Here is a 115,343-nt window from a genome sequence, read left to right on the forward strand (position 1 = left end):
AGCTCCCAGGGGAAAAGTCGAGGAACGATAGCACCACCGGCGGACGTTTGGGGACACGGAGTGGTCACGCGACTACCGTTGTGCACCATTTGTCGTCAAGGCAGGGAATGCCGCGCCGCGGCCGGCGTTGTACAGCACGGCGTCGGCGCGGTCCGACCGGCGCGACGCGTACCGTCGGGGCAGCCCGGCAGCCACCCAGACCCACGAGATGGAGCGAGCGTGACACTGACCGACCTGGTACCCGGCAGCGCGGAGCCGGACGCGGTCTACGAGGCGTTCGAGGGCTGGGTCGGCGAGCAGGGCCTCGAGCTGTACCCGGCGCAGCAGGAGGCGCTGATCGAGCTGGTGTCCGGCTCGAACGTGATCCTGTCGACGCCCACCGGGTCGGGCAAGAGCCTGGTCGCGGTCGGCGCGCACTTCGCCGCGCTGGCCGGGGTCGCCACCAGTGGCCGCCCGGGCGAGCAGCGCCGCGGCCGGACCTTCTACACCGCGCCGATCAAGGCGCTGGTGAGCGAGAAGTTCTTCGCACTGTGCGACACGTTCGGCCCGGCGAACGTCGGCATGCTCACCGGCGACGCGAGCGTCAACCCGACCGCACCGATCATCTGCTGCACCGCGGAGATCCTGGCGAACCTGGCGCTGCGGGAGGGCTCCGACGCCGACGTCGATCAGGTCGTGATGGACGAGTTCCACTTCTACGCCGACCCGGACCGCGGCTGGGCCTGGCAGGTGCCGCTGATCGAGCTGCGCAAGGCACAGTTCCTGCTGATGTCGGCGACCCTCGGCGACGTGTCGAAGTTCGAGGCGGACCTGACCCGGCGCACCGGCCGCACCACCACCGTGGTCAGCTCGGCGCAGCGACCGGTGCCGCTGTCCTTCGAGTACGTCACGACGCCGCTGCACGAGACGCTGGAGTTGCTGCTGGAGGACCACCAGGCGCCGATCTACGTCGTGCACTTCACCCAGGCGGCGGCGCTGGAGCGCGCCCAGGCGCTGATGAGCACGAACGTGAGCAGCAAGGCGGAGAAGGAGGCGATCAGCGCGCTGATCGGTGACTTCCGGTTCGCCGCCGGGTTCGGCAAGACGCTGTCGAGGTTGGTCCGGCACGGGATCGGCGTGCACCACGCCGGCATGCTGCCCAAGTACCGCCGGCTGGTGGAGCTGCTGGCGCAGGCCGGGCTGTTGAAGGTGATCTGCGGTACCGACACCCTCGGCGTCGGCATCAACGTGCCGATCCGGACGGTGATCTTCTCCGGGCTGACCAAGTTCGACGGGGTACGGATGCGCCAGCTCAACGCGCGCGAGTTCCACCAGATCGCCGGCCGGGCCGGCCGGGCCGGTTACGACACCGCCGGTACGGTCGTGGTCGAGGCGCCGGACCACGTGATCGAGAACGAGAAGGCGCTGCGCAAGGCGGGCAACGACGAGAAGAAGCGGCGCAAGGTGGTGCGCAAGAAGCCGGCGCCGGGCACCGTGTCCTGGACGAAGGCGACCTTCGAGCGGCTGGTGGCGGCCGAGCCGGAGCCGCTCAGCTCGCAGTTCAAGGTCAGCCACGCCATGCTGCTGAACGTCATCGACCGCGGCGGCGAGCCGTTCCTGTCGATGCGGCACCTGCTGGAGGACAACCACGAGACCCGCGCCGCGCAGCTGCGGCACATCCGCCGGACGATCGCGATCTACCGGGCGCTGCGGGCCGGCGGGGTGGTGGAGGAGCTGGACGAGCCGGACGAGTACGGCGACACCATCCGGGTCACCATCGACCTGCAGGCGGACTTCGCGCTGAACCAGCCGCTGTCGCCGTTCGCGCTGGCCGCCCTGGAGGTGCTCGACCGCGAGTCGCCCTCCTACGCGCTGGACGTGGTGTCGGTGATCGAGTCCACTCTGGACGATCCCCGGCAGGTCCTGTCCGCGCAGCAGTTCGCCGCCCGCGGCGAGGCGGTCGAGGCGATGAAGGCCGACGGCGTCGAGTACGACGAGCGGATGGAGCGGCTGGAGCAGGTCACCTGGCCCAAGCCGCTCGCCGACCTACTCGACGTCACGTACGAGGCGTACGCGAAGGGCCACCCCTGGGTCCGCGACCACGAGCTGTCGCCGAAGTCGGTGGTGCGCGACATGTACTCCCAGGCGATGACCTTCACCGAGTACATCGGCGCGTACAAGCTGGCCCGCTCGGAGGGGGTGCTGCTGCGCTACCTGGCCGACGCGTACAAGGCGTTGAAGCAGACGGTGCCGGACTCGGCCCGTACCGAGGAGCTGACCGATCTGGTCGAGTGGCTCGGCGAGCTGGTCCGGCAGGTCGACTCGAGCCTGCTGGACGAGTGGGAGAAGCTGAGCCACCCGGACGCGGTACCGGATGAGTCCACTGTGGACGACAAGCCGCCGGCGGTGACCGCGAACGTGCGCGCGTTCCGGGTGCTGGTGCGCAACGCGCTGTTCCGGCGGGTCGAGCTGGCCGCGCTGCGCCGGTACGACCGGCTCGCCGAGCTGGACGACGCCGGTCTGGACGCCGACGAGTGGGCCGACGAGCTGGCCGCGTACTACGCCGAGCACGACGAGATCGGTACCGGCCCGGACGCGCGCGGCCCGAAGCTGCTGCAGATCGAGCAGCAGCCGGACCGCTGGCTGGTGCGCCAGGTGCTCGACGATCCGGCCGGCGACCACGACTGGTCCATCGACGCCGAGGTCGACCTGGCCGCGTCCGACGAGGCCGGTACCGCCGTCGTCAACGTCACCGGGGTCCACCGCCTCGGCTACTGACCGCACCCGCCACCGGCTACCGGTGGTCGACCCGCACGCGCAGCGCGGGCCGATCCCGGCGCCGCCGTCGACGATCGAGCGGGACCAGCTCCGCGCCGTCGTGGTGGAGTGTGGCCCGCCCGTGCGCGGATGCACCCGTCACGGCAACAGCAGCGTCTTGCCGACGACGGCGCGGCGCTCGATCGCGGTGTGCGCGCGGGCGGCGTGGGCCAGCGGGAACGACTGGCCGACCACCGGCACGATCGAGCCCTCGACCGCGGCGGCGAACGCGCGGGCCAGCAGCTCCCGCTGCCGGGCCGGGCCGAACCGGACGTCGGCGATGCCGTAGCTGGTCAGCTCGCCCGAGCCGGGCACGGTGGCGAAACCGCCATCGGTGGCCGCCCCGAAGCCGAGGAAGGTGCCCCCGGCGGCGACCGCCGCGACGGCGGCCGTCCCGATCGCGCCGCCCACCCCGTCGAAGACCACGTCGGCGCGCAGCGACGGCCAGTCGGCCGCGCCGGTGTCGACCGCCTCGTCGGCACCCAGCCGCCGGACCAGATCGAGCTTGGCCTGGCCGCGCGCGCTCGCCAGCACGCGCGCGCCGGCCGCGTGCGCCAGCTGGACGAGCAGGATCGCCGCCCCGCCGGTACCACCGACCACCACGACCCGCTGGTCCGGCTTGAGGCCGGCCAGCTCCGCCAGTGCCAGCGCGGTCGGCCCGTCGTGCGACAGCGCCGCCGACTCCCGCAGGTCCAGCGCGTCCGGCACGTCGACCAGCTCGGCGGCCGGCGCCACCACCTGCTCGGCGTACGAGCCGTCGACGTACGCGGCGACCCGGCGACCGCGCAGCCCCGGATCGACGCCGTCGCCGACCACCACGACCGTGCCGGTGACCGCGCCGCCCGGCACGTACGGCGGCGTCACCGGGAACCAGTCCCGCGCCTTCCCGGCCCGGATCCGGGTCTCGATCACCAGCGTGTCGATCGCGGCGACCTCGATGAGCACCTCGCCCGAACCGGCCACCGGCCCCGGTACCTGGTGCGCCACCAGCACATCCGGCCCGCCGAACCGGGTCGCCTGCACCACCAGCATCGTCGCCTCCTCGTCTCGCCGGACGTCGACCACCATCCTGAAACATGAAGCTGACTTCAAGTCAAGAACGCGGCGCGGCGCCCCAGCTCCGTTCCTCCTCAGACTGGTCAGACCGGCGTGCGGCCGGCACCTAAGCTGAGCCGACCAACCGGACACTGGGAGACCTGCGCATGACGATCGACGCCAGCCGAAACACCGTCACGTTCCGTCTCGGCTCGGACCGCACCCTCACCGCCGAGGTCCCGGCCCGTGCCGCCGACGGGATACGCCGGGCCTGGCGTACCGTCGCCGACGAGCACGACGCGCGCCCCGAGACGGTCACCGCGATCGACTGCCGCTGGCAGCCCTCCGTCATGGACACCCGGTACCTGGAGCTGACGTTCGACGACGTCGACGTGACGTACGCGTTCGCCCGGCCGGCGGTGGACGGTTGGGACGCGGCGCTGGCCGACGCGACCCGCGCACTCGAGGACGCCCCGCACCAGGCACTCCAGCATCCCACCGCGCCGCGCCCGGCAGCCGAGGCCGCGACCAGCGGGGACCGCCCCGGCGAGCTGCTTCCGGTCGTACACAGCATGTCGCTGCCAGCCGGACGCGAACTGTGGGACACGGTGCCCGCGTTCGCAGTGGTCGACACTGCGCTGTTCGCCACGCTCGCCCGAATCACGACCACGCCGGACGGAATGCTCGCCGCCGAATCGGTGGGCTGGGACGAGATCAGCGGCCAGGAGGAGTTCCTGTCGATGGCGAAGGACGCAGCGCTGCGGCTGATGGCCGGCCTGGACATGGAGACGGTCACCAGCGACGGCGAGATCGCGCTGGTTCGGATCCGGCACGACGAGCAGGTCGCCGGCTCGGCAATCGTCCTCGCCAACCTGCACGGCACGATCCTCGAACGGTACGGCTGGGATGCACAGATCGTCGCCATCCCGTACCCGAACGAGCTGATGATCGTGCCGGCCGACTCCCCCGCGATGGACCAGTTGCGTGCACTGGTACGTAACGCGGAGGCGCGGTCGGCGACCTTCCGGCCGACGCTGATCCGGCTCACCGCGACCGGCCGGGAGATCCTGCTGGAGGGCGGAGCGGAGCCCGAACCGACCGAGGACCCGGCCACCGACCCCGCCGTCAACGTCGTGAACTTCCACCGCGGCACCGACGACGTGCACAGCGCGCTGATGACCGCGCGCGACGACCACGCCGTACGGCGGGCGTGGGCGCAGGTCGTCGAGCGCGACGGGGTACGGGCCGGCCAGGTCACGGCGGTGGCCGCACACTGGGAACCATCCGTTGCGGACAAAGAGTTCATCGCCGAGACGTTCGGCGACGTCCAGCACTTCTTCATCATGGGGCGGCCGGACGAGAACGGCTGGGACGAGGCGTACGAGACCGCCCGGCGCCTCAACGAGGAGGTGCAGAGGCAGCGCATCGAGGAGGAGCTGGCGAATGCCTCGCAGGGCATCCTCGAGAGCACCCGGGATGCGGCGGTGCTGCCGGTGCTGCGCAGCACCTCGCTGCCGAGCAGCGACTGGATCAAGGAGACTCGGCCGTCCTGGCCAGTGGTGGGAGACGCGATCTACGCGACGCTGGCGCGGGTGGCGCTGACGCCGCGCGGCACCGTCGGCATGGGCCACATCCTGCACAGCCAGGTGACCGACGACGAGGACTTCCAGCGGCAGGCCGCGGACGCGGTCGCGGCGGTACTGGACGGCCTCGTCCTGGAGGCCACGGACGAGCTCGGGGCCGCGGACGAGCCCGGTGGCGACACGACGTGCCGGGTGACCCGCCGGGACGGCCTCCTCGCGGCGGGCGCGATCTGCCTGCCCGACTTCCACGAGCGGATCTGCGCGATCACCGGCTGGCCCGAGCTCGTCATCGCCATCACCTGCCCGGACCACATGTACCTGGCCCGACCCGGTACCTCGGCCGCCGACACGCTGCGCACGATGGTCGCCGAGTCGGCGGTCGAGGACCGGGAGCTACGGCCGACGTTGCTGCGCTGCACCGCCGACGGCTTCGAGCTCCTGCTCGAGTCCGCTCTCTAGATCACGCTCCGCACCGGCGCTGAGACACGACCTCCTGCTCCCGGCTCACCTGCCGGGACCGAAGGTCAGGCCTGCTCGGTGACCCGGCCCTCCGCGACGGTGAGGCGGCGGGTGACGTGGACCGCTTCGAGCAGCCGGCGGTCGTGGCTGACCAGCAGCAACGTGCCCGGATAGTCGGCCAGCGCCGATTCGAGCTGCTCGATCGCCGGCAGGTCGAGATGGTTGGTCGGCTCATCCAGGACGAGCAGGTTCACCCCGCGGGCCTGCAGCAACGCGAGCCCGGCGCGGGTGCGCTCGCCCGGCGACAGGGTGTCCGCGGCGCGCAACACGTGATCGGCGCGCAGGCCGAACTTCGCCAGCAGGGTACGGGCCTCGGCCGGCAGCAGCCCGGACGCCGCGGCGAACGCGTCGACCAGCGGTTGCTCGGTCTCGAACGTCTCGCGCGCCTGATCGACCTCACCGACCACCACGCCGGGGCCGAGCGTCGCCGTACCGTCGTCGGGCGCGAGCCGGCCCAGCAGCACCGCGAGCAGCGTCGACTTGCCGGCGCCGTTCGCACCGGTGATCGCGACCCGGTCGGCCCAGTCGATCTGCAGGTCCACCGGGCCGAGCGCGAACCGTCCACGGTGGACGGTCACGCCGCGCAGCGTGGCCACCACCGCGCCGGACCGGGGCGCGGCGGCGATGTGCATCCGCAGCTCCCACTCCTTGCGCGGTTCCTCCACCACGTCCAGCCGCTCGATCGCGCGCTCGGTCTGCTTCGCCTTCGCGGCGAGCTTCTCGCTGCCCTCGATCCGGTACGCCTTGATGTTCTTGTCCGGGTCGGTCTGCTTCTTCGTCGAGTTCGCTACGCCCTTGTCCGACCACGCGCGCTGCTTGCGCGCCCGCGCCAGCAGCTCCTCCTTCCTGCCCGCGTACTCCTCGTACTCCTGCCGGGCCCGGCGTTTCGCCCGCTCCCGTTCCTCCACATAGGACTCGTAGCCGCCGCCATAGGTGCGGATCTGTTGCTGCGCAAGGTCGAGCTCGACCACCCGGTCCACGGTACGGGTGAGGAACTCGCGGTCGTGGCTGACCAGCACGGTGCCGGCCCGCAGCTCGGTGACGAACCGCTCCAGCCGCGCCAACCCGGCCAGGTCCAGGTTGTTGGTCGGCTCGTCCAGCAGGAACACGTCGTACCGGGACAGCAGCAGCGAGGCGAGCCCGGCCCGCGCCGCCTGACCACCGGACAGCGTCGCCATCGGTACGGTCAGGTCCACGGCGAGGCCGAGGTCGGCGGTGACCTCACCGGTACGCTCGGCGAGATCCGCGCCTCCGAGCGCGAGCCAGCGCTCCAGCGCCGTCGCGTACGCCTCGTCGGCGCCCGGGCTCCCCTCGGTCAGCGCCTGCGTCGTCTCGTCCAGCCGGCGCTGCGCCTCGGCGACGCCGGTGCGCCGGCCGAAGAACTCCTCGACCGTCTCCCCCCGCCGCGCCTGCAGCTCCTGCGGCAGGTACCCGACCGTCGCGGTCGGTGGGCTCAGCGACACCGCGCCGGACTCGGCCGTACCCAGACCGGCCAGCAGGCGCAGCAGCGTCGACTTGCCGGCGCCGTTCGCGCCGACCAGGCCGACCACGTCGCCGGGCGCGACGATCAGGTCGAGCCCGGCGAACAGCACGCGGTCACCGTGCCCGGCGGACAGGTCCTTGGCGATCATGGTGGCAGTCATCGAACGCCGATGGTAGTGGCCGCCGCACCCGGGCTGACCACCGATATTGCCGGTGACAGCCGACCGGGCCGACTGCCGATATCGGTCGCGCCGCGCGCCATCTGCGGATAGTTTGCCCGCGTCGTCCCCGTTCCGGTGCACCACCGGGCCACGATCGGAGCGCACGTGTCGGATCGCATCACCCTGACCGCCCTGACCGAGACCGGATCGCACCCGCGGCTGGTCTGGCTCGCCGCCGACCCGGACGGCTGTCCGGTCGGCTCCGCCTACCTGCGGCTGTTCGACTCGGACGGGCGGCGCCACCTCGGCGAGCTGTCGGTCGCCGTGCACCCCGCCCAACGCCGGCAGGGCACCGGTACCGCACTGCTCGCGGCGCTGGTGGCGGCGGCCCGCGCGGACGGCCGGCGCAGCCTGCTCGCCGAGGCGCACGCGGACACACCCGGCGACGCCTTCCTCGCCGCCCGCGGCTTCCGCCGGGTACTGCAGCTGATCTACACCCGGCTGTCGCTGGCCGACGTGGATCGGGCCGCGCTGACCGCCGAGGTCGCCACCCGGCACCCCGGGTACCGGCTGGTCAGCTGGCGCGGCACGGTGCCCGACGAGCTCGCGGCGAGCTTCGCCGCGTCTCGCCGGGCGATGGACGACATGCCGTTGGACGACACCGACTACGGCACCGTGCACTGGGATGTCGAGGCGGTACGCGACGCCGCCCGCGCGATCGCCGACCGGGGCGAGCACCTGGACACCGTCGCCGTGGCCACCGAGGACACCGGCGAGATCGTCGGGTTCACCGAGCTGGTCGTCGGCGCCGACGGCACCGGCGACGGCCAGCACTACGGCACCGGCGTACTGCCGGAGCACCGCGGCCACGGGCTCGCCCGGTGGATGAAGGCGGCGGCGATCGACCGCGCCGCGCACCGGTACCCGCGGCTGTCCGGGCTGCTGGCGGACACCGCGTCGAGCAACGGGCCGATGCGCCGGATCAACGCCGACCTCGGCTACCGCCACAGCCGGGTCAGCCACGAGTACCAGCTCGATCTCTGACCGGTGTTAGGTCCACCACGGTGGGCGCCGCGGCGGCCGTAAATGGCTGCCGGGTTGTCTCAGGTCGGTGGCACGATTCGCGGTGAGATGGCAACTTCCTTCACCACCGCCCCCACGCCCACCGAGGCCCCCGGCATGCCGCCGCTGCTGCGCCGGCTGTTCGCGGGCATCGCGTTCTCCGCGCTCGGCAGCGGCATGTCCATGCCGTACCTGTTCGTCTACCTGACCCAGGTGCGGCACCTGCCGACCACCCAGGTCGGGCTGATCCTGTCCTGGATGGGCGTGGTGGCGCTGGTCGTCTCCCCGCTCGCCGGCACGTTGATCGACCGGTTCGGGCCGCGGGTGGTGCTGCTGCTCGGGCTGCTCGGCGAGGCCGCCGGGATGGCGGCGGTGGGCTTCATCGACTCCACCGTGAACGCCGTCGTGGTGGCGAGCTGGATGGCGGTCTTCAACTGCGCCACCTTCCCCGGCTCGTCCGCGCTGCTGACCCGGTTGGTGCCGGTCGCGAAGCGGGAACGCGCGTACGGCGTGCAGTTCATGCTGATGAACGCCGGCTTCGGGGTCGGCGGGCTGGTCGCCTCGGCACTGGTCGATCTGGCCGATCCGCGCACCTTCCAGTGGTTGTACTGGATCGACGCGGCCAGCTACGTCGGCTACATCGTGGTGCTGCTGACCCTGCCGCGCGGCACCGGCAAGCTTGATCCGGTTGCCGCCAGCGACGCCGCGACGCCGCAGCCCGGCTGGCGCGAGGTGCTGCGCGACCGCACCCTGCTGCTCGTCATCGTGGTCGGCACCCTGCTGTTGACCTGCGCGTACGCGCAGATGGACACCGGCTTCACGGCGTACGCGGTGAACCAGGCGCAGGTGCCGGCACGCACCCTGGGCTGGGCGTTCGCGGCGAACACCGTGGTGATCGTCGCCGGGCAGCTGGTCACGTTGCGGCTGGTCGCCGGCCGCCGTCGCAGTACCGCGCTGGGCATCGCCGGGCTGATCTGGTCGGCCGCCTGGGTGGTCGTCGCGATCTCCGGCGCCTTCGTCGGCCGCCCGCTCGCGATCGTGGCGGTGGTGCTCGGGCTGGCCGTGTTCGGTGCCGGCGAGACGATCTGGGCGCCGGTGATGCCGGCGCTGGTCAACGGGCTCGCCGACGAGCGGGTCCGCGGCCGGTACAACGCGCTCGCCGGGATGACCTGGACCATCTCCGGCATCGCCGGCCCGGCGCTGGCCGGCCTGCTCATTGCCCGCGCCGACGGCCGGTACTGGGCGGCACTGTGCATCGGCGGCAGCCTGCTCGGCGGCCTGGCCTTCCTCACCCTCCGCCGCCGCCTCACCCCCACCCAGGACGGCCTCACCCCTGCCCCGACACCCGAACCCGCCAAGTCGGCAACCTGACCGCTGGCAAGCCCCGATGCAGCTTGGCGGTTGGCGCGGCAGGTGGGTCCGCGTCGCGTCGGACCGGTAGCGTGGTAACCGACCGTCGAGAAGGAGGTGCGTTCCAGTGGACCTTCCTGCGCTGCGGCCACGCCCTGGGCATCTGCGTGAGACCGCGGAGCGCATCGAGGCGTCGACGGGGCTACGGGTCGAGATCGTCGGAGGCAGCCTCGTGATGTCACCTACGCCGCGAGGTAAGCACGCGGGCACCATCCGTCGCCTACGAATTCAGCTCGAACCGCACCTGCCCGAGAGCCTCGCACCGTACGAGATGTCTTCCGTTGCACTGCCCGGCGACCCGGACGACTACGTGACGCCCGATCTGGCCGTGCTCCCGGTGGAGTGGGACGAGGACGACTCCTGGCTCGCCGATCCAGCGGACGTCGTGCTGGCGGTCGAGGTGATCTCCCAGTCCGAGAAGGCGAAGGACGTCACCGACAAGAACGGCTGGTACGCCGAAGCGGGCGTCGCCGTCCTGCTGGTACTCGATCCGCGGGTCGGTCGCTGGAGCTTGCACACCCACCCGGCCGACGGCGAGTACCGCGGCCGTCTCGACGGCGTCTACGGCGAGCCGATCGAACTCCCCGCCCCGCTCCCTTCCCCGATCGACACCACGGTGCTCCCCCGGTACGGCCAGCCCACCGCACGTGCCTGACGAGCCACCCTCCACGAATTCGACCCGCTCCCGAGATCGACATCGGCGGCGCGGATCGTGCCCCGATCGCCAAGAAGATCACCCTCGTGGGGTCGATCAAGTGGCTGGAGGACCAGCCCTTCGATCAGCGTGATCTCGCCCGGCTCGTCGCCCACCGTGCCCAGTTGCCCGGTGTCGACGACGAGACCCCGTGCTCGCCGTCGCGCAGCGGCTGCACCGCCCACGGCGTCCGTCAACTCGGGCCGGCGGATCTACTGGAGGCATCACCGTGAGACAGCAGCAGGACCGGGCGGCGCGGCCACGCCAACCCGGTCCCTGACCGATCGCGAAGGTGGACGAGATCGACAAGGGCGCCCACGTTAGGACGTTCTACGCGAAGCTGCGCGGCTTCTCGTCCGGCGGTCGGCGTGACGACCTCGATCGCTCTCGGCTTGCTTTGCACGATGCTGCTCGCGTTCGTGCTGGGGCTCTGCACTGCGCACAAGCAGAAGTAGCGGTCAGGGGTGCAGGACGAGCTTGCCGAAGGTGGTGCCCTCGGCGAGGCGGGCGAACGCGGTGGCGGCGTCGGCAAGCGGATAGGTGGAGTCGACGACCGGCCGCAGGTTCTTCGCGACGCACAGGTCGACCAGGGCGGCCAGCTCGTCGCGGGTGCCCATGGTGGCGCCGACGATCTCCAGCTGCAGGAAGAAGACCCGGCGCAGGTCGACGGCGGGCAGGTGGCCGCTGGTGGCACCGGCGACGACGATCCGGCCGCCCGGCTTGGCGCACTTGAGCGAGTGCTCGAAGGTGGCCTCACCGACCGTCTCGATCACCACGTCGACCCGCTCCGGCAGCTTCGCCCCGGGCTCGACCGCGGTCGCACCGAGCTCGGCGACCCGGTCGCGCTTGGCGGCGTCCCGGCTCGTCGCGTACACCCGGGCGCCGAGCGCCTGGGCCAGCACCACCGCGGCGCTCGCCACCCCACCGCCCGCGCCCTGCACGAGCACCGCACCGCCATCGGGTAGCCGGCCGCGGCTGGTCAGCATCCGGTACGCGGTGAGCCAGGCGGTGGGCAGGCACGCCGCGGCGTCGAAGTCGATTCCGTCCGGCAGCGGTACCAGGTTGCGCGCCGGCACCGCGACCCGCTGCGCCAGGGTGCCCGGGTACCGCTCGGAGAGCAGGCTGCGGCGCGGGTCCAGGGTTTCGTCGCCGTCGCCGACGGCGGGGTCGCCGAGCACCGCGTGCACCACGACCCGCCGCCCGTCCGCGTCGGTACCGGCGGCGTCGCAACCGAGGATCATCGGTAGCGCGTCGGCCGACAGCCCCACCCCGCGCAGCGACCACAGGTCGTGGTGGTTGACCGAGGCGGCCGCGACGTCGACGACCGCCCACCCGTCCGGTACCTCCGGTTCGGGTTGCTCGCCGACCGCGAGGGCCGACAGCGGATCGTCCGGATCGATACGTTCTGCGTACGCGGCCAGCATGTCCCGGAGGCTAGCAGCCCGCCGGCGCCGGGAACGGTGCGGATGATCACGTGCCCGGCCGGGTGGGATGCGTTCTAATGGCAGTCGTGCCGTCAGACATCGAACCGGACGAATACCCCGCGCCCACCGGGCCGGAACCCGACGAGTACCGCCGGGTGCTCGGTCACTTCCCGACCGGGGTGACGATCGTGACGGCACTCGGCCCGGACGGTCCGGTGGGGCTCGCGGTGAACTCGTTCACGTCGGTGTCGCTGCGCCCGCCGCTGGTCGGGTTCTTCCCGGCGCACACGTCCGGGTCCTGGCCGGTGATCCGGCAGGCCGGCGGGTTCTGCGTCAACATCCTCGGCCACCACCAGGAGTCGCTGGCCCGCACGTTCGCCTCACCCGGTACCGACCGGTTCCGGGACGTCGGGATGCGGCCCGCGCCGAGCACCGGCGCACCGGTACTGCTGGGCGCGGTGGCGTGGCTGGACTGCACCATCGAGTCGATCACGCCGGCCGGCGACCACGACTTCGCGCTGGCCCGGGTACGCGCCATCGCCGCGGACTCCAGCCGCCCGCCGCTGGTGTTCCACCGCGGCCGCTACGGCACCTGCGACTGACCGCACGGGTACGTGCGGGGCCGGTCGGCGTGACGCCGGGCGTGCCCGCGCTACCCGACGGTGGCGCGGGCGCGGTATGCGGCGGTCTTGACCCGGTTCTGGCAGCGGGTCGAGCAGAACCGGCGATGCGAGTTGCGGGACAGATCGACGTACGCCCGGTCGCAGTTCGGCGCCGAGCACAGCCCGAGCCGGCTACCGGCGTCGCCGCCGATCGCCATCGCCAGCCCGGCCGCGATGCCGGCCGCCCAGCCGCGGGCGAACGTGTCGTCCGGCCCGTGGAAGTGCAGGGTGTGCCCGCCGCGGCCGTTGGCGTCCAGCTGCGGCCGGGCGTCGCTGTGTTGCAGCATCGCGTTGACCAACGCGGCGGCCCGGTCGGCGGCGCCGTCCTCCAGTGCGGCGAAGACCTCGCGCGCCTCGGCGGCGCTCCCGCGCAGCGCCTGGGCGTCGGCGGCGCTGGGCGAGAAATCGCGGCCGACGCCGAGCACCGTCTCGGCGACCACCTCGCGCAGCGCCGGCCCGGTCGGCGGCGTCACCGGCCGGCCGCCGTCGAGGCCCGGCGTCAACGCGTTCACCAGCCGGACGGTGGTGGTCAGCAGCCGCTCGATGTGACTGTTGAAACGCATCTCGCTGGTCACGTAGCCTCCTCTCATGTCACTGACGTCTGAGGGTACAACAGTCACGCGATGGCTCGTCCTGATCCGCGTGGTGAACCGGCTCGGCGCCTTCGCCATGGGGTTCCTGAGCCTGCGACTGACCCACGACCTCGGCGCCAGCCTGGCGCTGGCCGGCCTGGTACTCGCCGCCTTCGGCGCCGGCACAATCCCCTCCCGGCTGCTCGGCGGGGTGCTCGCCACCCGGTTCGGCGCCCGTACCGCGATGCTCGCCGGGCTGCTCGCCTGCGCCGCGGCACAGGCCACGATCGCCCTCGGCACCTCGATCCCGGTCGTCGTCGGCGGCGCGCTGCTGCTCGGCCTCGCGTACGAGCTGGTCGAACCGGCCACCCAGGCGCTGATCGCCCAGTCGGTACCGGCCGACCGGCGCGCGTCGAGCTACTCGCTGCTGTGGGCGTCGCTCGCGGTCGCCGGCGTCGTCGCCGGCGTGTTCGCCGCGGTACTGACCCGGTGGAGCGTCGGCGCGCTGTTCCTCGCCGACGCCGCGACGAGCCTCGCCGCCGCGGCCGTCGTGTGGCATCGGCTGCCCGCCGGTCGCACGCTGCGCGGCACCGAGGTACGTGCCGCCTGGCGCGCGGTGCTCTCGCTGCGGCTCGCCGCCTGGACCGCCGTCGGCAGCGGGTACGCGACGCTCGCGATGATCGTCGTGTTCCTGCTGCCGCTCGCGGTGCAGGCCGGCGGCCATCCCGCCACCCTGACCGGCTGGCTGCTCGCGATCGCCGCCGCGGCCGCGATCGCCGCGCAGCGGATCGTCGCCGCCACCGAGCGGCGGCTGGCACCGGCGACGACGCTGACCATCGGGTACCTCGCGCTCGCGGCGGCGCTGCTGCTGTGGGCCGGCGGGACGGTCCCCGAACTCGTGGCCGGCGCGGTGTTCGAGGGCGCGAGCGGCAGCCTGCTGCTCGGCACCCAGCAGGCGATCGCGTCCCGGCTCGCCCCGCCGCAGCACGCCGCCACCGTGCTCACCGGGTACGGCCTGTCCTGGGGGGTCGGCACCGTCCTGGCACCGCTGCTCGGTGCGCCGCTGCTGGCGCACGGCACCGCGACGCTGTGGCTGACCGCCGCCGCCGGTGCCGCGGCCCTCGCCCTCGGCACCGCCCTGTACCCACGGATCGCCCCCCGCCGCCGCGCACCGACCCCCGCCTGACCCGCCCGCCGCCGCGCCCCGATCCCGGCCTGAGCCGGCCCGGCCCGAAACCCCGCCGTATCGAGGGATCGCGGTCAGCGTGCCCGGCCCGGCTGGTCGAGCTGCTCGGCCGCCGCGGCCCGGATCGCCGCGGCCGTGCGGTCGAGCGCGTCGGTGCGCAGCGTCCACTGCTGCCAGTTGAGCACCACGTCCAGGTGCGCACCAGGATCGAACTCGACCAGCTGGCGCCGCCGGCGTTCCGGCCGCAGCTGCTGGTCGGGCAGCATGCCCCAGCCCATCCCGAGCCGGACAGCGCTACCGAAGTCGGCGGTGGCCGGAATGTAGTGCCGCGGCGGATCGAGCCGGCGCCGGGTACGCCGCCGCAGGTAGGCGTCCTGCAGGTCGTCCCGGCGGTCGAAGGTCAGCACCGGCGCGGCCGCCAGCGCGTCGGGCGTGGCGCCGTCGGGAAACCAGCGACGGGCGAACGCCGGCGAGGCCATCGGCCGGTACCGCATGGTGCCGAGCCGGGTGACCGTGCAGCCCTGCACCGGTTGCGCGGCGGTGGTGATGGCCGCCATCACCACTCCCTGGCGCAACAGTGCGGCGGAATGGTCCTGGTCCTCCCGCCGGATGTCGAAGCGCACCGCATCGGCCAGCGGCGCCAGCGCCGGCAGCACCCAGGTGCCGAGCGAGTCGCCGTTGACCGCGAGCGCCACCACCGGCGGTTCGCCGGCATGGCCGTCAGCGGCGACCGCCTCCGCGGTGAGCGCCTGGATCTGCCGGGCCAGCCGCAGGTAGGCCTGGCCCGGGCCGGTCACCGTGATCGGTTTGCTGCGCAACAGCAGCACCTGACCGGCGGCGGTCTCCAGCGCCTTGATCCGCTGGCTGACCGCGGACGGCGTCACGTGCAGCACCCGAGCCGCCGCCTCGAACGACCCCTCGTCGATCGCCGCGACCAGCGCCCGCAACTGCGGCAGGTCCACCTCCACATCAGCAATGCTAATCCAGCTACAGAACGATGAGCTTCACTGTTGCGACTCGGCCCGCCAGGCTGGAACCGTGATCGTCGCCGTCGTGTCCGGCCTGGGATTCGGGCTCTCGTTGATCGTCGCCATCGGCGCGCAGAACGCGTTCGTGCTGCGCCAGGGGCTGCGCCGCGAGTACGTCGCGGCCATCGTACTGGTCTGCACCGCCTCCGACGCAGTACTGATCTCCGCCGGTGTCGGTGGCCTCGGCGCCCTGGTCGAGGCGGCGCCGGTGATCCTCACCGTGGCCCGGCTGGCCGGCGCCGCGTTCCTGCTCGGGTACGCGGTGCTCGCCGCCCGGCGCGCGCTGCGTCCCGGCGCCCTGACCGCGACGGTCGGCGGCGCCGCCGCCGCGGCACCCGCCGTACTGGCCAGCTGCCTCGCCCTGACCTGGCTCAACCCGCACGTCTACCTGGACACGGTGGTACTGGTCGGCTCGGTGGCCAGCGCGCACGGGTCGCTGCGCTGGTGGTTCGGGCTCGGTGCGGCGATCGGCAGCGCGATCTGGTTCAGCGCACTGGGTTTCGGCGCGCGGCTGCTCTCACCACTGGCCCACCGCGGTACCACCTGGCGGGTGCTCGACGCCGGCATCGCGCTGATCATGCTCGGCTCCGCCACCACGTTGCTGCTCGGCCTGCGCTGACCCGAGCCACGAACCCGAGCCGGCGCAGCCCGCCGACCGCGCACCCGGGCACCGCCCGACGGCGCGGGAGACGAGATCACGCAGGTGCGCGGCCCATCCGGCCGGCGGTCACGGCTGCGACGACAGGCCGCGGAGCCACTCGCGTACGACGGTGAAGTCGCGCTCGGTCAGCCCGTGCCGGGCGTCCACCCGGTGCAGCAGCGCCGGCCCGGAGTGATGCGCGTCGACCCAGGCCCGGTCCGCGTCGTTGATCTCGTCGTCCAGCCAGGCGAACGGCCGGCCTGCGGCCTGGTCGACCAGCGCCCTGGTCTTCCAGCTCAACGCGGCACCGGCGGCGCTCAGCGACCAGCTCGGATCCTCGGCGGCCGGCACCTCGCCCAGCTCCGCCACCGGCAGCTGGGGCAGTCCCAGCCGCGGTGCGACGAGCTCGTTCGCGTCGGCCATCCAGGCGGTGGCCCAGACCAGCTCGCACGACAGCGCCAGCAGCCGAGGACCGTGCGCCGGCGACAGCCGCGCGAGCAGCGGGTTCGCGTCGGTCTGCCAGCTCTCGTCCCAGGCCACGCTCGGCACGTCACCACCGACCGGCAGCAGCGTGCCGTCGACGTCCAGGAACAGCAACGGGCGGTCCACGGGGTCAAGCACGCGCGCAGGATAGCGGGATCCGGTCGACCGACGGAACCGCTTTGCCGCCGGCCGGCGGCGGGCGCACACTGGTCGACCGTGACCGACGTACTCTCCTGGGCCGCCGAGCAGCTCGGCTGCCCGGTGCGCCGCCTCCGCCCGCTGACCGGCGGTACCCACGCCCGGACCGAGCTGCTCGCCACCGGCGACGGCCGCGAGGTGGTACTGCGTGTCTTCCCGGCCGGCGATCCCGCGGTGCAGCGGGAGACCCGGGTGTTGCCGCTGCTCGACGGGCTGGCCGGGCTCGCCCCGCGGCTGCTCGCGGCCGACCCGGACGGTGCCGCCACCGGCCGGCCGACCCTGCTGGTCAGCCGGCTGCCCGGGGACGGCTGCCTGGCACCGGCCGACCCGCGGTCCTGGGCCCGTCAGCTCGGCCGCACCCTGGCCCGGATCCACGCCGTACCGGTGGGCATCGAGCTGCGTGACCCGCTCGCGGCGGGGCCGACCGGCGCGGGTCCGACCGGACCGACGGTACGGGAGCACTGGCACCGCCTCGTCGCGCAGCCGCGGGTGCTCACCCACCTCGACTACTGGTCCGGCAACACGCTGTGGGTGGGCGACCGGCTCACCGGCGTCGTCGACTGGTCCGGCGCGGCGTACGCACCCCGCGGCTTCGACGTCGCCTGGTGCCGCCTGGACCTGATCCTGTTGTACGACAGCCGGATCGCCGACGTGTTCACCGACGCCTACCGGTCCGCGGCGGGGTCACTCGACGACGTCGAGCTGTGGGACCGCAGCGCGGCGATGCACGCGTACGGCCAGATCGAGACCTGGGCGCCGAACTACGCCGGGTTGGGCCGCCCCGACCTGGACGGCCCGGCCCTGCGCGACCGACTCACCCGCTGGACCGACACCCTCACCGACCGAACCCCGCGGTGAACAGTGCCTTCGCTCGATGCTTCCCATGAGGGAGCAGAGCAAAGCGCGGTGGACACGCCGTCCGTACGCGCCGAGCCGGCGCGCCGGCGGTACGGGGTCAGTGGGCGGCGGCGACCGCGGTGGCGACAGCCGGGGCGACCCGCGGGTCGAGGGCGCTCGGCACGATCCGGTCGGCGCGCAGGTCGTCGGCGGCGACCGCGGCGATCGCCTCCGCCGCGGCGAGCTTCATCGGCTCGGTGATCCGCGAGGCGGACGCGTCCAGCGCGCCGCGGAAGATGCCCGGGAACGCCAGCACGTTGTTGATCTGGTTCGGGAAGTCGCTGCGGCCGGTGGCGACGATCGCCGCGTACCGGTGGGCGACGTCCGGGTGCACCTCGGGTGTCGGATTGGCCAGCGCGAACACGATGGGGTCGGCCGCCATGCCGGCCACCGCGGCCTCGTCGATGTGCCCGCCGGAGACCCCGATCAGCACGTCGGCGCCGCGCAGCGCGTCGGCGATCGTCCCGGTGACGCCGCGCGGGTTGGTGTGCTGCGCCAGGTCCGCCTTGACCGGGGTCAGGCCGCCGCGGGAGGCGTGCAGCACGCCGCGCGAGTCGCAGACGACCTGGTCGGTGGCGCCGGCCGCGGCGAGCATCCGGCTGACCGCGACGCCGGCCGCCCCGGCGCCACTGATGACGATCCGCTGGCTCGCCAGATCGCGGCCCAGCAGCCGGACCGCGTTGCGCAGCGCGGCCAGCACGACGACGGCCGTACCGTGCTGGTCGTCGTGGAAGACCGGGATGTCGAGCCGCTCGTCGAGCCGGCGCTCGATGTCGAAGCAGCGGGGTGCGCTGATGTCCTCCAGGTTGATGCCACCGAACGACGGGGCCAGCCGGGCCACCGTCGCGACGATCTCGTCCGGATCGGTGGTGTCCAGGCAGATCGGCACCGCGTCGACCCCGCCGAACTGCTTGAACAGCACCGCCTTGCCCTCCATCACCGGCATCGCCGCGGCCGGGCCGATGTCGCCGAGGCCGAGCACCGCGGTGCCGTCGGTGACCACCGCGACCGTGTGCGACACCCAGGTGTACCGCCGGGCGAGCGTCGGGTCCGCCGCGATCGCCCGGGACACCTCGGCCACGCCCGGCGTGTACGCCTTGGACAGGTCCTCGGGCGTCTCGATCGGCGACGTGGCCGCCACGGCGAGCTTGCCACCCTCGTGCAGGGCGAAGATCGGATCATCGGTACGAATCGACAGCGCGGTCACGGGCGTCTCCTTGCCGGTCAGCTCAGCATGCTTGGGTGCCGTCGGCGGCGCCGGCCGCGTCGTGTCGCGGCACGGCCGGGCGGGTCGGCACGTGCCGAGCGGCGCGGCTCGAAACCACTCGGCCCGGGTCCGCTCGGCCTCGGGCCGATCGGTTCGAGGCCGTTCGGTTCTGGGCCGTTCGGTTCTGGGCCGGCCTGGCACGGTCGACTCGGCACGAGACCACCGAGGCTCGCCACGGCGGTCGGCCGGACGCGGAACATATCGGGCGGTGGGTGCACCCGATGACGCTGGAGTCTAGCCAGCGACCGCGCATTCGTCATGCGCAATCCGCTGCCTGGTGGCCGCCAAACGTTGTCCCGTTTCCGCCGTTCCACGTGGCGAAACCGATCGCTCAACGCGCTGCGCGGAAGTGCCGGGTGCCCGCCCGCGCCGGCCGGCGCCCGGCTCGCGTCACCGTCGGCGGGGGCGATCCGGCGGCTTCGATCAGCGTGTGGCGCGGAAGTACCTGAGGCGGACCCGGCCGAGCACGTCGGCCACGCCGTACCGGCGGGAGTCGTCGGTGACCGCGGGGTTGTCGCCCTGCAGCCACCAGCCGTCGCGGTACGGCCGGACCGCCCGCTTGACGACCAGCAGGTCGGGCCGCACCCGGAACCGGGCGATCACCACGTCGCCGGGGCGGACCCGCCGCACCGGGGTCGCCAGTACCGCGTCGCCGTGCCGCAGGGTCGGCACCATCGACGGCCCGGACACCGCCACCGCCCGGGTACGCCCGGCCAGCCAGCCGACCGCGGCACCCGCCGCGGCGACGACCAGTCCGACCCCGACCACCCGGCGCGTCCGTCTCACCCGCCCGACCCTAGAGGTACTCGCCGAGCCGGCCGCCAACGCCTCCGCGGGCGCAAGACTTGAAGCTCGGTTCAGACACTCGGTGGACTGCCTCGCCCGGCGGACCGTGATCAAGGTCGCTCCGGTACTTCCCCGGTTTCCGGCCGGACCCCGGGGGTAGGGTCCTGCTGTGGGGAGATCCAGGCCGATGGCACGGTGTCTCCCTCCGTGCGCGGATTGACCACCCGCGTAGCCATAGCCATGTTGTTGACGGAGGACCGAATGCGACTGCCGCGTTTCCTCGCTCCTCGTCTCGTCGCGCACGCACACTGCGACCTTCCGTGCGGTGTGTACGACCCTGCGCAGGCGAGGATCGAGGCCGAGTCGATCAAGGCCATTGCGGAGAAGTACCAGGCGAACGAGGACCCCGAGTTCCGCACCCGATGCGTGATCATCAAGGAGCAGCGCTCCGAGCTGGTCAAGCACCACCTGTGGGTGCTGTGGACCGACTACTTCAAGCCGCCGCACTTCGAGAAGTACCCGCAGCTGCACCAGCTGGTGAACGAGGCGACCAAGCTCGCCGGCGCCACCGGCACCAAGGGCTCCGTCGACCCGGCGGTCGCCCAGCAGCTGCTGGACAAGATCGACGAGATCGCCAAGATCTTCTGGGAAACCAAGAAGTCCTGACCTGCCTCGGTGCCCCGGCCGTCCGCGTGCCGCCGGGGCACCGTCGTGTCCGCCCCCTGCGGTACCCGACCGAGCGCGCGGCGGGCATGCTGCGGGGATGAGTGAGACGCAGATCCGGCCGGTGGAACCGGCGGACGTGCCCGCCGTGGTGGCGATGGTGTACGAGCTGGCCGCGTACGAGAAGGCGCCCGAGTCGTGCCGGCTGACCGAGGCGCAGCTGCACTCCTGCCTGTTCGGCGACCACCCGGCGCTGTACGGGCACGTCGCGCTCGACGCCACCGGCGCCCCCGTGGGCTTCATGCTGTGGTTCCTCAACTTCTCCACCTGGGAGGGGACGCACGGCATCTACCTGGAGGACCTGTACGTCAAGCCGGCCGCGCGGGCCGGCGGGATCGGCCGGCGGCTGCTCGCCACGCTCGCCGGCATCTGCGCCGACCGCGGGTACGCCCGGCTCGACTGGTCGGTGCTCGACTGGAACCCGGCCCGCGAGTTCTATGCCGCGATCGGGGCGTCCGCGCAGGAGGAATGGGTCCCGTACCGGCTGACCGGTACCGCTTTGACCGGACTCGCCGAATATCGATGACCGTCATCGTCACGACGCGGTTACCGGACGGTAGCGATCGTCCGTCGGTCGGGTACGAGGCATGGGCGAAGGTACCGGTGAGCCTTTAGAGTGCACACGTGACGCAGGCGCTGCCCGAACCCGACGTGGACGACGAGGATCTGGTCGTCCTCACCGTCCCGGCGGACGGCGCGTACCTGTCGGTGCTGCGTACCGCCACCGCCGGGCTGGCCGCGCGGCTGCACTTCACCCTCGACGAGATCGAGGACCTGCGGATCGCCGTGGACGAGGCGTGCGCCATGCTGCTCGCCACGGCGCCCGCCGACGCGGAGCTGACCTGCCGGTTCGAGGTGGCCGAGCAGACGCTCACCGTCGCGGTCAGCGTGCCGAGCAACGGGCAGCGGCTGCCCGGCACCGAGACGTTCGCCTGGATGGTGCTCGCCGCGCTCGCCGGCAGCGTCCGCTCCGACGTGTCCGGTGGGCGCGCCACGATCTGGCTGACCATGAAGCGGGACGGGTCGCGGTGACCGCCGCGTCCCGCCGCCCGTCCACCCGCACCGCACCGAGCCGCGCCCCGGCACGGGTGATCCCGCGGCCGTCCCCGGCGTACGCGGAGCAGGCACCCACCGCCGAGCTGCTGGCGCGGCTGGCCCGCAGCCGCCCCGGCGAACCGGAGTGGTCGACGCTGCGGGCCGAACTGTGCCGCCGGCACCGGTCCCTGGTCCGCGCGCTCGCCTGGCGGTTCCGCGACCGCGGCGAGGATCTGGACGATCTGGTCCAGGTCGGCACGGTCGGGCTGCTGCACGCGATCGACCGCTTCGACCCGCAGTGCGGCGCCGAGTTCACCACCTACGCGACGCCGACGATCGTCGGCGAACTCAAACACCACCTGCGCGACCGGGCCGGCACGGTCCGGGTGCCGCGCCGGCTGCAGGAGCGGCACGCCGCGGTGTCCGCCGCCTCCGTCCGGCTCTACCAGCGGCTCGGCCGCTCCCCCACGGTGCACGAACTCGCCGAGGTCACCGACCTGACCGACGAGGAGGTGCTGGAGGCGCTGGAGGTCGCGCAGGCCAGTACCACGATCCCGTTGGACGGCAGCGACTCCAGCGCCGACACCGCCGCGCTGGACAGCGCCGACGCGCTCGCCGGCGTGGAGAACCGGGCGGCGCTGCGACCGCTGCTCGACCGGCTGCCGCCGCGCGACAAGCGCATCATCGTGCTGCGCTTCTTCGCCCACCGCACCCAGTCCGAGATCGCCGCCGAACTCGGCATCTCCCAGGTCCAGGTCTCCCGCCTGCTCACCCGCACCCTCACCACCCTCCGCACCGCCCTCGCCGACTGACGCGGCAGCCTCCCAGCTGGCGGTACCGGATCGGTCCGACACCGCCGACGCGCCCGGAGCCAGCAGGTCATGGAGCCGCCGTTGGCGGGGTGGTGTCGAAGTAGTTGTTGTTCGCGGTCATGGGCATCGTCCGAAGGGTATTCCCGGCCAGGCAGCTCAACGGATAAACCCCAGATAGCCACGTTTCCCCCACCGCCGCCCAAGAGACCAGAGGCGAACGGGGCACGCGCCTGGGTGGTGCGTGCCCCGTTGTTGCGGTGGGTCAGGAGAGGGTGAAGTCGAGGGCGGTGGTGTGGTCGAGGGTGACGGTCGCGGTCCTGGTAGCGGGGGTGTGGTTCGGGGCGGTGGCGGTGACCGACTGGTCGCCGGCCGGGGCGAACAGCCGGTACCGGCCGTCGGCGTCGGTGTCGACGGTGGCTCCGGCCGCGGCGACCGTACCGGTCAGGCCCGCTCCGGCGGTGTCGGTGACGCGGCCGACGAGCAGGCCGCCCGCCACCGGGTCACAGGTGCGGTCGCCGACGAACACGTCGTCGATCTCCCACCACCTCGACCAGCTGCCGACGTAGTGGAACCGCACCTGCACCTGGTGGCCGGCCGCGGCCGGCAGCTCGACGACCACCGGCCCACGGGCGTTCGTCGTGCCTGCCTTGCGCCACACCGACTTCCAGGTCGCCCCGCCGTCGGTACTGGTCTCCACGGTGGCGGTGGAGTTCACCGCACCGCGCAGCTCGGTACCGAACGAGAGCGCTGGCGTCGCAGCCGCCGACAGGTCGAACGTCGGGGAGGTCAGCGTCGTGTCCTGGATGGCGTGCTGTCCACTGTGGTCGGAGTCGACCACCGCGAAGTTGCCCGAGCCGCCGGTGGCGTTGTCCCGATCGCCGGGGTTGGTGAACTGCCAGCCCGGCCCGTCGGCGTAGCCGGGCTCGTTGTGGTTCCGCTCCTGGACCACCCAACCCTTCGGCGCCCGCGTCCGGTCGAAGGACTGCACGGTGCCGTCCTCGGTGGCCCGGTAGCCGGCCGCCGTGCACGTGGACTCGACCGTGAGCGCAACATCCTTGCTGACGGCGTCGGTGCCCACCGGCACGGCGACGTCGGTGGCCGTGTACCCGGCGTCGATCGCGGCCACGTGCAGGGTGTACTTCTGGTTCTGCAACAGATCCAGCTCGTACCGGCCGGTCGCCGGATCGGTGTGGGTGGTGGTGCCGTCCGAGGCCGTCACGGTTGCGTACAGGCCCCAACCATGACCGGAGCCGTCGGTCACCGTGCCGGTCACCGCGACCGTGGGGATCGGGTCGAGCGCGATGTCCTGTGTGGACGCTTGGCCGCCGGCAACGGTGACCGTGACGGTCTTCGCCTGGTAGCCGTGGATCGACGCGGTCACCTCCCAGCTGCCGTCCGGCAGCCCCAGGTGGTACCTGCCGTCCGTGCCGGTTCTGGTGTGCCGACCGATGGCCGTGACGTCCGCGTTCGACAGCGGCTTCCCGGTGTCCGAGTCGGTGATGGTTCCGGTGACCTCCCCGGGCGACTGGTAGCGGAACGCCCCGACACCGTTCGGCGTGCCGAGGCCGGTCGGGCCGTCGTACCCGGCGGTGCCGTTGCAGAGGTACGCCGCGCCGCACGTGCCGTTGCTGCCGGACGTGACGTCGTTCACCGCATTCGGATCCACCGCCACCGCATCGTAGGGGTACGAGGCCGCCTCGGTGCCCGCCGCCGGCGTGCCGGCGAGCGCGTAGGTCGCGGCGATGATCGGGGCCGACGCGCTCGTCCCGCCGTACACCGACCAGCCGCCGTAGTAGACCGCGACACCGGTCTTCGGGTCGGCGACCGCGGACACATCTGCATCGGATCGCTTGTCGCAGCCGGTGTCGGTCTGCCACGCCGGCTTGTCCTGGTACGCCGAGCAGCCGCTACCGGCACCGCTCCACGCCTGTTCCGCCCACCCGCGGGTGGTCGAGGTGTCCCGCAGCAGCGAGGTGCCGCCGACCGCGACGACGCCCGGGGACGCGGCGGGATACTCGACCCCGTACCCGGTGTCACCGGTGCTCGCGGTGATCACCACGCCGGGATGGTCGTAGTGCGCGTTGTAGGCGGGGTCGTCGACGCCCTCGCCGTCGCTGCCGTAGCTGTTCGACACGTACCGGGCGCCCATCGCGACCGCCTGGTCCACCGCCGCGGACAGCGAGTCGAGGTTGGGGGCGTCACCCTCCACCAGCAGGATGTGGCAGTTCGGGCAGACCGCCGACACCATGTCGACGTCGAGCGAGATCTCGCCCGACCAGTCGCCGTTCGCCGCCGGATAGTCGGTGCCACCGCGCTGGTCCACCTTACGGAAGCAGCCGTTGGCGGTGGTGCAGGGCGGCAGGCCGTACTGCTGACGGTAGATGGCCAGGTCCGACTCCGCCGTCGGATCGTCGTACGCGTCGACTATCGCCACCGTCGCTCCGTCGCCGGCTGATCCGCCCGGCAACGAGTACGCGTCGATCAGGTCTGCCGGGCCGAACCCGGAGGGCGTCGTCGCATCGGGCATGACTCCCCGGGTGCGCTTGACATCGGTTCGTCTCAGCGCGAGGCAGCGGACCCGGTCGGGTGCGGACGGGCGGGCACAGGAGGGTTCGACGGTCGGGGTGCTGTCGGTGCTCGCCGGGATCGACGCCGTGGCCGGCGCCGTCGCCAGCACGGTGCCCACCGCGAGTGCCGCCACCGCTATGATGCCGCGCAGTCTGTTCATCGCCCGCCCCTCCCGCAGTGCAGGTGCGCAACCTGTGGCTCGGTGTCGAGAGTCGAGTAGTCGGTGACGTTGCCGACCGCCCAGACATCGTCCGGGCCGGACCCGTCGATCGCGGCGTAGGCGTAGGTCAGCCCGTACTCCTGGGGTCCGGGCATCGTGCCCACCGACCACGCGGTGCCGTCCCAGTGCAGGTACCTGTTGGCGCCGCTCTGTTCCTCGACGAGCGCCCACACCGAGTTGGCGGCGGCCACGTACAGCGCGTCGATCCGGGCGTTGCCCAGGTCCGGCAGCGGGTCAACCTGCCACGCGCTGCCGTCCCAGCGTTCGGCCAGCACCGCGGCGGCGTTGTTGCCGCTGGGCAGTTCCTGGTTCCCGGCCGCCCAGACGGTGCCGTCCGGACCGATCGACACGCTCCGCAGCTCCGAGGTTCCGTGTCCGGACGGCGCCGGTACGACGGTCCAGGACGTGCCGTCGTAGTGCTCGGTGAACGGCGTGATCGCCCCGTCCGCGTCCTGCTGGTAGCCGACGGCCCACACGTCGTTCGCGGAACTGGCCGCGATCGCCAGCAGCTTGGCACCGTCCTGGTCGGCGGCGGGGTTCGGCGTCACCTGCCAGGCGGTGCCGTCCCAGTGCTCGATCAGCGTGCCGAGCGCGTGCGAACGCGGCAGGATGGTGGTACCCGCCTCGTAGGCGGCGCCGACCGACCAGGCGTTCGTGGGCGACACCGCGGCGACGTCCTCGATCCAGTAGTCCTCGGTGGCCGCGTCCGGCGTCACCGCCAGCGGCATCAGCGTCCACCGACCGCCGCTCCAGCGTTCCATCGCCTCGCCGCTCCCGGTGCCGGTGACAGCCCAACCGTCGCTCCCGGAGGAGTAGGCGATGTCGTACGGCGTCAGCGTGGTGACCAGCGGGGTGATCGGCATCGGCTGGTCATCGACCAGTTCCCGCCCGTTCCAGCGCAGCTCCCACGACGCCTCGGCGGGTGCCTCCGCCCTCCCGTCGATCCGGACGTCGTGGCGGCCCACGACGTCGACGTCGGACAGCGGGACGCTCCCGCTGGGTGAAGGCGGCGTGTCGACCAGTGCCCAGGAACAGGAGGTCTGCTCCACCGCCGGGCTCGCTGCGGCAGGCGTGCTCACGCCGACCGCCGCGAGCAGCGCGCCGAGTGCCACCGCGGTCCTCACCGTGCTCGTTCTCATGGGGGTCTCCTAGAAAGCGCCGATGCCGTGGGGGGTGCCCAGGCCGGTCGGCCCGTCGTACCCCTTGGTCGCGGTGCACAGGTAGCTACCGCCGCAGGTACCGTTCGCACCGGTGGTCACGTCGCGCAGCCCCGCAGCGTGTGCGTACGGGTAGGCGGGCAGCGCGGCGGTGTCCAGATTGCCGGCCAGCGCGATCACGCCGGCGACCAGCGGCGCAGCGGCACTCGTGCCGCCGACCGCGATCCATCCGGTGGAGCCGTACGTGTCGTACACGGCGACCGGGGTGGAGGGGTTGGCGACCGCGGCGACATCGGCGACGGTTCGCTTGCGGCACAAGCGGTCCTTCTGCCACGACGGCTTCGTCACGTACGCCGAACAGCCGGAACCCGAACCGGCCCAGGCCTGCTCGCCCCAACCGCGAGACGAGGAGTCCTGGTACAGCGTGGTGCCGCCGACTGCGACCACTGTGGACAGTGCCGCCGGCACGCTCACGCCGAACCCCGAGTCACCGGAGGACGCGACGATAGCGGTACCGGGATGGTCGAAGTGCGCGGCGAGCTCGGCCAGCTCGGTCGAGTACTCGTTCGCCCCGTAGCTGTTGGACACCACATCGGCGCCCAACGCCACGGCCGTGTCGACCGCGGCGGCGAGGCTGGTGGTACTGGTGTCGTCGGCCTCGACCAGCAGCAGCTGGCAGTTCGGGCAGGCGGCCGAGGCCATGTCCAGATCCAGCGAGATCTCCACCGCCCAACCGGCATCGGCCGGCGGTGGGGTGCGCTCACCGCGCTGGTTCACCTTGCGGAAGCACGGAAAGTCCGCGTCGCAGGCGGGCAGCCCGTTGGTCCGGCGATACTCGGCGAGGTCGGCCTCGGCGTTCGGGTCGTCGAAGGCGTCGACGATCGCGATCGTCTGCCGCGCGCCGAGCAGATCCGACGGCAGGTCGTAGGCGGACTGCAGATCGGCCGCCTGGTACGGATGCAGGTCGGCCGCCGCGAGCCCGGACGGCGACAAGGCCTTGCCCCTGGCGTCGGCGTCGACCAGGGCCAGGCAGGCGGCGTGGTGCGCGGTGGGCGTCGAACACGCCCGGTGTGGCACGACCGGCCCGGCGGGCGCGGCGCTCCCGACGCCCGCCAGCACGGCGGCCAGCAGCCCCGCCGCGGCGACGGTGCCGCCGAGTCGGCGACGGAATCCCGGATGGCTCATCGCAGCTCCTCAGCTCATCCCGTAGGCGTGGATGACGGTCTGGGTGACCGCGTTCCCGTCCGCGTCCTGCGCGGAGATCCGCAGCGATGCGAACCCGGTGGTGTCAGCCAGCGCCGGCTGATCCACCGTCGCGGTGAAGCGGCCGTGGCCGGTCGCGGTCGCGCCGACCGGATCGCTCCAGGTCGTGCCGTCGTCGTAGGACACCGACACGGTGGCCGCCGTCGCGCGCTGCGTGGAGTGCTGCTGCCCGGCCACGGTGAACCCGAACGTGTACGGCGCTCCGGCGGTGGTCCGGTCGTGCAGATCCAGCGGCAGATCGTAGGTGACGTACAGCAACGGCAGGAACGAGCACGACCGGCTCTGGTCCGGCGAGCAGGTCTCTTCCGGCGGCAACGGCGCGGCCGCGTCGCTCGGCCCGGACCGGAACCGCCACGAGGTGGTCACCCGATGCTCGGTGTCGTGCTTTCCGATGCTCGCCCAGTCGAGCCGGTAATCGGCGGCGGTGGCCAGCATCGGCAGTACCACCCCGTTCGGGCTCAGCCTGCGGGTCACTCGGGTGTCCGAGGTCAACGCCAGCTTTCCGTTGCGCCAGAACCGCACCGACGAGTTCTCGTCCACCGGATTGCCGGCGCCGTAGTGGCTGGGGTCGGAATCCCCGAGCGGCTGCAACCACAGCACCGCATCGTCGTCTTGCCGGCACGCCCCGCAGCCGGTCAGCGTCGACGCTCGCACCGTCCCGCCCGCGCCACCGAGGCCGGTCGACGGAGTCTGCAGGTACGGCGCCGCCGGCGACGGGACCGCCGGCCCCCGGTTGAACTCCTCGTCCAGCCGGCCGGGTTTCAACGTCTCGCGCGGCCCCCACCGACGGGTTCCGTCGCTGGCGTTGAAGGCGCTCTGCCAGACCGTCAGCGACGGCTCCGAGCTGTACCGGTAGTCGACCCGGTCGGCCAGCGGCACCAGCGCGCCGAGGCCGAGTTCGTCCTGGCTCCAGGGCAGGAACACCAGCTGCAGCAGCTCGGGATCGTCGGTACAGGTCGCGCACGGGCTGGCGTGCATCGAGGTGTGCACCGCGGTCAGGTCCGCGGCCGGTACCCGGTAGGTCAGCGACGACGGGATGGACCCCTGGTGCGGGAACATCAGGAAGTAGCGGGGATCGGGATTCGAGCCGTAGATGGACCCGACCACCTCGCTGATCGCGGCGAAGTTCATGGTGCCGTGCCGCACCGGCGGCGTCGGCGTCGCGAACAGCTGCGCGGGCATGGCGCCGGGCTGGCGCGCCAGATGCAGCGCGACCAGGAGCAGCGCGCCGTCGTACCCGTATGCCTGGATGTTGACGCCGCCACCGGTCGCGCTGCTTCGCGCGTAGGTCATCATGTCGACCTGGATGTCGTCGGCCGGTTGGTCGGCGACCGACGCGTCGTACGGGACCCCCTGCCGCGCGTCGAGGGTGATCGACGTGTCGCCGTCGATCGGCACCTCCGGCTTCACGACCAGGGTCGACTGCACGGAGAGGTCATCGGCCGGCCCGTCCATCACCGAGAACTCGAAGCTGTAGGTGCCCCTGGGTACGCTCAGCGCCAGCGGCGCCGGTTGGCCGGGGTAGGCGACGGCGAGTACCCCGAGCCGGGCGTCGTCGACGTTCTGCAGATAGCCGACCACCGTCCCCTCGTTTCCCGACCGGTCGATCGCGTCGATGGTGACGGTCTCGAACGGCAGCCCGGCGCTGTTCGGCGACAGCGTCTGTCGCGCCTTCGGCGTGCCGGCGAGGACCGGCGCGGCCGGCAGTGCGGGCGCGCCGGTGCGGTGCGCCAGCGTCAGCCGGCCGCCGCCCGGCAGCGTGCCGGGATGCCCGCGCCGCCACCGGGTCGCGAGCATCCGGCCCAGCTTCCCGGCGGATTTTTTCGTCACCGCCGTGGTGCCGCCGTCGGTCGTGGTGGCCGGCAGTGCCGTGTCGTCGGATCCGGCCACCGCGACCGGGACGGTGCGGGCGTGTGCGTCGTCGAGCTTGGCGCGCACCAGGTAGCTGACGTCGAACAGCCGCACGTCCAACGCCGAACCGAGGTACGGGGCGGCGGCGGCCGGCACCACGTAGCGGTCACCGCGGTAGACGAACGACGTGTACGCACCGGCGCTGGGGGCGACGAGCGGCGTCACCGAGGTCGTACCGTCCGGACGGGTCGAGACCCGGAGCCGGTCGCCGGTGACCAGGGTGACGGTCGCCTCCGAGGCGGCGGTACGGGCGACCGGGGCGGCCGGCGCGGCGGTGGGCGCGTCGGCGCGTAGCGGCGGGTCGGTCGAGTGGCTGGGCGCCGCGGTGACGATGCCGACGACACCGACGGTACCGGCGGCCAGCGCCAGCCCGACGAGCGTCGCCAACGTTCTGCGCGGGATCTGCATGACGGATCCTTCCTGAGAGGTGCCGTGGATCGCGGTCAGAGCGGCTCGTAGCCGTCGTCGCCATCCGGCTCGGCATCGGCGCCGGCCCGCTCGGCCTCGATGCCGGCGCGCCCGGATTCGGCGTCGACCGGCTCGGGCCCGGCGTCGACCGGTTCGCGCTCGGTGGGGGCAGGGGGATCGGCACCGTCGCCCGTACGGCCGGGTGCGGTCATGTCGGTGCGCTCCGTTCCGGGAGGGGGCCACGGTCGAAACGGAGTCTTCGCCCTCGTCGGGGGCACGCACGACTGGTCAGTGTCGTGGTTTTACTGCCGGACGGGGTTTACTCGTCGCCTTCCAGCAGACCGAGTTCCACCGCCCGTACGGCGATCGCGGTGCGGCTGGCCACCCGGAGTTTGCGCAGGACAGAGCGGACGTGGCTGCCCACCGTCTGGCGGGAGAGCACCAACGCGTCGGCGATCTGGCGGTTTGTTCGTCCGGCGACGACGAGCCGGACGACCTGCAACTCGCGTGGCGACAACCGGTCGCCGTAGCTGGGCCGACCGCCGGGACCGCGGCGCCGCGGCACCGCACCACGCCGCGCCAGTTCGGCGCCGACCCGCGCTGCTGGTACCAGTGCGCCGAGGGCGGAGAACCCTTCGTGCACCTCCGCGAGCAGGTCCGCGCCGGCCTGCGTCGCCCCGGCCGCGAACTGGCAGCGAGCCCGGGACTCGCTGGCGAGCAACGCATCGTAGGGGCGGGGCAGGGCGGCGAACCCGGCCGCGGCACGGGCGTACAGCGCAGCGGCTCGCGACAGTTCCCCCCGGTGTTCGGCGAGCCGGGCCCGGCACCGGGTCAGTGCCGCCCGGGACGCCGGCGCCGGGCATCCGACCATCCCGGCCGCGAAGTCGGCGACGAGTTCGGTCGCCTCCCGGTGCCGGTCCGCCCGCAACAACGCGTCGAGCCGGACCGGGGCGATCTCGCTGGCGAAGATCCAGTTGTCGCAGCGGGCGACCCAGGCCATCGTCTCGCCGCTGAGCGCCAGCGCGTCGTCGATCCGGTCGACGGCGAGCCACAGCGTCGCGAGCGCCGCGGCCGGTTCGACCGCCTCGTAGATCGATGCCGCTGCGGTCTGCTCGACGACGCCGCGCAGCCGCGGTTCCGCCCGCGCCGGGCCCCCGGTGACCAGTTCCAGCTGCCCGGCGACGAGCTCGGCCTCGATCCGGCTCATCCGCGAGACTTCGGGGTCGACGGTGATCGCGGCGGTCCGCTCGGCCAGGCCGTCCCAGCGACCGGTCGCCCAGTCGATGTGCGCGAGGTTCACCCGCGCCAATCCGCCGTACCGGTGATACTGCCGCTGCTCGGTCAGCGCCAGGGTGGCCGTCATCCGCCGCCGGGCTTCCTCGTTGTGTCCCCAGACGAGCGCCAGCGCGCCCATGTTGATGCCGACCCGGGCGATCTGCGGCCAGAGCTGCGAGGTCGGCGGGGCGTCCGGGATCCGGGACGCCACCGCCCATCCCTCCCGGTCGCCGAGCATCAACAGACCGAGCGCCACGTCCGCCGTGACGCTGAACCGCGCCACCGGAGGCAGGTCGTCGAGCTGCGCGGCGAGCCGGTCCAGCCAGTACCGTTCCTTGTCGGCCGGCCGATCGGTGCCGCGCGGCAGGCAGAGCAGGCTCATCGCGCTGGTCGCCGCCGGGGACGTCGGTGGCAGGTCGGCCACCGCGCGTTCCAGCTCCGCGTAGCCACGCTCGAAGTCCTCCCGGTGCAGCAGCACCCGGCCGAGTTCGACGCGGACCTCGGCCCGTGCCACCGTGTCCAGGCCGGGGTCGTCGACGACTCCGCACAGCGTGTCGACGAGGCGCCGGTACCGGTCGTCGCCGGTGAACGAGGCGAACGCGGTCTTCGAGGTCAGCCGGGCGACCTGGTCCGGCGCCGCGCTCGCCGCGTACGCGATGAGGTCGTCCAGAAAGGTGTCCGCGGTGGTCTCGTCGCCGGCCAGGAGCGCCGCGTCGATCGCACGTTCGGCATGGTGGAACCAGGTCGCGGTCTCGCCCGCCGCGCCGAAGTGCCGCGCCAGCCGGGCCAGCCAGGCCAGCGACTGCTGCCCGCGCCCCTCGTACTCCCGGGCTGCCCGCAGGTGCATCGCCCGGCGCTCCGGTGGCGGCGTCGCCTCGTACACCGTGCGGCTCGCCAGCACGTGCCGGAAGGACACCAGCCCGCGCTGGTCGGCCTGCAACAGGCCGGCCGAGATGGCCACCACCAGCCCGGAGCGGACCCGGCCGACCGGCAGGTCGAGCACCGTCGCCAGGGTCGCCTCGTCCACCGGATCGGCCAGTACCGCCGCGCCGCGCAACGCCTGCACCGTGTCCGCGTCCAGCCGGGCGATGCGTTCGAGGACCGCGTCGCGAACCGTCGGTGGTACGGCGATGTCGGCGAGATGCCGCCGCACCCACCGGCCGTTGCGGCGGGCCAGATCGGCCCGCTCGTACATCAGCCGCACCGACTCCTCGATCGCCAGCGGCACCCCGTCGGTGTGCGCGCGGACGAACTCCGCGAAGCTGGCCGACATCGGCTCGTCGGACAGCATCGACGACATCAACGCACCGGTCTCGGCCACCGTCAGCGGCGCCACCGACACCCGTACCCGCGCCGTACCGACCGGTAGCCAGGAGGACAGCCGCAGCAGCAGCGAGTCGGCCGGGACGTCGTCCGGCCGGTAACTCACCACCAGGCTCATGCCCGACCGTGACACCAGGAACAGCAGGAACTCCAGCGTCGCCTCGTCCGCCCAGTGCACGTCCTCGACCACCAGCGTGGTTGCTCCGGCGGCGGTCATCAGCTCCACCAGCGCCCGGAACAGCCGGTGCCGGGCCGCGCCGGCATCCTCGGCCGGCTCCGGTGCCGGCGGTAGCGCGTTCGCCCACTCCGGGAACAGCTGCCGCAGCGCACCGCTCAGGCTGCTCAGCCTCAGCCGCGCCACATCGGTGATCGCCGGGCGAATCGCGTCCACCACCGGACCCAGCGTGTACGGCGCCCGAAACGGCGGGCAGCCGCCCACCAGTACCGACCGCTGGTCCGGTTGCGCGGCAAGGAACTCCCGCACCAACCGGCTCTTCCCGATCCCCGCCTCGCCCTCGACCAGCACCACCGCGGGCGGCTGCGCGAGCGCCGCGCGGAGCGCGTCGAGTTCGTGTCGGCGGCCCACGAACCGCGGGCGGAACAACGATGGTGCGGGGACAGGGTGGTCGCGCTGCGCCTCTGCCGCCATCGTCGGTCCTCCCGCAGTCGCCGCAGGGTCAGCAGGACGCTACCTGCTTACCGTCCGGTAAGGAAGCGAGCCGGGTCGCCGCCGGACGGTGATCGGCGGCGACCCGGTCGCACGGTACGGCGACGGGCAGTTACCAAGATCGACACAACGGCGCCGATTGGTCGTGATTCGTGCTGGTTCGCGCGTTCTACCCTGCGCGAGTTTCCCCGTCACGACAACCTGAGGTGTGCCCTTCCATGACCTATCCCCCACAGCCCGTCTCGTCCGGTACCGGTGACCCGGGCCAGGGCGAGCAGACCTACGGGGCGCCGGCCCAGCCGGCGAACGACAAGATGAACCCGATGGCGATCGTCAGCCTGGTGTTCGCGCTGACCGGCTGCCTGTCGCTGTTCGGCATCGTCGCGGGAGTGCCCGCGCTGCGGCAGATCAAGCAGGACGGCGGGCGCGGTCGCCCGCTCGCGATCACCGGCATCGTCATCGGCGCCGTGATCAACGGCGGCGCGCTCATCCTCACCGGCATCTCGTTCCTCCTGGGCTAGTCCCGCCGGCCAGCACGCGGTGCCGGATCGGCGATCCCGACCCGGCACCGCGTCGCGCGGACCACGACGTTCCCGCAATCTCTCGGCCGCAGCCCGGTTCCGGCGGCGCCCGGTGCTGCCGCGGTCAGGGCCGGAGACCGCGACCGGGCAGCCGACCGGCGGACGAGCCGTCGACCGGCCGGCGGGACAGCACCAGTAGCGTGCCGCCGAGGGCGCCGAGCAGCAGCGCGACGGTCTGCGGGCCGAACGGGCCGGTGACCATCGTGCCGGTCGTGATGACCAGCAGCAGCCCGGCGAGCAGGCAGCCGATCCCGGCGTACCCGGCGATCGTCCGACCGGACCGCGGCGCCCGCGGCGCGCGCAGCTCGACCCGGCCGAACACCCGGACCAGCACGGCGGTGAGCGCGATCAGCACCCCGTACCAGAGCGGGCGAGTGGCCCACCAGTCGGCGGACCAGGCCGCCGGCAGCTGCCGGTGCAGACCGAACAGCACGCCGCCGATCAGCACGAACATCGCGGTCAGGTGCCACAGGTACAGGGTCATGCTGCGGGCCTGGACGAACGCCACCGCGCGGCCCACCGGCCGGTACGCCAGTGCCCGCAGCACGGGCCGGCGCACCAGCAGCGCCAGCGGCACCTGGAACCCGGTAACGAGCAGCAGGCAGATCGTCGGCGGATTCATGTTCGACATGGCGTCGCCGGGCAGCCCGACCATGCTCGCCGGGTACGGGCCGGCGGCCACGAGCAGCGCGAGGACCAGCACCGAGGCGGCGGCGACGGCCACCAGGACCCGGCGCGACACCCCGCGGAACCGGCCGTCGGCGTAGCCGAACCCGAGCAGGTAGGGCACCGCCCAGACGAACAGCACGTTGAGGTAGCCGAGCCAGGGCGGGCCGCCGAGCAGGAACCGCGCGCCGTCGACCGCCACCGCGGCGCCGGCGAACGGCAGGATCAGCCCGAGCCCGTACCGGTGGAAGGCGCGCAGCAGCCACGGGGTGGCAAGCGACAGAAGCAGGTAGACCGCGACGAACCAGAGCAGTTGCGGCGCGATCGACGCACCGCGCGCCACCGCCGCCGCCGGTACCCCCAGCGCCAGCGCGGCGGGCGCGAGCACCACCGCCCAGGCCAGGACGAACGCGGCGACCGGGGGCAGCAGCCGGCCCAGCCGCCGGCGCAGGAACGGTACCGGCCGCTCGGCCTGCGACCGCGACCACCAGGCGGCGGCGCCCGCGGCGAAGAACATCAGCGGGATCACCTGCAACGGCCAGGTGACGAGCCAGCCCTGCCCGGCCGACAGCGCGTTGCCGACCGCGAGCCGCTGACCGTCCCAGCCGACCACCGGGATCAGCCAGTGCAGCAGCATCACCACCAGGGTGCCGAACGCGCGGACCGCATCGACGAACCGGTCCCGCCCGGCGGCCGGGACCCCGGCGCCATGATCCGGCGTTCTCGCTGCTGGAGCGTGCCCTGGCGGCGTCAGCAGTGCCATCGTCAGCCTCTTTGGAAGTCGGGGGTGTCAGCTCCCTCCAGGCTTCCGTCCGGGCGGCTTTCCCCCCATCCGGCGACCGGTAGCATCCGGCGCGGACAACCACCGCATCCGCGGTGGGGAATACCCCCGGGGCCGCGCGACGTTCGGCCCGGCCGGGACGGTCGGGAGCGGGTCATAGACTCCCGGTGACAGGCGAGGACGTGGGAGGAGCCCGGGTGCGGAAGGTGCTGATCGCCAATCGGGGCGAGATCGCGGTGCGGGTGGTACGGGCCTGCCGGGACGCCGGCCTGACCAGCGTCGCGGTGTACGCGGACGAGGACCGTGACGCCCCGCACGCGCGGCTGGCCGACGAGGCGTACGCGCTGGGTGGCGTCACGGCCGCCGAGACGTACCTGAACATCGGCGCGCTGATCGAGGTCGCCGCGCGCTCCGGCGCCGACGCGGTGCACCCCGGGTACGGCTTCCTGTCCGAGAACGGCGACTTCGCGCAGGCGGTGCTGGACGCGGGGCTGACCTGGATCGGGCCCAGCCCGCAGGCGATCCGCGACCTCGGCGACAAGGTCACCGCCCGGCACATCGCGGCCCGCGCCGGCGCCCCGATGACCCCCGGTACCCCGGATCCGGTGTCCGGGCCGGACGAGGTCGTCGCGTTCGCCGAGCGGTACGGGCTACCGGTGGCGATCAAGGCCGCGTTCGGTGGCGGTGGCCGCGGCCTCAAGGTGGCCCGTGACCTCGACGACATCCCCGAGCTGTACGCGAGTGCGGTGCGCGAGGCGCAGGCGGCGTTCGGCCGCGGCGAGTGCTTCGTGGAGCGCTACCTCGACCGGCCACGGCACGTGGAGGCGCAGGTACTGGCCGACACGTACGGCACGGTGATCGTGGTCGGCACCCGCGACTGCTCGCTGCAGCGCCGGTACCAGAAGCTGGTGGAGGAGGCGCCGGCGCCGTTCCTGTCCGACGAGCAGCGCGCCACCATCCACGCCGCCGCCAAGGCGATCTGCGCGGAGGCGGGCTACCACGGCGCCGGCACCGTCGAGTTCCTGGTGGGTGCGGACGGGATGATCTCGTTCCTGGAGGTCAACACCCGACTGCAGGTGGAGCACCCCGTCACCGAGGAGACCGCCGGCATCGACCTGGTACGCGAGCAGTTCCGGATCGCCGACGGCGAGCGGCTGCGGCTGACCGAGGACCCGGCGCCGCGCGGGCACGCGTTCGAGTTCCGGATCAACGGTGAGGATCCCGGCCGCAACTTCCTGCCGGCCCCCGGTACGGTCACCCGGTTCGTGGCGCCGGCCGGCCCCGGGGTGCGGCTGGACTCCGGGGTGGAGACCGGTTCGGTGGTGGGCGGAAACTTCGATTCGTTGCTGGCCAAGCTGATCGTGGTCGGCGAGACCCGCCGGCAGGCGCTGCAGCGGGCCGCCCGGGCGCTGGACGAGATGCAGGTGGACGGGATGGCGACGGCGCTGCCGTTCCACCGCGCCGTGGTCCGCGACCCGGCGTTCACCAGCGAGCCGTTCAGCGTGCACACCCGCTGGATCGAGACCGAGTTCGACAACACCATCCCGCCGTACGCGCAGCCGGCCGCACCGGCCGAGGCGCAGCCGCGGCAGACGGTCGTGGTCGAGGTCGCGGGTAAGCGGCTGGAGGTGACGCTGCCGGACGGCCTCGGTACCGCGCCGGCCACCACCGGCGCCCGCCGGTCCGCGCCGAAGCGCCGCGCCGCACCGCACGCCGCGCCCGCCAGCGCGACCCTGGCCAGCCCGATGCAGGGCACCGTGGTCAAGGTCGCGGTGGCCGACGGCGATCTGGTCGCCGAGGGCGACCTGGTGCTGGTGCTGGAGGCGATGAAGATGGAGCAGCCGATCACCGCACACCGTGCCGGCACCGTCACCGGGCTGTCCGCCGCGGTCGGCGCCACCCTCACGGCCGGCGCCGCGATCTGCGACATCACCGACTGACCACGATGGTCGCCGCAATCGAGGTGTACTTCGACGGCGCTGCCCAGGCCCGGCTTCGCCGGCTGTGGGACGCGTTCGAGCAGGCCGGGATACCGAGCCTGCGGGAGCACACCCACCGGCTGCACCGGCCGCACCTGTCGTTCGCGGTGGCCCGCCGGTTCGACCCGCAGCAGGTGGCCGACGCGGTGTCCGGGCTGCTCCCGCCGGAGGGTGTCGAGGTCGAGTTCAGCTCGGTGGGCCAGTTCCCCGGCCGGGTGCTGTGGCTGGGCCCGGTGCCCCATGCCGACCTGCTGGCCAGGCACGATGCGGTACACCGGCGGCTGGCCGAGGCGGGCATCGAGGTCGACGCGGTGTACCGGCCGGGTGCGTGGGTCCCCCACTGCACTGTGTCCCAGCAGGTACCGTGGGCCGACCTGGCGCGGGCGGTCGGGCTGTGCCTCGATGCGTTGCCGATCACCGCGTCGTTGCGTTCCGCGGCGGTCGCCGACCATTCCCGCGGGTTGTACCGACCGATCGGCTGACCGACACATCACCTGGTCACCGTGCGCAGGAAGGGTGAGCATGAACGAGGACGTGGCCTGGTGGCTCGGTGACGGCGACTGGTACGACCGGCGTCAGCGGCGGCAGATCGAGGAGCTGGACACCGCCATCTCCGGCGCCTACGCGCAGTCGTCCCGGCTGCGCAGCCGGCTGTCGGCGATCGAGGGCAACCTGTCCGCCAAGGTCGACCGGATCGCCGCCGCGTTCGACGCGTTCGTGGAGCTGTCCGACATCCGCGCCGAGCTGATGGTGTACAGCAAGCCGGCGGTGGTGCGGCACGCGGTGCGCGAGCTGATCGGTCAGCTGTCGGCCGGCAGCACCGTGGTGCCGCCGGACCTGCCCGAGGTACCCGGCTACTGGCTGGTGCCGGCGACCCACGCGCTGTACGCGCAGCTGAACGACGACGACGCGACCGCCGCCCGGCACATCGAGCAGGCCACCGAGCTGGACGGCCCGCGTACCCGCTACTTCCTGACCGCGGCGCTGCGGCTGGCCGGCCCGGTCGACCTCAGCGCGGTGCAGCTCGCCGCGCTGCTGCCGGCGCCGGGCGGCCCGGTGACCCGGTCGGCACGGGCCATGTGGCGCGCGACCGCGGCCGGCGCGTTCGGCGCACCCGGGACCGCTCTACTGGTCAGCGCGCTGGTCAGCGCGCTCGGCCGGCCGGACGCCGACCCCGCGCCGGTGGTACCGGAGCCGCGCACCGGCGACGACGAGGGCGATGCGGCGGAGCGGTCCGACCGGCTGCCCGCCTGGCTCACCGCGATCGGCGGCTCGGGCAACTCGGCCGGGTCGGTGGCCAGCGCGCTGGCCGCGCTGGCCAAGCGGTGCACGCCGCCGGCGGACGAACCCGCCGAGGCGGACCCGACCGAGCCGCTACGCGAGATCCTCGGCCCGCTCATCGACGAGGGGCACGAGCCGGAGCGGCCGCTGCTGCGCCGGGCCGAGAAGCTGCGGTCGCTGGTGGAGTCCGGGCTGGCGCGGCCCGAGTTCGAGCCGTGGGACGAGCCGGTCGGCGCGGTCGACGAGCTGGTCCGGCACGACATCTTCGGCTCCGACACCGGCCCGCTGCGGGCGCCCGCGGTGCGCGCCGCGCTGCCCTGGCTGACCCACGCCGCCGACGCCATGGTCGCCGGCGTTTCCGCGCCGCCGCGGGCCCGTACCGCCCGGATCCGCGGCCGGGAGGTCACCGTCACCGCGTCCGGCCCGGACGCCACCGTGCTCGACCAGTTGCGGACCGAGGCCGAGGCGTCGCACCAGATCTCGTCGGCCCGGTTGATCGCCGGCCTGGCGGTGGGTGCGGTCGGCCTGGTCGTCGGGGTGATCGGCGCCGTCGCGGGCACCGCGCTGGTGGTCGTGCTCGGTGCGCTGGCGCTCGTGGTGGGCCTCGGCGTCGCGATCGCCGGCTACCGCAGCAACGCCGAGGCGCAGCGGTTCGCCGCGATGGACCGGGACGCGCTGGAGCGTTCGATCGACAGCCAGGTGGAGACGCTGCGGCAGACGATCGAGCAGGACAACCGCGACCGGGCGCTGCTGGACCGGGCTCGGGCCGAGCTGTCCGAGGTGCTCGCCCAGCCCGCCGCGAGCCGCTAGCGCAGTGTCACGACCGCCCGGCGGCTCGGTGCTGCCGGCGGCTCGGTGCTGCCGGCGGCTCGGCGCTGCCGGCGGCTCAGTGCCGGACCGCGGCCAGCGGTTCGAGCAGCGCCGTCTCCCACATGTCCGCATACGGCTGGGGCTCCTCGACCAGTACCAGGTGGCGGGCCAGCCGTTCGGCGATCACCTCGGTGGCCTCCCGCAGGCTGTGCACGTCGGCCAGGTGCTGTCGCAGGTAGCGCACCTTCAACCCGGGCACCGTCGAGGGCGGGTAGCCGAGCTTCTCGGCGTTGTGGGCGGTCACCCGCACGACGTTGTAGCCGTTGATCGGGTCGAGGGTGTCCCACTCCTTCCCGAGGGTCGGCCCGTGCAGCACGGTCGGCTCGTCCGACCTGGGTTCCGGCGGTGTGGACATGATCAGCGCTCCCGTTCGACCAGAACCATCCCGTCGACGACCCGTACCGTCGCCCACACATCGACAAACGCCGCATCGGCGGCCGCTCAGCGGCTGGTGGGCCCGGCGCAGCCGATCATGAGGTCCCCAACAGCCTCTCTATTCATACCCGGGACGATCAAGGTGCGCGCACCCCGCCGTCCGGCGGGCCTGCCCGGACGGTAACCGGTCCGGGCGCGTCCCGCACCCACCACTTCGAAAGGCGACAGACGCCGGTCGGCTCAGTCGAACTCGTGCTGCATCAGCTGCCGGGCCGCCTCGGCCAGCGAGCCGGACAGCGACGGGTAGATCGTGATCGTCTGGGCCAGCTGCTGCACCGACAGGTGATGTTCGATCGCCATCGCGATCGGCAGGATCAGCTCGGACGCCTTCGGGGCCACCACGACGCCGCCGACCACCAGCCCGGACGCCGGCCGGCAGAACAGCTTGACGAAGCCGTCCCGGATGCCCTGCATCTTCGCCCGCGGGTTGGTCCGCAGCGGCAGCATCACCGTGCGCGCCGGTACCTTGCCCGAGTCGACCGCGGCCTGCGAGGCGCCGACGGTGGCGATCTCCGGATCGGTGAACACGTTCGCCGACACGGTGGACAGCCGCAGCGGCTGCACCGCCTCGCCCAGCGCGTGCCACATCGCGATCCGGCCCTGCATGCCGGCGACCGAGGCGAGCATCAGCAGCCCGGTGCAGTCGCCGGCCGCGTAGATGCCGGGCACGGTGGTGCGCGACACCCGGTCCACGGTGACGAAGCCGCCGCGGCCCAGCGCCACGCCGTACTCCGCCAGGCCCAGCCCGGCGGTGTTCGGCACCGAGCCGACGGTCATCAGCGCGTGCGAACCGGTGATCACCCGGCCGTCGGTCAGCTCGACCCGGACCCCGTCGCCGTCGCGCCGCACGCTCGCCGCGCGGGACCGGTGCAGTACGGTCATGCCCCGGTCGCCGAACACCTGCTCCAGCGCCGCGGCCGCGTCGGTGTCCTCGCTCGGCAGGACCCGGTCGCGGCTGGACACCAGCGTCACGTCGACGCCCATCGCGAGGTACGCGGAGGCGAACTCGGCGCCGGTCACCCCGGAGCCGACGACGATCAGCTTCTCCGGCAGCTCGGGCAGGTCGTACACCTGGCGCCAGGTCAGGATCCGCTCGCCGTCCGGCCGGGCGTCCGGCAGCACCCGCGGCGTCGCGCCGGTGGCGAGCAGCACCACGTCGGCGTCCACCTGGTACTCGGCGCCCTCGGCCGGGGTGATCCGGACCCGGTGGGTGTGCCCGAGGGTGTCCTCGGCGAGCCGGGCGGTGCCGGTGACGATCTCGACGCCGGACTTCGCCACCTTGTCGTGGATGTCCTCGGACTGCTTCGCGGCGAGCCGCTTCACCCGGCCGTGCACCGCCGCCGCGTCCACCGTGGCCCGCCCGGCGCGTACCCCGAGGGCGTCGGCGCCGCGGAACGTGGTGACCACGTCGGAGGAGGCGATGAACGTCTTGCTCGGCACGCAGTCGTACAGCACGCAGGCGCCGCCCGAGCCGTCCCGTTCGACCAGGGTGACCTCGGCGCCGAGCTGCGCGGCCACCAGCGCCGCCTCGTAGCCGGCCGGGCCGCCCCCGACGATGACGATGCGTGCCACCACTGACTCCGATCTGCGACGTCGCGTACGAGAAGCTCCTGCCTGCGGATTCTCCTCCCCGTCCGGCCGGCGCGCCGCAGCCGGGGTAAGGCCGGGTACCGAAAAGTGGGACGTACGCATCATCGTGCGGCCAGTTGCCCCGGGATGGGCGTTGGCCCGACTAGTGTTGCCTTCCGTGTCGCTGTATGCCGCGTACGGCTCGAACCTCGATCCCGCCCTGATGCGGGAGCGCTGCCCGCACTCCCCGCTGGTCGGTACCGGCTGGTTGGAGGGCTGGCGGCTGACCTTCGGCGGTGCCGAGCTCGGCTGGACCGACGGCCCGCTCGCCACGATCGTCGAGGATCCGACCGAACGGGTCTTCGTCGCGCTGTACGACCTGCACAAGTTCGACGAGCCGGCGCTGAACCGGTGGGAGGGCGTCGAGAGCGGCCTCTACCACAAACTGCGGCTGCGGGTCGCGACGCTGGAGGGCGACCAGCTGGCCCGGGTGCACGTGCTGCACGGGTACGAGGGCGGGCTGCCCTCGGCGCTGCACGTGCAGCTCGTCGCGGACGCCGCGGTCAAGGCCGGCGCCCCGGACGACTATGTCAAGGCGATCCGCGCCCGCCCCTCCCTCTGACTCACCGCACCGACCGGCCGGCGCGATCGCCACCGCCGCCGTCCACCAACCCCCGCCGGTACGCGGCCGGCGACCACGCACCCGGCTACGACCCGTAGCAACGCTGGTACCGGCGGCTGTACATCGGCGGCTACCGGGCCTGGCGTGCCGCCGGCCGCCCGATCAGCTGATCCCCTCCGCCCCCGGCCCGCCCGGGCCCGGCTCGGCCCGGCGGGCGGTCACAGCGACGGGTCGGACAGGGCGGCCAGGGCGGTGTGCACCAGCACCCGCACGCCGTGCCCGATCGCCGCCTCGTCCACGTCGAAGTTCGGCTGGTGCAGGTCGAGCTGCTCACCGGGCCGGCCGACACCGAGCCGGGCCATCGCGCCCGGCACGTGCTCCAGGTACCAGGCGAAGTCCTCGCCGCCCATGCTGATCGGCGCCTCCACCACGTGCTCGCGGCCGAGCGCGGCGGCCGCCGCGGCACCGAACACCGCGGCCGCCGTACGGTCGTTGACCACCGGCGGCACGCCGCGGCTGTAGTCCACCTCGACCCGGGTGCCGGTCCCGGCCGCGGCCGCGTGCACCAGCTCCTCCACCAGCGCCGGAGCCTCGCCCCACGCCGCGCGGTCGAGCACCCGCACCGTGGCCTCCGCCGTACCCTCGCGCGGGATCGCGTTCGCCGCCTGCCCGGCGTGGACCGCGCCGAACACCACCGAGATGCCCGAGCGCGGGTCGGCCCGGCGCGAGACGAGCGCCGGCACCTCGACGACGATCTTGGCCAGCGCGTGCACCAGGTCGGCGGTCAGGTGCGGCCGGGCGGTGTGCCCGCCGGCGCCGGACAGCCGGACCCGCATCATGTCGGCCGCCGCGGTCAGCGGACCGGACCGGACGCCGACCATCCCGGTCGGCAGCTTCGGGTCGCAGTGGAACGCGAACACCGCGCGCGCGTCGGCCAGCCCACCGGCGGCGACCATCTGCGGCGCGCCGGAGGGGAACTTCTCCTCGGTCGGCTGCAGCAGCAGCCGGACCCGGCCGGGCAGCTGGCCGCGCGCGGCCAGCTCGGCGAGCGCCAGCCCGGCGCCGGTGACGACCGTGGCGTGCACGTCGTGGCCGCACGCGTGGCAGGCGCCGGCCACCGTCGACCGGTACGGCACGTCCTTGACGTCGTCCATCGGCAGCGCGTCGATGTCGCCGCGCAGCGCGATCAGCGGCGTGCCCGGCTCGTCCGGCCCGATCTCGCAGAGCACCCCGTTGCCGGTCGGCAGCAGCCGCGGCGTCAGCCCGGCCGCGGTCAGCACCCCGGCCAGGTGCGCGGCCGTGTTCTGCTCGTGCCCGGACAGCTCCGGATGGGCGTGCAGGTGCCGGCGCAGCGCGACGAGGTCGGCCTGGTGCCGGCCGAGCCAGTCGTCCAGCAGGGCGGGCAGCGGGTCGGTACCCGGCTCGCACGGGGTGGGCAGGTCGGCGCTGAGCGTGGATGCAGTCACGGTCGGATCGTCTCGATCTCGGGTCGACGGACAGTTACGGAACGCACTCTCACCGGGTGTGCGGACAGCGATCCGGCGGTACCGGCCGGATCGGCGTCAAGATCCTGGCGAACGCGAGAATCCTAGACCTGCCCGATCGCACCACGGTGACCGGAACACCGACCGTCCACTCCCTGTCCGGGCCTGGTTGCAGGGAAAATCCCCGAATCCGGACCGAACGCCGGCCGCACCGGCCGGCCCGGGTCACGAGCCCGGCCGGTCGCGCCGGACCGGCCGTGCCGGCCGGCGTCGGGATTCCGCGCGCCGCCCGGCCACCACCGGCTACAACGCCGTACCGGTACGGCTGGTGACGCTGCGGGGTCGCCCGACCGTGCCGCCGGAGGACGACGCCGGCTCGTCAGAACTGTTCGGTCGGGCGGTAGGTACCCCAGACGTCACGCAACGCGTGGCAGACCTCACCGACCGTGGCACGGGCGGCGAGGGCCGCCCTCATCGGTGGCAGCACGTTGTCGGTACCGGCCGCGGCGGCGCGCACCGCGCCGAGCGCCGCCCGTACCGCCGGGGCGTCGCGATCGGCGCGCAGCGCGGCCAGCCGTTTCTCCTGCTCGGCGCCGATCGCCGGATCGACCCGCAACGGCTCGTACGGCTCGTCGTCGTCGGTGGTGAACCGGTTGACGCCGACCACGGTGCGCTCGCCGGACTCGATCTGCTGCGCCACCTCGTACGCGGACAGCTCGATCTGCTGCTTCTGGAAGCCGGCCTCGATCGCCGCCACCGCCGAACCGTGCTCGAACACCTTGTCGATCAGCGCGACCGCCGCGTCCTCGACCTCGTCGGTCAGCCCCTCCACCAGGTACGACCCGGCGAACGGGTCGACGGTGCCGGTCAGATCCGTCTCGTACGCCAGCACCTGCTGGGTGCGCAGCGCGAGCCGGGCGGCCTTCTCGGTCGGCAGCGCGATGGCCTCGTCGTACGAGTTGGTGTGCAGCGACTGGGTGCCGCCGAGCACCGCGCCGAGGCCCTGCACCGCGACCCGGACCAGGTTGACCTCCGGCTGCTGCGCGGTCAGCTGCACCCCGGCGGTCTGGGTGTGGAACCGCAGCATCTGCGCCTTCGGGTTGGTCGCGCCGAACCGCTCGCGCATGATCCGGGCCCAGATCCGCCGCGCCGCGCGGAACTTCGCCACCTCCTCCAGCAGCGTGGTGCGCGCCACGAAGAAGAAGCTCAGCCGCGGCGCGAAGTCGTCCACCGCGAGGCCCGCCTCGATCGCGGTCTGCACGTACTCGATGCCGTTGGCCAGGGTGAACGCGATCTCCTGAACGGGCGTCGCGCCGGCCTCGGCCATGTGGTAACCGGAGATCGAGATGGTGTTCCAGCGCGGCAGCTCGCTCGCGCAGTAGCCGAACGTGTCGGCCACCAGCCGCAGCGACGGCCGCGGCGGGAAGATGTACGTCCCGCGGGCGATGTACTCCTTGAGCACGTCGTTCTGGATCGTGCCGGTCAGCTTCGCCCCCGGCACCCCCTGCTCCTCGGCGACCAGCTGGTAGAGCAGCAGCAGCACCGCGGCCGGCGCGTTGATCGTCATCGAGGTGGACACCTCGCCGAGCGGGATCCGGTCGAACAGGGTGCGCATGTCGTCGATCGAGTCGATCGCGACACCGACCTTGCCGACCTCGCCGTGCGCGATCGGCTCGTCCGAGTCGTACCCCATCTGGGTGGGCAGATCGAACGCGACGGACAGCCCGTGGCCGCCGGCGGCCAGCAACTGGTGATAGCGGGCGTTGGATTCGCGCGCCGTACCGAACCCGGCATACTGGCGCATGGTCCACGGCCGGGAGGTGTACATCGTGGGGTATACGCCCCGAGTGAACGGATATTCACCCGGTGCACCCAGCCGCGCCTCCAGCCCGGCCCGTACGTCGTCCGGGCCGGCCACCGTGGGCAGCTCGATGCCCGACTCCGACCGGTACGCCCCGGTCATCGGGCCGCCTCGCGCCGCCACCTGTCGGGCTGTCGCCACCCCGACGTACCGTGTGGGCCGACCGACGCGCGGGACGGCACGGCGAAACCTGGCATGGCTGCGGTCATGCGCCGATCGTAGGCGCCGCGCCGGGCCGGCGCACCGGCACACGACCGGTGCCGGCGTCGCCGCTGGGCCGCGTGCCCGACGGCTGCCGGATCACCAGGTCCGCCGCGCGCCGGTCACCCCGACTCCGGGCCCGATCCGACCCGGTGTCACGGCCCGATTGACGGAAGGTGATGGCGCGATGGACGGGGTGACCCCCACGCTGCGCGCCGCACGCCGACCGCCCACACTAGGGCGTGTTTCTCAACCCCCGATGGTCCCGAAACACACCCTGGGACGCGGTTCGGAACCCCCGGCGCGCTGCACCCCGAAACACGTCCTGCTGGCCGTTCCGCACCGATGCCCGCTTCGGAGGCCGCCCCGCACCGGGGAGCGGTCGACTACCGGAGGACCCACCTCGTGACCACCCCAGCATCCCTCGGCGGCACCCCCGACCAGCCGCCCCAGGCGCCGAGCGACAGTCATGGCAGTACCGGCGCGGTCATCGGCGGCCGATACACGCTGCACGAGCTGATCGGCTCGGGCGGCATGGGCGCGGTCTGGCACGCCTGGGACGACCTGCTGCGCCGTGACGTCGCGATCAAGGAGGTGCTGCTGCCGCCCGGCATCCCCGCCGACGAGCGCGCCGCACTCTACGAGCGCACCCTGCGGGAGGCACGGGCCGCGGCCAGCCTGTCGCACCCGTCGGTGGTCCGGATGTACGACGTGGTCCAGGACGCCGACCGCCCGTGGCTGGTGATGGAGCTGCTGCAGGCCCGCAGCATCGCCGACATGATCACCCGCAACGGCCCGCTGCCGCCTCGCGCGGTGGCGAAGATCGGCCTGTCCGTGCTGGGCGCCCTGGAGGCCGCGCACTCGGCCGGGGTGCTGCATCGCGACGTGAAGCCGGCGAACGTGTTGATCTGCTCGGACGGTCGGTGCGTGCTGACCGACTTCGGCGTCGCCCGGATCATGACCGACCAGAACGCGGCGCTCACCACCCCGGGCATGGTGCTCGGTTCGCCGCAGTACATCTCGCCGGAGCGGGCGATGGGGGCCGACTTCGGCCCGCCCTCCGACCTGTTCTCGCTCGGCGTCACGCTCTACACCGCGGCGCAGGGCACCCCGCCGTTCGACCGCGGCGACCCGCTGTCGACCATGCACGCGGTCGTCTACGAGGACCCGGAGCCGCCGCGCAACGCCGGCCCGCTCGCCCCGGTGTTGCTCGGGCTGCTGGTCAAGGACCCGGCCCAGCGCTGGGACGTGGACCGCACCCGCTCCGAGCTGCGGGCCGCCCTCGCCGGCCCGCTCGCCCCGGGTGCCCGGCCTGCCCCCGGGGGGTACGCGGCCGGCACCCCGATGTCCGGCCCACCCGGCCCGGCCCCGATGTCCCCCGGCCCGGTCGCACCGGCACCCGCGGCGGGCGCTCCGATGCCGCCGGCCCCGGCGGGTGGTCCGATGCCGCCCGGCCCGATGTCCGGCGCACCGGCGCCCGGAGTGCCCGGCCCGATGTCCGGCGCGCCCGCGCCCGGCATGGCCGGCCCGATGTCCGGCGCGCCCGCGCCCGGCATGGCCGGCCCGATGAGCGGCGCGCCCGCGCCCGGGGTGCCGGGTCCGATGTCCGGGCCGCCGGCGTCCGGCGGCCCGGCGAACCCGATGCGCGCCACCGCGGCCGTGCCCCAGCGGTACCCGGAGCCCGGTTACGGCGACGGGTACGGGCAGCCGCACGCACCGTCCCGCCAGCTGCGGCACCTCGGTCCGTGGCTGGTCGGTGCCGGTGCCGCGATCGTGGTGATCATCCTGGTCGTGGTGGCGCTCGGCGCCGGCGGCGCGTTCAGCCCGGACGAGCCGGACGCGAACCCGACCACACCGGCCGCGGAAGCCGGCGGGCCGACCAAGGCGGTCCAGGATCCGGCCGGGTTCCACACCGCGGTGCCGAAGGGTTGGCAGCAGATCCAGGCCGAGCCGCGCAAGTACTCGGCGCCCGGCGACCGGAACGAATGGATCATGTTCCAGGCCAGCCGGGACGGGGGGAACCCGACGGCGTTCCTGCGCGGCGCCGCGCACGGCCTCAAGGTCGGCAAGAAGTGGAAGAACTACCACCAGATCTCGCTGCACGGCGGGTTGCGGCTGGGCGGGCGCGCGGCCACCGAGCTGGAGTACACGCTTACCGCCAACGGCCAGGAGCGGCACGGCCTGTGGCGGGTCGCGGCGGTCGACGGTCACCTGTACGAGGTGTACCTGTCGGTGCCGCAGTCCTCGTTCGCCAAGGACAAGCAGGTCTACCAGCAGGCGGTGAAGAACTACCGGTTCAACTGACCGCTGCCCCGGCGCCTCCACCTGGTCCGGCCGGAACCTGGTCCGGCCGGAACCTGGTCCGGCCGGGAGGCGGGCCGGCGAGACCGGGCGACGGGACCGCGGCCGGACGGTTGGCCGGATGCGGCAGGATGGTGCGGTGACCGCGGAGATGACCGAGCAGCTGCGTGCGCGCGCGACGGCGTGGCTCGACGACGACCCCGACCCCGCCGACCGGCAGGAGCTCGCGGCGCTCCTGGACACCGGCCCGGCCGGCACGGTGGAACTCGCGGACCGGTTCGCCGGGCCGCTGAGTTTCGGTACCGCCGGGCTGCGCGGCCCGCTGCGGGCCGGGCCCAACGGGATGAACCGGGCCGTGGTCCGCGGCGCCGCGGCCGGGCTGGTCCGCTGGCTCGCCGCCCGGGACGCCGCCGGACCGATCGTCATCGGCTACGACGCCCGGCACCGCTCGCACGAGTTCGCGGTCGAGACCGCCCGGGTCGCCACCGGCGCCGGCCGCCGCGCCCTGCTGCTGCCCGGCCCGCTGCCCACCCCGGTCCTGGCGTACGCGGTGCGCGAGCTCGACGCGGCCGCCGGTGTGATGGTGACCGCGAGCCACAACCCACCGCAGGACAACGGCTACAAGGTGTACCTCGGCGCCGCGCTCGGTGGCCCGGGCGGCGCCGGCGCCCAGCTGGTGTCGCCGGCGGACGCGGCGATCGAGGCGACGATCCGCGAGGTCGGGCCGCTGACCGAGGTGCCGCTGGGCGAGCCCGGCGAGGTACTCGGCGACGACCTCCTGCAGCGCTACCTGGACGCCGCGGTGGCGGTGGTCGACCCGGACGCGCCGCGCGCGCTGACCGTGGCGTACACGCCGCTGCACGGGGTCGGCGGCGCGGTGGCGGCGGAGGCGTTCCGCCGGGCCGGGTTCGACGCGCCCGCGGTCGTCGCCGAGCAGGCCGAACCGGATCCCGACTTCCCGACCGTGGCGTTCCCGAACCCGGAGGAGCCGGGGGCGATCGACCTCGCGGTGGCGCTGGGCGCGTCGACCGGGGCCGATCTGGTGATCGCGAACGACCCGGACGCCGACCGGTGTGCCGTCGCCGTACCCGACCCGGCCCGGGGTGCCGGCCCGGACGATCCGGCCGGCTGGCGGATGCTGCGCGGCGACGAGGTCGGCGTGCTGCTCGCCGACCACCTGATGCGCCGAGCCACCCCCGGGGTGTACGCGACGACGATCGTGTCGTCCTCGCTGCTACGGGCGCTCGCCGAGGCCCGCGGCGTGCGCTACGCCGAGACGCTCACCGGGTTCAAGTGGATCGTCCGCGCCGGCAGCGTGCCCGAGCCGAGTCTGGAACGGCCACGCTCCCCGCTCGCCGACGCTCGCCGCGAGGCTCCCGGACCCGTCACCGACACCGACACCGACCTCGCCTTCGGGTACGAGGAGGCGCTCGGCTACGCGGTGGCGCCCAGGCTGGTGCGTGACAAGGACGGGATCACCGCCGCGCTGCTGGTCGCCGAGCTCGCGGCGACGTTGCGCGCGCAGGGCCGTACCCTGGTCGACCGGCTGGACGAGCTGGCCGCCGAGTTCGGCCGGTACGCGACGGACCAGCTGTCGGTGCGGGTCACCGACCTCGCCGACATCGGCGCGATGATGTCCCGGCTGCGCGCGGCGCCGCCGGACACCCTGCTGGACCACAAGATCACCGTGGACGACCTGCTGCCCGACGCCGACGTGCTGCGGCTGTCCGCGGACGGCCTGCGCGTCGTCGTCCGCCCGTCCGGCACCGAGCCGAAGCTCAAGGCGTACCTGGAGGTCGTGGTCGCCGCCGACGCCGACCCGGCACCGGAACTCACCCGGCTGCGCGCGGAGATCTCCACCGCCCTCGGCCTGATCAGCCCGGGTGGTCCCACGGGCTGATCAGCTTCGCTCCGGTCCCCTCGACGCGGTCGACGCGGGCCGGCGAAGTTGATCAAGGGGTCGGGACACTCGGTGCTGGGCCTTCGTGTACGAATCCCTTGATCGACGACCGCCCACCGGCGCTGCCGCGGGTGCCGGCGCAGCCCACCGGTCCGGCGGGCGACTCGTCGGTCGACGTACCGCCGGATCCGTCAGGACTCGGTACCGGCGGCGAAGCGCGGCATGCCGCCGAACTGGCGGTCGCCGGCGTCGCCGAGGCCCGGGACGATGAACGCGCGGTCGTTGAGCCGCTCGTCGATCGAGGCGGTGACCAGCCGCAGCGGCAGGCCGCTGGCCTCCAGGCGGGCCAGCCCCTCCGGCGCGGCGAGCACGCACACCACGGTCATGTCGGTGCACCCGCGGTCGGCGATCAGCTGGCAGCAGTGCGTCAGCGAGCCGCCGGTGGCCACCATCGGGTCCAGCACGATCACCGACCGGCCGGTCAGGTCGGTCGGCAGCGACTCCAGGTACGCGCGGGGCTCGAAGGTCTTCTCGTCCCGGGCCAGGCCGACGAACCCCATCGACGACTCGGGCAGCAGCCCGAGCGCCGAGTCGGCCATCCCGAGTCCGGCTCGCAGCACCGGGACGAGCAGCGGCGGGGCGGCCACCCGTACGCCCTGGGTGGGCGAGACGGGGGTGTTGATGTCGAAGCGCTCGACCGGCAGCTCCCGGGTCGCCTCGTAGACCAGCATCGTGGTCAGCTCGCGCAGCGCGGCCCGGAACGTGCCCGGTTCGGTCAGCACGTCCCGCATCGCGGTGAGTCGGGCGGCGGCCAGGGGGTGATCAACCACGGTGACGTCCACGCGGACAACCTAGCGGCCCGGCGCCGGCCCGACGGTACCGCCTCCGGTCAGTCGGAGTCCTGGGAGATCTCCCAGACATAGCCGGCCGGGTCGGCGAAGGTCGCGGTACGGATGCCCCAGGCCAGGTCCGCCGGCGCGCTGAGCAGCGTCACGCCGCGCCTCTGCAACTCGGCGGCCGTCTCGTCCACGTCCTCCACCGGCAGCGCGAGCTGGCCGACGCCGATCCTCGCCAGGGCGGCCTGGTCGGTGGGCGACGGCTGGTGCGCCGGGTCGGACCGCAACGCGAGGTAGAGGTCACCGAGCTGGTAGATCAGCGTGTCGGCGTCCTCGTCCAGCGGTGCCAGGTCGAACGTGTCGCGGTAGAACCGCTTCATCGCCGCCAGGTCGTCGACCATCAGGTTCAACGCTCCGATCCGCTTCGCCCACTCCGCCATCGCACGCTCCTTCGCATCGTCGTGGTGGTACCGCATCGTCGTGGTGGTATCGACGGGTGGACGACGCGGCGGCGACGAACTCATCGGTTCGGCCGATGTCGTGCGGGGGCGGGGATCTGGCACGATCCGGTCACGTCGGGCGGGATCGGCGTCGGCGGGAGTGCGACCGCGATCGGCCACGATTACCATGTGCCACGCATCGCGGCGGACGATGCGGCGGCCGGTGTCCGGCCGGCCCCACGCCGGGGCGCCCGACGCGCGAAGCAGCCGACCGGTCCGCGATGAACCGAGCTGCCCGGCGCGCGAGGCAGCCGACCGGTATGCGAAGAAGAGGAACGAGATGCAGCTCAACGTGAGCCTGGCCGGTCGCAGCTACCCGCCGACCGAGCCGTACGAGGTCAGCCGGGAGCACATCCGGATCTTCGCCGAATCGCTGCACGACACCAACCCGCTCTACCTCGACCCGGCCGCCGCGCGCGCCGCCGGCTACCGGGACGTGCTCGCCTCGCCGACGTTCCTGACCGTGCTGTCCGAGCGGGCCGAGCGCGCGCAGGTCGCGGCCGACACCGAGCTCGGGCTGGACTACAGCCAGACCGTGCACGGCTTCCAGCGATTCGTGCACCTGCGGCCGGTGCACCCGGGCGACGTGCTCAACCTCGAGGCACACATCGACGACGTCCGCATCACCGGCGGGATCGGCCTGGTCACGGTCAGCTGCCGGGTGTTCCGGGACAGCACCGAACACGTCGCCACCATGTACTGCACGATGGTCGAACGGCCCGTCGGTGTGCCGCTGAGCTGACCGCCGCGGGCGCGACCCGGACCCCGGGTCGCCGTTCCCGGGACTCTCGGCCCTGGCGCGATCGGCGCAGGGCTCGGCGGAACCGGCTCGCGCGCGATGCGCAACCGGGCCCGGATGACAAGTTCTTGCCGGCGACGGCGACCGGGGCCGAGAAACGACCCGTGGTGGACGAGACTCGACGACGTCCCAGAGTCCACGCCGGGAGGTCGCAGACCACGACTCGTCACACGAAATCCTGGGGAGAACCGGCGCCGGTTCGCGCGGCGCGCCAACGGTTCGACGGCCCATGCCCCGGGCCGCCGACGCCGCCGTGGCCTCGTCGCACGCCGGACCGGGCACGAACCTCGTACCGCGCCTGCCCGTCCTGGCGGCCCACCGCCGCGACGCCGCGGTGTGTGCGGGGCCGGCCGCCGCGATCGCCCCGCCTCTCGGACCCATCGAGAATCGGAGGTACGAAACCATGTCGCCGGTCAGCCCAGCCGGAGCGCGCGAACCGCTGGTGGAACGGGTCGAGGAGCTCGACACGCTCAAGGTGTGCGTCGAACGGCTGCTCGCGGGGTCGTCCGGCCTGCTCGTGATCGAGGGCAGTGCCGGCGTGGGCAAGACCTGCCTGCTGGCCGCCCTGGTGACGCTCGCCCGGCGGTCCGGCGCCCAGGTGCTCACCGGTTCGGGCGGGCCGAGCGAACCCGACATGCCGCTCGGCCTGCGCAGCCAGCTGTTCGGTCAGGACGGCCGCACCGAACCGGCCGACATGCAGCCGGAACGGCTCGCCGCGGCGTTCGACGCGCTGCACGGCAGGCTGGTCCGGCTGGCGGGTACCGGACCCGTGGTCATCGCCGTGGACGACGTCCATCTGCTCGACGAACTGTCGTTGCGGTGGCTCGGTTTCCTCAGCCGGCGACTCGGTGAGCTGCCGGCGATCCTCGCCATCACCGGCCGTACCGACGAGATCGCGGCCATGTCGTCGGACGCGCAGACCGACCTGCGGTACAGCCTGAACGCGACGACGATCCGGCCGGCCGCGCTCAGCCGGGCGGGCGTAGCGGCGGTGCTGCGGTCGCGGCTCGGCGCACCGATCGACGACGATCTCGCCGCCACCGTGCACCGGATGACGTCGGGCAACCCGCGGTTCGTCACCGAGGTCTGCCAGACCTTCGTCGCCGAGAACCTCGAACCCGGCGCCGTGGACCTGGCCGCGGTACGGCAGCTGGCACCGCCGGGCGTGACCCGGTACGTGCTGGGCCGGTTGCGGCGCAACGACCCCACCACGGCGGCCGTGGCCCGCGCGATTGCCGTCGTGGGCGGCGGTACCTGCGCGTCGATGATCGCGGCGATGTGCGGCATGGAGCGCGATTCGGTCGCTGACGTCATCGCCGAGCTGGCCCAGCTCGGCATCCTGCGGGCCTCCGAACCCGCCACGTTCGTGCACCCGGTCGTGCGCAACGCGCTCTATGCCAGCCTGCGCTCCTCGGAGCGCCAGCAGTACCACCGCAACGCCGCGGCGCTGCTCACCGAGCAGCACGGCGACCCGGCCCAGGTGGCGCGGCACCTGCTCGCCGGCAACCCGGCGATCGACCCGGACATGATCGACACCCTCTGCCGGGTCGCCGTCGACCTGATCGCGCGGGGCGAGCACGCCCTCGGTACCGAGTGCCTGCAGCGGGCGATCCACGGATCCATGTCACCGACGCACCGCGGCCGGCTCGCGCTGAAGCTCGGTTCGGCGCTGGCCGTGCACCATCCGGCGAGCGCGATCGCGCACCTGCGGCACGCGAGCATGGTGGTACGCCAGCCGGATCAGGTCAACGCCGCGCACCGGGCACTCAGCGAGGCGCTCGCCGGCGACGGCCAGGTGCTGGAGGCCATCGAGGTACTCGACGAGTGCGCGACCCAGCTCGCCGGGGTCCGGCCGGAACTCGCGACCAGGGCCCGGGATTCGGCCACCCTGCTGTCCCTGCTGCACGCCGACACCGCCCGGGAGGCCCGTTCCCGGCTGCCCACCGACCGGCCCCGCGGCGACGCGGCGCGCACCGTGCTCGCCACCGCCACCGCGGCGCTCGGGGCGGCCTGGGCCGGCAACGACCGGGAGTACTGGGTCCGTGCGCTCGCCGGCGTGGTCGACTCCAACGCGCTGACCAGCCTGCAGCCGATCGAGTGCATGGCGGTGGTGCTGCCGCTGCTGTACGCCGACCGGCTGGACCTGGCCGACCGGGTGCTCGGTCGGCTCGACGACGAGGTGACCGGCGCGGTGGCCGAGATCGCCGCGCTGCGGTCCTGGGTGGCGCTGGCCCGCGGGCACGTACCGGCGGCCGCGGACCAGGCCCGGCGGGCCGCCGCGGCGGTCGACGACGGCAAGGGCATCCCGCTGTACACCGACCACCGGTCGGCGCTGATCGTCACGCTCACCGAGCTGGGTGAGGCGGACGAGGTCAACCGGATCATCGACCTGACCGCGCCGGCCGACGAGCTGCCGCCGCACTGGCGGTACACGCAGCTGCTCGCCAGCCGTGGCCGGATCCGGGTGGCCAGCGGCGAACTGCACGCCGGGCTGACCGACCTGCGCGAGTGCGGGCGCCGGCTGACCGAGTTCGGCGTGACCAACCCGGCGGTCAACCGCTGGCGGTCGACGACCGCCCTCGCGCTGGCCCGGGCCGGTGAGCCGGGCCGCGCCCGCCAGCTCGCCGACGAGCAGCTGCGCGACGCGCGCCGTTGGGGTACGCCGCGGGCGATCGGCCTGGCGCTGCACGTTCGTGGCCTGGTGGCCGACGAGACCGCGGACCGGGCCCGCTACCTCAGCGACGCCGTCGACCGGTTGCGTGACTCCCCCGGGATGCTGGAACTGGCCCGGACGCTGATCGATCTCGGCGCCGCACAGATCGACTGCGGTACCGCCGCGCCGGCGCGGGACCTGCTGCGCGAGGCGCTCGATCTCGCCCAGCGCTGCGGCGCGGTGGGGCTGACCGACCGGGCCCGGCGGGAACTGGTCCGCAGCGGCGCCCGGCCGCGCCGCCGGACCGAGTCCGGGCTGGGCTCGCTGACCTCGGCCGAACGGCGTACCGCGCTGCTCGCCGCGCGGGGCCAGACGAACCGGGAGATCGCGCAGCAGCTGTTCGTCACGCAGCGCACGATCGAACTGCACCTGACCAACACGTACCGCAAGCTGCGGGTGGCCGGGCGGGCCGGGCTGATCGCGCTGCTCGCCGAGGAGGCGGTCGAGCCGACACCGCTGCCCGGCCCGTACCCGGTGCCGTCGCCGCGAGAGGTGCACCGCTCCGACGGCCCGGCCGCCTGAACGGCTGCCGGGAACCGCGATCGAGGCCCGCAGCCCCGGCACAGCGGTCCCGGCATCGCCTCGCCGGGGCGATGCCGGGACCCGTGTTCAGTGGTGACCGAGGCCGATCCGGTCGCTGAGCCGCCGCATCCCGGCCGGCGACCACCAGGCCGCGCGGCCGGTCAGCCGCAGGAAGATCGGTACCAGTACGCCGCGGATCAGGGTGGCGTCCACGACGATGGCGAGGCCCGCACCGATGCCGAACAGCTTCGCCACCGACACCCCGGACATCGCGGTGGAGAAGAAGGTGATCGCCAGGATCACCGCCGCCGCGCTGACGATGGAGCCGCTCATCCCGAGCCCGACCCGGACCGCACCGCGCGGATCACCGGTCGACTCGTACGTCTCCTTGATCCGGGACAGCACGAACACCTCGTAGTCCATCGACAGCCCGTACGCGACGCAGAGCACCAGCACCGGCATCGACACCGCGATCGGTGACGGGGTGAAGTTCAGCGGCCCGGACAGGTGCCCCTGCTGGAACACCCACACCAGGATGCCGAGGATCGCCGTCAACCCGAGCGCGTTGAGCAGTACCGCCTTGATCGGAACCAGCAGGCTGCCGGTGGCGAGGAACAGCAGCACCATCGTGACGAGGATGGCGAGCGCGATCGCGAGCGGCAGCCGATCGGTCAGCGCCGAGTCGATGTCCAGCAGCTGCGCGGACATGCCGCCGACCCGCACCGTCCGGTCGCCCGGTACCGGCGTCGCCCGGACCGCCTCGGCGAGCTTCTTCCCGTTGTCGGAGTAGGGCGTCACGTCGTTGAGCACCTGCAGGTAGACCGCGTCACCGGTGTGCATCGCGGCCGCCTGGCCGGGCGCCGGCCGCGCCACCCGCGCGCCGTCGGCGTACCGCCCGGTGGGCGCGTTGACCGCCACCACGTGCGGCAGCCGGGACAGCGCGGTCGCGTACCCGTCGAGCGCGGTGCCGTTGGCGTCGCCCAGCCACCGGTCGGTGGTGACCGCAACCGCGCCCTGCTGCTCGGCGGCACCGGGGAACTGGGTACGGATGGTCTGGCTGGCCTGCCGGCCCTCCGACGACGTCGGCAGCACCCGCTCGTCCGGCACGTTGAGCTGGATGGACCGCAGCGGGGAGGCGGCGACGACGAACATCGCCAGCGCGACCAGGCCGAGGATCAGCGGTCGGCGCATGCTGATCCCGGCGATCCGGCCCCACAGCCGGCGCTGCGGTTCCCGGGCCGGCCTGCGGCGCCGGATCGACCACTTGTCGACCCGGTCGCCGAGCAGCATCAGCGCCGCCGGCAGCGGCAGCAGCGCACCGATCGCGGCCACCGCCACGACGGTCACCCCGGCGAACGCGAACGACCGCAGGAAGTCCTGCTTGAACACCAGCATGGTGAGCAGCACCGCGGCAACGATGCTGGCGCTGAACAGGACGGTACGCCCGGCGGTGCGCATGGTCGTCGACAGCGCGGCGGCCTTGTCCAGCCCTCTCGCCCGTTCCTCCCGGAACCGGGACACGATCAACAAGCTGTAGTCGATCGCCAGGCCCAGTCCCAGTGCGGTGATCAGGTTCAGCGCGAACACCGAGATCGAGGTCAGCCGGCCGAGCCCGTCGAGCACCGCGAACGAACCGAGGATCGCGAACACGCCGATGAACAGCGGCAGCAGCGCGGCGATCACCCCGCGGAACACGAAGAACAGCAGGATCAGCGTCAGCGGCAACGCCACCAGCTCGGACATCCCGAGATCGGCGTTGAGCTGATCGCTCATGTCGTTGTTGATCTGCAGGATGCCGCCGAACGTGACGTGCACCCCGTCCCGGTGCCCGGCGAGCTTGTCGTGCAGCTGCTTCGCCGCCTTGCCTGAGGCGTCGTCGTCCCCGGCGACCCGGGCCAGGACCAGCCCGTACGAGCCGTCCTTGCCGACCATCGTCGGGTCGGTGCCGCCGACGTACGAGCCGACGACGGTGACCCCCGCGTGCGCGCGCAGCGTGGCGACGATCTGCCGGCCGGCGCGCTGCGCGTCGGTGCCGGCGATCTTCCCGTCGTCCGCTCGGACCAGCACCGACAGGTTCGGTTGGGTGGCCGGGAAGTGCCGGGACAGGACGTTGGTGGCGGCCACCGAGTCGGAGGCCGGGTCGTCGAAGCCGCCGTTCTTGAGCAGCGCGGTGGCGCTCCCGGCGAGCACCACCCCCGCCACCATCACCAGGAACGCCAGTACGAGGATCAGCCGCGGCCGGCGCAGCGCCAGCGCCAGGCGCCGCCGCACCGGACCGCCCACCGGGGGGTCCGCGGTACCGGTGTCGAGCTGACCGGACGAGATCACATTCACCTGCTGGCTCCATTCGACGAGTGTGTTGCCCTACCGGGGCCCCCACGGAGGGTGGGCGAGTCAGTGCCCCATGCCCATGCCGCCGTCCACCGGTACCACCGCACCGGTGATGTACCCGGCGTCCTCGCTGACGAGAAACCGCGCCACCCGGGCGATCTCGGTGGGCGAGGCGGCCCGGCCGAGCGGGATGCCGGCGAGCGCCGCGGTCCGTTGCCGGTCCGACAGCACCGCGGTCATGTCGGTGTCGACGAACCCGGGTGCCAGCGCGTTGGCGGTGATGCCGCGGCTGCCGAGCTCCCGGGCCAGCGACCGCACGAAGCCGACCATCCCGGCCTTCGCCGCGGCGTAGTTCGTCTGCCCGGCGGCACCCTGCAACCCGACGACCGACGACACCGCGAGGACCCGGCCGTAGCGGGCCTTCACCATGCCCCGCACCACCCGGCGGGTCACCCGGAACGTGCCGGTCAGGTTCGCGTCGAGTACCGCGGTGAAGTCGTCCTCGGACATCGTGGCGAGCAGCGTGTCGCGGGTGATGCCGGCGTTCGCGACGAGGACCTGGACCGGCCCGTGCCGGTCGGTCACCGTGGCGAGCGCCGCGTCCAGCGAAGCCGGATCGGTGACGTCGCACCGTACTCCGAGCAGGCACGTCGGCGGTTCGCCGGAGCGGTAGGTGATCGCCACCCGGTCGCCGTCCGCCGCGAGGGTCCGCGCGATGGCGAGGCCGATCCCCCGGTTGCCGCCGGTGACCAGTACCGACCGGGTCACGAGCGGCTCCGCTCGCGTCGCGCGTTGCGTTCCGCCCGGCGGGTGACGAACCGCTCCGCGGCGACGTCGACCTCGCGCAGGAACTCGGCGAGCTGCTCGCGCGCCTGCTCCGCGGCCGGCGGCAGGTCGGTGCGGTCGAACACCTTCCAGTACCGCAGCACCGGCATGATGACCGCGTCGTGGTGCAGCCGCAGGTCGTAGATGCCGGCGTTGGCGATGATGGCGGAGTACCGCAGAAAGTCCGGCTGCCCGGCGCCGGGCATCTCGAAGGAGAGCACCACGTCACGGATCGCGCACATCATCGCCTCCGGGGCGAGCTCCAGCGCCGCCTCGACCAGGTTGCGGTAGAAGACCATGTGCAGGTTCTCGTCGGCGGCGATCCGCGCCATCAGCTGGTCGCCGATCGGGCAGCCGGTCTCCCGGCCCGCGTTGCGGTGCGACACGCGGGTGGCGAGCTCCTGGAACGACACGTACGCGAGGTTCTCCAGCAGGCCCTGTGGCCCGTCCTCGATGCCGGCGCTCATCAGCCGCATCCGGCGCCGTTCCAGGTCGACCGGGTCGACGCCGCGGGTGACGGTCAGGTAGTCGCGCATCGCGACCGCGTGCCGGTTCTCCTCCGCGGTCCACCGGTCCAGCCAGGTCCGCCACGCGGCGTCCCGGCCGAACGCGGTCGCGATCACCCGGTGGTACGAGGGGAGGTTGTCCTCCGTCAGCAGGTTCACGATCATCGCCGCCTTGGCGACGGGCGTGAGCCGGGACTGCTCGGGTGCCCAGTCCTCGCCGCCGAGGAACGCGAAGTTGCGGCCCTCGCTCCACGGCACGTAGTCGTGCGGGTTCCAGTCCCGCGCGACCGACAGGTGCCGGTCGATGTTGGCCGCCACCACCGGTTCGAGTTCGCCCAGAAGGCCGCGTTCGACGGTGGGGTCGAGGATCCGGGTCATACCAAGCCCTCCTCGGCTTGCTGCGTGCTGCTCTCGGTTGCCTGATCGGTCGGCCGGAACGGGCAGGTCCAGTCGTCCTCGACCAGCCGACCGGAGTACATGACGGTCTCCGGGCGCTTCGCGTCGAACTGCCGGAGACTCGGGTTCTCGCTGCCCTGCACCCGCCGGTCCCGCATCCGTACCGTCTGCTGCATCCGCGGCATCACCCCGGCGTCGCGCAACAGGTCGAACTGGGCGTGCGAGTTGAAGATGAGCGTCGGCCACGCGGTCCGACGGGCCCACCGGGACGCGCCGGGATGCATGCCGACGATGAAGAACGCGCGTTCGGCGAAGCTGAAGGAGAAGCCGTACTCGGTCGGGTCGGTACCGACCTCGGCATCCCAGCGGCTGTGCCGCACGTCCAGCTCGTGCAGCAGCTGGAGCTGGCGCCACAGCAGGTCCTCGAACCCCTGCTCGGTGGCGGTGCACGGGCCGTCGAACGCGGCCACGAACGAGGCGTAGCGGTCCGGCCGGATCGGGAACTCGGCCACGAACTCCCACAGATCGCAGGCGACCGCCGCGGCGGCGTCCTCGGTACCGAGTCGCGGGTAGCAGCCGAACCGGTAGTCGCCGCGGCGCATCGCCGAGCGCGCGACGACGCACGGATAGGTCTCCGACAGCGCCATCGACCGGAACGTCTCGTGCACCATCGTCGCGGCGGCGTCCGCCGGGCCCTCCGCCGGCTGCAGCCGCATCAGCCGCTTGCCGCGCATCCCGTGGTACGAGCGTCGTACGTCCCCGCCGAGGTACGGGTTCGCTGCGCGATCCTGCATCACGTCGCCCCTCTGCAACGGTGTGTTCGGGTGCGGCCCGCGGCCCCGGGCCGTCCTGCCGGCTGTCCGGACGGCCCGGGCCACGCACCGGCGGTCAGGCCGGGGTCGGCGCCACCGCGTGCTCGATGAAGTCCACCAGGTCGCCGACCGTGTGCAGGCCCGTCATCGCGTCGTCCGGCAGCTCCACGCCGTACTTGTCCTCGATGGACACCACCACTTCCACCATCGACAGCGAGTCGATGTCCAGGTCGTCGCGCAGCGACTTCTCCCGGGTGATCTCACCGGCCGCGGCACCGCCGAGATCCTCGATGACGGCGGCGAGGTGGGCCAGGATCTCTGAGTCGGACATTGCTCCTCCTTGAACGCGGGCGGCCTCCGGCCGCCACTCTGAGAGTTCGGAAAGTCGGTTCGGCGACGGGATCAGCCCTGCCACCGGCGGACCACGGCCACCGCGTTGTGCCCGGCGAAGCCGAACGAGTTGCTCATCGCCACGTCGACCCGATGCTCCTGTGGCTTGTGCGGCACGTAGTTCAGCTCGGGGTCCTCGGGGTTGTCGCAGTTGATCGTCGGCGGCACCCGGCCGTCGAGCATCGCGTTGACCGTGGCCATCAGCTCCACCACGCCGGCCGCGCCGATCATGTGCCCGGTCATCGACTTCGTCGACGAGATCGGGATGCGCAGCGCGTGCTCGCCGAACAGGGTGCGGATCGCCTGCGACTCGGTCCGGTCGTTGAGCACCGTACTGGTGCCGTGCGCGTTGATGTAGTCGATGTCCTCCGGCCGCACGCCGGCGTCGGTCAACGCGGCCTGCATCGCCTGCCGGGCACCGCGGCCGGTCGGGTGCGGCGCGGTCGGGTGGTACGCATCGGTGCTCGCGCCGTACCCGATCACCTCGGCGAGGATCAGTGCGCCGCGGGAGAGCGCGTGCTCCAGCTCCTCCAGTACCACCATGCCGGCGCCGGCGGACACGACGAATCCGTCCCGGTCGACATCGAACGGGCGGCTGGCCCGTTCCGGGTCGTCGTTGCGCTTCGACAGCGCCCGCGACATCGCCGCGGAGCCGACGTCGACGGAGGTCACCGAGTTGTCCGAGCCGCCGGCGAGCACCACGTCGGCGTTGCCGTACATGATCATGCGCATGCCCATGCCGACCGCGTCGGTGCCGGACGCGCACGCGGTACTGATGGCTCCGCTCGGCCCCTGCGCGTTGACGCGCAGCGCCACCTCACCGGCCGCGCTGTCGATCGCCGCGCCCGCGGTGATCCACGGGGTCAGGCCACGGAATCCCTTCTCCACCATGTTGATCGCGCTGTGGTGCAGGATCAGCGTGGCGCCGAACCCGGAACCGACGAGCACGCCGACCCGCGGCGCGATGTCGTCGTCGATCGTCAGCTTCGACTCCTCCAGCGCCTGCAGCGTCGAGGCGATCGCGTAGTGCGCGAACCGGTCGATCCGCCGGGAGACCTTGCGCTCCATCCAGTCGGTCGGCTCGAATCCCTTGATCTCGCCGGCGATCCGCACCGGCAGGCCGCTCGCGTCGAACGAGGTGATCGGGCCGATGCCGCTGCGGCCGGCCATCAGCGACGCCCAGAACTCGGCGACGTTGAGCCCGATCGGGGTGATCGCCCCGCGGCCGGTGATGACCACCCGGCGCCGTGCTGGTTGTGGGTTCATGACCTTCTGCTCCGATGCTGTCGCGTGCACCGCGGCGCGGTGCAGTGGGGCCGTCAGCGGTCCTCGACCGCCGGGAAGTCACCGTCCAGCTCGTCGAGGTCGGCCGGGACGTCGGACAACGCCACCGGTACCTCGACCACCGCCACCCGGCCGGCCGCGCACTCCTTGAGCGCGCGGTCCAGCTCGGCGTCGATCGCGTCGGCGGTCGATACGACCGCCCGATGTACCGCGGCGGGCAGCTCGCGCAGTCCGGGCGAGGCGACGAAACGGAACCGGTCGCCACCCTCGGATCGCTTGTCCCACTGCGACTGCAGCCAGCCGTACCCGCCGTTGTCCAGCACCACGAACAGCACGCCGATCCGCTGCTCGGCCAGTACCGCGAGGTCGGCGCCGAGCATTCCGAACGCGCCGTCGCCGACGAGTGCCACGACGGTACGGTCCGGCGCGGCGAGCTTGACCCCGCCGGCCGCGGCGGCGCCGAAGCCGAGGCTCGTCTGCTCCGACGGGACGATCGAGTTCGCCGGCCCGGCGCAGCGCCAGAACGGGAAGAAGTAGGACCACATGTCCTGCAGCCCGTTCTCCTGCACCAGCACGTGCTCCGCCGGCAACCGCTCGGCCAACGAGGCGAGCAGGGCGGCGATGCGCGGCGCGCTCGATGCCCGCGCCGCGGCCGTGTCCGCTTCGACCCGCTGCCGCGCCCGTACCGACACGGCACCCGCACGGTCGACCCAGACCGGGTCGGGCTCACGGCGGCCGACGGCGAGCCGGGCACACCAGTCCTCGACCACGCGCCCGGCGTCCGCGACCACCGACGGCCCGGCGAACTCGGTACTCAGTTCGGTCGCGTCGATGTTGACCTGCACCACCGGTACGCCGGCCGGTGCGAAGCCGGTGCCGAACGTCGCGGTCTCCTCCAGCCGGCTGCCCAGCGTGATCACCAGGTCGGTGTCGCGCCACAGCTCGACCGCCTCGGTCGGCGAGTACAGGCCGCAGACTCCGCAGCACAGCTCGTGCGCCTCGTCCACGGCACCCCGGCCGGACGCGGTACTGAACACCGCCGCGCCGAGACCGGTCGCCAGCTGCTCCACCACGGCGGAACCGTTGCGGTGCCGCATCCCACCGCCGACCACCAGGATCGGGCGCCGGCTCGCCCACACCGCCGACCACGCGGTCGCCGCGGCGGCCGCGTCCGGCCCCGGGTACTGCGGGGCGACGTCCCGCCACGGCCGCGTCCGGGGTACGACGGCATCGGACAGGTCGTCGGCGATCTCCAGGTACACCGGCCCAGGCGCGCCGGCCGCCGCCGTCGTGAACGCCCGTTCCAGCGCCGGGACGAGCCGGTCCGGATGGTCGACCCGGTACGCCCACTTGGTCAGCGGCCGCAGCAGCGCCACCTGGTCCAGCTCCTGGAAGGCCCGCGCACCGCGCCGGGCGACCGCGGTACCGGCGGCGAGCACCACCAGCGGCGCGGCCGACGCCGCGGCCTCCAGTACCCCGGTCAGCACGTTGGTGCTTGCCGGCCCCTTGCCGATCAGGCACACCGCCGGGTTGCCGCTCTGCAGCGCGTACCCGGTCGCCATGAAGCCGGCGTTGCGCTGGTCGCGGTTGAGCACGAACCGGATCTCGCCGTCCCGCAACGCATCCAGTACGGTCAGGTCGTCGGCCGGCAGGCCGAACACGGTGTCCACGCCGCGGGTGGTCAGGAAGTCGACCACCGCCTGCCACGCGCCGGGATACGAGGTCATCCGCGTACCGGGCATTCGTCCGCCACCACCTTCGAGATCAGCAGCGGCTGGGCCCAGCGCCGCTTGCGATGACTGACGTAGTTGGCCATGATGCCGCGGCCGCCGAACGGGCGGTTCCCGTCGTCGACGTCCAGCAGGGTCCGGTCCACCGCCACCACGTGCCGCTTCCCCAGCTGCTCCACCAGATCCGGCGCGTGCCCGTACACCATCGCGCCCATCGCCCGGTCCTGGAACGACGGCTCGGTCAGCCGGGTGCGCAGCTGTTCCCGGTCGGTGTAGCTGACGACGTTGAACACCGGGCAGAACAGTTCGGTCAGCGACATCGGCGCATCGAAGTCGCGCAGCAGGATCGTCGGATGCACCTGCCGGGTACGGAAGTCGACCGCGCCGCCCTGCACGATGTAACCGGCGTTGCGCGGCAGGTACTCGGTCACCGCGGTCAACGCGCTGTCGTAGCAGATCGGTCCGTAGTCCGCGGCCGGGTCGGCGCAGTCGCCGAACGTCATGGCGGACAGTCGTTTCCCGATCCCCTCGACGAAACGGGCCGCGTCCTGCTCGGGGACGAAGAACACGTCCGGGCCGAAGCAGTCCTGGCCGGAGTTGAGCATCCGGATCCGTACCGCGTCGTCGATGGACAGGTCCAGGTCGGCGTCCGGCGCCACCACGAACGGGTTGGCACCCTGGCCGAACAGCATGAACAGCTGGTCGGTGCGCAGCTGGGCGCGCACCGCCTCGGCGTTGTGGTACGTGCCGGTGAACACCACGACGTCGGCGTCGGCGACCGGTCCGCCGACGAACTTGCGCTGGCTCAGCGAGGCGAGTTCGATCGGAATCTGGTGTACCGGCGCCAGCAGCTCGTGCAGCTCCCGGGTGACCTCGGCGACCTGGCTGGACGGCCGGAACGCGATGTCCTCCACGAACAGCGCCGGCACCAGCAGGTACAGCACGTACGAGTAGAGCAGCACGTTGGACGGCATGAACACGGCCATCCGGCGTACCGCCTGCGGTCCGTTGCGCAGCACCTCGTCGACGGCGCCGGCCAGCGTGTGGATCGACCCGTCGATCTCCATGTCAACCGCGCGGTGCAGCGAGATCCGGGTCAGGATCCGGCGTACCTCCTCCGGCCGGTCCCGCAGCAGTTCCAGCACCGCCCGCAGCCCGGCCACCCGAGCCGGGAACGGCACGTCGCCCTCGCCGCCGGTCGTCGCCACGCCGGGCAGCAGCACCATCGCGTCGTCGCCGTTCGCGGCCGGCCGCCGGGCCGGCCCGACCAGTTCTTGCGCCATGTCGCGCAACCGGGCGAGATCCGGCTTTCCGTTGCGGTTGAGCGGGAACGACGGCAGGACCGCCACCTTGTTCGGACGCTCGTAGTCCGGCAGCAGGGCAGCGATCTCGCGCCGCAGCTCGGCGGCCGGCTGTCCGCTGCCGTCGGCCACGAAAAGCACCAGCTGGGTACCGCGCCCCTCGTCGGAGACCGCGACGATCTTGACCGGCCGGCCGCACATCTCGGCCTTCCGCTCGATCGCCTCCGGGTAGAGCGTGTGCCCGAGCCGGTGCACCGCGTACTTGCGGCCGAGCACGACGATGTTCCCGTCCGCGTCGGCGTAGCCGAGGTCGTTGGTCCGGTACGGCCCGTCACCGCGCGGCTCGATCGACCCGTCACCGCTCAGGTAGCCCTGCATCAGGCTCGGGGACTGCACCCAGATCTCGCCGCTCTCCCCGGCCTGCACCGGATGCCCGTCACCGTCCACGATGGTGACCTCGACCCCGGGCAGCGGGCGCCCGCAGCCGACCGCGTTGCCGGGAGCTGCCAGCGCGACGTTGCCGGCCTCGTTGCTGCCGTACCCGTCGAGCAGCGGCAGCCCGAGCCGCTCCTGGAACCGGTCGGCGAGCGACCGGGGCATCGGGGAACCGCCGACGCAGAACATCCGTACCGAGGCGAGGTCACGGGCGATCTCCGGCCGGCGGTCCATCAGCTTGAGCAGGCTGTGGTAGGTCGACGGCGCGGCGTCCAGCACCGTCGCGCCGCTGTCCGCGGCCAGCTTGACCGCCTGGTCGAGCCGGCCGAGCGGCGCGATCGCGAGCGAGCAGCCGAGCGTCCACGACATGACCAGCAGCGTCAGCCCGTAGAAGTGGGAGAACGGCACCAGCGGCAGCAGCACGTCGGTGTTGCGGTACGCCATGCGTTCCCGGGTGCGCTCCAGGTCGTGCAGGAACCCGCGGCCGGAGCGCACGATGCCCTTCGGGATGCCGGTGGACCCGGACGACCAGGTGATGAGCGCGTCGGTGCGCCGGTTCCAGGCCGCGAACGACAGCACGTCGACGTCGGAGGTCGCGTCCGCCTCCTCCTTGACCAGGCTCGCCAGCGACACCACGTCGGCCCCGCCGGTGCTTTCGTCGAGGTCGCCCCGGACCACCCAGCGGGCCCGGGCCCGGCGGGCCATCCGCACCCGCTCCGCCTCGGTCTCCCGGTCGTCGGCCAGCACGATCGACACGTCCAGATGCATCAGGGCGAGCAGCGCCACGACGTAGTCGGCCGAGTTGCTGGCCGCCAGCATGACCCGGTCGCCCGCACACACGCCCCGGCCGCCGAGCACCGCAGCCATCCGCAGCGCGCGTTCCTCGATGTCGACCGACGTGTTCACGGCCTGGCAGGTGAAGATCCTGCCCGTCAACCATTCCACAGTGAGTCCATTCATCGCGTACGAAGGGGGATCGGGCCCGGGGATCGACGCGTCGGTCGGTCACCGGAGCCGTCGGGTGCGCCTCACGCGGGGGTGGGCGCCAGCGGTGTGCGAAGCCGGCCGAGTTCCTCGGCGACGACCTGCACGGTCCGTTCGAGCTGCTCGGTGGTGTGCTCGGAGGTGACGAAGAACCGCAGCCGGGCCAGTTCCTCGGGCACCCCCGGGTACATGATCGGGTTGACGCTGATGCCGCGATCGAAGAGCGCGTGGCACAGCGCGAGGGAGCGGGCCGAGTCGCCCACGATGCACGGCACCACCGGGGAGTCCCGGCTGGTGCCGGTGTCGATACCGGCCTTGCGGGCGAGATCCAGGAACAGCCGGGAGTTCGCGGTCAGCCGGGCCAGCCGGGCCGGCTCGGCGCGCATGGCGCGCAGCGCACCGAGCGCCGCCGCCGTGTTCGCCGGCGTCATCCCGACGCTGTAGACGAACCCGGGCACCGTGTACCGCAGGTACTCGATCAGCGTGCGGGCGCCGGCGACGTAGCCGCCGCAGGATGCGAGCGACTTCGACAGCGTGCCGGACCAGATGTCCACAGTGGACCGGTCGACGTCGAAGTGCTCGCCGATCCCGCCGCCGTGCGCGCCCACGGTACCGATGCTGTGCGCCTCGTCGACCATCAGCAGCGCACCGCGCCGCTGCTTCACCGCGATCAGCTCCGGCAGCTGCGCGATGTCGCCGTCCATGCTGTACACGCCCTCGACGACGACCAGGCAGCGGCGGTGCCGCGGCCGGTGCCGGCCGAGTACCGCGTCCAGTGCGGCCGGATCGTTGTGCGCGAACGGTCGGCGCGTCGCGCCCGACAGCGCGCAACCCTGCAGGATGCTGTCGTGCGCCAGCTCGTCGTGCACGATCAGGTCGCCGGGGCCGACGAGGTGGCCGATGACCGACACGTTCGTCGCGTGCCCGCTGACCATCGCCAGGCACGCCTCGGCGCCCAGCAGGGCGGCCAGTTCGACCTCCAGCTCGTCGTGCAGCGGCCGGTTCCCGGACAGGAAGCGGCTCGCCGACACCGAGGTGCCGTACCGCCGGACCGCCTCGAAGACCGCCTCGTTGACCTGCGGATGCCCGGACAGTCCGAGGTAGTTGTAGCTGGAGAAACTGACCAGCTCCTGCCCGTCGATCCGGGTCGTCTGCCGGGCGTTGCCCTCGTGCGTCAGGAAGTACGGGTTGCGCCCGAGCCGGGCCAGCTCCTCGTCGTGCCCGGCCAGTTCCGGCATGTCGGCGAGGCCGCGTTCGGGTGTCACCGCGCCCGGGCCGGGTTCGGTGGGCCGCGGCTCCGACACCGCAGGGGGAGTCGGGTCCGGTGTCGGAGCCGCGGGTGGGTGGCCGCCGAGGGCGGCGGCCGCTGCCGGCACGGTGTCGCCCGGACGCACGATCTCGGCGATGGCGTCGACCATCTCGCGCAGCGTCGGACGAGCCGGCAGGTCGGTACCGGCTCCGGCCAGTGCCGGCCAGACCCGGGTCAGCGCGGACAGCAGCTCGGTGACCATCAGCGAGTCGAACCCGAGCTCCTGCACGAGCAGTTCGGTACCGGTGAAGTGGTCGACCGGGAACGCGCTGATCCGGGCCACCTCGCGGTAGACGACGGTCGCGACCTCGTCACGCCCGGACATCACCGCCGAGCCCGGCGCCGGGGTCGCGACCGGCCGCGGGTCGGCCGCTGCGGCGACCAGCCGCGGGTCGGCGGCTCCGACCAGCCGCCGGTCGGCGGTTGCGGCGTCCGGCTGCGGCCGGTCCGGTTCCGCGGCGGCCCGCGAAGCGTTGGTGGCGCCCGGATCCAGCGACCGCAGCAGCGCGATCTGCTCCCGGAACAGGTTGACGAGTTCGCTCACCGGCTGGTCCTCCTGGCTCGCTGCAACGGGTACCTGGGTCGGCCGCGATCCGGCGCGCGCCGACGACGCGTCCGGTGGGCGCGAACCGGCGGGTGCCTGCGGTGGTTTCGGACGACCGGCCGCGTTCGGCGCACCGGCGGTCGCGTCCGCTGCCGGCGGACCGGGCCGTACCGGCACGGTCGCGCCGTTCGACCGGAAGCCGGCCGGGTCGCCGGCGCCGGTACGACCGGCGAGCTGCCCGGCCGGGTCGGTCTCGGGGTGCAGGAACGCGTCGACGTCCGGCCACGGCGGGGTCGGGTAGCTGCGGTTGGCCAGCGGCGTCACCGGCGGGCTGAGCAGCCGGCCCGGCGCGGCGGTGATGCCGGAGCCGTCCACGTCCACGCCGAGCGTGACGAGCTGGGCCAGCCCGGTGAGGAAGCTGCGGGCGTCGTCCGGCCCCTCGCCGGTCACCGACACGTAGTGGCAGTCGGTGCGGTCCCGCAGGTTCTGCCGCACCGTCCGCAGCAGCGCGGACCCGCCCAGCACCTGCACGAAGATCCGGGCACCCGCCTGGTACGCGGTGCGAGCGGCGTCGGCGAACCGTACCGGCGCACCCGCATGCCGGCGCCACAGCTCGGCCAGCTCGGCCGGTTGTGCACCACCGGTACCGGAGACCGAGGAGACGAACGTCCGGGTCGGCGGCAGGATCGCGGCGGCCGGCACCGCGGCCCGGATCTCGTCCCGGGCCGAGTCCAGCAGCGGGGTGTGGAACGCGTTGGAGACCGTCAGCGGCTGGCTGCCGATCCGTTCCGCGGCCAGCCGCTGCTCGAACTCCGCCAGCGCCGCGACGGTACCGGCCACCACGGTCTGCCGCGGATGGTTGTAGCAGGCCGGCCACAGCCCGGCGATGCCGTCGAGCAGCTCGGCGACCCGGTCCGGGCCGGCCTGGACGGCGAGCATGCCGCCCCGCTCGGTGGCCTCCGCCGCCCGCATCGCGGCGCCGCGGCGCGCCATCATCGTCACCGCGGCGTCGTCCGGCAGAGCGCCCGCCGCGACCGCCGCGGGGAACTCGCCGACGCTGTGCCCCAGCGCCACGTCCGGCGTCACACCGCAACGAGCGAGCAGCCGGGTCGCCGCCACCCCGAGAATGCCCAGGGCCGGCTGGCACACGTCGGTACCGGTCAGCCGGTGCCGGCCCGCCTCGGTGTCGGCGTCCGCGCCGTACACGGCGTCCAGCGCCGAGAAGCCGGAGCCGGTGCGGACCCGGTCGTCCAGCCGGTTCGCCGCGGCGGCGAACACCGGGAACCGGTCGTACAGGTCGCGCAGCATGTCCGGCCGTTGACTGCCCTGCCCCGGGTAGACGAACGCGACGACCCGGGCCGCGTCCCGCACGGTGCTGCGCGCCAGGTACACGCCGTCGTCGAGCCGCCCCGTGTCGGTACCGGCAAGCCGCGGCAGCGCCGCCTCGATCCTGGCCCGCAGCTCGGCCCAGGACGCCGCGACGATGGCGAGCCGGGCGCGCAGCGGGCGCCGGGTGCCGAGCGTCGCGGCGAGCCGGGTGAGGTCGTCGGCGGTACCGAGGCCCTCCCGGTCGGCCCAGTCGAGGAACCGGCGCAGGTAGCCGTCCAGCCGCTCGATCGTGCCGGCGGTGAAGACGAACAGTTCGGGTCGCGGTTCGGCCGGTTCCGGGGCCGGCGGCTCGGGCGCCTCCTCCAGGACGACGTGCACGTTGGTCCCGCCGAAGCCGAACGAGTTGATCCCGGCCCGGCGCGGCGTCGCCGGATCGGCCGGCCACGGTACCGCCGTCGCCGGCAGCCGCAGTCCGGCCCGCTCGAGCCGGGCCGCGTCCTCCACGTCGGTCGCCGGCTGCGGCGGGATCGTGCCGTGGTGCAGGGCGAGTGTCGTCTTGATCAGGCTGGCCAGCCCGGAGGCGGTCAGCGCGTGGCCGACGAGCGCCTTGATCGAGGTCAGGTACGCCGGCGGGACCGGGCGGGCGGCATCGTCCCCGGCCCGTACCCGGGTCAGCGACGACAGCTCGACCCGGTCGCCGACCACCGTCGCCGTACCGTGCGCCTCGATCAGCCCGACCGACCCCGGTGCCACCCCGGCGTCGGAGTACGCCCGGGTCATCGCCCGGACCTGCCCGTCCTCGCGCGGCGTCATCGGCCCGTCCGCGGTGCCGTCGTTGGAGCAGCCGATGCCGCGAATCACCGCGTACACCCGGTCGCCGGCGGCGAGCGCCGCGGCGAGCGGCCGCAGTACCACGACGCCGACGCCCTCGCCGAGCACGAACCCGTCCGCGCGCCGGTCGAACGGCCGGCACACACCGGCCGTCGACAGCGCGCCGACCCGGGAGAAGCCGACCAGCCCGACCGGTGCGAGGCTCAGGTAGGCCCCGCCGACGAGCGCCTCGGTGCACACCTCGGCTCGCAGCGCGGTGACCGCTTCGTGCAGCGCGGTCAGTCCGGACGAGCAGGCGGAGTCGACGGTGAAGCTCGGCCCGCCGAGATCGAAGTGCTGGCTGACCGTCGCCGCGGCCATGTTCAGCAGCGAGCCGGGCACGGCGTACGGGTCGATGCCGGCCGCGCCGGGCGTCAGCTGGTTGAACTCGGCCGAGCTGAGGGCGAAGTACACGCCGGTGTTGACCGCGTCGTACGGGCGGCGTTCCCATCCGGCGTCCTGCACCGCCTCGCGCGCCACGTCGAGCAGCAGCCGGTGCTGCGGGTCGGTGTTGCGGACCCGCCGGGGCGACATCCGGTAGTGCACCGCGTCGAACTCGTCGACCCGGTCGAGGTAGGCGACCCGGTCGGTGTAGCTCTTGCTGTCCGACCGCCGGTCGTCCGGGTCGAAATAGCGCGAGTGGTCCCAGCGCGCTGCCGGGACCGGGCGAAACTGCCGTTCGGTCGAACTGGCCAGCCGCCAGAAGTCGGTCAGATCCCGTGCACCCGGGAACCGGCAACTCATGCCGATTATCGCGATGTCCCGCATGAACGCTCCCGACTTCACATCGCCTTCACTCGCCTGACAGGTACCGGTCGACCATTTGACGCCGCCCGGCGCGACGCCGGAATTCGAAACTTCGCAGCCTCGCAATTCATCGCCGTCGATGTCGCTCAGGATGCCATCGGGGCGGTACCGGTAAACCGATGGAATAGCCGAAGTATTTGCCTTCACCGACACTGCGGTACTGCGCGTTCTCGCACTTCGGAGGGGTCGGCGGGCACCGAACCGGTACGCCGCGGCAGCGCGGTCGTGACAACACCGAGAGTCGCCGTTCCCGTTATCCCGCCGTTACCAAAACGGCGAACGCGCAGCATGATTCCACGGTGGCGCGAGCAAAGGCCGAAAGCGCGGCAACGACCGCGGTGGACTCGTTCAGTACTCCCGTGATAAAGGAAGTTCGGCGTGCAGAATCCACTGGGCGACGCCGACCCGAGAACGACAGTCGAGCTTCCGCATGACGTGCCGCAGATGATTGATCGCGGTCCACTCGGAAATGTCCAGATCCACGGCCACCTGCCGGTTGGTGTGCCCCGCCGCCACCAGCCGCGCCACCTGCAGCTCCCGCGCGGTCAACGGCGTCTCCGGCGGGGCCGGGTGGCGCGTCGCCGGGGCCGGCACCTCGGCCTCGCCGAGCGCCAGCCCGACCGCGTCGGCCAGCGTGGCACGACGCCCCGCCAGCCGCTCCCGCCGGAACACCGGCTCGCCCACCGCGTCCCGCAACCGCACCAGCGCCTGGTCGAGCGCCCCCGGCGGGCAACTCGGGTACACCGAGCCGGCCGTCGCCCGGATCGTCTCGGCCGCACCGACCAGCCGAGCGGCGAGCGTGCACTGCCGCGGATCCCGGCCGCGCGCGGCGAGGACGGCCAGCGACTCCAGGGCGAACGCCACCCCGGGCCGGTGTTGCAGCTGGTGGAACTGTCGCAAGCCGTCCCGGGTGCGGGCCTGCGCGCCGGTCGGGTCGCCGGCCGCACCGGCCACGGTGCCGGCCCGCACCGCCAGTACCGCGCCGACCAGCGTGTCGCCGGCCGACGCCGACGCATGCCGGTCACACAGCCGCGCCGCCGCGGTCAGGTCACCGCGCAGCAGCGCCAGCGTCGCCATGCCGTCCGCCACCAGCATGCCGGTCATGCCGCGGGCCCGGCCGCACGCCCGGCTCTGCGCCCACCGCCGGGCGGCCTCGTCGTACTGCCGGCGCATCAGCGCGATCTGTCCGAGCAGGCCGAGCGCCAGCGCCTCGCGGCGCTCGTCACCGGTACGCCGGCACCGCGCCGCCACCTCGGTGAGCAGCGTCCGGGCCCGCCGGTCCTGCCGCAGGCAGGCGCACAGCCCCGCGTACATCAGCCAGCCGGACACGTCCGCGCCGGACGGGTCCGCGCCGGCGAGCTGACGGCCCAACCATCCGTGGGTGGCCGCGACCCGGCCGCTGGCCACCACGTATCGGCTGACGTCGAGGATCAGCGAGAGGACCGCCGGCGCCCGGCCGGTCCCGGCGAGATGGTGGCAGGCGTGCCGGAGGTTCTCGTGCTCGTCGGCCAGCGCCGCCAGCGCGGCGCCCTGCCGCGGGCCGGACAGGTCCGGCGCCAGCGTCCGAGCCAGGTCGAGGTAGTACGCCGCGTGCCGGTCGGTGACCCGGTCCGCCTGATGCGACCGGCGCAGCCGCTCGACGGCGTAGCGCCGGGTGGTGTGCAGCATGCGAAAGCGCGGCTCGCCGTCCGGCCGGTGCGCCGCGACCTGCACCAGTGACCGCGCAGTGAGCGTCTCCATCGTGCGTTCCGCCGACGCCGGGTCGATGCCGGTCAGCGCCTCGACCGCGGCCAGGTCGAACCCGCCGGAGCACACCGACACCGCGTCCAGCAGGTCACCCTCCGCCGGGCCGAGCCGGTCGAGGCTCGCACCGATGGCGGACCGAAGGGACCGCTGCGGTACCGGCACTTCGGTGGGCTGCGGCTCCAGCACGTCCAGGCCGTCGCCGAGCCGGCGCAGCAACGCCTTCGGCCGGAACAGCGTCATCCGGGCCGCGGCCAGCTCGATCGCGAGCGGCAGGCCGTCGAGCAGCCGGCAGATCGCCGCCAGTGACCGGTAGTCGTCGGGCGTCGGCCGGTAGTCCGGCCGCACGCTCCGGGCCCGGTCGACGAACAGCTCGATGGCCGGCACAGCGGCCAGCGCGTCCGGGTCGGCCTGCCCGGCGGTACCGACCGGAAGCGGGCCGACCGGATAGACCTGCTCGCCGTACAGGTGCAGTGGCTCGCGGCCGGCGATCACGAAACGCAGCTGCGGGCAGACCGGGAGCAGCGAGCGGACCAGCGTGGCGACCGCGTCGCGATGCCGATCGGCGTCGTCGAGCAGCACCACCCCGCGCCGGACCAGCACGTGCTGGTCGGAGAGTTCGGTACCGCTGACGGTACGCAACAACCAGCGAAGATCGGTGGCCCGCGAGTCCGCGCACGGTCCGTCCGTGGCCCGGTCGGCTGCGCCGCCGCCGTTCGGCCGCCAGCGCTGCAGAAACTCGCGCGCCAACCGCGAGGTGCCGACGCCGGCCGGGCCGACCAACGAGATCACGCGCGGCCCGTCCGGGCCCGCGAGATCCGCCAACTCCGCCAATTCTCGATCCCGACCGATGAAACGACTCCGTGCAGCGCCGAATTCAGGCACGCTCAACCCCCGGTGCACACAGACCCCGCGCCACGATCGGCTCGCAGCCACATTGGCGGTACCAGCAGCCGCTCACAGTAACCGGATGGACTTAGAAGAAAACTTATTCCGGGAGTGCTTGCCGCCACGACAGTTGAATGAGCAAACGAAGGATCGACCACGCCGGTTCGGCACACCGCCAGAAACGCCACCGACGCCGATGCCGAAACGACGACCCAGAATCGGCGCGAGCCGGGGCCGCCGGGTACTCAACGCGGCGCGGCGGCCTCCGGTACCGGCTCGGCGGTGACGGCCGGGACCTCGGTGTGCGGGCGGGCCAGTCTCAGCAGCGGGCCGGTCATCACCGTGGTCAGCAACGCCATGACCACCATCAGCGAGTAGAGGGCGCCGTCCAGTACCCGAAGCTGCAGCCCCACGGTCAGGATCACCAGCTCGGTCAGGCCACGGGAGTTCATCAACGCGGCGAGCGCGCTCGCCTCCCGGCGCTCGGCACCGGCGGCGACCGCGCCGACCCAGGTACCGAGGAACTTGCCGCCGATGGCCACCGCGAGGACCAGGGCGAGCTCCAGCAGCCCGCCGGCACCCAGGCCGGTGAGGTCGACGGTCCGGCCGGCCAGCACGAAGTAGACCGGCAGCAGCAGCACGCTGACCGGCTGCAGGTAGCGCACCAGGTCGGCGGCCAGGTCGCCGCCGCGCGGCAGGGCGACGCCGAACGCGAACGCGCCGAAGATCAGGTGCATGCCCAGCCACTCGGTGGCGAGCGAGGACAGCACGAGCCCGACCACGATCACGACGAGGCGGGTGGGCCCCGACTTGCGCACCACCAGCCGCAGCAGCGGCCGCAGCACGAACACGAGGACCGCCACGTACCCGGGTGCGAAGATCAGCCGGCCGCCGGTGCCGGCGGCCGCACCCGCCATCGCCACCACCGCGGCCAGCAGGCCCCAGGCGACCACGTCGTCCAGCGCCGCGCTCGCCAGTGCAAGACCGCCCAGCCGGGTGCGCTCCAGGCCGCTGTCGGTCAGGATCCGGGCGAGTACCGGGAAAGCGGTCACCGCCATCGCCGCACCGACGAACAGCGCGAGGACGACCGGCTGCGTGCTGTGGTGCCGGTGCGCCAGCCAGCAGCCGAGCGCCACCCCGAGCACCGCCGGCAGCACGATCGACCCGATCGACACGGACACCGCGACGCGCTCGCGGCCGCGGATCAGCTGACGGTCCAGCTCGTAGCCGAGCAGGAACATGAACGGAATCAGGCCCAGGTCGGCGAGCGAGACCAGCGCACCGTCGACCGAGGCGGGAAAGAGCCGCGTGTCCAGGGTGTGGCCGAGCAGCGTCGGGCCGAGGGCCACGCCGGCGACGATCTCGCCGACCACCGCCGGCTGCCGCAGCGCGCGTGCCACCGCACCGAACAGCCGAGCAACGGCCAGGATGATCGCCAGATCCAGCAACAGGGCCTGAACGTCGTGGCTGCTCACCGTGCTCCTCCGGCTCTCTAGGACGAGCCGGACGGAGTGCGGGCCAGCCGCTCGCGCAGCGCCCGCACCGCCCGGGTGCCGGGCTCGCAGGCCTCCCGCAGGGCCCGGCGCTGCGCCTCCGGCGGCTCCGACGACCGACCGGTACCCGAACCCGGTCGGACCAGGGTCACCGCCTCGGCCAACCATCCGTCCGGCGCGTCGACGCCGAGCATCGCGGCCAGCTCGCGGAAGCGGTGCACCGGATCGGCCAGCACGTCCTCGTAGCGCAGGTACCGGATCCGGTCGGTCGGTACCGCGTCCAGCTCGCGGACGCCGTCGGCGACCAGGTGCGACCAGATCATCCCGAACACCGGCAGCGGGATCGGCTGCGACATCAGCGCCGTGCCGTCGAAGCGGTCCGGCAGCAGGCAGCGCAGCTCCGGCGGCAACCGGTCGGCGTGGCCGGCGGACGGCGACAGGTACGGATCGACGCCGAGCAGGTCCATCATCTCCAACACCCGTACCTCCAGCCGGAACGACGGGTGCCGGCTCATCGACGCCGAGGCGGCCGAGCCGTCCCGGTCCAGGTACAGGTAGCGGGCGTCCGGGAAGCAGGCACGCAGCCCCGGGACGAACCGCAACGACGCCCCGGAACGCTCCACGACCACGTCCCGGTCAAACCGGTCGCACAGCCAGTCGAACAACCGCGCGTACTGGACCGCCACGCTCGCGCGCTCCCAGCCGGTCACCGCCGCCTCGATCTCGTCCAGTACCTCGTCCGGCCGGTCGGACAGGTGCGGCAGCGTCACCAGGCTGACCGGTGGAACCCCGGTCTCCGCGGTGAACCGGCCGGAACCGAACGGGTACAGGTACTCGGCCGGCGCCACGCCGTGCCGCAGCTGGGTCATCGCCTTCGACCGCGGGGTGCTCAGGATCGCCCAGAAGCGTCCGCCGTCGATCTCCTCGACCGGGAACGCGTCCGGGTCCAGCGAGGTGAAGAACTCGCTGAGGCTGAGCACCCGCGGGTGCCGGTTCAGCACCGTCGACAGCAGGGTCGAACCGCATCGACCGGTGCCGAGGACGACCGTCAACTGGCGCATCGGGTACCGCTCCCTCTCGACGGTGGTCAGTAGCCGGCCCGGCCGGCGGCCGGCGCGTGTCTCGGCGGGTTCACCGGCGAGGCGCCGGCCGCACCGCCGCGCCGCCACAACAGCACGGCGATCGCCACGTACCAGATCAGCGGGAGCAGGGTGGCGAACACCGGATACAGCACGGCGTAGCCGAGGTCGGTGTTGCCGGTCATCCACAAGTACCCGGTGGTGAACACGGCACCGATGCCGCCGACGACGCCGAGCCAGCCGACCCATCGCGGCAGCCGCGACCCGAGCAGGATCGCCAGGCCGTACCCGATCGGGGCGAGGCCGGTCATCGCGGCCAGCGAACCGAGCTCGGTACCCAGCGTGTCCCGCACGCCTTCGGCGAAGATCGGCACCCACTCCGGCCGGGTCGCGGCGTTCGCCTGCTCCCAGCTGGTCGCCAGGTACTCGTGCAGGTAGCCGTCGTGCACCATGGTGATCAGGAACATCGCGGCGCCACAGATGGCGAGCCCGCCGGCCGCCCGGGCCAGGGGCCGGGCCGGCCCCTGCTCCAGGATGTCGCCGAGGCTCAGCAGGCCCACCAGCTTCAGCAGCACCACGAACGCGAACACCAGGTGCACCACGAGCCAGACGTTGCGGGCGGCGAGGATCCCCTTCAGGTACGTCAGCGTCGGCACGTCGCCGAACGGGTCCTGTACGCCGAGCTCCAGCACGACCGTCACCACCAGGCCGGCGACGACACCGAGCAGCGTCGCCGCCGCGCCCAGCCGGTACACCGAGCGGCGTACCGGCTCGGCCTGGCGGCCGGTCGCGGGCACGTTCTCCAGCACGGTCATCTCAGTCACCCACCGCGTGGTAGCCGCCGTCGGCGTGCACGATCTCGCCGTTGGTCACCGGCATCCAGTCGGACAGCAGCGCGATGCAGGTCCGCGCCACCGGTTCGATCGCGTCGGACTTCCAGCCCATCGGCGCCCGCGCCGCCCAGGCACCCTCGAACTCGCCGAAGCCGGGGACGTTCGACGCCGCCATGGTGCGCAGCGGCCCGGCGGCGACCAGGTTGCACCGCACGCCCTTCGGCCCCAGATACCGGGCGAGATAGCGGTTGCAGGACTCCAGGCCCGCCTTCGCCACACCCATCCAGTCGTACGACGACCAGGCGAACCGCGCGTCGAAGTCCATGCCGACCAGCGATCCACCGGTACGCATCAGCGGCGCGGTCGCCATCGCCAACGCCTTCAACGAGTAGGCGGACACGTGCATCGCGGTCGCCACGTCGCTCCACCGGGTCTGCAGGAACTCGCCGCCCAGCGCCGTCTCCGGCGCGAACGCGATCGAGTGCAGTACCCCGTCGAGCTCGTCCACGTGCTCGCGCACCCGGTCCGCCAGGCTGTCGAGGTGCTCCTCGTCGGTCACGTCGAGCTCGATCACCGGTGCGGGTTCCGGCAGCCGCGTCGCGATCCGTTTCACCAGGCTCAGCCGCCCGTACCCGGTCAGTACCACCGTCGCGCCCTGCTGCTGCGCGAGCCGAGCCACCTCGAACGCGATCGACGCCGTCGTCAGTACCCCGGTGACCAGGATCTTCTTCCCATCCAGGATGCCCATCGCTGTCCCTCCTCCCGTTCGTCGCTCAGTCGGCGCTCGGCACCGGTACCGGCCCGGCCGGCGCGGTCCCGGCCGTCGCCACCTCGACGACCCCGGCGCGCATCAGCAGCTTGATGAAGTTGAGCTGGATCTCGTTGAGCTCGCCGCGCAGCTCGCGGTAGGTACGCGGGCCGGACGAGAGCGCCTTCCACACCACGACACCGCCGTCCTGGTCCGGGAAGCTGCGCACCTCGCGGTCCGCCCCGGGTACCGAGAAGCGGTGGCACACCTCGGGACTGGCCATCGGCGACGGCAGCGCGTCGCCGTGCGCGATCGGGTCGCTCCAGTACCGCGCGACCGCGTCCCGGTACTCCGCCGGTACGCCGAACGACACCGGCGGCAGGTTTCCCTTGAAGCCGGGCAGGTCCAGCCCCAGACTCTCCCGCATCGTCGCGCCCTCGGCGATCCGTACCACGTCGTCGTCGCCCGGCTCCCCCGGGTCGGCCAGGCCGAGCGCCCGCACGTACGGGCCGTCCGGGTCGAGGTCCTCGGCCGCGTAGCTGTGCTTGGTCATGGTGCGCAACAGTTCCGCGTCCATCGCGGTGCTCAGCAGGATCTCGAACGTCTCCTCGCGCACGCCGAGATCGACGGTGTTGCCGCGGGACTTCCAGTACACGCTCTGCGGGTGGTTCTCGCCGATCGCGTGGTACCACTGGTCGATCGACAGCGAGTACGTCTCGGCGATGGCGTGCCACTCGCGGTCGTAGTCGGTCCACACGTCCCGCTTGTACTGCTCCGGGATGTTCGGGTCGACCGCGGTGCGGATCAGGGTGGCGGCGGACAGCGCGTGGTGCATCGCGAACGCGACACCGGAGGAGAACAGCGGGTCGACGAAGTACGCGGCGTCGCCGACCAGCAGCCACTTGTCGTCGAAGTTGACGAACTCGTCGTTGATCATCGAGTAGTTCGTCGCGGTGCTCATCTTCCGCCGGATCGGCGTACCGTCGGTCGCGAGGTCGCGGATCAGCGGGATCCGGTCGATCGTCTTGCGGAACACGTCCGGATCGGTGAAGTCCTTCCCGTCCTCGCGCAGCACCTCGGGCACCGTCACGATGCCGATCGAGTGCGTCACCACCCAGCGGCCGTCGATCTTCTTCGGTACCGGGATGAACCAGCCCCAGCCGTCCTCGAACGCCGAGCACACGATCGGCGACTTGGACCCGTCGTGGAAGATGTTCCAGTCGCGGTCGATCGAGTAACCGTGCCGGCAGCCCGTGTAGTGCTGCCACACCGCGATGTTGCGGTACGCCGACAGGTGCTGGCGCCGCTGCGGCGAGGTGATGCTGTTGCGGCGGCCGGACGCGTCGACGAAGAACGTGCCGTGCACGGTGCGTCCGCCGGCGAGCCGCACCTCGCACCCGCCGGGCAGCCGCGTGTAGCCCTGCACCGAGGTCTCCTCGAAGACGTGCACGCCCTGCTCCTCGGCGTGCCGCAGGAGCAGGTTGTCGAGGTCCTCCCGGTTGACATGGAAGGCGAAGCGGGACTGCCCGTCCTCGGCCCAGTGCGCGTGGTCGAAGAACCCGGCCGTCGGCTCGGTGCCGTCCCAGTAGAAGATGCCGCCGTACTTCTTGACGGTGAAGTCGGCGTTCATCACCTTGTCCAGCACGCCGATCTGCTGCATCGCCGAGGTCGACGGGTGCGCGAGCGACTCGCCGATGTGCTCCCGCGGGAACTTGACCTTGTCGAAGATCGCGACGCTCAGGTCCGTCGTCCTGGCCAGCTGCGTGGCCAGGGTGGATCCGCCCGGCCCGCCACCCATGATGACGACGTCGTAGTGGGTACCGATCTCACGGCTCATTCGTGGCCCCGATTCATGTCTCGCCCACCTCGTGGCGGGGAACGGCCCGCCGGATGTGCCGTACTCGGACGTCGGCTGTCAGCGAGCGGATGTCGGCCGGACACCGCCGTCGCATCGTGTCCGGCGGCGTCCGCGTGCCCACAGCGTGCCAGCAATCCCGCAACCGCCGACCGAGAACATCACCGAAGTGTTTGTCCGCAATCGATCTCGGTACGGAAATCGGCAGTAGGGTCCGCATCGGAGGCGACGCACCCGTTCGTACCCACCGCATCGCCGCATCGCGCTCACCACAGGCGAACCTCCACCCGCAGGCCATCACCCGGCCGGGCAGCACCGGCCGCGGGCGACGTTCGGAACCGGTACGGCACACCGCGATCGGCGGGCGACGGTCGGGAGAACGCGTTGAGCAACGACTACGGCAAGCTGCTGTCGATCCCGTACACCAAGGGGTTCGTTGTCACCGGCCTCGTCGGCCGGCTGCCGATGTCGATGCTGGGCATCAGCGGCATCCTGCTCGTCACCTCGACCGTCGGCTCGTACACCCTGGCCGGCATGCTCAGCGGTTCGCTGCTGCTCGCGCAGTCGCTGACCGCGGCGCAGCGCGGTCGGCTGGTCGACCGGTGGGGGCAGCGGCGGGTACTGCTGCCGATCGTGCTCGCGCACACTGGTGCGCTGACCGCCATCCTGCTGTGCTGCCTGTTGCACGGGCCCGAGCTGTTGCTGCTGGCTTTCGGGTTCGTTGCCGGCACCACCTTCCCGTCGATCGGCGCGCTGGTGCGGTCGCGCTGGACCGACATCCTCAGCGGCCCGCAGGCGCCGCCCGGCGCACCCGCGCTGAGCGTGGCGCTGTCGCTGGAGTCCGCGATCGACGAGCTCGTCTACATCCTCGGCCCGCTGCTCGCCACGCTGCTGGCCACCTCGATCACCGGCGCCGCCGGCTTCGTCGGGGCGATGGCCTGCACGCTGGTCGGCGGCGTCCTGTTCGCCACCCGCAAGGGTGGCGGCGATCCGCACCCGCGGCCGGCGGCCGACTCCGGTTCGGTCCTGCGCATCGGCGGCATCCGGGTCGTCGCCGCGGTGTGCGTGGCGCTCGGCACCATCCTCGGTGCGGTCGAGGCCACGATCGTCGCCTACACCAAGGAACACGGCCACACCGGCCTGTCCGGACCGATCGTCGCCGCGTTCTCGGTCGGCAGCCTGATCGCCGGCCTGGGGTACGGCTCGCGTACCTGGCGGGGCAACGCGGCGAACCGCTTCGTGCTGGCGATCGCCTGCGTGCTGGTCGGCATGGTCCCGGTGATGCTCGCACCGAACATGGGCCTGCTGACCGCGGGCGTCGTCGTGGCCGGCATCGCGTTGGCGCCGGCGCTGATCGGCGCGCACGAGCTGATCCAGGAACTGGTACCGGCGGAGAAGATCACCGAGGGGTACTCCTGGGTGCAGACCACCGTCGGCCTCGGCCTCGGCATCGGCGTCAGCGCCGCCGGTACGGTCACCGACCGGTACGGCGCCCACACCTCGTTCCTGATCGCGGGCGCCGCCGCCGTGCTGGCCGTACTGATGTCGCTACCGTTTCGCCGGGTGCTGGCCCGCGCCGCGACGCCCGTGCAGTACCGGGGAACGCACCGGCGGGCCGCCTGGGTGCCGCGGCACGCGATCCGCGGCGGTCAGGTGAGGTAGTCGAGCTCGGTCATCATCCCGAGCTCCATGTGGTACGCGTTGTGGCAGTGCAGCATCCACCGGCCGGGATTGTCGGCCTGCAGCCGGATCGACGTCGTCTTGCCCGGCAGCACGACCACGGTGTCCTTGCGCAGCCCGGTGTCGGCCAGCGCGAACGTGTGGCCGTGCAGGTGGATCGGGTGGGCCATCGCGCTCGCGTTGACCAGGTCGATGCGCACCCGCTCGCCCTGCCGTACGGTCACCGGTTTGCCGTGCGGTCCCGCCTGGTCGTTGATCAGCCAGGTCAGCCGGCGGGACGTGCCCTGGCTCAACAGCAACCGGATTGTGCGGTCCACCGGTCGTGTCGGCAGCGTGCTGCCGGCCGCGGGATGCAGGTCGGCGTAGCGCAGCAGCCGGCGCGTCAGCTCGGCCGGCCGCTCGCCCGGCGGCGGTGTCGCACCGGAACCGGTCCGGACCACCACCCGCGCGGCGCCCGTGCCGCCCTCGGCCGCGGCCACCAGGCCGAACGCGCCGTCGCCGACGGTGACCACCACGTCGTAGCGCTCCGCCATGCCGATCAACAACGTGTCCACTGTGGTCGGTCGTACCGGCCAGCCGTCGGCGTGCGTCACGGTCATCCGGTGTCCGGCGAACGCGACCCGGTACGGGGTCGCCGCCGAGGCGTTGATCAGCCGCAGTCGCAACCGCTGCCCCGGCTTCGCCCGGATCACGTACGGGTCCTCCGGCGGCCGGGCGTTCGCCAGGTGCAGCGGGTAGGTCAGCTCGGACAGCATCGGCCCCCACGGCGACGACGGCGCCATGACCGGCCGCACCGGGCCGCCGGTGCGGCCGGAGCGCAGCTCGGTGAGGATCGCGTCCGGGGTGGGGCCGACGCCGTCGGTCCAGTCGTCCAGAACGACCGTCTCGTCGTGGTCGTGGTCGCCGGGCTCGTGCGGGTCGGTGACGATCAGCGGTGCGTACAGCCCGCGGTCGCGTTGCACCCCGACGTGCGAGTGCAGCCAGTAGGTGCCCGGATCGGGCACCACGAACCGGTAGTCGAACGTGCCGCCCGCCGGCACCGCGGGCATCGTGAGCCCAGGCACGCCGTCCATGTCGTTGCGGATGCGCAACCCGTGCCAGTGCACGGTGGTGGCCACATCGAGCCGGTTCACCAGCCGGGCGCGCAACCGGTCGCCGGCCCCGATCCGTACCGCGGCGGACATCGGACCATCGCCGTAGAGCCAGGTGCGGGCCTGCCGCCCGGCGAGATCGAGGGTGCCCGGCTGCGCGGTCAGGGTGATCGCACTGGTCCGCCCGGACCAGTGCCGGTGCCGCTCGGTGCGCTCCACCACGGCGTCGTGCGGGCCGACCGTACCGGCGGGTTCCGGCGCGTCCGCCGCGAACTGCTGCCGGCCGGTCAGGCACCACCAGGTGCCGGTCAACGCGGCACCCACCGCACCGAGGCCGCCCACCAGCACGGCCCGCCGGACCGGACCAGTCGGCCGGTCCGCGTCGCCGGCCGGCTCGGGCGCCTCGGGCCCGGACACTAGCTGTGCCCGCCCCGCACGAGGAACGTGCCGTACATCCCGTGCTGGGCGTGCCAGGAGCACTCCATCCGGAAGCTGCCGGTGCGCGGGACCGAGAACGTCACCGACTGCGTCTCGCCGCCGGCCACGATGGCGATCTCGGCCCCGTCGATGCCCTTGACCTGCCACTGGTGCGGCATCGATCCGGTGTTGTGCAGCCGCACCGTGACCCGGCCCGGATGCACCTCGACCTTCGACGGCTGGAACCGCATCTGCTGGGTCGCGTTCAGCTGGACGAGCTGGGCCTGTCCACCGGCGCCGCCGCCGTCCGCGCGGGCCGACGAGTGGGTCGCCGACGGCGTCGGGTCCGCGCTGGTGGACGCACCGTGGTGTCCGGCCGAACCCTGCGGGGCCGTCGAGCCGGGCGTCCTGGCGTTGCAGCCGGCGACGCCGCCCAGCAGGGCGAGGCCGGCGACCGCGACCGCGGCCGCCCGGCGAAGGCCCGGCGCCGGGGTGGTGAGTCGAGCACCGATCGGTCGGTATGCGTTGCGCGCCATGCCAAAGCTCTCCGTTTCGTCGCCGGGTGTGGTTCCGGGGCGCCGGCCGGTCAGGCCGGGTCCGGCTCGGGGGACACCGCCCTCAGCTGGTCGAGATGGCCGTGCGCGAGCTCGCGCGCCTGCTCGGCCCCGATCCGCGTCGGCGCGGAGACCAGGTGCACCACGAGCCCGTCGATCAACGCCTGCAGCCGGCCGCCCTCCCGCACCAGGTCCAGGTCGGCGGGCAGCTCGCCGGCCTCGACCGCCGCCCGCAGCAGGCCGACGAACACCTCGTTGAGCCGGCTCCACACCTCGGCGGCCATGGGCGCCAGCTTGGCGTCGGTCGTCGCCCGGGATACGAACGCCAACCAGACCAGCGCCTCCTCGCGGCGCTGCACGTCCAGCGGGAGCAGCTCGTCGATCACCGCGTGCGCCCGGCCGAGCAGGGTCGGTTGAACGCACGAGGCGTCGAGCCGCTGCTCGATGCGGTCGTCGACCCGGCGCAGCGCGAACTCGAGCAGCTCGTCCTTGGTCGTGAAGTAGTAGCGCATCGACCCGATCGACCAACCGGCCTCGTCGGCGACGACGCGAAGCGAGACGCCGGCCAGCCCGTCTCGCGCGATGACCCGGCACACCGCGTCGGCCAGCTCTCGCCGACGCTCCTCGTGATCGACTTCCTTGGGCACCCGGCCAATCTAGCACGCTCGTATTAATACGTCTATGTTAATATCGCGGTGCTAATACAAACGTGCGCGAAGACGGGGAGGCCACGCCATGGCCATACGCCGGTCCCGGGTCCTGCTCACCGTCGCGATCGCGGTCGTCGTCGTGCTCGTCGGCGTCGCCGGTCTCTTCGTCTGGGCCTACCAGCACTTCGTCGACCGGGAGCGGTTCACCGTCGCCGACGGCGCGGTGACCATCGAGCACCACGTGGTGCCGAAGCTCGGCGACATCCTCGTCACCGACAAGGGATACCCGCTCTACATGTTCCCGCCGGACCACCAGTCCGAGGTGACCTGCACCGGCAACTGTGCGGAGAACTGGCCACCGATCGTGGTGCCGGCCAGCGCCCGGCTCAAGGCCGGGTCGGGGGTGCGCGCCGACCTGCTCGGCACCCGGACCGCGCCGAACGGCAAGCACGTCGCGACGTACCACGGATGGCCGCTCTACGTGTTCATCGGAGACGACAAACCGTACAAAGCGACCGGCCAGGGCGAGGTCACCGACGGCGGCGCCTGGTACGTGCTGAACCCGGCCGGCGACGTCGTGACCGCCGGCGGAAAGCACAGCTGACCCGCCGGCCGGCAGGCGGGACGCGCGCTTCGCCGGGCCCCCGGCCTCATCGGCCCCGCTCGATTCCGCCGCGGCGCGCGCCGGTACCGGCGTCGTTAGACTCGGCCGCATGACCAGTTCGGCGTCGATGACGACGCTTCCGGCCGGTGCCGGTGCCGCGGAGTTCGCGGCCGAGGTGACCGCGACCGCGGCGTCGCTGCGTACTTTCCTGCACGGCCTGCCGGGGGTGGACAAGGTCGGTGCCGACCAGCGGGCGGCAACGCTCGCCACCCGGTCGATCAAGACCACCGCCAAGCAGTGGGCGCTCGACCTCGCCATCCGGATGGTCGACCTGACCACCCTGGAGGGCGCGGACACCCCGGGCAAGGTCCGGGCGCTGTGCGCGAAGGCGATGCGCCCCGACCCGGCCGACCGCAGTTGCCCGCCGGCCGCCGCGGTCTGCGTCTACCCGGCGCTGGTGCCCACCGCGGTCGAGACCGTCCGTGGCTCCTCGGTCCGGGTCGCCAGCGTCGCGACCGCCTTCCCGTCCGGGCAGGTGCCGCTGCCGGTGAAGCTCGAGGACGTGCGGGCCGCGGTGGCGGCCGGCGCCGACGAGGTCGACATGGTGATCGACCGCGGCGCGTTCCTCTCCGGCCGGTACGACGAGGTCTTCCGCCAGATCGTCGCGGTCAAGGAGGCGTGCGGCGCGGCCCACCTCAAGGTCATCCTCGAAACCGGCGAGCTGGGCAGCTACGACAACGTGCGGCGCGCATCGTGGCTCGCGATGCTGGCCGGCGGCGACTTCATCAAGACCTCCACCGGCAAGGTGTCGCCGGCGGCGACGCTGCCGGTCACGCTGATCATGCTGGAGGCCGTGCGCGACTTCCGCGAGCTGACCGGCCGGCAGATCGGCGTCAAGCCGGCCGGCGGGATCCGCTCGGCCAAGGACGCGATCCGCTACCTGGTCCTGGTCAACGAGACCGCCGGGGACGACTGGCTCGACCCGGCCTGGTTCCGGTTCGGCGCCTCGTCGCTGCTCAACGACCTGCTGATGCAGCGCAGCAAGCTCGCCACCGGCCGGTACGCCGGCCCCGACTACTTCACCCTGGACTGATCGCGATGGCCTTCGAATACGCACCGGCACCCGAATCCCGGTCCATTGTGGACATTCGCCCGGCGTACGGGCTGTTCGTGAACGGCGAGTTCGTCGCACCGGCCGACGGTGAGTCGATGAAGACGGTCGACCCGGCCACCGAGGAGGTGCTCGCCGAGGTGGGCGTCGCCGGCCCCGCCGACGTGGATCGCGCCGTGGCCGCCGCCCGCACCGCGTACCAGCGGGTCTGGGGGCCGATGCCCGGCGCCGAGCGGGCCAAGTACCTCTACCGGATCGCCCGGATCATCCAGGAGCGGGCCCGCGAGCTGGCGGTGCTGGAGTCGATCGACAACGGCAAGCCGATCCGCGAGTCCCGCGACGTCGACATCCCGCTGGTCGCCGCGCACTTCTTCTACTACGCCGGCTGGGCGGACAAGCTCGGCTACGCCGGGTTCGGCGCGAACCCGCAGCCGCTCGGGGTGGCCGGCCAGGTCATCCCGTGGAACTTCCCGCTGCTGATGCTGGCGTGGAAGATCGCCCCGGCGCTCGCCGCCGGCAACACGGTCGTGCTCAAGCCGGCCGAGACCACGCCGCTGACCGCGCTGCTGTTCGCCGAGATCTGCCAGCAGGCCGACCTGCCGGCCGGCGTGGTCAACATCCTGACCGGCGCCGGTGACACCGGCCGCGCGCTGGTCGAGCACGGCGACGTGGACAAGGTCGCGTTCACCGGATCCACCGAGGTGGGGCGGCAGATCGCCCGCTCGGTGGCCGGCACCCGCAAGCGGGTCACCCTGGAGCTCGGCGGCAAGGCGGCGAACATCGTGTTCGCCGACGCGGCGCTCGATCAGGCGGTCGAGGGCATCGTCAACGGCATCTTCTTCAACCAGGGCCACGTCTGCTGCGCCGGCTCGCGGCTGCTGGTCGAGGAGTCGGTGTCGGAGGAGTTGCTGGCCCGGCTGAAGCGGCGGATGACCACGCTGCGGGTCGGCGACCCGCTGGACAAGAACACCGACGTCGGCGCGATCAACTCGGCCGAGCAGCTGGCGAAGATCCGCGCCCTGACCGAGATCGGCGAGCAGGAGGGCGGGCAGCGCTGGAGCGCGCCGTGCCCGCTGCCGGATCGCGGCTTCTGGTTCTCCCCCACCGTGTTCACCGAGGTCACCCAGGCGCACCGGATCGCCCGGGAGGAGATCTTCGGGCCGGTGCTGTCGGTACTGACGTTCCGCACCCCGGACGAGGCCGTGGTCAAGGCCAACAACACGCCCTACGGGCTGTCCGCCGGGATCTGGACCGAGAAGGGCTCCCGCATCCTCTGGCTCGCCGACCGGCTGCGCGCCGGCGTCGTCTGGGCCAACACGTTCAACAAGTTCGACCCGACCAGCCCGTTCGGCGGGTACCAGGAGTCCGGTTACGGCCGTGAGGGCGGCCGGCACGGCTTGGAGGCCTACCTTGCCCACTGAGCAGAAGACAGCGCCGGCACGGCTGGCGGTGCGCAAGACGTACAAGCTGTTCGTGGGCGGGAAGTTCCCGCGCAGCGAGTCGGGGAGGTCGTACCCGGTGCAGGGCGCCGACGGCGAGTTCGTGGCGAACGCGGCGCTCGCCTCCCGCAAGGACGTCCGGGACGCGGTCGTCGCCGCCCGCAAGGCGTTCGGCGGCTGGTCCGGTGCCACCGCGTACAACCGGGGGCAGATCCTCTACCGCATCGCCGAGATGCTGGAGGGCCGGCGCGACCAGTTCGCCGACGAGGTGCGCACCGCCCGGGGCGGCACCCGGTCCGCCGCCCGCGCCGACGTGGACGCCGCGATCGACCGCTGGGTGTGGTACGCGGGCTGGTCGGACAAGATCGCCCAGGTGCGCGGCAACGCCAACCCGGTCGCCGGGCCGTACTTCAACCTGTCCGCACCGGAGCCGACCGGCGTGGTGGGTGTCGTCGCGCCGGCCGAACCGCTGCTCGGCCTGGTCTCGGTGCTCGCGCCGGCCATCGTCACCGGCAACACCGTGGTGCTGCTGGCGAGCGAGACCCGGCCGTTACCAGCGATCACCCTGGCCGAGGTGCTGGCCACCTCCGACCTGCCCGGTGGCGTGGTCAACCTGCTCACCGGCCGGGTCGCCGAGACGGCGCCGTGGCTCGCCGGGCACGCCGACGTCAACGCGCTGGATCTGACCGGCGTCGACGACTCGGAGCTGGCCGTCGAGCTGGAACGCAGCGCCGCCGACACGCTCAAGCGGGTGCTCCGCCCCCCGCTCGCCGACGTCGACTGGAAGGCCGAGCCGGGAACCGAGCGGCTCACCACGTTCCTGGAGACCAAGACGGTCTGGCACCCCAAGGGCGCCTGACGTGCTCCGGGCGACCCTCGGTGAGGGTCGCCCGAGAAACATTCACGTTGATCAGTGGTCGACGGGTACGCACACACGAGATCTCGTGCCAATATGGCGCAGGTGGCCCACCCCCCGGAGCCTGCACCATGCATGGCAGTCGACCTGTGCTACCCCGACCTGCCCGACATCGACCCGCGCGCGCTGACCGTCCGGATCAGATCCGCGTTGCCCGGCACGATGCTCGTGTGGGCCGGGCCGACGAACCTGCTGTTGCGACATGAGCGGGCCGATCCGGCCAACCCGTACCGGCCGGATCCGGCCGACATCCTGGGCCTGCCGCCCGAGCATCACCCGTTCACCGAGGCCGACCGGTACCGGGACGACCACCTGCTGCACACGGTCGCGTTCGGTACCGAGCCGCCGGCCGAGCGCGACCTGAGCCAGTGCTGGGCCTGGCCGGACGCGAGCGCCACGCTGGTGCGCTGCCGGTACCAGATCACGATCAGCCAACCGTTGGGCCGCAGCCGCGACAGCGCCGAGCGGGTGCAGGCGCTGCGGGCAACGGTGGACACCGCGATCGCGCTGGCCCGGCCGCTCGCCACCTGGTGGCCGGCCAGCCAGCAGGCGTTGCCGCCCGGCGCGCTGGTGACGCACCCGCTGACCGGTGTGGTCAACATCCGGCTGTTCCGGTCCATGTCCGATCCGGAGGTCACCCTCACCGACACCCTCGGCCTGTACACCCTGGGCCTGCCCGATGTGCAGTGCCAGTCCCGGAACCTGGATCCCAACCGGCTGTCCGACCTGCTGTTCGAGCTGGCCGAGTACCTCTGCAAGCACGGCGACGTGCTGCGGCCGGGCAGCCCGGTGCCGGGGCTGAGCACCGACCAGCAGTTCGTCCCGAGCCGGCAGCCGGCGATGGTGCCGCCGCACCGGATGGTGATCGACCTCGACCCCGGCCCCGGCTACCGCCCCTGACGGTGCCGGTACCGGCCACCGGTCGCAGTCGGAGGTCGGGACGGCGCGGCGCGGCTGGCCACGGGTCGGTCGGTACCGCAGGCGACCGGCGACGTGCGTCGCAGACTAAGCTCGGCAGCCGTGAGCGCCACCGAGTACGCCCGCGCCGTCGCGTTCGGGCACGCCTTCGCCCGCCGCCAGGCGGTACGAACGGTCGACGTGCCGGGTGGCTTCGCCGTGCTCGACGACGAGTTCGATCAGGTGCACGACCTGAACCGGCTCATCGGTACCGGCCCGGTCACCGCCGGTGAGCTGATCGCGGCGGCCGACACCGTGTTCGGCACCGCCGGGCTGGCGTACCGGCAGCTCACCATGGACGGTCCGACCGGCACCGAGCTGGTCGCCGGGCTGACGGACGCCGGCTACCGGGCGGACCGCGAGCTGTTGATGGCGTACCACGGCGGGGAGCTGCCCGAGGGCGTGCCGGTGTCGGTGGTCGAGCCGGCCACGTTGCTCGACCCGGCCGAACGGGCCTGGCGGGCGGAGGCGCCGGGGCTGGCCGACGGGACGTACCGGCAGCTCGCGCGGCAACGGTTGCGCCGGCCGGCGGAGCTGACCCGCCGCCTCGCGGTGCTCGGTGCCGACGGCACACCGCGCGCCTGGTGCGAGCTGTACCTGTCGCCCGACGACCGGGTCGCGCAGATCGAGGATCTGCTGACCCTGCCGGCGTACCGCGGGCACGGTTACGGCTCGGCACTGGTGGCGGCGGGCGTGGCACAGGCCCGTACCGCCGGCTGCGACCTGACGTTCCTGCGGGTCGAGGCTGACGACGGGCCGGTCGGGCTGTACCGGCGGCTGGGGTTCGAGCCGCTGGGCGAGGCACGGCAGTTTCACCGGGCTGCGGGCGGGACCTGACCGCGCGGCGGCGGCGCCGGGACACAATGACCTAGATGCTGGAGTCCGGGACCGGTTCCCGGCATGAAACGGAGGACGCCGTGGCTCGCCACCGCGCCGAACACGAGTCGGACCAGCCGACCGCCAAGTCGGACGAGCCGACGACCGAGTCGGACCAGCCGACGACCGAGTCGGACCAGCCGACCGCCGAGTCGGACGAGCCGACGACCGGGTCGGACGCCGACGACACATCGGACACCGAGGACGACCACCAGGCCGACGAGCCGGAGCGGACCGAGGCGGTGGCGGAGTTCTGGGCCGAACTCGCCGTCGACCCGATCGAGATCGCGCTGCCGTCCGGCGTCGGCTACACGCTGCGCGCGTACCGCAGCCCGGACGAGGTCACGGCGGTACCGGGCGCAGCGCTGGAGCCGGAGCCGGCCGAGGACGCGGAAGCGGCCGGCACCGCGACCACGGTCGCCGCCGAAGAGAAGTCCGGTACCAGCACGGCTGTCACCGCGAAGGCCACGCCGGCGCCCGCCGACGAGTCCGCCGGCAAGGGCGGCCGGCGCAAGGGCCGCAAGGCGCGCAAGCGTGCCGCCGAGGCCGCCGAGGCCGCCGAGGACACCGAGGCCACCGAGGCCACGGCCGGCGCCGACGAGGCCGGCGAGGACGAGGCCGGCGAGGACGAGGCCGGCGCGGAGAAGGCCGGCGCCGCGGACGAGGCAGCGTCCGACGAGGACGAGGCGTCCGACAACGAGCCCGAGTCCGACGACGAGAGCGCCGACGAATCCGAGCCCGGCGAGGACGAGTCCGACGAAGAAGACGAAGAAGACGAAGAGGACGAGGAGCCGGCCGGGCCGGACGAGGTACCGGTGTTCCTCAGCCAGCGCGGCAAGCTGCTGCTGTTCCGCACGCCGGAGGCGCTGGTCGAGTTCGTCCGCTCGGACGAGCCGCACTCGCTGCGCGGCGTCGAGCAGGCCGAGCTGCTCGCAGAGCGGCTCGACAGCTCGCACATCGCGCCGGACGACGACGATCACTACGAGCTTGACCTCCTGGTGAAGAACCTGCGCGGCGGGCACGACACCTGGGAGCCGGCGCTGGTCGTCTCGGCCGGCGAACTCGCTCGTGACCTTGCGTACGCGCTCGATCTGCAGTCCGTGCAGACCTCGCTGGCGCCGGGCTCGCCGCTCGACGACCTGGACGACGCGATGCGGGGCCGGCTGAACGGCGGCATCGGCGCGTTCCGGGCTCGCCGGCGGATGAGAAAAATCGGGGCACAACAGGCAGCGCTCGCGTGGCGGACGATCATCGGAAAGATCAGTGCCGCTGTGGACTGGCGCGATTGACCCCTGACCAGGGAGCATCGGAGACGGTAATCGGATGCCCGATCCGCCGACTGGTGGCTCCGGCATCCGTCCGGCGTCGGAGGTGTTGACGTGCGTGTGTACTGCGGCCTGGCATCGGCTGGGGATCGACTCACCGCTGCGGTGGTCGACGACGGTGGCCGGGTGGCCGCCCTGCAGCAGGTCCCGGACACCGCGGCGGGCTATGCGGAGGCGTTGACGCTGCTGGCCGAGCGGGCCGACACCGCCGATCCGCGCTGCGTCCCGATCGCCTGCGACGCCCCCGATCGGGTCGTACCGCGACTCATGGTCGCCGCCGGTCGCACCGCGTGTTACGTCGATTCGTCCACTGTGGAGAGTCTGGCCGCGGCCGAGCCGCCGGACGCCGCCGACGACGCGCGCCGCGCCGTCGCCATGGCCCGCGGGCTGTACGCGGGCGCCCTCCATGCCACCGGCCAGCCGCCCGCGGCGGAGTTCGCCCCGCTGCGGCCGGCGCTGTCCGCGCACGGCGCGCTCACCGCCGCCCGCAGCTCCGCGGTCGCCGCACTGCGCCAGGTGCTGCGCGAGCTCTACCCGGCCGCGCTGCGCGCGTTCCCCGACCCCGGTTCGGACACTCCGCTGGCGCTGCTGGACGCGCTCCCCGACCCGAGCCAGGTGGGGCGCGACCAGGACGAGAGCGTCGTCGCCCGGCTGGCCACCGCCGGATACGCGGACGCCGCGGAGGCGCTCGCCGCGCTGCGGCAGGCGGTGACCGACACGCCGGTACCGCAGCCGCCGGTCGCCGCCGTCGGCGCCACCGTCCGCCAGGCCGTCGCCGCCGTGCTGGCCTGTTCCACCGCGGCCGACGCGCTGATCCGGGAGGTGGCCGAGCGGCTGTCGGCGGAGGTCACCGAGCCGGTCTCCACCCCGCCGGTGCACGCCCGGCCGCAGCCGGACGCCGAGCTGACCGCGGAGTGGTCCACCGCGACGACCATGCCGATCGACCCGTTCCGGCCGGGCGTACCGGAGCCGTCCTGGACACCGCCGGCGCCGCCGCGTCCGGTCAGCGGCGCGCCGCTGACCTCCCGCGGCCGCGGGCCGAAGCTGCCGTCCCGGCCGATCCGGCCGGTGATGGCGCCGGCCGGCGAGGACACCACCCTGCAGCTGCGCGGCAAGCGGCGCGCAGCAGAGCGGGACGAGCTGGTACCGGCCGAGCCCGTGCCGGAGCCGGATGCGGCGACCGCGAACGAGCAGACCGCCGAGCGGCCCACCCTGCCGGGCGAGCCCGAGCCGCCGCGGCTCGACTTCTCCACCGACTTCCAGCCGACGGTGCTGCTCGACGACGGCGAGCCCACTCCGCCGACGCTGCATCCGGTGCAGCAGAACGGCTCCGCGCCCGACGGTCTGGCGCCGGCCGACGACCCGCTGACCGCGGACGACCCGCTGGCGCCGGCCGGCGGCGCATCCGTGACCGCGCTGTCGGACCGAAGCCACGGCCGCTCCCGGCGCGCCGAGACCGCCTCGCGCAGCCGGCGCCGGTCCCGCAGCTCCGAACCGAGCGCCCGGACCGTGTCCGCGGGCCCGCCGCCGGTCGAGGAGAGCGACGGCGACTCCGAGCTGCTGATCTTCGCCGCCGCCCGGTCGGCCTGGTTCGCCGGCGAGCAGGCCGAGATGACCTGGGAGAACCTGTCCGACGAGGGCTGGCGGGCCGCGGAGGCGGCGAGCCGGCCGGCGGTCGGGCAGAACACCGAGAGCGGTCTGCCGCGCCGGGTCCCGCAGGCGAACCTGGTACCCGGGTCGCCGCTGGACGAGGCGGCGCCGGCACCGATCGCGCGGGACGCCTCGCAACTCGCGGCGCAGACCGCCGGGTACTTCCGCGGTTGGCAGCGGGGTCGGCGCAGCACCGGCCACGAGCAGCCGGAGCAGGCCGTGTCGTCGGGTTCGTTCTCCTCGGCGCGCTCGTGACGGAGCTGGATCTGTCCGCCAGCGCCCTGGGCCCGGTCCTCGTCGACCTGGTCAACCGGGTCGCCGGTGCGAGCCATGCGGTCCTGGCATCCGTCGAGGGGGTACCGATCGCCGTCTCGAACGGCCTGCCCAAGCCGCGCGCCGAGCAGCTGGCCAGCGTGGGCGCCGGGCTGCTGTCCATTGCGGACGGTGCGGGTCGCTGCATGGACGCCGGGGCGCCGCGGCAGGCGGTCGTGGAGATGGCCGCCGGCGTGCTGATGGCGACGCCGGTCAGCGCCGAGCTGAGCCTGACCGTGCTCGCGGTCTCCGACTGCGACCGGGAGCAGCTCGGCTTCGAGGTGGCCGAGTTCATCGACCACGTCGCCCCGTTGCTGACCTGACCTCCGTGCCGGAAGGCCGGATGCCGACCTGACCGCCGTGCGGGAGACCGGGTACCGACGTGACCGCCGTGTCGGGAGGCCACTGCTGGCCTCCCGACACGGACCGGGTCAGGTGGTCAGGTAGACGTTGTAGAAGATCGGTGTGCCGAGCGTCTGGCTGAGCACCACGTTCTTGCACTTGGTGCCGGACAGCGTCACGTTCGACGTGTTGATGATCGGTACCACCGGGGCGTACTTCGTCATGATCATCTTGTCCAGCTTGGCCCACTCCGGTGCCGCCTGCTCGGCGTGCTCCGCGACGAGCTTCTCGATCTGCGCGTTGACGTCCGGCGCGTTCAGGTACGAGTAGTCCTTGTTGCCCTTGGCGCGGATCGTGTTGCCGTTGAACAGCGGGGCGACGATCGACGAGCCGCTCGGCCAGTCCGCCGCCCAGGTGTTGATGTACAGGTCGTACGGGTTGGTCTTGGTGCCGATGTTGTCGTAGTAGTTCGAGCTGTCGACCGGCTTCAGCACGATCTGGAAGCCGGCCTTCTCCAGCGAGTTCTTGATGACCACGGCGGTCGCCTGGTTGGCCGACACGTTGGAGTAGGCGTACACCAGCTTCGGGTGCTTGCCGCCGAGCAGCTGCTTCGCCTTCGCCGGGTCACCGTGCGTCCCGGCCGGGTAGGCGTCGTACTTCTGGTAGCCGATGGTCAGCGGCGACTCGAGCGCGGTGGCCGGCTGTCCGGTCAGGTTGCCGCCGCGGGCCTGCAGGTACGCGCCGCGGTCCAGGGCGTAGTTGAGCGCCTTGCGCACGTTGAGGTCGGTGACCCGCTGGGTGTTGATGGCGAGGTAGCTGACGAACGGGGACAGCCCCTGCACCATCCGCTTCTTCACCGCCGGGTCGCCGGTCACCTTCGGCAGCAGCGACGCCGGCACGTTCTCGTACTGGGTGGCGTAGGCGTCGTCGCCGTTGCTCGCGATCACCCGGTTGGTCTGCTGCACGTTGCTCGGCCCGAACTCGGCGACCAGCTTGTCGAAGTAGTCGTGCCGGACCGCGTCGGTCTTCGGATCCCAGTACTTGTTGCGCACCAGCGTCAGCGAGGTGCCGCGGATGTACTTGTCGATCTTGTACGGGCCGGATGCGAACGGACGCCGGTCGTACTTGGTCCCGGTGTCCTTGCTCGGCGGCACCGGCGCGGTGGTGCCCAGCGACGCGGCGAACGGCAGGTCGCACTGCGGCTTGGCGAAGGTGAACGTGATCGTCTTGGCGCCGTCGACCGTCACGCCGGGCGGCGTCTTCGCGCCCCCGTCGTACGGGCCCTTGTACTTCGCGTTGTACTCGTCGCTGTCGGCCAGCCAGCGCTGGATGTAGGTGGGGCCCTCGCCCAGGGTCGGGGAGAACGACCGGGCCACGCCGTACGCCACGTCGGCGGCGGTGATCGGGCTGCCGTCCTCGTACTTGAGGCCGTCCTTGAGGGTGAAGCGCCACTGGGTGCAGTCGCCCTTGACGTCCTTGCCCGGGGTGGTGGCGAGATCGCCGACCAGGGTCAGCGTGCCGTCGCCGGTCTCCTTGAACATGGTCAGCGTGCGGATGTACAGCTGGTCCATCGACATGGCGTCGACCACGTAGTTGCGCTGCGGGTCGAGGTGCTCGAAGTCGGACTCCTCCAGGTAGTGGAAGGTGCCGCCGCGCACCGCACCCGGCACCGCCTTCGCCGGGCCCATCGAGTCCTTCGGGTCCATCGCGATGGAGCTGGTCTGCGGCTTGTGCTTGGTCTGGGTCGAGGTGTCCGTGCCGGTGTTCTTGCTGCACGCCGCGAGGCTCGCTGTCAGCGCGACCGCGCCGAGCACGGCCACCGCCATCCGTTGTCGCATTCGTTCCTCCCGCTCGCCGAGCATTCGTACGAGCCGGTGCGGGCACGAGCGCCTCGCCCCGGACCCGGGACCGGCACGGGGGCGTACCGGTCCCTATGGCGCAGGCCACACTGCCCGCATGACCAGTGAAATTAGCGGCGAATCCGGCGCCGGACGTCACGGCCGCGCAACGAGCGCGTCTCAACTTGATAGAAGGAATCCTTCAGAATCCAATTAGCTCGCGAAAAGCAGCGGCGCACGGCCGCGCACGCCGCAAACCCCACCGGTACGAAACAGCGGCGGCCGGTGTCCACGAAGGACACCGGCCGCCGCCGGGAGACGGGTACGGCTACTTGAGGTAGACGCTCGTGTAGACGTTGGTACCCAGGTCGGTCGACAGCTCGACACCGCCGACCTTCGAGCCGGTCAGCGACAGGCTCTTGTTGTAGTAGACCGGGATGGTCGCGGCGAACTTGGACCACTCCTGGTCCAGCTTCGCCCAGTCGTCCGCGGACTGGTCGGACGGCAGCTTGCTCGCCGCGTCCAGCTTCTTGTTGTAGGCGTCGTCGCTGTAGTACGACACGTCGTTGTTACCGTTCGGCTGGATGCTGGTTCCGTCGGTCAGCACCGGCAGCACCGCCGCGCCGGTCGGCCAGTCGGCCGCCCAGTCGGTGATGTAGAAGTCGAACGGGTTGTCCTTCCGGCCCAGCTCGGTGAAGTAGTTCTCCGGGTCGACCGGCTTCAACACGATCTTGAAGCCCGCCTTCTCGAACGACTGCTGGATCGCCGGCGCGATCCGCTGGCCCCACGGGTTGTTGCGGTAGCCGAAGATCAGCTTCGGCTTCTTGCCCGCGAGCAGCTCCTTGGCCTTCGCCGGGTTGCCGCTCTCCCCGCCGTCGAACGTCTTGTAGTTCTTCCAGCCGATCACCGTCGGAGACAGCAGGGTGGTCGCCGGCGCGGCCAGCGCGTCACCGCCGAGGGTCTGGATGATCGCCTTGCGGTCCAGCGCGTACGCCATCGCCTGACGGACCTTCAGGTCCTTGACGTGCTGCGTGTTGACCGCGACGTAGTAGACGAACGGGCCCTGACCGCTGATCGTCCGGTCCTTCAGGCTCGCGTTACCGGTCACCTTCGGCACCAGCGACTGCGGCACGTTCTCCTGCGCCACCGCGTACTGGTCCGGGCCGGCGTCCGCGATCATCCGGTTGGTCTCGGTGGTGTCCGTCGGACCGAAGTTGTAGGTGATCGTGTTCGGGTACGCGTGCCGGATCGGGTCGGTCTTCGGGTCCCAGAACTTGTTGCGCTCCAGAACCAGCTTGCTGCCCCGGTTGTACGTCTTGATCTTGTACGGACCGGACGAGAACGGGTGCAGGTCGTACTTCGCGCCCTTGTCCTGCGCCTTCGGCACCGGGGTCGAGGTCGGCAGCTGCAGCGCGAACGGCAGGTCGCAGTGCGGCGCCTTGAAGTGGAAGATCAGGGTCTTGTCGTTCTTGACCTCCAGGCCCGGACCGATGTCGGCGCCGCCGTTGTAGGGGCCCTTGTAGGTCTTGTTGTAGTTGACGTCGTTCGCCAGCCACTGCGCCAGGTAGTGCGGACCCTCGGCGATCTGCGAGGAGAAGGACCGCGAGATCCCGTACGCCACGTCCTTGGCGGTGATCGCGGAGCCGTCCTCGTACTTGAGGCCGTCCTTGAGGGTGTACTCCCAGTTCATGCACTTGCTGCCGTCGAGGTCCTTGCCCGGCCCGGTCGCCAGGTCGCCGACCAGCGTCAGCTTGCCGTTCTTGCCCTGCTTGAACATCGTCAGGGTGCGCGAGAACAGCTGCTCCGCGGACATCGCCTGCACCACGTAGGTGCGCTGGCCGTCCAGGTGCTCGAAGTCGCTGGTCTGCAGGATCTGCAGGTCGCCGCCCTTCTTCGCACCGGCGACGGCCGGCGCGGGGCCCTGCGAGTCCTTCGGGTTGTTCGAAATACCGCCCGTGTTCTTCGTGACGTCGTTTTCGTTGCCGCCGTTGCCGCTACCGCCCGTGTTCTTCGAGCAGGCGCCAAGGGCAGCGACCACGACCATGGCGCCTACGGCAGCCACAGCCATCCTTGGTCGCATCACATAACCTCCGCAACCTCGTCGGCCGCTCGGCTGAAGCACGCTCGCACCGGCGGCGCTGTGCCTCCCCGGCGTACTCCCCCGATGGCACGGGAGAGGAACCGCCGACAAGGCTGTTTCACAGGGAACTTAGTCACATTGCCAGGCCAGCCGGTCACGAGCATGCAACGACACGGTCTCAGCGCGGCCTAACGGCTGCCCGGAACGGGAGCGAGAGGTCCACAGCCTCGCCCACACCGGGCAGCCACGTCAGCTCAACCGCACACGCGGATCGATCACCGAATACAGCATGTCGACCACGATGTTGAGCACGATGATGAAGAACGCCGCCAACAGCACCGTTGCCATCACCACCGGGAGGTTCAGGTCGTTCACCGCCTGCACCGCGGTGCGGCCCAGGCCGTTGACGCCGAACACCGTTTCGGTGATCACCGCCCCGCCCAGCGACGCGCCGAAGTAGAGCCCGGCGGTGGTGACGATCGGTGTGATCGCGGCCCGCAACGCGTGCCGGCCGTACACCTTCCACTTGGTCAGGCCCTTGGCCCGGGCGGTCCGGACGAAGTCCTCCGACAGCGTCTCCAGCATCTGCGCCCGAGACAGCCGGGCGAAGATCGCCGAGTTCAGGAAGCCCAGCGTCAGCCAGGGCAGCAGCATCTGCACGAGCCACTGGCCGGGATCGTCGAACGGCGACGTGTACCCCGGGTTGGGTAGCAGGTGCATCGTGTAGACGAAGATCAACAAGAGGATCGGGCCGAAGAAGTAGATCTGCATCGACGCACCGACCAGGCTCACGCCCACCGCCGCCTTGTCGAACGCGGTGCCCCGGCGCAATGCCGAGATCATCCCCAGGCCGACCCCGAGCACCAGCTGCAGCACCGTCGCGCCGACCACGATCGACACCGTCACCGGCAGGGTGCGTCCGATGATGTCGGTGACCGGCTCGTTGGTGCGGAACGAGAAGCCCAGGCACGGCGCCGGGCACTTCAGCGCGAGCTCGCCCGTGCCGTACGTCCGGCCGGCGACCATGCCCTTCATGAACTCGCCGTACTGCACGTAGGTGGGCTTGTCGAGGCCGAGCCGCTGCTCGGTCTGCGCGATCGCGTGCGCGTCGCACTGCTTGCCGCACATGACGTACGCGGGCGAGGTGGGCACCGCGAAGAACAGGATGAACGTGATGACACTGACCGCGAACAGCGACAGTATCGCCAACAGAACACGCTTGACCAGGTACCGAATCATTGCCGACACCCCGTATGGCAGGTTGCCAGGACGCACCAAGGCTAGACATAACCCAGAAGGCATGGGTCACGACAAAGACACGAAGGCGTACCACATGCGACGGCGCCCGTACCTGTGGGGTACGGGCGCCGTCGTCGGGTGCGTGGGTCAGGCGAGCGGGCCGGTCTCCGGGAAGTGGCAGGCCACCTGCTGACCGGTACCGATCTGCAGCAACGGCGGCTCCACCTCGGCGCACTTGGGCTGCGCCTTCCAGCACCGGGTGCGGAACCGGCAGCCGGACGGCGGGTTCAGCGGGGTGGGCACGTCGCCCTCCAGCCGGATGCGCTCCCGGCCCTTCTCCCCGATCTTCGTCACGTCCGGCACCGCCGACAGCAGCGCCCGGGTGTACGGGTGGGCGGGCTCCTCGTAGATCTGGTGCCGGTCGCCGATCTCCACCATCTTGCCCAGGTACATCACGCCGATGCGCTGGCAGAAGTGCCGGACCACGGCCAGGTCGTGCGCGATGAACACGAACGCCAGGTCGAACTCGCGCTGCAGATCGCGCAGCAGGTTGATCACCTGCGCCTGGATCGACACGTCCAGCGCGGACACCGGCTCGTCGGCCACGATCAGCTTGGGCCGCAACGCGAGCGCCCGGGCGATCCCGATGCGCTGCCGCTGACCGCCGGAGAACTCGTGCGGGTAGCGGTTGTAGTGCTCCGGGTTCAGGCCGACCGTCTCCAGCAGCTCCTGCACCCGCTTCTTCACCCCGCCGGGTGGGTTGATCCCGTTGACCTGCAACGGCATCGCCACGATCTTGCCGACCGTGTGCCGCGGGTTCAACGACGAGTACGGGTCCTGGAAGATGATCTGCAGGTCGTGCCGCAGCGACCGCATCTGCGACCGGTTGTACCGGGTGATGTCGCGGTCCTCGAACACGATCTTGCCGGCGGTCGACTCCAGCAGCTTGACCACCATCCGGCCGGTGGTCGTCTTGCCGCAGCCGGACTCGCCGACCAGGCCGAGCGTCTCGCCGCGGTCGACGCTGAAGTCGACCCCGTCGACGGCGCGCACCAGCGCCTTGGTGCCGAAGGCGCCCTGCTTGACCGGGAAGTGCTTGGCCAGCCCCTCCACCGTGAGCAGGGGGGACGAGCTACGCGGCGCCACCGCCGCCGGCGCGGCCTGGCTGCCAGGCTCGAAGGTCTGCTCGCTCACTACTCGGCTCCCAGCTTGATCTCTTCGGCGTAGATGCGCCGGCGCTCGTTCTCCGGCAGGTGGCAGGCCACCACGTGGCCCTCCTGCGCGGTCGGGAGCAGCTCCGGCACCTCGAGGTCACACGGGCCGCCACCGATCATCCGGTACGCGCAGCGCGGGTGGAACGCGCAGCCGGACGGCAGGTTGATCAGGCTCGGCGGGCTGCCCGGAATCGGGTCCAGGTCGTCCTCGGCGTTGCCCCGCAGCGACGGCACCGACTGCAGCAGACCCCAGGTGTACGGGTGCTGCGGTTCGGTCAGCACCTGGTCGACCGAGCCGAACTCGATCGCGTGCCCGCCGTACATCACCATCACGTCGTTCGCGACCCGGCTCACCACACCCAGGTCGTGGGTGATCATGATGATCGCCGAGTTGAACTCGCGCTGCAGGTCGTCCAGCAGGTCCAGGATCTGCGCCTGCACCGTCACGTCCAGCGCGGTGGTCGGCTCGTCGGCGATCAGCAGCGACGGGTCGTTCACCAGCGCCATCGCGATCATGGCGCGCTGCCGCATACCGCCCGAGAACTCGTGCGGGTAGGAGTCGTACCGCCGCTGCGGCTGCGGGATCCCCACCCGGTCGAGCATCTCGATCGCCCGCCGCTTCGCCTTCGCCTTCTGGCCGGGGTGGTGCACCAGGTAGGCCTCGGCGATCTGCCGGCCGATCGTGTAGTACGGGTGCAGGGCGGACAGCGGGTCCTGGAAGATCATGGCCATGTCGCGGCCGCGCATCCGGCGGACCTTCTCCTCGTCCAGGCCGACGATCTCCCGCCCGTTGACGCGGACCGAGCCGGTGACCCGGGTGCGGGCCATGTTGTGCAGGCCCAGGACCGTCAGGCTGGTCACGCTCTTGCCCGAGCCGGACTCACCCACGATGCCCAGGGTGCGCCCGCGCTCCAGCTTGAAGGAGATCCCGTCGACCGCACGAACGATGCCGTCCTCGGTCTTGAACTGCACCCGCAGGTCGTCGACCTCCAGGTACGGCCGGTCGTCCTGAACCTCAGACGTCGCGGCCGACGATGCTGTGGCTGTCACTCTTCCTACTCTCTCTCCGGCGACCGTTGCGGTACCAGTCGTGCCCGCCGGGTGCCGGCGGGCACGGACCGGTCAGCCCAGCCGCACCCGCGGGTCGATCACGGAGTACAGCACGTCGACGATGATGTTCATGACGATGATGAAGAACGCCGCGAGCAACACGGTGCCCATCACGACCGGGAGGTTCAGGTCGTTCACCGCCTGCACAGCGGTGCGGCCCAGGCCGTTGACGCCGAACACCGTCTCGGTGATCACCGCCCCACCCAGCGCGCCGCCCAGATCGAGGCCTGCGATGGTGACGATCGGGGTGATCGCGGCCCGCAACGCGTGTCGGGCGTAGACCTTCCGTTTCGGCAGACCCTTGGCCCGGGCGGTCCGGACGAAGTCCTCCGACAACGTCTCCAGCATCTGCGCGCGGGACAACCGGGCATAGATCGCCGAGTTCAGGAAGCCCAGGGTGGCCCAGGGCAGAAGTAGCTGCGTGAACCATTGCGCGGGATCATCGAACGGTGACGTGTAACCCGGGTTGGGTAAGACGTGCAGCGAGTAGACGAAGATCAACAAGAGGATCGGGCCGAAGAAGTAGATCTGCATCGACGCACCGACGAGGCTGACGCCCACCGCCGTCTTGTCGAAGACACTGCCTCTCTTCAGCGCCGATATCATGCCCAGCCCGACGCCCAGCACCGTCTGGATGACCAGGGCGCCGACCACGATCGACACCGTCACCGGGACGGTGCGCTTGATGATGTCGGTGACCGGCTCGTTGGTGCGGAACGAGAAGCCCAGGCACGGGGCCGGGCACTTCACCGCGAGGTCGCCCGTGCCGTACGTCCGGCCGGCGACCATGCCCTTCATGAACTGGCCGTACTGCACGTAGGTCGGCTGATCGAGCCCCAGCCGGTGCTCGGTCTGCGCGATGGCGTGCGCGTCGCACTGCTTGCCGCACATGACGTACGCCGGGGACGTCGGCACCGCGAAGAACAGCAGGAACGTCACCACGCTGACGGCGAACATCGTCAGCACGGCGAGCAGGATCCGCCTGATCAAATACCGAGCCATCACACACCTTGCCGAGGGTTGTTCTTCGCGCCGTGCGGCGCCGGGCCATCCGTGCCGATCGCCGCGGCGGCGAGCAGGCTTCCCGGCGCTCTCATCGGGACGACTTCGGGTCGAGGGCGTCTCGCACGGAGTCGCCGAACAGGTTGAAGGCCAGCACCAGGATCAGGATCGTGGCACCGGAGACCATCGTGTAGAAGGGGTCGGTCTGCAGGAACGTCGTCCCGTTGTTGATCATGCGGCCCAGGTCCGGTGTTGGTTCGACCACGCCGATGTTCAGGAACGACAGGGCCGCTTCACCGGTGATGAACTGCGGCACGTTGAGCGAGAAGACCACCAGGATCGGCGCCCAGATGTTCGGCAGCAGCTGGCGGAACAGGATGTGTCCCATGCCGGCGCCGGCCGCCCGGGCCGCCTCGACGAACTCGCGCTCGCGCAGCGACAGCACCTGGCCGCGAACCAGCCGGGCCGGATAGGTCCAGCTGAAGCAGGCGAACACGCCGATGATCAACCCGACCCGGAACAGCGCCGAGACGTCACCACGCTCGCCGTACACCTTGTTCGTGATGACCGGGATCGCCGCCAGGCAGAAGATGAAGAACGGGAAGGCGAGCACCAGGTCGATGAACCAGTTGATGATCGAGTCGACGATGCCGCCGGCGTAGCCGGCCACGATGCCGATGACGATCCCGATCGAGATCGTGATGATCGCGGCCAGGAACGCGATCACCAGCGAGGTGCGCATTCCGTAGATCAGCTGCATCAGCACGTCCCGGCCGAGCTGCGGCTCCAGACCGAGCCAGTGCGAGCTGCTGATGCCGCCCAGGTACCCGAGCGGGTACCCAGAGGTGTCCAGCAGGTCGGAGTGCTGGTCGGTGGCGTTCGCCCCGTAGAGCTTGGAAATCAGTGGCGCGGCGATGGCCAGCACGAACATGATGACCAGGACGATGCCACTGACGAGTGCCACCCGGTCACGCTTCAACCGGATCCAGGCGAGTTGGCCCGGAGACCGGCCGACGATGGCGGCACCCGACGTACCCGCGGTGGTGTCGCCGCCCTCGGCGACGGGAACCTCACCGACCGCGATGCCGCCGCCCGGCGGCTCCGCCTGGTCGTGAGGACCCAACGGGGTCTGCGTCATCGAATCTGCTCCCTCCGGGCTGGACCGGATCCAGACTCGCCGAACCGCCTTCCTTCCGGCGGCTGGGGATCCCGTCCGAGCATGCTGCTGCGCCCCGACTTCGACGCGAAACTATCTATGGTTGGCGCCCGTTTTGAATTCCCGGCGGCATCAGGTTGGTAACAAGTGACCGGAACGCGTAACCGTGGGACACCGTGACGCAGGACAGACGCGAAGTTTCGCCCGTTCCACCCGGCCGGGACCGGCCGTCGGTACGACACCGGGGTCGGCTGTCCAGCCGATTCCCAGACTCTGATATCAGCGATCCACTTGCCTCCGACCGCCACGAGTCGCACCGTTGCGTACATGGGGACCCTACTATCCGCTCAGCAGGTCGCCGATGGGCTCCGGGCCCTACCGGCCTGGCACGGCGACACCACCGAGATTACGCGTAGCTACACCGCACCGGATTTCCTCTCCGGCATCCGCGCCGTCGACGCGGTGGCCGATGCGGCCGAGGCGGCCGGGCACCATCCGGACATCGACATCCGCTGGACGACCATCACGTTCACCCTGGTCACGCACGCATCGGGCGGAGTGACCGAAGCTGACCTGCGGCTTGCTGCGACCATCGACGAACTCCTCGGCACATCGGCCTGACGGTACCCAGGGGTACCGCCGGGGGCTCGACCGGGTACCCGGCGTCGGTCACTGTGCGTGGTCCCTCGCCGATTCCGCCCATGATCAACTGAACCGCCGGGGCCGTCCCGATCCCATGATCGTTACCTCGGGTCTTCCGATTCAGTTGTCAACGCGGGAGACTCCTGCGCACACACCGATGATCGCGCGGCGTAACGTATGGCCGCGTATGCACGCATTGACGGGCATTTGTCGGATGCGTACGAGGTACGGACAGTCCCTTCCGTCCGAACCTCGAAGTCGGCCGCCGCAACGGTGGCCCAACATCGCTGAGCAGGAGAGCGAGTCAATGACGACGACCGCAACCCCGCCGACTCGACCGTCCGGGCCGGGTCGGCGCGCGAACATCGCGGCCCGCACGCTGCGGACCGACCGGTGGTGGTTCCAACCGCTGATCACCGTGATCGGGTTGGTGGTCTGGGTGACCTACGCGGTGATCCGCGCGGCGACCCAGAAGGACTACTGGGTACCGGCCTACCACTACCTGACGCCGTTCGCGTCACCGTGTCTGAGCAAGTCGTGCATTCCGGAGGCGGCGCACTTCGGTCGCCCGCTGCCGGAGTTCCCGCCGGTGATCCCGTTCGCGATCATCACCCTGGCGTTCCTGCTCTGCTTCCGGCTCACCTGCTACTACTACCGCAAGGCGTACTACCGGTCGTTCTGGCAGTCACCGCCGGCGTGCGCGGTGTCCGAGCCGCACAAGAAGTACTCGGGGGAGACGAAGTTCCCGCTGATCGTGCAGAACTTCCACCGCTACTTCTTCTACATCGCGATCCTGATCTCGCTGATCAACTCGTACGACGCGGTGCTCGCCTTCCACGGCAAGGGCGGCGGATTCGGCTTCGGGCTGGGCAACATCATCCTGGTCGGCAACGTGGTCTGTCTGTGGATCTACACGCTGTCCTGCCACTCCTGCCGGAACATCACCGCGGGTCGGCTCAACCACTTCTCCCGGCACCCGATCCGGCACAAGCTGTGGATGTGGATCTCGGTGCTCAACGCGCGGCACATGATGTGGGCCTGGATCACGCTCGGAACGCTCATGCTGACCGACGCCTACATCGGGCTGGTCGCCTCCGGCACCCTGACCGACCTGCGCTTCGTTCACTAGTCACTCAAGGCGGCTGAGAAACATCATGACCGACATCGAACGCCACTCCTACGACGTCGTCGTCATCGGGGCCGGTGGGGCGGGACTGCGCGCCGCGATCGAGGCGCGGCTCGCCGGCAAGCGGACGGCGATCATCTGCAAGTCGCTGTTCGGCAAGGCGCACACCGTCATGGCCGAGGGCGGCGCCGCCGCCGCGATGGGCAACGTCAACCCGAACGACAACTGGCAGGTGCACTTCCGCGACACCATGCGCGGCGGCAAGTTCATGAACCACTGGCGGATGGCCGAACTGCACGCCAAGGAGGCCCCGGACCGCATCTGGGAGCTGGAGACCTACGGCGCGCTGTTCGACCGCACGCCCGAGGGCAAGATCTCGCAGCGCAACTTCGGCGGCCACGAGTACCCGCGGCTCGCCCACGTCGGTGACCGCACCGGCCTGGAGCTGATCCGTACCCTGCAGCAGAAGATCGTGTCGCTGCAGCAGGAGGACTACGCGGCGAGCGGCGACTACGAGGCGAACATCAAGGTGTTCGCCGAGACCACCGTCACCGAGATCTTCGGTACCGACGGGAAGGTCTCCGGCTGCTTCGGCTACTACCGCGAGTCGGGCGACTTCCTGCTGTTCGAGGCGCCGGCCATCGTGCTGGCCACCGGCGGCATCGGCAAGTCGTTCAAGGTCACCAGCAACTCCTGGGAGTACACCGGGGACGGGCACGCGCTCGCCCTGCGCTCCGGCGCCAAGCTGCTGAACATGGAGTTCGTGCAGTTCCACCCGACCGGGATGGTCTGGCCGCCGTCGGTGAAGGGCATCCTCGTCACCGAGTCGGTCCGCGGTGACGGCGGCGTGCTGCGCAACGCCGACGGCAAGCGGTTCATGTTCGACTACGTGCCGGACGTGTTCCGCGAGCAGTACGCGCAGACCGAGGAGGAGGGCGACCGGTGGTACACCGATCCGGACAACAACCGGCGCCCGCCCGAGCTGCTGCCCCGTGACGAGGTGGCCCGCGCGATCAACTCCGAGGTGAAGGCGGGCCGCGGATCGCCCCGCGGCGGCGTGTTCCTGGACATCGCGTCGCGCCGCTCGGCCGAGTTCATCCACAAGCGGCTGCCCTCGATGTACCACCAGTTCAAGGAGCTGGCCGACGTCGACATCACGAAGGAGCCGATGGAGGTCGGGCCGACCTGCCACTACGTGATGGGCGGCATCGAGGTCGACCCGGACACCGGCGCGGCGAGCGTACCGGGGCTGTTCGCGGCCGGCGAGGTCTCCGGCGGCATGCACGGATCCAACCGGCTGGGCGGCAACTCGCTGTCCGACCTGCTGGTGTTCGGCAAGCGGGCCGGCGACGGCGCGGCGTCCTACGTGGATGCGCTGACCGGCCGGCCGGTGGTGGCCGACGACGACGTCACCGCCGCGGTGCAGACCGCGCTCGCCCCGTTCGAGCGCGCCGGCGGGCCCAGCCCGTACGAGGTGCACGCGGAGCTGCAGCAGACGCTCAACGATCTGGTCGGCATCATCCGCAAGGCTCCGGAACTCGAGCAGGCGGTGGAGCGCATCGCCGAGCTGCGCAAGCGCATCGACACGGTCGCCGCACCGCCCGGCCGCCGGTACAACCCGGGCTGGCACCTGTGCCTGGACCTGCGCAACATGCTGATGGTCGGCGAGTGCGTGGCGCGGGCCGCGCTCGAGCGGCAGGAGAGCCGCGGCGGGCACACCCGGGACGACTACCCGACGATGTCGGCGGAGTGGCGGCAGGTCAACCTGGTCTGCACCGCGAACGACGCGGACGAGGTCACCGTCGCTCGCCAGCCGCTGCCCGAGATGCCGCGGCGGCTGCAGGAACTGTTCGAGCGGGGCGAGCTGGCGAAGTACCTGACCGAGGCGGAACTCGCCACGTTCGACCAGGCAACGTCCACTTCGGACGGTGCCGACGCGGCGACCGAGGCCAAGCCCGCCGCCGGAGCGAACGGCAAGGCGGAGGCGAAGCGCGCCGCCGGGGCGAAGGGCAAGGCCGAGGCGAAGTCGAGCGCCGCTGGTACGAAGGGCAAGGCCGAGGCGAAGCCCGCCGCCGGGGCGAAGGGCAAGGCCGAGGCGAAGTCGGCCGCCGGCGCGAAGGACGCGGCCGGGGCGGACACGACCGGGACCGACGACACGGACTCCGAGGGAGGCGAGAAGTAAATGGGTACCGAGCGCCACTTCCGGGTCTGGCGGGGCGACGACGAGAACGGCGACCTGGTCGACTTCGACGTCGAGGTGAACGAGGGCGAGGTCGTCCTCGACATCATCCACCGGCTGCAGGCCACCCAGGCACCGGACCTCGCGGTCCGGTGGAACTGCAAGGCCGGCAAGTGCGGTTCCTGCTCGGCCGAGATCAACGGCATGCCGAAGCTGATGTGCATGACGCGGATGAACACGTTCGCCGACGACGAGACGGTCACCGTCACGCCGCTGCGCACCTTCCCGGTGATCCGCGACCTCGTCACCGACGTGTCGTTCAACTACCGCAAGGCGCAGCAGATGCCGGCGTTCGACCCGCCGGAGGGCGTCGCACCGGGCGAGTACCGGATGCAGCAGGTCGACGTGGAGCGCTCGCAGGAGTTCCGGAAGTGCATCGAGTGCTTCCTGTGCCAGAACACCTGCCACGTGGTCCGCGACCACGAGGAGAACAAGCAGGCGTTCTCCGGCCCGCGGCTGTTCATCCGGGCGGCCGAGTTGGACATGCACCCGCTGGACGCGCGCGAGGACCGCAAGGAGATCGCACACGCCGAGCAGGGCATCGGGTACTGCAACATCACCAAGTGCTGCACCGAGGTCTGCCCGGAGGGCATCCACATCACCGACAACGCGATCATCCCGATGAAGGAGCGCGTCGTCGACCGGCGGTACGACCCGATCTTCTGGCTCGGCCGCAAGATCTTCCGCCGCCCCGGCATGGCCGAGGATCCGGCCAAGGGCCGCCGCGGCTGACGCCGCCGCGCACCGACTCCGGCCGGCGTACCCGCCACGGGTACGCCGGCCGGAATTCGTTGCTGCGGCGAGACTCTGCTTGACCCTGACACCGTGTCAGCTGGTGTGCTCGGGGCATGACCAACTACACCGGCTCCGGGCCGTACTGCTACGCCAACTCGCTCGCGATGGTGCTCGGCGACGCGGCGCCACCGACCGGCACGATCGAGGTACTCACCGGCTCCCCGTTCGGCTTCGAGCTGCTCGGCGGCACGATGCCGCTGTTCGACCCGTACGGCTGGGAGCCCGAGACCGGTCTGGACGCGGCGATCGCCGCGCTCGGCTGGCGCTGCGAGTACAGCAACGGGGGCGACCCCGAGACGGCCAGCGCGGAACAGGCGTGGCAACGGCTGCGGAGGGCGCTGGTGCGCGGTCCGGCGATCGCCGGCGCGCTCGACATGGGCCTGCTGTCCTTCCAACCGGGCACACCGACCGAGGACGGCATCGACCACTACGTCGTGGTACTCGAGGCGGACGACGACCGGGTGCTGCTGCACGACCCGCACGGCCACCCGTACGCGACGCTGGACCGCGCGGCGTTCCTCACCGCGTGGCGCGGGGACCGGGTGCCCTACCTGGACACGTCCTACGTGCTGCGGTCCGGGTTCACCGCCGCACGGCCGTGCACCGTCGATGACGCGGTGCGCGCCACGCTGCCGGCCGCCACCGCCTGGCTGCGCGGTCGCGACGACCGCCCGGTACCGCCGGGCACGCTGGCCAACGCGGCGGGGCTGGAGGCGCTCGCCGAGCGGGCCGCCGCCGGCCTACCCGACGCGGTGCGCGGCCACCTGGCGTACTTCGCGATCCGGGTCGGTGCCCGCCGGCTCGCGGACGCGGCCCGCTGCCTGCGCGGGCTCGCTCTCGACGCGGCCGCGGACCTCGCGACCGAGCAGGCCCGGCTGGTCGGCGCGCTGCAGTACCCGGTGGTGGCCCGCGACGACGCGGCGGTCGCCGCCCTGCTGCGCCGCCTGGCCCCGACCTACGACCGGCTGGCCGCCGCGCTCGCCCACTGAGCCGCCCCGCGACGGAACCCGCCGCTCTCCTGCCGCCGCGCCCGCTCCACGCCTCGAACCGCGAACCGCGAACCGGACCACGATCGGCGACTCGGGGTGCGAGCCGGCGCCGCGGCAGTTCGTGGCCGGCCCCGGGCGGGTGGGGATCAGCCGGCGGCGAGGGCACGGGCGGCGGCGACGTACCGGTCGGTGACCCGGTCCTGCAGCCAGCGGGCCGGCGCGGCGCCGAGCCGCGCGTACCAGGCGGCCGGGCGGCTGAACGCGGCGATGGTGAACACCACGTCGTCGGTACCGGTCCACTCGACCAGGAACGACTCCTCGCCCCGCTCCGGATGGCCGGGAAGGGTGCCGAACCCGAACCCGTACCGGTCGGGTTCCTCGACGTACCAGACGATCCGGCAGGGCGCCGCGATCCGCAGCGGCCCCAGCCGGATGCCGGTGACGAACTGGACGCCCAGCGCCGGCCGGTCCGCCTCGGTACGCACCGTCAGGCCCGCGTCGCGGTGGATCCGCCAGTCCGCCATCGCGGCCGCGACCGCGTGGTACACCTCGGGCCCGGCGCCGAGCCGCTCGGTGCGCCGGACGTGCCGGTACCCGCTCGGGAGCGCGCCGCCGGCGGTGGCACCGACCTCCGGGTACGTCAGCGGCGCCGGGTCGGCGCTCATCCGGTCAGGTGTGGCGCCAGGGCCGCCGCGAGCGGCGCGTCGGCCGGCAGCCACGGCACCGAGTCGAGCTCGTCGGCGGCGAGCCAGCGCACCTCCAGGTGCTCCAGCGCGCGCGGCTCGCCGGCGAGCAGTTCGGCCAGGTAGAGCCGGAGCACCGCACCGTTGACCATCGTGACGTCGGCGCCGAGCCGGTCGCCGACGACGATCCGGACACCGAGTTCCTCGACGCACTCGCGGACCAGCGCGTCCGGTTCGGTCTCGCCCGGGTCGACCTTGCCGCCGGGAAACTCCCACCGGCCGGCCGCCGCGGGCGGCGTCGCGCGCTGCGCGGCCAGGACCCGACCGTGCCGGATGATCGCCGCGCCGACGACGATCTGTGGACCGTCGACGGCGGGGAGTGGGACGGCCGGGTCCGGCCGCGGTGTGCTGGTCACGTTCCAGAAGAGTGCCAGATTTCCTCGGGTGCGACGAGGAACTCTGCACTCATTCGAGCGTTCTGACCGAAAAGTGGGCGTGGACATCACGGGAAGATAACGGCAGACTCGAGCCACCAACCGGTGCAGGCGAACGATCGGCTGGTCACAAGCCGGCGGCGAAACGCCTCGAAGGGGCCGTATGTCCACACTCAATGACGAGATCGTGCGCGAAGCACTCGCACAACTGGACGGATGGCAGGGAGACCGACGCGGTATCCACCGCACCCTGGAGATCACGGATTCCGAACACGCGGAACTGACCGAACGCATCAAGGTCGTGGCGGACGCCATGCGCCTGCGACCCGACCTGCACCGCGCCGGCGACCACACCGAGATCGACCTCGATCCGGTCGACGGCCACCTGCTCAGCACCGCCCAGATCGCGCTCGCGGCACGCATCGAGGCCGCGTACCGCAGCATCGCCGGGCCGACGTCGCCGGCCGGGCCGGAGCGGCTCGCGCAGCTGCGGCTGCCCCGAATCTGGCAGCGGTGGCGACGCCACGCCGGCGGCTCGGTCGCCGACCCCAACTGACCGACGTTGCGCGGCCCCGCCCCTCCGGCGGGGCCGCGCCGTCGTGCCCGGCCGGAAGCCCGCGAGGCGCGCCCGGCCGTCACACCTCGTTCGGAAGCCCGCGAGGCGCGCCGGCCGTCACACCTCGTTCGAGGCGGCGCGCTCCAGCGCGGCGATGTCCAGCTTGTTCATCCCCATGAACGCCGCCGTCACCCGGTTCGCCACCGTCTGATCGGGGTGCTCCAGCAGCTTCGGCAGCACCTGCGGCACGATCTGCCACGCCAGCCCGAACCGGTCGTACGCCCAGCCGCACGGCCCCTCCTTGCCGCCGTCGGTCAACGCCGCCCAGTACCGGTCGATCTCGTCCTGCGTCTCGCACAGCACCTGGAACGACACCGCCTCGGTGAACGGGCACTCCGGGCCGCCGTTGAGCGCCACGAAGCGCTGGCCGTTGAGCTCGAACTCCACCGTCATGACCGAACCGGTCTCCCCCGGAGCGGCTTCCGGCACCCGGGTGACACCCAGGACCCGCGAGTCCGGGAACACCGACGTGTACAGCCGCGCCGCCTGCTCGGCCTGCCCGTCGAACCACAGGCACGGCTGGATCGGACGAATAGCCATGATCCTCACCCTTCGATCCTCGATGTCCGCTCAGCAAGGCCGACCGCGGCCGCTGGCACTCACCGGTACCGACGAGCCGCGGGCGGCGCACTCATCGGTAGCGCTCCGACCCGGGCCGGCCGTTCACAGCGGGCGGCCGCACCACGCGAGCCCCCGGCCCGATCCCCTATGGTCAGCCCGTGGCCGACGAAGAACCCGATCTTGCCGAGACCCTGCTGGCGGACTTCCGCTCCGGTACCGGCGGCGACCCCGCCACGCCCGCCCCGGTGACCTGGGCGGGACCGGCGGAGACGCTGCCGGCACGGCTGCCGGTGACCGCGCTCGCCGCCGGTACCGTGGCTGCCGCGGCCACCGCCGCCGCCGAACTGGCGGCCACCCGCACCGGGGCGGCGCCGCCGGCGGTGACCGTGCACCGGGCCGCGGTCGCCACCGCGTTCACCAGCGAACGGCACCTGCGGTTGGACGGCGAGTCGCCCGGGTCGGGCTTCGCCCCGCTGTCCGGGTTCTGGCGCACCCGGGACGGCTGGCTGCGCACCCACGCGAACTATCCGCACCACCGCCGCCGGCTGCTGACCGCGCTGGACATCGCGCCGGAACTCGACGACGAGACCGCGGCGCCGCTGCTGCGGGCGGCGCTCGCCGAGCGGGACGCCGACGAGGTCGCCGCGACGGTCACCGCGGCGGACGGGCTCGCCGTTTCGGCCCGTACCGCGGCGCAGTGGGCCCGCCACCCGCAGGGCGCCGCGGTCGCCGAACTGCCGCTGCTCGCGCTGCGCCGGCTCGCCGACGCGCCGGCCCGCCAGCTGCAGACACCGCCCGGCGATCCGCTGCGCCCGGCCGCCGGGCTGCGCGTGCTGGACCTGACCCGGGTCATCGCCGGCCCGGTCGGCACCCGTACCCTCGCGCTGCTCGGCGCCGACGTGCTGCGGGTCGACAGCCCGCAGCTGACCGAGATCCCGGCTCAGCAACTCGACACCGGGTTCGGCAAGCGCTCCACGCTGCTCGATCTCGGCCAGCCGGCCGACCGGGCCCGGTTCGACGCACTGCTGGCCGACGCCGACGTGCTCGTCACCGGGTACCGACCGGGGGCGCTGGCCCGGTACGGCCTGGCGCCCGGCGACCTCGCCGAGCGGTACCCGGGGCTGGTCGTCGCGACGCTCAGCGCCTGGAGCACGACGGGGCCATGGGCGCAGCGGCGCGGCTTCGACAGCCTCGTCCAGGTCGCCAGCGGAATCGCCGCCGCCGAGGCCGATCCGGCCGGCGACAGGCCCGGTGCGCTGCCGGCGCAGGCGCTCGACCACGGCACCGGCTACCTGCTCGCCGCGGCGGTGCTGCGTGCGGTGGCGGCCCGGCACGCGCACGGCGGTACCTGGCACGCCGAGCTGTCGCTGGCCCAGACCGCCGACTGGTTGCTCGCGCACGCCGCCGGTGGCGCGCACGCCGCCGGTGGCGCGGACGGCGCCGGTGGCGCGCACGCCGCCGGGGCGGCCCCCGACCCGGCACCGTGGCTCGCCGAGGCCGACGCGCCGATCGCCCGGCTGCGGTACGCGCTGCCCCCTGTCCGGTTCGCCGGCGGTCCCGTCACCTGGGCGCAGCCGCCGCACCTGCTCGGTACCGACCCGGCCACCTGGGTCTGACGGCGCCGGGCAGCGCACGCACCTGACCCGGTCGAGCATCACCGCCTTGGCCCGGCCGCACCGGCTGCCGGGCCGCACCGCTTGGGCCCGGCCCGGCCACACCGCTGGACCGACGCCGTCGCGTACCGGCGTCGGTGGGTCGTCGATAGGTTGTCTGCATGGAGTCTTTGGATGCGGCGTTTCTCGGTGCGGGGCGTACGGCGCTGGCGCTGATCGGGCGCGACGAGGTACGGGACCGGTGGGACGAGCCGAGCGCGCTGGCCCGGATGAGCGTCGGGATGCTCGCCTGCCACCTCGGCCGGCAGCTGGAACGCACCCGGGAGATCCTGCCGCTCACCGGTACCGGCGAGCCGATCGACGACGCCGCCGAGCACTACCGGCGCGCCGCCTGGGTGACCGCGACTTCGCTGGACGACGAGTCGATGGACCGGACGACCGACGAGCGGCAGGCGGCCGCCGGGTACCCGGCGATGATCGCCCGGTGCGCCGCGGCGCTGGCCGCGGCGGAGGCGCTGCTGGTCACCGGTGAGGCGGCGGCGGTCGTCACGATCCCCTGGCAGGGCTGGAGCCTGCGGCGTGCCGACTTCCTGCTCACCCGGCTGGTGGAGATCGTCGTACACAGCGACGATCTGGCCCGCTCCGTCGATCTCCCGATGCCGGCGTTCGAGCCGGCCGCGTTCGCCCCGGTACTGCACCTGCTGGCCGACCTGGCGGCCGCCCGGCACGGACAGTCCACCCTGGTCAGCGCGCTGACCCGGGCAGAGCGCCGCCCGGACACCATCACCGCGTTCTGACCGGGGCGGGTGGCGAGTCCACCGCCGCCGCGCGAGCCGTCGGGTCGCTCGGACGAACGACGTGGCCGTTGCCGCGTTGACATAGGCAGGTATTTACCTGCATGATTTCGGGGTGAGCGAGACACCGATCGAACTGGACCTCGTGTTCAAGGCGCTGGCCGACCGCACCCGGCGGCTGCTGCTCGACCGGCTTCGCGAGCGCAACGGGCAGACCCTCGGCGAGCTGTGCACCCCACTCGGCATGGCCCGCCAGTCGGCCACCCAACACCTGGACATCCTGCGCCGGGCCAACCTGGTCACCGTCGTACGCCGCGGCCGGGAACGGTTGCACTACCTCAACCCGGTGCCGCTCCACGAGATCCAGCAGCGCTGGATCGCCGAGTTCGACCAGCCGCGCCTCGACGCGCTGCAGGCCATCAAGACCACTGCCGAGGAGTACGCCATGAGCGAGCAGCCGATCCCGACCTACGTGTACGTCACCTACATCCGGGCCAACCCCGACCAGGTGTGGCGGGCCCTCACCGACGCCGAGGCCACCGCACGGTTCTGGGGCCACGCCAACGTCTCCGACTGGCAGCCCGGGTCGGCCTGGGAGCACCGCCGGGTGGACGGCTCGGACGTCGTCGACGTCGCCGGTACGGTCCTCGAGGCCGAGCCGCCGACCCGGCTGGCCATCACGTTCGACGAGCCCGGCGCCGACACGCCCGGCGGCCCGTCGGTCGTCACCTTCCACATCGAGCCGCACCAGGACATCGTCCGCCTGACGGTCACCCACGAGAACCTCGCCGGCCCCGGCCAGCTGCGCGGCATCTCGCAGGGCTGGCCCGCGGTACTGGCCAACCTCAAGTCCCTGCTGGAGACCGGCGACGTGCTGCCGCAGGCGCCGTGGGAGATGGCCGCCGCCGAGGACCGGACGCACTGATGGACACCGACGCCCTGCGCCAGGCATACGAGGCGCTGCTCGACGCCGCGGCCACCATGGCCGGGCAACCGACCGCGCCGCCGCCCGGCGAGTGGGACGCCGACGAGATCCTCGCGCACCTCGCGCTCGTCGACGCCGCCACGCTCGCCCTCGGGTACGCGATCGCGGCGGGCAGTCTCGCCAGCTACGACAACCGCGTCTCGCAGGACTGCTCGACGCTGCGGCGCACCATCGACCGGGCCGGCGGCAACGCCGGCCTGCGGGACCGGATCCGGCGCCAGGGCGACGCGCTCTGCACGCTCGCCGGGCACGTGCTGCGGCCGGTCGAGCTGGACACTCCGGTACCGACGCTGCTCGTCTCCGGCGACACGGTGCTGGTCGACCAGCCGGTACCGATGCGGGACATCGTCACCGGCCTCGCCACCGACCACCTCCCCCGGCACACCGCCCAACTCCTCGCCCTGGCCGCCTGAACGAGCCCGACAACCGCGGTGTCCGATCGCCGCGGATCCCCGACACGGCAACGGATCGGCGTGCGGGCGGCACCGGGTGGACGGTGCCGGCACGAAACGGATCGACGGGGCAGCGGCGCGGTGCTAGACAGCGGTATGGCGATCGAACTGCGGCCACTGCGACACGAGGACGCCGCCGCCCAGTGTGCCGGCGAGGACGAGCAGACGGTGCGCTGGCTGACCGGCGGTTACGGCACGCTCGCCGGTACCC

The 115,343-nt window shown here is 72.4% G+C and carries 91 protein-coding genes and 2 pseudogenes (1 of these 93 running past the window's edge); 44 read left to right on the forward strand and 49 right to left on the reverse strand.

Going from position 1 to position 115,343, the window contains the following annotated elements:
- Positions 1-219: 219 nt before the first annotated feature.
- The gene (locus Asera_RS00005; RefSeq protein ID WP_030445044.1) at positions 220-2,757 is read left to right on the forward strand and encodes a DEAD/DEAH box helicase; all 2,538 of its coding nucleotides are present in this window, start codon (positions 220-222) and stop codon (positions 2,755-2,757) included.
- A gap of 138 nt (positions 2,758-2,895) precedes the next feature.
- Here Asera_RS00005 and Asera_RS00010 read toward each other — a convergent pair whose 3' ends face one another.
- Complete coding sequence (locus Asera_RS00010; protein ID WP_211255497.1) at positions 2,896-3,864, reverse strand: zinc-binding dehydrogenase; 969 nt, start codon at positions 3,862-3,864, stop codon at positions 2,896-2,898.
- Positions 3,865-3,998: 134 nt separating this feature from the next.
- Between Asera_RS00010 and Asera_RS00015 the strand changes: the two genes are divergently transcribed.
- On the forward strand, positions 3,999-5,873 hold the full coding sequence (locus Asera_RS00015) for a hypothetical protein (RefSeq protein WP_051801913.1): 1,875 nt from the start codon (positions 3,999-4,001) through the stop codon (positions 5,871-5,873).
- A gap of 65 nt (positions 5,874-5,938) precedes the next feature.
- Here the strand turns inward: Asera_RS00015 and Asera_RS00020 are convergent, their stop codons facing one another.
- Positions 5,939-7,576: an ABC-F family ATP-binding cassette domain-containing protein gene (locus Asera_RS00020; protein WP_030445041.1), complete on the reverse strand. Its 1,638-nt coding sequence runs from the start codon at positions 7,574-7,576 to the stop codon at positions 5,939-5,941.
- A gap of 165 nt (positions 7,577-7,741) precedes the next feature.
- Here Asera_RS00020 and Asera_RS00025 point away from each other — a divergent pair, with 165 nt between their 5' ends.
- The 4 genes from Asera_RS00025 (at position 7,742) to Asera_RS00040 (ending at position 10,975) form a co-directional block, all read left to right on the forward strand.
- The gene (locus Asera_RS00025; RefSeq protein WP_051801940.1) at positions 7,742-8,620 is read left to right on the forward strand and encodes a GNAT family N-acetyltransferase; all 879 of its coding nucleotides are present in this window, start codon (positions 7,742-7,744) and stop codon (positions 8,618-8,620) included.
- Between the two features lie 87 nt (positions 8,621-8,707).
- On the forward strand, positions 8,708-10,009 hold the full coding sequence (locus Asera_RS00030; RefSeq protein WP_169745809.1) for an MFS transporter: 1,302 nt from the start codon (positions 8,708-8,710) through the stop codon (positions 10,007-10,009).
- 106 nt (positions 10,010-10,115) lie between these two features.
- Positions 10,116-10,703, forward strand: coding sequence for a Uma2 family endonuclease (locus Asera_RS00035; protein ID WP_030445038.1), 588 nt, complete (start codon positions 10,116-10,118; stop codon positions 10,701-10,703).
- A gap of 86 nt (positions 10,704-10,789) precedes the next feature.
- The gene (locus tag Asera_RS00040) at positions 10,790-10,975 is read left to right on the forward strand and encodes a hypothetical protein (RefSeq protein WP_030445037.1); all 186 of its coding nucleotides are present in this window, start codon (positions 10,790-10,792) and stop codon (positions 10,973-10,975) included.
- A 225-nt stretch (positions 10,976-11,200) separates the two neighbouring features.
- Here the strand turns inward: Asera_RS00040 and Asera_RS00045 are convergent, their stop codons facing one another.
- Entirely contained in the window at positions 11,201-12,166 is a 966-nt protein-coding gene (locus Asera_RS00045) for a zinc-binding dehydrogenase (protein WP_030445036.1), read from the reverse strand.
- A gap of 86 nt (positions 12,167-12,252) precedes the next feature.
- Here Asera_RS00045 and Asera_RS00050 point away from each other — a divergent pair, with 86 nt between their 5' ends.
- Positions 12,253-12,768 (forward strand): flavin reductase family protein, encoded by a 516-nt coding sequence (locus tag Asera_RS00050; RefSeq protein WP_244843675.1) that lies wholly within the window; start codon positions 12,253-12,255, stop codon positions 12,766-12,768.
- Between the two features lie 50 nt (positions 12,769-12,818).
- Here the strand turns inward: Asera_RS00050 and Asera_RS00055 are convergent, their stop codons facing one another.
- Positions 12,819-13,403 carry a CGNR zinc finger domain-containing protein gene (locus tag Asera_RS00055; RefSeq protein WP_211255496.1) on the reverse strand — a complete coding sequence of 195 codons (585 nt, stop codon included), beginning with the start codon at positions 13,401-13,403 and terminating at the stop codon, positions 12,819-12,821.
- 13 nt (positions 13,404-13,416) lie between these two features.
- Here Asera_RS00055 and Asera_RS00060 point away from each other — a divergent pair, with 13 nt between their 5' ends.
- Positions 13,417-14,586 (forward strand): MFS transporter, encoded by a 1,170-nt coding sequence (locus Asera_RS00060; RefSeq protein ID WP_084131010.1) that lies wholly within the window; start codon positions 13,417-13,419, stop codon positions 14,584-14,586.
- A 74-nt stretch (positions 14,587-14,660) separates the two neighbouring features.
- Here the strand turns inward: Asera_RS00060 and Asera_RS00065 are convergent, their stop codons facing one another.
- Entirely contained in the window at positions 14,661-15,554 is an 894-nt protein-coding gene (locus Asera_RS00065) for a LysR family transcriptional regulator ArgP (RefSeq protein ID WP_030445032.1), read from the reverse strand.
- 70 nt (positions 15,555-15,624) lie between these two features.
- On the opposite strand from Asera_RS00065, the gene Asera_RS00070 reads away from it, so the two are divergent.
- Positions 15,625-16,233 carry a LysE/ArgO family amino acid transporter gene (locus Asera_RS00070; RefSeq protein WP_211255495.1) on the forward strand — a complete coding sequence of 203 codons (609 nt, stop codon included), beginning with the start codon at positions 15,625-15,627 and terminating at the stop codon, positions 16,231-16,233.
- 108 nt (positions 16,234-16,341) lie between these two features.
- On the opposite strand, the gene Asera_RS00075 is transcribed toward Asera_RS00070, so the two are convergent.
- Positions 16,342-16,875: an HAD domain-containing protein gene (locus Asera_RS00075; RefSeq protein ID WP_030445030.1), complete on the reverse strand. Its 534-nt coding sequence runs from the start codon at positions 16,873-16,875 to the stop codon at positions 16,342-16,344.
- 78 nt (positions 16,876-16,953) lie between these two features.
- Between Asera_RS00075 and Asera_RS00080 the strand changes: the two genes are divergently transcribed.
- Positions 16,954-17,793, forward strand: coding sequence for a phosphotransferase family protein (locus Asera_RS00080; RefSeq protein ID WP_035295595.1), 840 nt, complete (start codon positions 16,954-16,956; stop codon positions 17,791-17,793).
- A gap of 97 nt (positions 17,794-17,890) precedes the next feature.
- Here the strand turns inward: Asera_RS00080 and Asera_RS00085 are convergent, their stop codons facing one another.
- Both Asera_RS00085 and Asera_RS00090 read right to left on the reverse strand, forming a co-directional pair.
- The gene (locus Asera_RS00085) at positions 17,891-19,039 is read right to left on the reverse strand and encodes an NAD(P)-dependent malic enzyme (protein ID WP_030445028.1); all 1,149 of its coding nucleotides are present in this window, start codon (positions 19,037-19,039) and stop codon (positions 17,891-17,893) included.
- Between the two features lie 483 nt (positions 19,040-19,522).
- Positions 19,523-19,852: a S26 family signal peptidase gene (locus Asera_RS00090; protein WP_051801939.1), complete on the reverse strand. Its 330-nt coding sequence runs from the start codon at positions 19,850-19,852 to the stop codon at positions 19,523-19,525.
- Between the two features lie 294 nt (positions 19,853-20,146).
- On the opposite strand from Asera_RS00090, the gene sodN reads away from it, so the two are divergent.
- The 4 genes from sodN (at position 20,147) to Asera_RS00110 (ending at position 22,455) form a co-directional block, all read left to right on the forward strand.
- A complete protein-coding gene (gene sodN / locus Asera_RS00095) occupies positions 20,147-20,551 on the forward strand; it encodes a superoxide dismutase, Ni (protein WP_030445026.1) in 405 nt (134 codons plus the stop codon).
- A gap of 97 nt (positions 20,552-20,648) precedes the next feature.
- The gene (locus Asera_RS00100; RefSeq protein WP_030445025.1) at positions 20,649-21,134 is read left to right on the forward strand and encodes a GNAT family N-acetyltransferase; all 486 of its coding nucleotides are present in this window, start codon (positions 20,649-20,651) and stop codon (positions 21,132-21,134) included.
- 98 nt (positions 21,135-21,232) lie between these two features.
- A complete protein-coding gene (locus tag Asera_RS00105) occupies positions 21,233-21,640 on the forward strand; it encodes an ATP-binding protein (RefSeq protein WP_030445024.1) in 408 nt (135 codons plus the stop codon).
- On the forward strand, positions 21,637-22,455 hold the full coding sequence (locus Asera_RS00110; RefSeq protein WP_051801910.1) for a SigB/SigF/SigG family RNA polymerase sigma factor: 819 nt from the start codon (positions 21,637-21,639) through the stop codon (positions 22,453-22,455). Before Asera_RS00105 ends, Asera_RS00110 begins: the two co-directional genes overlap by 4 nt.
- A 262-nt stretch (positions 22,456-22,717) precedes the next feature.
- Here Asera_RS00110 and Asera_RS00115 read toward each other — a convergent pair whose 3' ends face one another.
- The 6 genes from Asera_RS00115 to Asera_RS00140 form a co-directional block, all read right to left on the reverse strand.
- A complete protein-coding gene (locus Asera_RS00115) occupies positions 22,718-25,183 on the reverse strand; it encodes a carboxypeptidase regulatory-like domain-containing protein (RefSeq protein ID WP_084131006.1) in 2,466 nt (821 codons plus the stop codon).
- On the reverse strand, positions 25,180-26,382 hold the full coding sequence (locus Asera_RS00120) for a hypothetical protein (protein ID WP_157034669.1): 1,203 nt from the start codon (positions 26,380-26,382) through the stop codon (positions 25,180-25,182). Before Asera_RS00120 ends, Asera_RS00115 begins: the two co-directional genes overlap by 4 nt.
- Positions 26,383-26,391: 9 nt before the next feature.
- Positions 26,392-27,585, reverse strand: coding sequence for a S53 family peptidase (locus tag Asera_RS00125; protein ID WP_030445020.1), 1,194 nt, complete (start codon positions 27,583-27,585; stop codon positions 26,392-26,394).
- Positions 27,586-27,594: 9 nt separating this feature from the next.
- Complete coding sequence (locus tag Asera_RS00130; RefSeq protein ID WP_030445019.1) at positions 27,595-29,982, reverse strand: hypothetical protein; 2,388 nt, start codon at positions 29,980-29,982, stop codon at positions 27,595-27,597.
- A 35-nt stretch (positions 29,983-30,017) separates the two neighbouring features.
- Entirely contained in the window at positions 30,018-30,194 is a 177-nt protein-coding gene (locus Asera_RS00135) for a hypothetical protein (RefSeq protein ID WP_157034668.1), read from the reverse strand.
- 107 nt (positions 30,195-30,301) lie between these two features.
- Positions 30,302-33,229, reverse strand: coding sequence for a helix-turn-helix transcriptional regulator (locus tag Asera_RS00140; RefSeq protein WP_084131005.1), 2,928 nt, complete (start codon positions 33,227-33,229; stop codon positions 30,302-30,304).
- A 236-nt stretch (positions 33,230-33,465) separates the two neighbouring features.
- On the opposite strand from Asera_RS00140, the gene Asera_RS00145 reads away from it, so the two are divergent.
- Positions 33,466-33,768 (forward strand): DUF4190 domain-containing protein, encoded by a 303-nt coding sequence (locus tag Asera_RS00145; RefSeq protein ID WP_051801907.1) that lies wholly within the window; start codon positions 33,466-33,468, stop codon positions 33,766-33,768.
- A gap of 124 nt (positions 33,769-33,892) precedes the next feature.
- On the opposite strand, the gene Asera_RS00150 is transcribed toward Asera_RS00145, so the two are convergent.
- Positions 33,893-35,257: an acyltransferase family protein gene (locus Asera_RS00150; RefSeq protein WP_084131004.1), complete on the reverse strand. Its 1,365-nt coding sequence runs from the start codon at positions 35,255-35,257 to the stop codon at positions 33,893-33,895.
- Positions 35,258-35,472: 215 nt separating this feature from the next.
- Between Asera_RS00150 and Asera_RS00155 the strand changes: the two genes are divergently transcribed.
- From Asera_RS00155 to Asera_RS00165, 3 genes are read left to right on the forward strand one after another with little or no spacing between them, the layout of a single operon-like run.
- Positions 35,473-37,215 (forward strand): acetyl/propionyl/methylcrotonyl-CoA carboxylase subunit alpha, encoded by a 1,743-nt coding sequence (locus Asera_RS00155; protein WP_030445015.1) that lies wholly within the window; start codon positions 35,473-35,475, stop codon positions 37,213-37,215.
- 5 nt (positions 37,216-37,220) lie between these two features.
- Complete coding sequence (locus Asera_RS00160) at positions 37,221-37,736, forward strand: 2'-5' RNA ligase family protein (protein WP_030445014.1); 516 nt, start codon at positions 37,221-37,223, stop codon at positions 37,734-37,736.
- Positions 37,737-37,776: 40 nt separating this feature from the next.
- Complete coding sequence (locus Asera_RS00165) at positions 37,777-39,345, forward strand: hypothetical protein (RefSeq protein WP_157034667.1); 1,569 nt, start codon at positions 37,777-37,779, stop codon at positions 39,343-39,345.
- Between the two features lie 76 nt (positions 39,346-39,421).
- On the opposite strand, the gene Asera_RS00170 is transcribed toward Asera_RS00165, so the two are convergent.
- A complete protein-coding gene (locus Asera_RS00170) occupies positions 39,422-39,760 on the reverse strand; it encodes a hypothetical protein (RefSeq protein ID WP_030445012.1) in 339 nt (112 codons plus the stop codon).
- 260 nt (positions 39,761-40,020) lie between these two features.
- The gene (locus Asera_RS00175) at positions 40,021-41,412 is read right to left on the reverse strand and encodes an NAD(P)H-quinone dehydrogenase (RefSeq protein WP_030445011.1); all 1,392 of its coding nucleotides are present in this window, start codon (positions 41,410-41,412) and stop codon (positions 40,021-40,023) included.
- Positions 41,413-41,587: 175 nt separating this feature from the next.
- On the opposite strand from Asera_RS00175, the gene Asera_RS00180 reads away from it, so the two are divergent.
- Positions 41,588-42,031, forward strand: coding sequence for a gamma-glutamylcyclotransferase (locus Asera_RS00180; protein ID WP_030445010.1), 444 nt, complete (start codon positions 41,588-41,590; stop codon positions 42,029-42,031).
- A gap of 218 nt (positions 42,032-42,249) precedes the next feature.
- Here the strand turns inward: Asera_RS00180 and Asera_RS00185 are convergent, their stop codons facing one another.
- Together Asera_RS00185 and Asera_RS00190 are read right to left on the reverse strand one after the other, a co-directional pair.
- Entirely contained in the window at positions 42,250-43,497 is a 1,248-nt protein-coding gene (locus Asera_RS00185; RefSeq protein WP_030445009.1) for an amidohydrolase, read from the reverse strand.
- A gap of 397 nt (positions 43,498-43,894) precedes the next feature.
- Complete coding sequence (locus Asera_RS00190) at positions 43,895-45,478, reverse strand: acyl-CoA mutase large subunit family protein (protein ID WP_030445008.1); 1,584 nt, start codon at positions 45,476-45,478, stop codon at positions 43,895-43,897.
- Between the two features lie 504 nt (positions 45,479-45,982).
- Here Asera_RS00190 and Asera_RS00195 point away from each other — a divergent pair.
- Together Asera_RS00195 and Asera_RS00200 are read left to right on the forward strand one after the other, a co-directional pair.
- On the forward strand, positions 45,983-47,881 hold the full coding sequence (locus Asera_RS00195; RefSeq protein ID WP_051801905.1) for a serine/threonine-protein kinase: 1,899 nt from the start codon (positions 45,983-45,985) through the stop codon (positions 47,879-47,881).
- Positions 47,882-47,999: 118 nt separating this feature from the next.
- A complete protein-coding gene (locus tag Asera_RS00200; protein ID WP_051801904.1) occupies positions 48,000-49,778 on the forward strand; it encodes a phospho-sugar mutase in 1,779 nt (592 codons plus the stop codon).
- Between the two features lie 191 nt (positions 49,779-49,969).
- Here Asera_RS00200 and upp read toward each other — a convergent pair whose 3' ends face one another.
- The gene (upp, locus tag Asera_RS00205; RefSeq protein WP_030445005.1) at positions 49,970-50,620 is read right to left on the reverse strand and encodes a uracil phosphoribosyltransferase; all 651 of its coding nucleotides are present in this window, start codon (positions 50,618-50,620) and stop codon (positions 49,970-49,972) included.
- Positions 50,621-50,667: 47 nt separating this feature from the next.
- Entirely contained in the window at positions 50,668-51,054 is a 387-nt protein-coding gene (locus Asera_RS00210) for a VOC family protein (RefSeq protein ID WP_030445004.1), read from the reverse strand.
- Between the two features lie 340 nt (positions 51,055-51,394).
- Between Asera_RS00210 and Asera_RS00215 the strand changes: the two genes are divergently transcribed.
- Both Asera_RS00215 and Asera_RS00220 read left to right on the forward strand, forming a co-directional pair.
- Positions 51,395-51,856, forward strand: coding sequence for an FAS1-like dehydratase domain-containing protein (locus Asera_RS00215; protein WP_030445003.1), 462 nt, complete (start codon positions 51,395-51,397; stop codon positions 51,854-51,856).
- Positions 51,857-52,355: 499 nt separating this feature from the next.
- The gene (locus Asera_RS00220) at positions 52,356-55,148 is read left to right on the forward strand and encodes an AAA family ATPase (RefSeq protein WP_211255494.1); all 2,793 of its coding nucleotides are present in this window, start codon (positions 52,356-52,358) and stop codon (positions 55,146-55,148) included.
- An 87-nt stretch (positions 55,149-55,235) separates the two neighbouring features.
- Here the strand turns inward: Asera_RS00220 and Asera_RS00225 are convergent, their stop codons facing one another.
- From Asera_RS00225 to Asera_RS00295, 15 genes are all read right to left on the reverse strand, one after another.
- On the reverse strand, positions 55,236-57,482 hold the full coding sequence (locus Asera_RS00225; protein WP_157034666.1) for an MMPL family transporter: 2,247 nt from the start codon (positions 57,480-57,482) through the stop codon (positions 55,236-55,238).
- A 60-nt stretch (positions 57,483-57,542) separates the two neighbouring features.
- On the reverse strand, positions 57,543-58,247 hold the full coding sequence (fabG, locus tag Asera_RS00230) for a 3-oxoacyl-ACP reductase FabG (RefSeq protein WP_030445001.1): 705 nt from the start codon (positions 58,245-58,247) through the stop codon (positions 57,543-57,545).
- Entirely contained in the window at positions 58,244-59,188 is a 945-nt protein-coding gene (locus Asera_RS00235; protein ID WP_030445000.1) for an acyl-ACP desaturase, read from the reverse strand. The genes fabG and Asera_RS00235 overlap by 4 nt, the downstream gene beginning before the upstream one ends.
- Positions 59,185-60,000, reverse strand: coding sequence for a guanitoxin biosynthesis heme-dependent pre-guanitoxin N-hydroxylase GntA (gene gntA, locus Asera_RS00240; RefSeq protein ID WP_051801901.1), 816 nt, complete (start codon positions 59,998-60,000; stop codon positions 59,185-59,187). The genes Asera_RS00235 and gntA overlap by 4 nt, the downstream gene beginning before the upstream one ends.
- A gap of 94 nt (positions 60,001-60,094) precedes the next feature.
- Positions 60,095-60,349 (reverse strand): acyl carrier protein, encoded by a 255-nt coding sequence (locus Asera_RS00245; protein ID WP_030444998.1) that lies wholly within the window; start codon positions 60,347-60,349, stop codon positions 60,095-60,097.
- 71 nt (positions 60,350-60,420) lie between these two features.
- Positions 60,421-61,674, reverse strand: a complete 1,254-nt coding sequence (fabF, locus tag Asera_RS00250; RefSeq protein WP_030444997.1) for a beta-ketoacyl-ACP synthase II — start codon at positions 61,672-61,674, stop codon at positions 60,421-60,423.
- 53 nt (positions 61,675-61,727) lie between these two features.
- On the reverse strand, positions 61,728-63,419 hold the full coding sequence (locus tag Asera_RS00255; protein ID WP_030444996.1) for a thiamine pyrophosphate-binding protein: 1,692 nt from the start codon (positions 63,417-63,419) through the stop codon (positions 61,728-61,730).
- Positions 63,416-66,103 (reverse strand): aldehyde dehydrogenase family protein, encoded by a 2,688-nt coding sequence (locus Asera_RS00260; protein WP_211255493.1) that lies wholly within the window; start codon positions 66,101-66,103, stop codon positions 63,416-63,418. Before Asera_RS00260 ends, Asera_RS00255 begins: the two co-directional genes overlap by 4 nt.
- Positions 66,104-66,186: 83 nt before the next feature.
- Positions 66,187-70,962, reverse strand: coding sequence for a type I polyketide synthase (locus tag Asera_RS00265; protein WP_084131036.1), 4,776 nt, complete (start codon positions 70,960-70,962; stop codon positions 66,187-66,189).
- 387 nt (positions 70,963-71,349) lie between these two features.
- Positions 71,350-73,569, reverse strand: coding sequence for an ATP-binding protein (locus Asera_RS00270; protein ID WP_157034664.1), 2,220 nt, complete (start codon positions 73,567-73,569; stop codon positions 71,350-71,352).
- A gap of 308 nt (positions 73,570-73,877) precedes the next feature.
- A complete protein-coding gene (locus Asera_RS00275) occupies positions 73,878-75,107 on the reverse strand; it encodes a cation:proton antiporter (protein WP_030444992.1) in 1,230 nt (409 codons plus the stop codon).
- A 17-nt stretch (positions 75,108-75,124) separates the two neighbouring features.
- Positions 75,125-76,186 carry a sulfotransferase gene (locus Asera_RS00280; RefSeq protein WP_030444991.1) on the reverse strand — a complete coding sequence of 354 codons (1,062 nt, stop codon included), beginning with the start codon at positions 76,184-76,186 and terminating at the stop codon, positions 75,125-75,127.
- Between the two features lie 26 nt (positions 76,187-76,212).
- Positions 76,213-77,028 carry a DUF4386 family protein gene (locus tag Asera_RS00285; RefSeq protein WP_157034663.1) on the reverse strand — a complete coding sequence of 272 codons (816 nt, stop codon included), beginning with the start codon at positions 77,026-77,028 and terminating at the stop codon, positions 76,213-76,215.
- On the reverse strand, positions 77,021-77,785 hold the full coding sequence (fabI, locus tag Asera_RS00290; protein WP_030444989.1) for an enoyl-ACP reductase FabI: 765 nt from the start codon (positions 77,783-77,785) through the stop codon (positions 77,021-77,023). The genes Asera_RS00285 and fabI overlap by 8 nt, the downstream gene beginning before the upstream one ends.
- Before the next feature lie 25 nt (positions 77,786-77,810).
- Positions 77,811-79,622 carry an NAD(P)/FAD-dependent oxidoreductase gene (locus tag Asera_RS00295; RefSeq protein WP_051801897.1) on the reverse strand — a complete coding sequence of 604 codons (1,812 nt, stop codon included), beginning with the start codon at positions 79,620-79,622 and terminating at the stop codon, positions 77,811-77,813.
- Between the two features lie 402 nt (positions 79,623-80,024).
- Between Asera_RS00295 and Asera_RS00300 the strand changes: the two genes are divergently transcribed.
- Positions 80,025-81,302 (forward strand): MFS transporter, encoded by a 1,278-nt coding sequence (locus tag Asera_RS00300; RefSeq protein WP_051801896.1) that lies wholly within the window; start codon positions 80,025-80,027, stop codon positions 81,300-81,302.
- Here the strand turns inward: Asera_RS00300 and Asera_RS00305 are convergent.
- The 3 genes from Asera_RS00305 to Asera_RS00315 are packed head-to-tail and all read right to left on the reverse strand — an operon-like array spanning position 81,290 to position 84,029.
- Positions 81,290-82,828: a multicopper oxidase family protein gene (locus Asera_RS00305; RefSeq protein ID WP_051801895.1), complete on the reverse strand. Its 1,539-nt coding sequence runs from the start codon at positions 82,826-82,828 to the stop codon at positions 81,290-81,292. The two genes, Asera_RS00300 and Asera_RS00305, sit on opposite strands and share 13 nt — an antisense overlap.
- Positions 82,828-83,364, reverse strand: coding sequence for a cupredoxin domain-containing protein (locus Asera_RS00310; protein WP_030444985.1), 537 nt, complete (start codon positions 83,362-83,364; stop codon positions 82,828-82,830). The genes Asera_RS00305 and Asera_RS00310 overlap by 1 nt, the downstream gene beginning before the upstream one ends.
- 50 nt (positions 83,365-83,414) lie before the next feature.
- Positions 83,415-84,029, reverse strand: a complete 615-nt coding sequence (locus tag Asera_RS00315) for a TetR/AcrR family transcriptional regulator (RefSeq protein WP_030444984.1) — start codon at positions 84,027-84,029, stop codon at positions 83,415-83,417.
- Positions 84,030-84,117: 88 nt separating this feature from the next.
- Here Asera_RS00315 and Asera_RS00320 point away from each other — a divergent pair, with 88 nt between their 5' ends.
- From Asera_RS00320 to Asera_RS00360, 9 genes are all read left to right on the forward strand, one after another.
- Positions 84,118-84,636: a COG4315 family predicted lipoprotein gene (locus tag Asera_RS00320; protein WP_051801893.1), complete on the forward strand. Its 519-nt coding sequence runs from the start codon at positions 84,118-84,120 to the stop codon at positions 84,634-84,636.
- Between the two features lie 175 nt (positions 84,637-84,811).
- A complete protein-coding gene (deoC, locus tag Asera_RS00325) occupies positions 84,812-85,729 on the forward strand; it encodes a deoxyribose-phosphate aldolase (RefSeq protein WP_035295762.1) in 918 nt (305 codons plus the stop codon).
- A 5-nt stretch (positions 85,730-85,734) separates the two neighbouring features.
- On the forward strand, positions 85,735-87,168 hold the full coding sequence (locus Asera_RS00330; protein WP_030444981.1) for an aldehyde dehydrogenase family protein: 1,434 nt from the start codon (positions 85,735-85,737) through the stop codon (positions 87,166-87,168).
- Positions 87,158-88,045, forward strand: coding sequence for an aldehyde dehydrogenase family protein (locus Asera_RS00335; RefSeq protein WP_035295589.1), 888 nt, complete (start codon positions 87,158-87,160; stop codon positions 88,043-88,045). Before Asera_RS00330 ends, Asera_RS00335 begins: the two co-directional genes overlap by 11 nt.
- Positions 88,046-88,177: 132 nt before the next feature.
- Complete coding sequence (locus tag Asera_RS00340) at positions 88,178-89,002, forward strand: DUF4261 domain-containing protein (protein WP_030444979.1); 825 nt, start codon at positions 88,178-88,180, stop codon at positions 89,000-89,002.
- Between the two features lie 120 nt (positions 89,003-89,122).
- Positions 89,123-89,896 carry a GNAT family N-acetyltransferase gene (locus tag Asera_RS00345; RefSeq protein WP_030444978.1) on the forward strand — a complete coding sequence of 258 codons (774 nt, stop codon included), beginning with the start codon at positions 89,123-89,125 and terminating at the stop codon, positions 89,894-89,896.
- 35 nt (positions 89,897-89,931) lie between these two features.
- Positions 89,932-91,224: a hypothetical protein gene (locus Asera_RS00350; RefSeq protein ID WP_051801892.1), complete on the forward strand. Its 1,293-nt coding sequence runs from the start codon at positions 89,932-89,934 to the stop codon at positions 91,222-91,224.
- 90 nt (positions 91,225-91,314) lie between these two features.
- Positions 91,315-93,165, forward strand: a complete 1,851-nt coding sequence (locus Asera_RS00355) for an IS110 family transposase (protein ID WP_157034662.1) — start codon at positions 91,315-91,317, stop codon at positions 93,163-93,165.
- Positions 93,162-93,545 (forward strand): roadblock/LC7 domain-containing protein, encoded by a 384-nt coding sequence (locus tag Asera_RS00360; RefSeq protein WP_244843676.1) that lies wholly within the window; start codon positions 93,162-93,164, stop codon positions 93,543-93,545. Before Asera_RS00355 ends, Asera_RS00360 begins: the two co-directional genes overlap by 4 nt.
- Before the next feature lie 108 nt (positions 93,546-93,653).
- Here the strand turns inward: Asera_RS00360 and Asera_RS00365 are convergent, their stop codons facing one another.
- From Asera_RS00365 to Asera_RS00395, 7 genes are all read right to left on the reverse strand, one after another.
- Positions 93,654-95,402 carry an ABC transporter substrate-binding protein gene (locus tag Asera_RS00365; protein ID WP_030444974.1) on the reverse strand — a complete coding sequence of 583 codons (1,749 nt, stop codon included), beginning with the start codon at positions 95,400-95,402 and terminating at the stop codon, positions 93,654-93,656.
- A gap of 328 nt (positions 95,403-95,730) precedes the next feature.
- Positions 95,731-97,464 carry an ABC transporter substrate-binding protein gene (locus tag Asera_RS00370; protein ID WP_169745807.1) on the reverse strand — a complete coding sequence of 578 codons (1,734 nt, stop codon included), beginning with the start codon at positions 97,462-97,464 and terminating at the stop codon, positions 95,731-95,733.
- 267 nt (positions 97,465-97,731) lie between these two features.
- On the reverse strand, positions 97,732-98,721 hold the full coding sequence (locus Asera_RS00375; protein WP_030444972.1) for an ABC transporter permease: 990 nt from the start codon (positions 98,719-98,721) through the stop codon (positions 97,732-97,734).
- A gap of 147 nt (positions 98,722-98,868) precedes the next feature.
- A complete protein-coding gene (locus tag Asera_RS00380) occupies positions 98,869-99,867 on the reverse strand; it encodes an ABC transporter ATP-binding protein (protein ID WP_030444971.1) in 999 nt (332 codons plus the stop codon).
- A gap of 47 nt (positions 99,868-99,914) precedes the next feature.
- A complete protein-coding gene (locus tag Asera_RS00385; RefSeq protein ID WP_030444970.1) occupies positions 99,915-100,985 on the reverse strand; it encodes an ABC transporter ATP-binding protein in 1,071 nt (356 codons plus the stop codon).
- Positions 100,986-101,057: 72 nt separating this feature from the next.
- Positions 101,058-102,047, reverse strand: a complete 990-nt coding sequence (locus Asera_RS00390) for an ABC transporter permease (protein ID WP_030444969.1) — start codon at positions 102,045-102,047, stop codon at positions 101,058-101,060.
- Positions 102,048-102,138: 91 nt separating this feature from the next.
- Positions 102,139-103,185 carry an ABC transporter permease gene (locus Asera_RS00395; protein WP_084130996.1) on the reverse strand — a complete coding sequence of 349 codons (1,047 nt, stop codon included), beginning with the start codon at positions 103,183-103,185 and terminating at the stop codon, positions 102,139-102,141.
- Positions 103,186-103,530: 345 nt separating this feature from the next.
- On the opposite strand from Asera_RS00395, the gene Asera_RS00400 reads away from it, so the two are divergent.
- The 5 genes and pseudogenes from Asera_RS00400 to Asera_RS00420 all read left to right on the forward strand — a co-directional run bounded on the left by Asera_RS00400 (position 103,531) and on the right by Asera_RS00420 (position 108,994).
- Positions 103,531-103,824: a 4a-hydroxytetrahydrobiopterin dehydratase gene (locus Asera_RS00400; RefSeq protein WP_030444967.1), complete on the forward strand. Its 294-nt coding sequence runs from the start codon at positions 103,531-103,533 to the stop codon at positions 103,822-103,824.
- A gap of 328 nt (positions 103,825-104,152) precedes the next feature.
- Positions 104,153-104,974, forward strand: coding sequence for a hypothetical protein (locus Asera_RS00405; protein ID WP_030444966.1), 822 nt, complete (start codon positions 104,153-104,155; stop codon positions 104,972-104,974).
- A gap of 25 nt (positions 104,975-104,999) precedes the next feature.
- Positions 105,000-107,153, forward strand: a complete 2,154-nt coding sequence (locus Asera_RS00410; RefSeq protein WP_084130995.1) for a fumarate reductase/succinate dehydrogenase flavoprotein subunit — start codon at positions 105,000-105,002, stop codon at positions 107,151-107,153.
- Positions 107,154-107,930: pseudogene (locus Asera_RS00415) on the forward strand (succinate dehydrogenase/fumarate reductase iron-sulfur subunit); the annotation flags it as partial.
- Between the two features lie 128 nt (positions 107,931-108,058).
- Positions 108,059-108,994: a cysteine peptidase family C39 domain-containing protein gene (locus Asera_RS00420; protein WP_030444963.1), complete on the forward strand. Its 936-nt coding sequence runs from the start codon at positions 108,059-108,061 to the stop codon at positions 108,992-108,994.
- 146 nt (positions 108,995-109,140) lie between these two features.
- On the opposite strand, the gene Asera_RS00425 is transcribed toward Asera_RS00420, so the two are convergent.
- Together Asera_RS00425 and Asera_RS00430 are read right to left on the reverse strand one after the other, a co-directional pair.
- Positions 109,141-109,659, reverse strand: a complete 519-nt coding sequence (locus Asera_RS00425) for a DUF1990 domain-containing protein (protein WP_030444962.1) — start codon at positions 109,657-109,659, stop codon at positions 109,141-109,143.
- The gene (locus tag Asera_RS00430; protein ID WP_030444961.1) at positions 109,656-110,033 is read right to left on the reverse strand and encodes a (deoxy)nucleoside triphosphate pyrophosphohydrolase; all 378 of its coding nucleotides are present in this window, start codon (positions 110,031-110,033) and stop codon (positions 109,656-109,658) included. Before Asera_RS00430 ends, Asera_RS00425 begins: the two co-directional genes overlap by 4 nt.
- A 241-nt stretch (positions 110,034-110,274) precedes the next feature.
- Here Asera_RS00430 and Asera_RS00435 point away from each other — a divergent pair.
- Positions 110,275-110,565 (forward strand): annotated as a pseudogene (locus tag Asera_RS00435) (4a-hydroxytetrahydrobiopterin dehydratase); the annotation flags it as partial.
- 219 nt (positions 110,566-110,784) lie between these two features.
- On the opposite strand, the gene Asera_RS00440 reads toward Asera_RS00435, so the two are convergent.
- Complete coding sequence (locus Asera_RS00440) at positions 110,785-111,267, reverse strand: VOC family protein (protein ID WP_030444959.1); 483 nt, start codon at positions 111,265-111,267, stop codon at positions 110,785-110,787.
- A 179-nt stretch (positions 111,268-111,446) separates the two neighbouring features.
- Between Asera_RS00440 and Asera_RS00445 the strand changes: the two genes are divergently transcribed.
- The 5 genes from Asera_RS00445 to Asera_RS00465 form a co-directional block, all read left to right on the forward strand.
- Positions 111,447-112,904, forward strand: a complete 1,458-nt coding sequence (locus tag Asera_RS00445; RefSeq protein ID WP_051801889.1) for a CoA transferase — start codon at positions 111,447-111,449, stop codon at positions 112,902-112,904.
- 158 nt (positions 112,905-113,062) lie between these two features.
- Positions 113,063-113,698: a maleylpyruvate isomerase N-terminal domain-containing protein gene (locus tag Asera_RS00450; protein ID WP_030444957.1), complete on the forward strand. Its 636-nt coding sequence runs from the start codon at positions 113,063-113,065 to the stop codon at positions 113,696-113,698.
- 112 nt (positions 113,699-113,810) lie between these two features.
- Complete coding sequence (locus Asera_RS00455; protein ID WP_244843677.1) at positions 113,811-114,620, forward strand: ArsR/SmtB family transcription factor; 810 nt, start codon at positions 113,811-113,813, stop codon at positions 114,618-114,620.
- Positions 114,620-115,093, forward strand: coding sequence for a hypothetical protein (locus tag Asera_RS00460; protein ID WP_084130992.1), 474 nt, complete (start codon positions 114,620-114,622; stop codon positions 115,091-115,093). Before Asera_RS00455 ends, Asera_RS00460 begins: the two co-directional genes overlap by 1 nt.
- Before the next feature lie 135 nt (positions 115,094-115,228).
- Positions 115,229-115,343, forward strand: the start of a protein-coding gene (locus Asera_RS00465) for a GNAT family N-acetyltransferase (RefSeq protein WP_051801888.1). The gene runs 392 nt beyond the window's last position; 115 of the gene's 507 nt are visible here — the first part of the coding sequence; it begins with the start codon at positions 115,229-115,231; its stop codon lies beyond the right edge, outside the window.

It is taken from the genome of Actinocatenispora sera, assembly GCF_018324685.1.
GTDB classification, from domain to species: Bacteria; Actinomycetota; Actinomycetes; order Mycobacteriales; family Micromonosporaceae; genus Actinocatenispora; species Actinocatenispora sera.

Bases quoted from the DNA above. Each gene is read 5' to 3' on its own strand.
- Asera_RS00010 (WP_211255497.1), bottom strand. From the start codon at position 3,864: ATGGTGGTCGACGTCCGGCGAGACGAGGAGGCGACGATGCTGGTGGTG.
- Asera_RS00015 (WP_051801913.1), top strand. From the start codon at position 3,999: ATGACGATCGACGCCAGCCGAAACACCGTCACGTTCCGTCTCGGCTCG.
- Asera_RS00020 (WP_030445041.1), bottom strand. From the start codon at position 7,576: ATGACTGCCACCATGATCGCCAAGGACCTGTCCGCCGGGCACGGTGAC.
- Asera_RS00030 (WP_169745809.1), top strand. From the start codon at position 8,708: ATGGCAACTTCCTTCACCACCGCCCCCACGCCCACCGAGGCCCCCGGC.
- Asera_RS00045 (WP_030445036.1), bottom strand. From the start codon at position 12,166: ATGCTGGCCGCGTACGCAGAACGTATCGATCCGGACGATCCGCTGTCG.
- Asera_RS00060 (WP_084131010.1), top strand. From the start codon at position 13,417: ATGTCACTGACGTCTGAGGGTACAACAGTCACGCGATGGCTCGTCCTG.
- sodN (WP_030445026.1), top strand. From the start codon at position 20,147: ATGCGACTGCCGCGTTTCCTCGCTCCTCGTCTCGTCGCGCACGCACAC.
- Asera_RS00100 (WP_030445025.1), top strand. From the start codon at position 20,649: ATGAGTGAGACGCAGATCCGGCCGGTGGAACCGGCGGACGTGCCCGCC.
- Asera_RS00115 (WP_084131006.1), bottom strand. From the start codon at position 25,183: ATGAACAGACTGCGCGGCATCATAGCGGTGGCGGCACTCGCGGTGGGC.
- Asera_RS00120 (WP_157034669.1), bottom strand. From the start codon at position 26,382: ATGAGAACGAGCACGGTGAGGACCGCGGTGGCACTCGGCGCGCTGCTC.
- Asera_RS00125 (WP_030445020.1), bottom strand. From the start codon at position 27,585: ATGAGCCATCCGGGATTCCGTCGCCGACTCGGCGGCACCGTCGCCGCG.
- Asera_RS00130 (WP_030445019.1), bottom strand. From the start codon at position 29,982: ATGCAGATCCCGCGCAGAACGTTGGCGACGCTCGTCGGGCTGGCGCTG.
- Asera_RS00135 (WP_157034668.1), bottom strand. From the start codon at position 30,194: ATGACCGCACCCGGCCGTACGGGCGACGGTGCCGATCCCCCTGCCCCC.
- Asera_RS00140 (WP_084131005.1), bottom strand. From the start codon at position 33,229: ATGGCGGCAGAGGCGCAGCGCGACCACCCTGTCCCCGCACCATCGTTG.
- Asera_RS00145 (WP_051801907.1), top strand. From the start codon at position 33,466: ATGACCTATCCCCCACAGCCCGTCTCGTCCGGTACCGGTGACCCGGGC.
- Asera_RS00150 (WP_084131004.1), bottom strand. From the start codon at position 35,257: ATGGCACTGCTGACGCCGCCAGGGCACGCTCCAGCAGCGAGAACGCCG.
- Asera_RS00160 (WP_030445014.1), top strand. From the start codon at position 37,221: ATGGTCGCCGCAATCGAGGTGTACTTCGACGGCGCTGCCCAGGCCCGG.
- Asera_RS00165 (WP_157034667.1), top strand. From the start codon at position 37,777: ATGAACGAGGACGTGGCCTGGTGGCTCGGTGACGGCGACTGGTACGAC.
- Asera_RS00170 (WP_030445012.1), bottom strand. From the start codon at position 39,760: ATGTCCACACCGCCGGAACCCAGGTCGGACGAGCCGACCGTGCTGCAC.
- Asera_RS00190 (WP_030445008.1), bottom strand. From the start codon at position 45,478: ATGACCGGGGCGTACCGGTCGGAGTCGGGCATCGAGCTGCCCACGGTG.
- Asera_RS00200 (WP_051801904.1), top strand. From the start codon at position 48,000: ATGCGGCAGGATGGTGCGGTGACCGCGGAGATGACCGAGCAGCTGCGT.
- Asera_RS00210 (WP_030445004.1), bottom strand. From the start codon at position 51,054: ATGGCGGAGTGGGCGAAGCGGATCGGAGCGTTGAACCTGATGGTCGAC.
- Asera_RS00215 (WP_030445003.1), top strand. From the start codon at position 51,395: ATGCAGCTCAACGTGAGCCTGGCCGGTCGCAGCTACCCGCCGACCGAG.
- Asera_RS00235 (WP_030445000.1), bottom strand. From the start codon at position 59,188: ATGACCCGGATCCTCGACCCCACCGTCGAACGCGGCCTTCTGGGCGAA.
- gntA (WP_051801901.1), bottom strand. From the start codon at position 60,000: ATGCAGGATCGCGCAGCGAACCCGTACCTCGGCGGGGACGTACGACGC.
- Asera_RS00245 (WP_030444998.1), bottom strand. From the start codon at position 60,349: ATGTCCGACTCAGAGATCCTGGCCCACCTCGCCGCCGTCATCGAGGAT.
- fabF (WP_030444997.1), bottom strand. From the start codon at position 61,674: ATGAACCCACAACCAGCACGGCGCCGGGTGGTCATCACCGGCCGCGGG.
- Asera_RS00255 (WP_030444996.1), bottom strand. From the start codon at position 63,419: ATGACCTCGTATCCCGGCGCGTGGCAGGCGGTGGTCGACTTCCTGACC.
- Asera_RS00265 (WP_084131036.1), bottom strand. From the start codon at position 70,962: ATGCGGGACATCGCGATAATCGGCATGAGTTGCCGGTTCCCGGGTGCA.
- Asera_RS00280 (WP_030444991.1), bottom strand. From the start codon at position 76,186: ATGCGCCAGTTGACGGTCGTCCTCGGCACCGGTCGATGCGGTTCGACC.
- fabI (WP_030444989.1), bottom strand. From the start codon at position 77,785: ATGGGCATCCTGGATGGGAAGAAGATCCTGGTCACCGGGGTACTGACG.
- Asera_RS00295 (WP_051801897.1), bottom strand. From the start codon at position 79,622: ATGAGCCGTGAGATCGGTACCCACTACGACGTCGTCATCATGGGTGGC.
- Asera_RS00310 (WP_030444985.1), bottom strand. From the start codon at position 83,364: ATGGCGCGCAACGCATACCGACCGATCGGTGCTCGACTCACCACCCCG.
- Asera_RS00320 (WP_051801893.1), top strand. From the start codon at position 84,118: ATGGCCATACGCCGGTCCCGGGTCCTGCTCACCGTCGCGATCGCGGTC.
- Asera_RS00330 (WP_030444981.1), top strand. From the start codon at position 85,735: ATGGCCTTCGAATACGCACCGGCACCCGAATCCCGGTCCATTGTGGAC.
- Asera_RS00340 (WP_030444979.1), top strand. From the start codon at position 88,178: ATGGCAGTCGACCTGTGCTACCCCGACCTGCCCGACATCGACCCGCGC.
- Asera_RS00350 (WP_051801892.1), top strand. From the start codon at position 89,932: ATGCTGGAGTCCGGGACCGGTTCCCGGCATGAAACGGAGGACGCCGTG.
- Asera_RS00365 (WP_030444974.1), bottom strand. From the start codon at position 95,402: ATGCGACAACGGATGGCGGTGGCCGTGCTCGGCGCGGTCGCGCTGACA.
- Asera_RS00375 (WP_030444972.1), bottom strand. From the start codon at position 98,721: ATGATTCGGTACCTGGTCAAGCGTGTTCTGTTGGCGATACTGTCGCTG.
- Asera_RS00390 (WP_030444969.1), bottom strand. From the start codon at position 102,047: ATGGCTCGGTATTTGATCAGGCGGATCCTGCTCGCCGTGCTGACGATG.
- Asera_RS00395 (WP_084130996.1), bottom strand. From the start codon at position 103,185: ATGACGCAGACCCCGTTGGGTCCTCACGACCAGGCGGAGCCGCCGGGC.
- Asera_RS00400 (WP_030444967.1), top strand. From the start codon at position 103,531: ATGGGGACCCTACTATCCGCTCAGCAGGTCGCCGATGGGCTCCGGGCC.
- Asera_RS00405 (WP_030444966.1), top strand. From the start codon at position 104,153: ATGACGACGACCGCAACCCCGCCGACTCGACCGTCCGGGCCGGGTCGG.
- Asera_RS00410 (WP_084130995.1), top strand. From the start codon at position 105,000: ATGACCGACATCGAACGCCACTCCTACGACGTCGTCGTCATCGGGGCC.
- Asera_RS00420 (WP_030444963.1), top strand. From the start codon at position 108,059: ATGACCAACTACACCGGCTCCGGGCCGTACTGCTACGCCAACTCGCTC.
- Asera_RS00425 (WP_030444962.1), bottom strand. From the start codon at position 109,659: ATGAGCGCCGACCCGGCGCCGCTGACGTACCCGGAGGTCGGTGCCACC.
- Asera_RS00440 (WP_030444959.1), bottom strand. From the start codon at position 111,267: ATGGCTATTCGTCCGATCCAGCCGTGCCTGTGGTTCGACGGGCAGGCC.
- Asera_RS00450 (WP_030444957.1), top strand. From the start codon at position 113,063: ATGGAGTCTTTGGATGCGGCGTTTCTCGGTGCGGGGCGTACGGCGCTG.
- Asera_RS00460 (WP_084130992.1), top strand. From the start codon at position 114,620: ATGGACACCGACGCCCTGCGCCAGGCATACGAGGCGCTGCTCGACGCC.